At 70.7% G+C, this 115,343-nt stretch carries 101 protein-coding genes, 2 pseudogenes and 1 riboswitch (2 of these 104 only partly in view); of the genes and pseudogenes, 28 read left to right on the forward strand and 75 right to left on the reverse strand.

Annotated elements, in window-relative coordinates; translation table 11 throughout:
* From OG210_RS04975 to thyX, 3 genes are all read right to left on the reverse strand, one after another.
* Window positions 1-1,054 carry the 5' portion of a ribonuclease J gene (locus tag OG210_RS04975; protein WP_328332063.1) on the reverse strand. Its footprint begins 632 nt before the window's first position, so only the first 1,054 of its 1,686 coding nucleotides appear in the window; it begins with the start codon at window positions 1,052-1,054; its stop codon lies beyond the left edge, outside the window.
* A 108-nt stretch (window positions 1,055-1,162) separates the two neighbouring features.
* Window positions 1,163-2,062: a 4-hydroxy-tetrahydrodipicolinate synthase gene (gene dapA, locus OG210_RS04980; protein WP_328332061.1), complete on the reverse strand. Its 900-nt coding sequence runs from the start codon at window positions 2,060-2,062 to the stop codon at window positions 1,163-1,165.
* Window positions 2,063-2,240: 178 nt separating this feature from the next.
* Window positions 2,241-2,981 carry an FAD-dependent thymidylate synthase gene (gene thyX / locus OG210_RS04985; RefSeq protein WP_328332059.1) on the reverse strand — a complete coding sequence of 247 codons (741 nt, stop codon included), beginning with the start codon at window positions 2,979-2,981 and terminating at the stop codon, window positions 2,241-2,243.
* 198 nt (window positions 2,982-3,179) lie between these two features.
* On the opposite strand from thyX, the gene OG210_RS04990 reads away from it, so the two are divergent.
* Both OG210_RS04990 and OG210_RS04995 read left to right on the forward strand, forming a co-directional pair.
* Window positions 3,180-3,419, forward strand: a complete 240-nt coding sequence (locus OG210_RS04990) for a hypothetical protein (protein WP_328332057.1) — start codon at window positions 3,180-3,182, stop codon at window positions 3,417-3,419.
* A 93-nt stretch (window positions 3,420-3,512) separates the two neighbouring features.
* Window positions 3,513-4,073: a hypothetical protein gene (locus OG210_RS04995; RefSeq protein WP_328332055.1), complete on the forward strand. Its 561-nt coding sequence runs from the start codon at window positions 3,513-3,515 to the stop codon at window positions 4,071-4,073.
* Between the two features lie 60 nt (window positions 4,074-4,133).
* On the opposite strand, the gene OG210_RS05000 is transcribed toward OG210_RS04995, so the two are convergent.
* The 5 genes from OG210_RS05000 to rpsO form a co-directional block, all read right to left on the reverse strand.
* Window positions 4,134-4,586 carry a tetratricopeptide repeat protein gene (locus OG210_RS05000; protein ID WP_327294927.1) on the reverse strand — a complete coding sequence of 151 codons (453 nt, stop codon included), beginning with the start codon at window positions 4,584-4,586 and terminating at the stop codon, window positions 4,134-4,136.
* Between the two features lie 4 nt (window positions 4,587-4,590).
* On the reverse strand, window positions 4,591-5,346 hold the full coding sequence (gene dapB, locus OG210_RS05005) for a 4-hydroxy-tetrahydrodipicolinate reductase (protein ID WP_328332052.1): 756 nt from the start codon (window positions 5,344-5,346) through the stop codon (window positions 4,591-4,593).
* 81 nt (window positions 5,347-5,427) lie between these two features.
* Window positions 5,428-6,855 (reverse strand): pitrilysin family protein, encoded by a 1,428-nt coding sequence (locus OG210_RS05010; protein WP_328332050.1) that lies wholly within the window; start codon window positions 6,853-6,855, stop codon window positions 5,428-5,430.
* Entirely contained in the window at window positions 6,852-9,065 is a 2,214-nt protein-coding gene (locus OG210_RS05015) for a polyribonucleotide nucleotidyltransferase (RefSeq protein ID WP_328335632.1), read from the reverse strand. The genes OG210_RS05010 and OG210_RS05015 overlap by 4 nt, the downstream gene beginning before the upstream one ends.
* A 366-nt stretch (window positions 9,066-9,431) precedes the next feature.
* A complete protein-coding gene (gene rpsO, locus OG210_RS05020; RefSeq protein ID WP_250297433.1) occupies window positions 9,432-9,722 on the reverse strand; it encodes a 30S ribosomal protein S15 in 291 nt (96 codons plus the stop codon).
* 313 nt (window positions 9,723-10,035) lie between these two features.
* Here rpsO and ctaD point away from each other — a divergent pair, with 313 nt between their 5' ends.
* The 9 genes from ctaD to OG210_RS05065 all read left to right on the forward strand — a co-directional run bounded on the left by ctaD (window position 10,036) and on the right by OG210_RS05065 (window position 22,266).
* Window positions 10,036-11,769: a cytochrome c oxidase subunit I gene (ctaD, locus tag OG210_RS05025; RefSeq protein ID WP_371535056.1), complete on the forward strand. Its 1,734-nt coding sequence runs from the start codon at window positions 10,036-10,038 to the stop codon at window positions 11,767-11,769.
* A gap of 57 nt (window positions 11,770-11,826) precedes the next feature.
* Complete coding sequence (locus tag OG210_RS05030; protein ID WP_328332046.1) at window positions 11,827-12,168, forward strand: hypothetical protein; 342 nt, start codon at window positions 11,827-11,829, stop codon at window positions 12,166-12,168.
* 119 nt (window positions 12,169-12,287) lie between these two features.
* A complete protein-coding gene (locus OG210_RS05035) occupies window positions 12,288-12,581 on the forward strand; it encodes a DUF397 domain-containing protein (RefSeq protein WP_328332044.1) in 294 nt (97 codons plus the stop codon).
* A gap of 310 nt (window positions 12,582-12,891) precedes the next feature.
* A complete protein-coding gene (locus tag OG210_RS05040) occupies window positions 12,892-16,146 on the forward strand; it encodes an SCO5717 family growth-regulating ATPase (protein ID WP_371535059.1) in 3,255 nt (1,084 codons plus the stop codon).
* 177 nt (window positions 16,147-16,323) lie between these two features.
* A complete protein-coding gene (locus OG210_RS05045) occupies window positions 16,324-18,228 on the forward strand; it encodes an ABC transporter substrate-binding protein (protein WP_371535061.1) in 1,905 nt (634 codons plus the stop codon).
* Window positions 18,229-18,231: 3 nt separating this feature from the next.
* Window positions 18,232-19,302 (forward strand): ABC transporter permease, encoded by a 1,071-nt coding sequence (locus OG210_RS05050; protein WP_328332038.1) that lies wholly within the window; start codon window positions 18,232-18,234, stop codon window positions 19,300-19,302.
* Entirely contained in the window at window positions 19,299-20,204 is a 906-nt protein-coding gene (locus OG210_RS05055) for an ABC transporter permease (protein WP_328332036.1), read from the forward strand. Before OG210_RS05050 ends, OG210_RS05055 begins: the two co-directional genes overlap by 4 nt.
* Window positions 20,201-21,265: an ABC transporter ATP-binding protein gene (locus OG210_RS05060; protein ID WP_328332034.1), complete on the forward strand. Its 1,065-nt coding sequence runs from the start codon at window positions 20,201-20,203 to the stop codon at window positions 21,263-21,265. The genes OG210_RS05055 and OG210_RS05060 overlap by 4 nt, the downstream gene beginning before the upstream one ends.
* On the forward strand, window positions 21,262-22,266 hold the full coding sequence (locus OG210_RS05065; protein WP_328332032.1) for an ABC transporter ATP-binding protein: 1,005 nt from the start codon (window positions 21,262-21,264) through the stop codon (window positions 22,264-22,266). Before OG210_RS05060 ends, OG210_RS05065 begins: the two co-directional genes overlap by 4 nt.
* A gap of 79 nt (window positions 22,267-22,345) precedes the next feature.
* Here the strand turns inward: OG210_RS05065 and OG210_RS05070 are convergent, their stop codons facing one another.
* Window positions 22,346-23,539 carry an MFS transporter gene (locus tag OG210_RS05070; protein WP_328332030.1) on the reverse strand — a complete coding sequence of 398 codons (1,194 nt, stop codon included), beginning with the start codon at window positions 23,537-23,539 and terminating at the stop codon, window positions 22,346-22,348.
* A 59-nt stretch (window positions 23,540-23,598) separates the two neighbouring features.
* Between OG210_RS05070 and OG210_RS05075 the strand changes: the two genes are divergently transcribed.
* On the forward strand, window positions 23,599-24,564 hold the full coding sequence (locus OG210_RS05075) for an ArsR/SmtB family transcription factor (protein ID WP_371535065.1): 966 nt from the start codon (window positions 23,599-23,601) through the stop codon (window positions 24,562-24,564).
* Window positions 24,565-24,589: 25 nt separating this feature from the next.
* Here OG210_RS05075 and OG210_RS05080 read toward each other — a convergent pair whose 3' ends face one another.
* From OG210_RS05080 to rimP, 9 genes are all read right to left on the reverse strand, one after another.
* A complete protein-coding gene (locus tag OG210_RS05080; protein ID WP_327294941.1) occupies window positions 24,590-25,543 on the reverse strand; it encodes a bifunctional riboflavin kinase/FAD synthetase in 954 nt (317 codons plus the stop codon).
* A 48-nt stretch (window positions 25,544-25,591) separates the two neighbouring features.
* Entirely contained in the window at window positions 25,592-29,113 is a 3,522-nt protein-coding gene (locus OG210_RS05085; RefSeq protein WP_371535067.1) for a trypsin-like peptidase domain-containing protein, read from the reverse strand.
* Window positions 29,114-29,295: 182 nt separating this feature from the next.
* Entirely contained in the window at window positions 29,296-30,195 is a 900-nt protein-coding gene (gene truB / locus OG210_RS05090) for a tRNA pseudouridine(55) synthase TruB (protein ID WP_328332023.1), read from the reverse strand.
* Complete coding sequence (rbfA, locus tag OG210_RS05095; RefSeq protein ID WP_327294944.1) at window positions 30,192-30,671, reverse strand: 30S ribosome-binding factor RbfA; 480 nt, start codon at window positions 30,669-30,671, stop codon at window positions 30,192-30,194. Before rbfA ends, truB begins: the two co-directional genes overlap by 4 nt.
* Before the next feature lie 26 nt (window positions 30,672-30,697).
* On the reverse strand, window positions 30,698-30,994 hold the full coding sequence (locus tag OG210_RS05100; RefSeq protein WP_328332021.1) for a DUF503 domain-containing protein: 297 nt from the start codon (window positions 30,992-30,994) through the stop codon (window positions 30,698-30,700).
* A gap of 153 nt (window positions 30,995-31,147) precedes the next feature.
* Window positions 31,148-34,264, reverse strand: coding sequence for a translation initiation factor IF-2 (gene infB / locus OG210_RS05105; RefSeq protein ID WP_328332020.1), 3,117 nt, complete (start codon window positions 34,262-34,264; stop codon window positions 31,148-31,150).
* A 147-nt stretch (window positions 34,265-34,411) separates the two neighbouring features.
* Window positions 34,412-34,690, reverse strand: a complete 279-nt coding sequence (locus OG210_RS05110) for a YlxR family protein (RefSeq protein ID WP_328332018.1) — start codon at window positions 34,688-34,690, stop codon at window positions 34,412-34,414.
* A 121-nt stretch (window positions 34,691-34,811) separates the two neighbouring features.
* A complete protein-coding gene (gene nusA / locus OG210_RS05115; RefSeq protein ID WP_328332016.1) occupies window positions 34,812-35,825 on the reverse strand; it encodes a transcription termination factor NusA in 1,014 nt (337 codons plus the stop codon).
* Between the two features lie 2 nt (window positions 35,826-35,827).
* Entirely contained in the window at window positions 35,828-36,325 is a 498-nt protein-coding gene (gene rimP / locus OG210_RS05120; protein ID WP_266852425.1) for a ribosome maturation factor RimP, read from the reverse strand.
* Between the two features lie 181 nt (window positions 36,326-36,506).
* On the opposite strand from rimP, the gene OG210_RS05125 reads away from it, so the two are divergent.
* The 3 genes from OG210_RS05125 to OG210_RS05135 are packed head-to-tail and all read left to right on the forward strand — an operon-like array spanning window position 36,507 to window position 38,376.
* Window positions 36,507-37,025 carry a hypothetical protein gene (locus OG210_RS05125; protein WP_371535072.1) on the forward strand — a complete coding sequence of 173 codons (519 nt, stop codon included), beginning with the start codon at window positions 36,507-36,509 and terminating at the stop codon, window positions 37,023-37,025.
* Window positions 37,025-37,477, forward strand: coding sequence for a ferritin-like domain-containing protein (locus OG210_RS05130; RefSeq protein WP_371535074.1), 453 nt, complete (start codon window positions 37,025-37,027; stop codon window positions 37,475-37,477). The genes OG210_RS05125 and OG210_RS05130 overlap by 1 nt, the downstream gene beginning before the upstream one ends.
* Complete coding sequence (locus OG210_RS05135; RefSeq protein WP_328332009.1) at window positions 37,474-38,376, forward strand: aminoglycoside phosphotransferase family protein; 903 nt, start codon at window positions 37,474-37,476, stop codon at window positions 38,374-38,376. Before OG210_RS05130 ends, OG210_RS05135 begins: the two co-directional genes overlap by 4 nt.
* Window positions 38,377-38,453: 77 nt before the next feature.
* Here OG210_RS05135 and OG210_RS05140 read toward each other — a convergent pair whose 3' ends face one another.
* The 11 genes from OG210_RS05140 to OG210_RS05190 form a co-directional block, all read right to left on the reverse strand.
* Window positions 38,454-40,148, reverse strand: a complete 1,695-nt coding sequence (locus tag OG210_RS05140; protein ID WP_371535076.1) for a proline--tRNA ligase — start codon at window positions 40,146-40,148, stop codon at window positions 38,454-38,456.
* A gap of 101 nt (window positions 40,149-40,249) precedes the next feature.
* Window positions 40,250-40,810, reverse strand: coding sequence for a GNAT family N-acetyltransferase (locus OG210_RS05145; protein WP_328332005.1), 561 nt, complete (start codon window positions 40,808-40,810; stop codon window positions 40,250-40,252).
* A 30-nt stretch (window positions 40,811-40,840) separates the two neighbouring features.
* Window positions 40,841-41,686, reverse strand: a complete 846-nt coding sequence (locus tag OG210_RS05150; RefSeq protein WP_328332003.1) for a GNAT family N-acetyltransferase — start codon at window positions 41,684-41,686, stop codon at window positions 40,841-40,843.
* A 288-nt stretch (window positions 41,687-41,974) separates the two neighbouring features.
* Window positions 41,975-43,129 carry a flavodoxin-dependent (E)-4-hydroxy-3-methylbut-2-enyl-diphosphate synthase gene (gene ispG / locus OG210_RS05155; protein WP_328332001.1) on the reverse strand — a complete coding sequence of 385 codons (1,155 nt, stop codon included), beginning with the start codon at window positions 43,127-43,129 and terminating at the stop codon, window positions 41,975-41,977.
* Between the two features lie 181 nt (window positions 43,130-43,310).
* Complete coding sequence (locus tag OG210_RS05160) at window positions 43,311-44,615, reverse strand: site-2 protease family protein (RefSeq protein ID WP_328331999.1); 1,305 nt, start codon at window positions 44,613-44,615, stop codon at window positions 43,311-43,313.
* The gene (gene dxr / locus OG210_RS05165) at window positions 44,612-45,871 is read right to left on the reverse strand and encodes a 1-deoxy-D-xylulose-5-phosphate reductoisomerase (RefSeq protein ID WP_328331997.1); all 1,260 of its coding nucleotides are present in this window, start codon (window positions 45,869-45,871) and stop codon (window positions 44,612-44,614) included. The genes OG210_RS05160 and dxr overlap by 4 nt, the downstream gene beginning before the upstream one ends.
* 191 nt (window positions 45,872-46,062) lie before the next feature.
* Window positions 46,063-47,289 (reverse strand): 3-phosphoshikimate 1-carboxyvinyltransferase, encoded by a 1,227-nt coding sequence (gene aroA / locus OG210_RS05170; protein ID WP_328331995.1) that lies wholly within the window; start codon window positions 47,287-47,289, stop codon window positions 46,063-46,065.
* 103 nt (window positions 47,290-47,392) lie between these two features.
* Window positions 47,393-49,330, reverse strand: coding sequence for an acyl-CoA dehydrogenase family protein (locus OG210_RS05175; protein WP_328331993.1), 1,938 nt, complete (start codon window positions 49,328-49,330; stop codon window positions 47,393-47,395).
* A 258-nt stretch (window positions 49,331-49,588) separates the two neighbouring features.
* Window positions 49,589-51,034, reverse strand: a complete 1,446-nt coding sequence (locus OG210_RS05180; RefSeq protein ID WP_328331991.1) for an aldehyde dehydrogenase family protein — start codon at window positions 51,032-51,034, stop codon at window positions 49,589-49,591.
* A 155-nt stretch (window positions 51,035-51,189) separates the two neighbouring features.
* The gene (locus OG210_RS05185; protein WP_328331990.1) at window positions 51,190-52,785 is read right to left on the reverse strand and encodes a PucR family transcriptional regulator; all 1,596 of its coding nucleotides are present in this window, start codon (window positions 52,783-52,785) and stop codon (window positions 51,190-51,192) included.
* A gap of 103 nt (window positions 52,786-52,888) precedes the next feature.
* Window positions 52,889-55,270, reverse strand: coding sequence for an ATP/GTP-binding protein (locus OG210_RS05190; RefSeq protein ID WP_371535082.1), 2,382 nt, complete (start codon window positions 55,268-55,270; stop codon window positions 52,889-52,891).
* A 234-nt stretch (window positions 55,271-55,504) separates the two neighbouring features.
* On the opposite strand from OG210_RS05190, the gene gabT reads away from it, so the two are divergent.
* On the forward strand, window positions 55,505-56,836 hold the full coding sequence (gene gabT, locus OG210_RS05195; protein ID WP_328331986.1) for a 4-aminobutyrate--2-oxoglutarate transaminase: 1,332 nt from the start codon (window positions 55,505-55,507) through the stop codon (window positions 56,834-56,836).
* Between the two features lie 342 nt (window positions 56,837-57,178).
* Window positions 57,179-57,760, forward strand: coding sequence for a phosphatase PAP2 family protein (locus tag OG210_RS05200; RefSeq protein ID WP_371535084.1), 582 nt, complete (start codon window positions 57,179-57,181; stop codon window positions 57,758-57,760).
* Here OG210_RS05200 and OG210_RS05205 read toward each other — a convergent pair.
* The 8 genes and pseudogenes from OG210_RS05205 to OG210_RS05240 all read right to left on the reverse strand — a co-directional run.
* Window positions 57,711-58,736: pseudogene (locus OG210_RS05205) on the reverse strand (chitinase); the annotation flags it as partial. The gene OG210_RS05200 and the pseudogene OG210_RS05205 overlap by 50 nt on opposite strands.
* Window positions 58,737-58,940: 204 nt before the next feature.
* Entirely contained in the window at window positions 58,941-59,408 is a 468-nt protein-coding gene (locus OG210_RS05210; protein WP_328331982.1) for a hypothetical protein, read from the reverse strand.
* 151 nt (window positions 59,409-59,559) lie between these two features.
* Window positions 59,560-60,978: an NAD(P)/FAD-dependent oxidoreductase gene (locus OG210_RS05215; RefSeq protein ID WP_371535087.1), complete on the reverse strand. Its 1,419-nt coding sequence runs from the start codon at window positions 60,976-60,978 to the stop codon at window positions 59,560-59,562.
* 24 nt (window positions 60,979-61,002) lie between these two features.
* Complete coding sequence (locus OG210_RS05220) at window positions 61,003-61,812, reverse strand: ABC transporter permease (RefSeq protein ID WP_328331978.1); 810 nt, start codon at window positions 61,810-61,812, stop codon at window positions 61,003-61,005.
* The gene (locus tag OG210_RS05225) at window positions 61,812-62,744 is read right to left on the reverse strand and encodes an ABC transporter permease (protein WP_328331976.1); all 933 of its coding nucleotides are present in this window, start codon (window positions 62,742-62,744) and stop codon (window positions 61,812-61,814) included. Before OG210_RS05225 ends, OG210_RS05220 begins: the two co-directional genes overlap by 1 nt.
* A complete protein-coding gene (locus tag OG210_RS05230) occupies window positions 62,741-63,892 on the reverse strand; it encodes an ABC transporter ATP-binding protein (protein WP_328331974.1) in 1,152 nt (383 codons plus the stop codon). Before OG210_RS05230 ends, OG210_RS05225 begins: the two co-directional genes overlap by 4 nt.
* 106 nt (window positions 63,893-63,998) lie before the next feature.
* The gene (locus OG210_RS05235; RefSeq protein ID WP_328331972.1) at window positions 63,999-65,246 is read right to left on the reverse strand and encodes a spermidine/putrescine ABC transporter substrate-binding protein; all 1,248 of its coding nucleotides are present in this window, start codon (window positions 65,244-65,246) and stop codon (window positions 63,999-64,001) included.
* An 18-nt stretch (window positions 65,247-65,264) separates the two neighbouring features.
* On the reverse strand, window positions 65,265-66,770 hold the full coding sequence (locus OG210_RS05240) for a gamma-aminobutyraldehyde dehydrogenase (protein ID WP_371540174.1): 1,506 nt from the start codon (window positions 66,768-66,770) through the stop codon (window positions 65,265-65,267).
* 176 nt (window positions 66,771-66,946) lie between these two features.
* Here OG210_RS05240 and OG210_RS05245 point away from each other — a divergent pair, with 176 nt between their 5' ends.
* A complete protein-coding gene (locus OG210_RS05245) occupies window positions 66,947-67,507 on the forward strand; it encodes an NADAR family protein (protein WP_328331970.1) in 561 nt (186 codons plus the stop codon).
* 137 nt (window positions 67,508-67,644) lie between these two features.
* On the opposite strand, the gene OG210_RS05250 is transcribed toward OG210_RS05245, so the two are convergent.
* Window positions 67,645-68,529 (reverse strand): DUF4190 domain-containing protein, encoded by an 885-nt coding sequence (locus OG210_RS05250; RefSeq protein ID WP_328331968.1) that lies wholly within the window; start codon window positions 68,527-68,529, stop codon window positions 67,645-67,647.
* A gap of 107 nt (window positions 68,530-68,636) precedes the next feature.
* Between OG210_RS05250 and OG210_RS05255 the strand changes: the two genes are divergently transcribed.
* Window positions 68,637-69,662, forward strand: coding sequence for an adenosine deaminase (locus OG210_RS05255; protein WP_328335630.1), 1,026 nt, complete (start codon window positions 68,637-68,639; stop codon window positions 69,660-69,662).
* A gap of 33 nt (window positions 69,663-69,695) precedes the next feature.
* On the forward strand, window positions 69,696-70,391 hold the full coding sequence (locus OG210_RS05260) for a glycerophosphodiester phosphodiesterase (protein WP_328331966.1): 696 nt from the start codon (window positions 69,696-69,698) through the stop codon (window positions 70,389-70,391).
* A gap of 21 nt (window positions 70,392-70,412) precedes the next feature.
* Here OG210_RS05260 and OG210_RS05265 read toward each other — a convergent pair whose 3' ends face one another.
* The 3 genes from OG210_RS05265 to OG210_RS05275 form a co-directional block, all read right to left on the reverse strand.
* Complete coding sequence (locus OG210_RS05265; protein ID WP_328331964.1) at window positions 70,413-71,480, reverse strand: alkene reductase; 1,068 nt, start codon at window positions 71,478-71,480, stop codon at window positions 70,413-70,415.
* 188 nt (window positions 71,481-71,668) lie between these two features.
* Window positions 71,669-71,827, reverse strand: coding sequence for a hypothetical protein (locus OG210_RS05270; RefSeq protein WP_371535093.1), 159 nt, complete (start codon window positions 71,825-71,827; stop codon window positions 71,669-71,671).
* Between the two features lie 18 nt (window positions 71,828-71,845).
* On the reverse strand, window positions 71,846-73,351 hold the full coding sequence (locus OG210_RS05275; RefSeq protein WP_328331959.1) for an MFS transporter: 1,506 nt from the start codon (window positions 73,349-73,351) through the stop codon (window positions 71,846-71,848).
* A gap of 133 nt (window positions 73,352-73,484) precedes the next feature.
* Here OG210_RS05275 and OG210_RS05280 point away from each other — a divergent pair, with 133 nt between their 5' ends.
* Window positions 73,485-74,057 (forward strand): XRE family transcriptional regulator, encoded by a 573-nt coding sequence (locus OG210_RS05280; protein ID WP_328331957.1) that lies wholly within the window; start codon window positions 73,485-73,487, stop codon window positions 74,055-74,057.
* Between the two features lie 222 nt (window positions 74,058-74,279).
* Here the strand turns inward: OG210_RS05280 and OG210_RS05285 are convergent, their stop codons facing one another.
* Window positions 74,280-75,458 carry an extracellular solute-binding protein gene (locus OG210_RS05285; RefSeq protein ID WP_328331955.1) on the reverse strand — a complete coding sequence of 393 codons (1,179 nt, stop codon included), beginning with the start codon at window positions 75,456-75,458 and terminating at the stop codon, window positions 74,280-74,282.
* A gap of 217 nt (window positions 75,459-75,675) precedes the next feature.
* Window positions 75,676-77,115 (reverse strand): gamma-aminobutyraldehyde dehydrogenase, encoded by a 1,440-nt coding sequence (locus OG210_RS05290; RefSeq protein ID WP_328331953.1) that lies wholly within the window; start codon window positions 77,113-77,115, stop codon window positions 75,676-75,678.
* A 223-nt stretch (window positions 77,116-77,338) separates the two neighbouring features.
* Between OG210_RS05290 and OG210_RS05295 the strand changes: the two genes are divergently transcribed.
* The 5 genes from OG210_RS05295 (at window position 77,339) to OG210_RS05315 (ending at window position 82,453) form a co-directional block, all read left to right on the forward strand.
* Window positions 77,339-77,842: an Lrp/AsnC family transcriptional regulator gene (locus OG210_RS05295; protein WP_328331948.1), complete on the forward strand. Its 504-nt coding sequence runs from the start codon at window positions 77,339-77,341 to the stop codon at window positions 77,840-77,842.
* A 2-nt stretch (window positions 77,843-77,844) separates the two neighbouring features.
* Window positions 77,845-79,206: an aspartate aminotransferase family protein gene (locus tag OG210_RS05300; protein ID WP_328331946.1), complete on the forward strand. Its 1,362-nt coding sequence runs from the start codon at window positions 77,845-77,847 to the stop codon at window positions 79,204-79,206.
* A gap of 242 nt (window positions 79,207-79,448) precedes the next feature.
* A complete protein-coding gene (locus tag OG210_RS05305) occupies window positions 79,449-80,183 on the forward strand; it encodes an ATP-binding cassette domain-containing protein (RefSeq protein WP_328331944.1) in 735 nt (244 codons plus the stop codon).
* The gene (locus OG210_RS05310) at window positions 80,165-81,268 is read left to right on the forward strand and encodes a hypothetical protein (RefSeq protein ID WP_328331942.1); all 1,104 of its coding nucleotides are present in this window, start codon (window positions 80,165-80,167) and stop codon (window positions 81,266-81,268) included. Before OG210_RS05305 ends, OG210_RS05310 begins: the two co-directional genes overlap by 19 nt.
* Window positions 81,269-81,346: 78 nt before the next feature.
* Window positions 81,347-82,453 carry an LOG family protein gene (locus OG210_RS05315; protein ID WP_328331938.1) on the forward strand — a complete coding sequence of 369 codons (1,107 nt, stop codon included), beginning with the start codon at window positions 81,347-81,349 and terminating at the stop codon, window positions 82,451-82,453.
* A 31-nt stretch (window positions 82,454-82,484) separates the two neighbouring features.
* Here the strand turns inward: OG210_RS05315 and OG210_RS05320 are convergent, their stop codons facing one another.
* The 10 genes from OG210_RS05320 to rpsB all read right to left on the reverse strand — a co-directional run bounded on the left by OG210_RS05320 (window position 82,485) and on the right by rpsB (window position 93,258).
* Window positions 82,485-83,510, reverse strand: coding sequence for an ABC transporter ATP-binding protein (locus OG210_RS05320; RefSeq protein WP_328331936.1), 1,026 nt, complete (start codon window positions 83,508-83,510; stop codon window positions 82,485-82,487).
* The gene (locus OG210_RS05325) at window positions 83,510-85,123 is read right to left on the reverse strand and encodes an ABC transporter permease (protein WP_371540176.1); all 1,614 of its coding nucleotides are present in this window, start codon (window positions 85,121-85,123) and stop codon (window positions 83,510-83,512) included. Before OG210_RS05325 ends, OG210_RS05320 begins: the two co-directional genes overlap by 1 nt.
* Window positions 85,124-85,218: 95 nt before the next feature.
* The gene (locus tag OG210_RS05330) at window positions 85,219-86,343 is read right to left on the reverse strand and encodes a thiamine ABC transporter substrate binding subunit (protein ID WP_371535099.1); all 1,125 of its coding nucleotides are present in this window, start codon (window positions 86,341-86,343) and stop codon (window positions 85,219-85,221) included.
* A gap of 72 nt (window positions 86,344-86,415) precedes the next feature.
* A riboswitch (TPP riboswitch) is annotated at window positions 86,416-86,520 on the reverse strand.
* A 49-nt stretch (window positions 86,521-86,569) separates the two neighbouring features.
* Window positions 86,570-87,676: a 23S rRNA (adenine(2503)-C(2))-methyltransferase RlmN gene (gene rlmN / locus OG210_RS05335; RefSeq protein ID WP_371535101.1), complete on the reverse strand. Its 1,107-nt coding sequence runs from the start codon at window positions 87,674-87,676 to the stop codon at window positions 86,570-86,572.
* 104 nt (window positions 87,677-87,780) lie between these two features.
* Window positions 87,781-88,443: a histone deacetylase gene (locus OG210_RS05340; protein WP_371535103.1), complete on the reverse strand. Its 663-nt coding sequence runs from the start codon at window positions 88,441-88,443 to the stop codon at window positions 87,781-87,783.
* Window positions 88,444-88,619: 176 nt separating this feature from the next.
* Complete coding sequence (locus tag OG210_RS05345) at window positions 88,620-89,720, reverse strand: phosphatidate cytidylyltransferase (protein WP_328331930.1); 1,101 nt, start codon at window positions 89,718-89,720, stop codon at window positions 88,620-88,622.
* Entirely contained in the window at window positions 89,720-90,277 is a 558-nt protein-coding gene (frr, locus tag OG210_RS05350) for a ribosome recycling factor (RefSeq protein ID WP_371540179.1), read from the reverse strand. The genes OG210_RS05345 and frr overlap by 1 nt, the downstream gene beginning before the upstream one ends.
* 175 nt (window positions 90,278-90,452) lie before the next feature.
* Entirely contained in the window at window positions 90,453-91,235 is a 783-nt protein-coding gene (gene pyrH / locus OG210_RS05355; RefSeq protein ID WP_328331928.1) for a UMP kinase, read from the reverse strand.
* 157 nt (window positions 91,236-91,392) lie between these two features.
* Complete coding sequence (gene tsf, locus OG210_RS05360; protein ID WP_328331926.1) at window positions 91,393-92,229, reverse strand: translation elongation factor Ts; 837 nt, start codon at window positions 92,227-92,229, stop codon at window positions 91,393-91,395.
* 93 nt (window positions 92,230-92,322) lie between these two features.
* The gene (rpsB, locus tag OG210_RS05365; RefSeq protein WP_328331924.1) at window positions 92,323-93,258 is read right to left on the reverse strand and encodes a 30S ribosomal protein S2; all 936 of its coding nucleotides are present in this window, start codon (window positions 93,256-93,258) and stop codon (window positions 92,323-92,325) included.
* A gap of 534 nt (window positions 93,259-93,792) precedes the next feature.
* Here rpsB and OG210_RS05370 point away from each other — a divergent pair.
* Window positions 93,793-94,134 (forward strand): annotated as a pseudogene (locus OG210_RS05370) (peptidoglycan DD-metalloendopeptidase family protein); the annotation flags it as partial.
* 221 nt (window positions 94,135-94,355) lie between these two features.
* On the opposite strand, the gene OG210_RS05375 reads toward OG210_RS05370, so the two are convergent.
* The 18 genes from OG210_RS05375 to proS form a co-directional block, all read right to left on the reverse strand.
* Window positions 94,356-94,913 carry a helix-turn-helix domain-containing protein gene (locus tag OG210_RS05375; protein ID WP_328335626.1) on the reverse strand — a complete coding sequence of 186 codons (558 nt, stop codon included), beginning with the start codon at window positions 94,911-94,913 and terminating at the stop codon, window positions 94,356-94,358.
* A 73-nt stretch (window positions 94,914-94,986) separates the two neighbouring features.
* Entirely contained in the window at window positions 94,987-95,823 is an 837-nt protein-coding gene (gene whiG / locus OG210_RS05380; protein WP_327294989.1) for an RNA polymerase sigma factor WhiG, read from the reverse strand.
* Between the two features lie 209 nt (window positions 95,824-96,032).
* On the reverse strand, window positions 96,033-97,202 hold the full coding sequence (gene dprA, locus OG210_RS05385; RefSeq protein ID WP_328331922.1) for a DNA-processing protein DprA: 1,170 nt from the start codon (window positions 97,200-97,202) through the stop codon (window positions 96,033-96,035).
* Window positions 97,199-98,809, reverse strand: a complete 1,611-nt coding sequence (locus OG210_RS05390; protein ID WP_371535107.1) for a YifB family Mg chelatase-like AAA ATPase — start codon at window positions 98,807-98,809, stop codon at window positions 97,199-97,201. The genes dprA and OG210_RS05390 overlap by 4 nt, the downstream gene beginning before the upstream one ends.
* Window positions 98,809-99,168: a YraN family protein gene (locus tag OG210_RS05395; protein WP_371535109.1), complete on the reverse strand. Its 360-nt coding sequence runs from the start codon at window positions 99,166-99,168 to the stop codon at window positions 98,809-98,811. Before OG210_RS05395 ends, OG210_RS05390 begins: the two co-directional genes overlap by 1 nt.
* An 84-nt stretch (window positions 99,169-99,252) precedes the next feature.
* Window positions 99,253-99,561: a DUF2469 domain-containing protein gene (locus OG210_RS05400; protein ID WP_003965949.1), complete on the reverse strand. Its 309-nt coding sequence runs from the start codon at window positions 99,559-99,561 to the stop codon at window positions 99,253-99,255.
* Window positions 99,562-99,615: 54 nt separating this feature from the next.
* Entirely contained in the window at window positions 99,616-100,104 is a 489-nt protein-coding gene (locus OG210_RS05405; RefSeq protein ID WP_328331916.1) for an NUDIX hydrolase, read from the reverse strand.
* Entirely contained in the window at window positions 100,094-100,843 is a 750-nt protein-coding gene (gene lepB / locus OG210_RS05410) for a signal peptidase I (RefSeq protein ID WP_328331914.1), read from the reverse strand. The genes OG210_RS05405 and lepB (OG210_RS05410) overlap by 11 nt, the downstream gene beginning before the upstream one ends.
* A gap of 45 nt (window positions 100,844-100,888) precedes the next feature.
* On the reverse strand, window positions 100,889-101,878 hold the full coding sequence (gene lepB, locus OG210_RS05415) for a signal peptidase I (protein ID WP_328335625.1): 990 nt from the start codon (window positions 101,876-101,878) through the stop codon (window positions 100,889-100,891).
* Entirely contained in the window at window positions 101,793-102,869 is a 1,077-nt protein-coding gene (lepB, locus tag OG210_RS05420; protein WP_328331912.1) for a signal peptidase I, read from the reverse strand. The genes lepB (OG210_RS05415) and lepB (OG210_RS05420) overlap by 86 nt, the downstream gene beginning before the upstream one ends.
* A complete protein-coding gene (gene lepB, locus OG210_RS05425; RefSeq protein ID WP_371535112.1) occupies window positions 102,862-103,629 on the reverse strand; it encodes a signal peptidase I in 768 nt (255 codons plus the stop codon). Before lepB (OG210_RS05425) ends, lepB (OG210_RS05420) begins: the two co-directional genes overlap by 8 nt.
* 33 nt (window positions 103,630-103,662) lie before the next feature.
* Window positions 103,663-104,013 carry a 50S ribosomal protein L19 gene (gene rplS, locus OG210_RS05430; RefSeq protein WP_164265897.1) on the reverse strand — a complete coding sequence of 117 codons (351 nt, stop codon included), beginning with the start codon at window positions 104,011-104,013 and terminating at the stop codon, window positions 103,663-103,665.
* Window positions 104,014-104,144: 131 nt separating this feature from the next.
* Window positions 104,145-104,966 carry a tRNA (guanosine(37)-N1)-methyltransferase TrmD gene (gene trmD, locus OG210_RS05435; RefSeq protein ID WP_371535114.1) on the reverse strand — a complete coding sequence of 274 codons (822 nt, stop codon included), beginning with the start codon at window positions 104,964-104,966 and terminating at the stop codon, window positions 104,145-104,147.
* Window positions 104,966-105,511 (reverse strand): ribosome maturation factor RimM, encoded by a 546-nt coding sequence (rimM, locus tag OG210_RS05440; RefSeq protein ID WP_328331906.1) that lies wholly within the window; start codon window positions 105,509-105,511, stop codon window positions 104,966-104,968. The genes trmD and rimM overlap by 1 nt, the downstream gene beginning before the upstream one ends.
* Window positions 105,512-105,630: 119 nt before the next feature.
* Complete coding sequence (locus tag OG210_RS05445) at window positions 105,631-105,870, reverse strand: RNA-binding protein (protein ID WP_164265900.1); 240 nt, start codon at window positions 105,868-105,870, stop codon at window positions 105,631-105,633.
* A 2-nt stretch (window positions 105,871-105,872) separates the two neighbouring features.
* Window positions 105,873-106,319 carry a 30S ribosomal protein S16 gene (gene rpsP / locus OG210_RS05450; protein ID WP_327294999.1) on the reverse strand — a complete coding sequence of 149 codons (447 nt, stop codon included), beginning with the start codon at window positions 106,317-106,319 and terminating at the stop codon, window positions 105,873-105,875.
* A gap of 163 nt (window positions 106,320-106,482) precedes the next feature.
* Complete coding sequence (locus OG210_RS05455; protein ID WP_266852529.1) at window positions 106,483-107,076, reverse strand: hypothetical protein; 594 nt, start codon at window positions 107,074-107,076, stop codon at window positions 106,483-106,485.
* Between the two features lie 342 nt (window positions 107,077-107,418).
* Window positions 107,419-108,864: a proline--tRNA ligase gene (proS, locus tag OG210_RS05460; protein WP_371535118.1), complete on the reverse strand. Its 1,446-nt coding sequence runs from the start codon at window positions 108,862-108,864 to the stop codon at window positions 107,419-107,421.
* A 220-nt stretch (window positions 108,865-109,084) separates the two neighbouring features.
* Here proS and OG210_RS05465 point away from each other — a divergent pair, with 220 nt between their 5' ends.
* Complete coding sequence (locus OG210_RS05465) at window positions 109,085-109,924, forward strand: methyltransferase domain-containing protein (protein ID WP_328331901.1); 840 nt, start codon at window positions 109,085-109,087, stop codon at window positions 109,922-109,924.
* Window positions 109,925-110,050: 126 nt separating this feature from the next.
* Here the strand turns inward: OG210_RS05465 and ffh are convergent, their stop codons facing one another.
* From ffh to OG210_RS05485, 4 genes are all read right to left on the reverse strand, one after another.
* Window positions 110,051-111,595 (reverse strand): signal recognition particle protein, encoded by a 1,545-nt coding sequence (ffh, locus tag OG210_RS05470; protein ID WP_328331899.1) that lies wholly within the window; start codon window positions 111,593-111,595, stop codon window positions 110,051-110,053.
* A gap of 183 nt (window positions 111,596-111,778) precedes the next feature.
* Window positions 111,779-114,250 carry a [protein-PII] uridylyltransferase gene (locus OG210_RS05475; RefSeq protein WP_328331897.1) on the reverse strand — a complete coding sequence of 824 codons (2,472 nt, stop codon included), beginning with the start codon at window positions 114,248-114,250 and terminating at the stop codon, window positions 111,779-111,781.
* A gap of 24 nt (window positions 114,251-114,274) precedes the next feature.
* Window positions 114,275-114,613: a P-II family nitrogen regulator gene (locus tag OG210_RS05480; RefSeq protein ID WP_327295004.1), complete on the reverse strand. Its 339-nt coding sequence runs from the start codon at window positions 114,611-114,613 to the stop codon at window positions 114,275-114,277.
* A protein-coding gene (locus tag OG210_RS05485) for an ammonium transporter (protein ID WP_328331895.1) crosses the window boundary here: on the reverse strand, window positions 114,610-115,343 show its 3' portion. 655 nt of this gene lie beyond the right edge of the window; 734 of the gene's 1,389 nt are visible here — the last part of the coding sequence; its start codon lies beyond the right edge, outside the window — the gene reads right to left on this strand; its stop codon occupies window positions 114,610-114,612. The genes OG210_RS05480 and OG210_RS05485 overlap by 4 nt, the downstream gene beginning before the upstream one ends.

Consider the following 115,343-nt stretch of genomic DNA (forward strand, 5'->3'; position numbering starts at 1 on the left):
GGTAGACCGCGTTCTCGTTGCCCGGGATGAGCGAAGAGGCCAGGATCACGGTGTCGCCCTGGACGATCCGGATCTGGTGATCGCGGTTGGCCATCCGCGAGAGGGCGGCCATCGGCTCACCCTGCGAGCCGGTGCAGACCAGTACGACCTCGTCGTCCGGAAGGTCGTCGAGCGTCTTGACGTCGACGACCAGACCCGCGGGAACCTTCAGGTAGCCCAGGTCGCGGGCGATGCCCATGTTCCGGACCATCGAGCGGCCGACGAACGCCACCCTTCGCCCGTACTCGTGGGCCGCGTCCAGGATCTGCTGGATGCGGTGCACATGACTGGCGAAGCTCGCCACGATGATGCGCTTCTGGGCGTTCGCGAAGACCGTGCGCAGGACGTTGGAGATGTCGCGCTCGGGCGGCACGAAGCCGGGGACCTCGGCGTTCGTCGAGTCCGAGAGGAGAAGGTCGATGCCCTCTTCACTCAGCCGCGCGAACGCGTGCAGGTCGGTGAGGCGGCCGTCCAGCGGCAGCTGGTCCATCTTGAAGTCGCCGGTGGCAACGGCCATCCCCGCGGGGGTGCGGATCGCGACCGCGAGGGCGTCGGGAATGGAGTGGTTGACCGCGATGAACTCGCAGTCGAAGACGCCGATGCGCTCGCGCTGCCCCTCGGTGACTTCGAGGGTGTACGGGCGGATCCGGTGCTCCTGGAGCTTCGCCTCGATGAGGGCCAGCGTCAGCTTGGAGCCGATCAGCGGGATGTCCGGCTTCAGCCGGAGCAGATAGGGCACACCGCCGATGTGGTCCTCGTGGCCGTGCGTGAGCACGATGCCCTCGACGTCGTCGAGGCGGTCCTTGATGGTGGTGAAATCGGGCAGGATCAGGTCGATGCCCGGCTGCTCCTCCTCGGGGAAGAGCACGCCGCAGTCGACGATCAGCAGCCGGCCTCCGTATTCGAAGACCGTCATGTTCCGGCCGATCTCGCCGAGACCGCCGAGCGGGGTGACACGCAGGCCGTTCTTCGGAAGCTTCGGCGGTGCGCCGAGTTCAGGATGCGGATGACTCAAAAGACTCTCCTCACCACACACGCCACGTACCTGAGGCACGTGGCGCGCATGATTCGTGCACTTGCAGTTGTCAGAGTGATCTTGCGTATTCAGTTGTGAAGTCTGTGTTTAAAGTTCTACCCCGCCGGCGGCAAGATCGATCTTGAGCTGGGCCGTTTCCTCAGGGGCAAGTTCCACCAGGGGGAGCCTGAGCGGCCCGGCAGGCAGGCCCTGGAGGCTCAGCGCGGCCTTCGTCGTGATCACGCCCTGCGTCCGGAACATACCGGTGAAGACGGGCAGCAGACGCTGGTGGATCTCGGTCGCCTTCTGGACGTCGCCCGCGAGGTACGCCTCGAGGAGGGCTCGCAGCTCGGGGGTGACGAGATGGCCGACGACGGAGACGAATCCGCACGCGCCGACCGAGAAGAGCGGCAGGTTCAGCATGTCGTCGCCGGAGTACCAGGCCAGGCCGCTGCGCGCGATGGCCCAGCTGGCGCGGCCGAGGTCGCCCTTGGCGTCCTTGTTGGCCACGATGCGCGGGTGCTCGGCCAGCCGGACGATCGTCTCGGTGTTGATCGGCACACCGCTGCGGCCCGGGATGTCGTACAGCATGACGGGCAGCCCGGTGGAGTCCGCGATGGCGGTGAAGTGCCGGAGCAGGCCCTCCTGCGGCGGCTTGTTGTAGTACGGCGTCACAGCGAGCAGGCCGTGCGCGCCCGCGGTCTCGGCCGCTCGGGCCAGCTCCAGGCTGTGCCGGGTGTCGTTGGTGCCCACGCCCGCGATGACGTGAGCACGGTCTCCGACCGCTTCCCGTACCGCCCGCACGAGGTCGGTTTTCTCCGCGTCGCTGGTGGTCGGGGACTCGCCGGTGGTGCCGTTGACAACCAGGCCGTCATTGCCTGCTTCCACCAGATGGGTGGCAAGCCGCTGCGCGCCGTCGATGTCGAGCGCGCCGTCCGCCGTGAAGGGCGTGACCATGGCGGTGAGGACCCGCCCGAAGGGGGTCTGCGGAGTGGAGATCGGAGCCATGGGTACCACGCTACTCGCTGCTGCGTTCGCCGCGTCCCCTCGGGGGACGGGAGCTACGGAGCCCGGCACTGCCTGCTCGGGGGTTCAAGCAGTGCCGGGTCCGTTTGATCAGCCTAGATGAATTTCACCAAAGGGTGCAATCCGGACACCTCACGCGGCCCAGTCGCACATGCGTGCCCTATGGGGCGACCCGTCCGTTGGCATTGAAGGCCGCATGGGTCAGCGGCATGAGCTTGTTCCAGTGCTCTTCCATCTGCTCGCCGACCATCTCGATCTCCCGCTGCGGGAAGGACGGCGTCCGCGCCAGCTCGTGCTGGGTACGCAGGCCGAGGAAGTGCATCAGCGACCTGGCGTTGCACGTCGCGTACATCGAGGAGAACAGGCCGACGGGCAGCACCGCCCGGGCCACCTCGCGGGCCACACCGGCGGCCAGCATCTCCTGGTAGGCCTCGTAGGCCTGCCGGTAGGAGTCCTCCATGACGCGGCCGGTGAGCTCCTGCTGGGCCGCGGTGCCCTCGACGAACTCGTACTTGCCGGGGCGGCCCTGCTGGACCAGCTTGCGGGAGTCTCCCGGTACGTAGAAGACCGGCTCCAGCTCCCTGTAGCGGCCGGATTCCTCGTTGTACGACCAGCCGACGCGGTGCCGCATGAACTCGCGGAACACGAAGATCGGGGCGCTGATGAAGAAGGTCATCGAGTTGTGCTCGAAGGGGCTGCCGTGCCGGTCCCGCATCAGATAGTTGATGAGGCCCTTGGAGCGCTCGGGGTCCTTCCGGAGCTCTTCGAGGGACTGTTCACCCGCCGTGGAGACTCGGGCCGCCCACAGCACGTCCGAGTCGCTCGCGCTGTGCTTCACCAGCTCGACGGTGACGTCGCTGCGGAAGCTCGGCTTGGGGTCTGAGGTGGGAGTGTCACTCACCGGCGGGGTCCTTCCATTTGCATCGCTCGGGCGGCGCCCACTCTACGGCGCGGCACCGACAACCAGGACCGGACGAACCGTCAGCAGAAAAGTTCTGCTTGTTCGTGGAAATCGGGCACCGATCGGCGGCTCCGGACGTCTGAATCAGTGGAACCAGAGTGGAACCGAAAGTCTCGTGATCCAAGGAGAAGTGCCCCTATGTTCCGCCGGCGAGAGGCCGTCCCGTTCGCATTCGTCGCTGACGCAGACCGCTTCCGTAGCAACATCGAACCGCCGCCCCGTCAACGCCCCAACACCTCCCAGCTGGCCGGCCGTGTGCTGGTCGGCCTGACCGTCGTCGCGGGCCTCGCAGGCTCGGTACTGTTCGGTCTGCCTGCTCTGGCAGCCGATCAGACGCCGGCACAGACACATCAGTCCGAAGCCGCGCACGACCACTGACTCGTCCGGACCCCTGGGGTGGTCGGGCGATGATCGCATCGGTAGCCTCACCGGGCACAGCCAATCGAGCGTGCTTGTGAGTGAGGATCAGTCGTGCCCCTGCCTTTCCTGACGGCCGACCGCGCGTTTGACGCAGCTGCCGAGAACGCCGACGACGTCGCGCTGCCGTTCGACGATCATGACCAGTGGCGCCGCCCCTACCGCCCAGGACCCTGGCGGGTCGGGGCGGCAGCTGTGCTTCTGCTGCTCGCCTCGTTCATCCTGCTGGCGGCGATGATCATCGCTTTCGCCGGCGCGGTGTCGGGTGCGGGCGTCACCCTCGTACTCGGCCTCGTGGTCGTCGGCTGCGCCCTGCGGCTGCTGCGGATGGGTACCTGGGTGAGCAGGCACGGAGTACGGCGGGTGGGCTTCTTCAAGACGGTCACCGTGCCCTGGGGCCGTACCGCGGCCGTACGCACGGTGCAGCAGCCGGTCCGCTGGCTGGGGCTGCCGCGCACGGTGCAGGGCGAGGCGCTCCTGCTCGTACAGCGGGACGGTCAGCAGCTTCCGCCGCTGCTCACCGACCACAGTGCCGACTTCCTGGCACGCCACGAGGCCTTCGACCGGGCAGCCGACACGGTCGAGGCGTGGGGTGCGGAGTACCGGCTCGGCTGAGCGGGCCGCCGGGATCGTCAGTCCGGCCGGGCGGATGTCCCCCGGCGACCCGCAGGCCCGTCAGATACTGACGGGCCTGCCCGCGTGCAGGGCGATGGCCCGCTGCATGGCCTTGCGGGCGCGCGGGGTGTCCCTGGCGTCCTGGTAGGCGACCGCGAGGCGGAACCAGCAGCGCCAGTCGTCCGGGCTGTCCTCGGTCTCCTCCTTGCGGCGGACGAAGACCGCGTCGGCCGAGTCGCGGTCGATCCGGCCGCTGGGCGTACGCACCAACTCGTCGACGGGCAGGCCGCCTTCGGCGTCCAGTTCGGCGGCGAGCCGGTTGGCCCGCCGGACGAACTGGGTGTTCTTCCAGAGGAACCAGATACCGATCAGCGGCAGGATCAGCACCGCCACGCCGAAGGTGACCGTGAGCAGCGTGCCGTTCTCGATGAGCAGCACGCCCCGGCTGCCGACCAGGACGAAGTAGAAGACCAGGACGGCGGCCGTGACGAGGTAGGTGATCTTTGCGCGCATCGGGTCAGCTCAGATCGAGGAAGTGTTCCAGGCCGACGGTGAGGCCGGGGGTGGTCACCACGCGGCGCGCGCCGAGCAGGATGCCCGGCATGAAGCTGCTGTGGTGCAGGGAGTCGTGGCGGATGGTGAGGGTCTCGCCCTCGCCGCCGAGGAGCACCTCCTGGTGGGCCAGGAGGCCGCGCAGCCGTACGGAGTGCACCGGGACGCCGTCGACGTCGGCGCCGCGGGCACCGTCCAGTGCGGTGCTCGTGGCGTCCGGCTGCGGGGCGCAGCCGGCCTTGTCGCGTGCGGCCGCGATGAGCTGAGCGGTGCGCTGCGCGGTGCCCGACGGGGCGTCCGCCTTGTTCGGGTGGTGCAGCTCGATCACTTCGACGGACTCGAAGAAGCGCGCTGCCGCCTGGGCGAACGTCATGGTCAGCACGGCGCCGATGGAAAAGTTCGGGGCGATGAGGACGCCGGTCTCCGGGGAGCCGGCGAGCCAGGAGCGGAGCTGCGCGAGGCGGTCGTCGGTCCAGCCCGTGGTGCCGACGACGCCGTGGATTCCGTTGCGTACGCAGAATTCCAGGTTGCCCATCACCGCGTCGGGGTGCGTCAGGTCGATGGCCACCTGGGCGCCGGACGCGGTGAGCGCGTCCAGCTCGTCGCCGCGGTCGAGGGCGGCGACCAGTTCCAGGTCTTCGGCGGCGTCGACGGACCGTGCGGCTTCGGAGCCGATACGGCCCCGGGAGCCGAGGACCGCGACGCGCAGCTTGCTGCTCATGCTTGCTCTTCCTTCATCGCTCGCGCTTCACGCGCCTTGGCTGACGCGTTTCACAGACGGTTGGGCTACAGGCGGTTCAGCTCAGGAGACCGCTTCGTGGAGGCGGTCGGCCTGCTTGTCCTTCAGCGGCCCGATCACCGACAGCGAGGGGCGCTGTCCCAATATGTCGTGAGCGACCGCGCGGACTTCGTCCGGGGTGACCGCGGTGATCCGCTCCAGCATCTCGTCGACCGACATCTGGGTGCCCCAGCACAGTTCGCTCTTGCCGATGCGGTTCATCAGCGCCCCGGTGTCCTCCAGACCGAGCACCGTGGAACCGGCGAGCTGGCCGACGGCGCGGCGGATCTCCTCGTCGGTCACGCCTTCGCTCGCGGCCCGGTCGAGCTCGTCCCGGCAGATCTTCAGGACGTCGTGGACCTGGTTGGGGCGGCAGCCCGCGTAGATGCCGAAGAGCCCGCAGTCGGCGAAGCCCGAGGTGTACGAGTACACGCTGTAGGCGAGGCCGCGCTTCTCCCGTACCTCCTGGAAGAGACGGGAGCTCATGCCGCCGCCGAGTGCGGTGTTGAGGACGCCGAGCGCCCAGCGCCGGTCGTCGGTCCTGGCCAGGCCCGGCATCCCGAGGACTATGTGCGCCTGCTCGGTCTTGCGGTTCAGCAGGTCGACGCCGCCCGCGGAGCGCAGGGTGCGGGAGCCGGTGCGCGGGTCCACCGGTACCGCGTCGGTCCTGGACAGCGCGCCCGCGCGCTCGAAGGCCTCGCTGACCTGGCGTACCACTGTGTCGTGGTCGATGTTGCCTGCGGCGGCGACGACGAGGTGCGTGGGGTCGTAGTGCTTCTTGTAGAAGCGGGCGATCTGGCTGCGGCTGAGCCCGTTGACGGTGTCGACGGTGCCGAGAACCGGGCGGCCGAGGGGGGTGTCGCCGAACATCGTCTGCGCGAAGAGGTCGTGCACGACGTCGCCGGGGTCGTCCTCGGTCATCGCGATCTCTTCGAGGATGACGCCGCGCTCGGCCTCGACGTCATCTGCGGTGATCAGCGAACCGGTCAGCATGTCGCAGACGACGTCTATGGCCAGCGGCAGATCGCTGTCCAGGACCCGCGCGTAGTAGCAGGTGTACTCCTTCGCCGTGAAGGCGTTCATCTCGCCGCCGACCTCGTCGATCGCGGCGGAGATGTCGAGGGCGCTGCGCTTCGCGGTGCCCTTGAAGAGGAGGTGTTCCAGGTAGTGGGTGGCTCCGTTGAGGGACGGCGTCTCGTCCCGGGATCCGACGTTCGCCCAGATCCCGAAAGTCGCCGAGCGCACTGAGGGGACGGTCTCGGTGACGATGCGCAGACCTCCAGGGAGGACGGTCCTGCGGACCGTGTCGCTGGACTGTGCTCCGGCGTGGCTCACGTTTCCGTCCTTGAATGCACTGCTGTTGTTCTCGTCCGTGAGGTGGCTCTGGGTACGGGCGACGGCCCGCGCCTCCGAAGAGGTGCGGGCCGTCGTCGCGGAACTACGGGACGTCACTTGTCGGCGTCGTCCTTCTTCTCGTCTTCTTCGCCCTCGATGACGGGGACGAGGGAGAGCTTGCCGCGGGAGTCGATCTCGCCGATCTCGACCTGGACCTTGGAGCCGACCGCGAGCACGTCCTCGACGTTCTCCACACGCTTGCCACCGGCGAGCTTGCGGATCTGCGAGATGTGCAGCAGGCCGTCCTTGCCCGGCATGAGCGACACGAACGCACCGAAGGTCGTGGTCTTGACGACCGTGCCCAGGTAACGCTCGCCGACCTCCGGCATGGTCGGGTTGGCGATCGAGTTGATCGTGGTGCGCGCGGCCTCGGCCTGCGAACCCTGCTGGGCACCGATGTAGATGGTGCCGTCATCCTCGATCGTGATGTCGGCGCCGGTGTCCTCCTGGATCTGGTTGATCATCTTGCCCTTGGGGCCGATGACCTCACCGATCTTGTCCACCGGGATCTTGACGGTGATGATCCGCGGGGCGTTCGGGGACATCTCGTCCGGGACGTCGATGGCCTCGTTCATCACGTCGAGGATGTGGAGGCGCGCGTCACGGGCCTGCTTCAGCGCGGCGGCCAGGACCGAGGCGGGGATGCCGTCGAGCTTGGTGTCGAGCTGGAGCGCGGTCACGAACTGCTTCGTGCCGGCGACCTTGAAGTCCATGTCGCCGTAGGCGTCCTCCGCACCGAGGATGTCGGTGAGGGCGACGTAGTGCGTCTTGCCGTCGATCTCCTGCGAGATGAGGCCCATGGCGATACCGGCGACGGCGGCCTTGAGGGGCACACCGGCGTTCAGCAGGGACATGGTGGAGGCGCAGACCGAACCCATGGACGTCGAGCCGTTGGAGCCCAGCGCCTCGGAGACCTGGCGGATCGCGTACGGGAACTCCTCGCGCGTCGGCAGCACCGGCACGATGGCGCGCTCGGCGAGCGCTCCGTGGCCGATCTCGCGGCGCTTGGGCGAGCCCACGCGGCCGGTCTCACCGACGGAGTACGGCGGGAAGTTGTAGTTGTGCATGTAGCGCTTGCGGGTCACCGGGGAGAGGGTGTCCAGCTGCTGCTCCATGCGGAGCATGTTGAGGGTGGTGACGCCCAGGATCTGGGTCTCACCACGCTCGAAGAGCGCCGAGCCGTGCACGCGCGGGATGGCCTCGACCTCGGCGGCGAGCGTACGGATGTCCGTGACGCCGCGGCCGTCGATGCGGACCTTGTCCTTGATGACGCGCTCACGCACGACGGACTTGGTCAGCGCGCGGTACGCGCCGGAGATCTCCTTCTCGCGGCCCTCGAACTTCGGGAGCAGCTTCTCGACGGCGATCTCCTTGACGCGGTCCAGCTCGGCCTCGCGCTCCTGCTTGCCGGCGATGGTGAGCGCCTTGGCGAGCTCGGTCCTGACCGCGGCGGTGAGCGCCTCCAGGACGTCGTCCTGGTAGTCGAGGAAGACCGGGAAGTCACCGGTGGGCTTGGCGGCCTTGGCGGCGAGGTCGGACTGGGCCTTGCAGAGCGCCTTGATGAAGGGCTTCGCGGCTTCCAGACCGGCGGCGACGACCTCTTCGGTCGGGGCCTCGGCGCCGTCCTTGACGAGCTGGATGGTCTTCTCGGTGGCCTCGGCCTCGACCATCATGATCGCGACATCGCCGTCGTCGAGCACGCGGCCCGCGACGACCATGTCGAAGACGGCGTCCTCGAGCTCGGTGTGCGTCGGGAAGGCGACCCACTGGCCCTTGATCAGAGCGACGCGGGTGCCGCCGATCGGGCCGGAGAAGGGCAGGCCGGCCAGCATCGTGGAGCAGGAGGCGGCGTTGATCGCGACCACGTCGTACAGGTGGTCGGGGTTGAGCGCCATGATCGTCTCGACGATCTGGATCTCGTTGCGCAGGCCCTTCTTGAAGGAGGGGCGCAGCGGCCGGTCGATCAGACGGCAGGTGAGGATCGCGTCCTCGGAGGGGCGGCCCTCGCGGCGGAAGAAGGAGCCGGGGATCTTGCCGGCCGCGTACTGCCGCTCCTCGACGTCCACCGTGAGGGGGAAGAAGTCGAGCTGGTCCTTGGGCTTCTTGGAAGCGCTGGTGGCCGACAGCACCATGGTGTCGTCGTCCAGGTACGCCACGGCGGAGCCGGCGGCCTGCTTGGCCAGGCGGCCCGTCTCGAAGCGGATGGTGCGGGTGCCGAAGGTTCCGTTGTCAATAACGGCCTCGGCGTAGTGGGTCTCGTTCTCCACTAGCGTTTTCTCCATACTCGTCGTCTTTCGTCCCCCAGCCCGTGTGGCGGGGAACGGGGCGGAGAAGCGCTCCATGGTTGCGGGGCCGGTCTTCGATCGAAGCACCCGGGTGATGTTTCCCGGGGGCCACTACCGAGGACCGGCGGCGGCTGGAGGGCGCTTCCCCTCGTTCGGTACTGCAGCATTCGGTACTGCGGTTCTACGTACTGCGGTGTTCCGTACTGCGGTATTCGGTACCGCAGCGTTCGGTACTGCCGTGCACACCCAGATTACTGAGCCCGGTCCGGGTTCCGCACGTACAGAGCCGCACGTACGGCAAAGGGAGCGGTCCCCAGGAAATGGGGCCCGCTCCCTCGCACAACGTTCTTACTTGGCGCCGCCGGCCGCACCGCGGCGGATGCCGAGGCGGTCGACCAGCGCACGGAAGCGCTGGATGTCCTTCTTGGCCAGGTACTGGAGAAGGCGGCGACGCTGGCCGACCAGGATCAGCAGACCCCGGCGGGAGTGGTGGTCGTGCTTGTGCATCTTGAGGTGCTCAGTCAGGTCCGAGATGCGGCGCGAGAGCATGGCGACCTGAACCTCGGGGGAACCGGTGTCGCCTTCCTTCTGGCCGAACTCGGTCATGATCTGCTTCTTCGTAGCGGCGTCGAGCGACACGCATACTCCTCGTGAGTCTTCAGGCCACCGAGTGCCCCAGGTCGAATACGCTGGGGAGCTTCCGTAACTCGGGAGGCGGGGATCCGCTGGGCGCAGCCTCCAGGTCATCCGGAGGCGCGTACACAGACGGCCGTCACACAGCGTATCAGCCTTTCCGAGTCGGCCGGCCCGTGCCCCGGCTCCCGCCCGTAGACCCGAATGGCTCAAGCCGCGCGCCACGCCACGCCGCCTCAGATCCCTGCGGCGTGAGCTGCGCCATGCTCCTGTGCTGTCCAGCCCGTCAGGGCGCGACCACAGCAGCAGGAGCACCGCAGTGACGACGAGGGCCACCGAGGATTCACCCACGTCCGATGACGATTACGACAGCGAGGTACCGGTACGCCGCAGGCGTCCCGGAAGCGTCATCGTCAGCTGGGCGACCACGACCGATCACAAGACGATCGGCACGATGTATCTGGCCACATCGTTCGCCTTCTTCTGCATCGGCGGCGTGATGGCGCTTCTGATGCGTGCCGAGCTGGCGCGGCCCGGTACGCAGATCGTGTCGAACGAGCAGTTCAACCAGGCGTTCACGATGCACGGCACGATCATGCTGCTGATGTTCGCGACGCCGCTGTTCATCGGCTTCACCAACTGGATCATGCCGTTGCAGATCGGGGCACCCGATGTGGCGTTCCCGCGGCTGAACCTCTTCGCCTACTGGCTGTATCTGCTGGGCGCACTGATCGTGATGGGCGGCTTCCTCACCCCGGACGGGGCTGCCGACTTCGGCTGGTTCGCGTACTCCCCGCTGACCAGCACGGTCCACTCCCCCGGGGTCGGCGCGGACCTGTGGATCATGGGGCTGGCCTTCCAGGGCTTCGGCACGATCCTCGGTTCGGTCAACTTCATCACCACGATCATCTGCATGCGCGCCCCCGGCATGACGATGTTCCGTATGCCGATCTTCGTGTGGAACGCACTGCTCACCGCTGTGCTGGTGCTGCTGGCCTTCCCCGTACTGGCCGCCGCGCTGCTCGTACTGGAGGCGGACCGGAAGTTCGGCGCCCATGTCTTCGACGCGGCCAACGGCGGGGCGCTGCTGTGGCAGCACCTCTTCTGGTTCTTCGGGCATCCGGAGGTGTACATCATCGCGCTGCCGTTCTTCGGGATCGTCACCGAGATCATTCCGGTGTTCTCCCGCAAGCCGGTCTTCGGTTACATCGGCCTGGTCGGGGCCACGATTTCGATCGCCGGTCTCTCGGTGACGGTGTGGGCCCACCACATGTTCGTCACCGGCGGTGTTCTCCTGCCGTTCTTCTCCTTCATGACCTTCCTGATCGCGGTGCCGACCGGTGTGAAGTTCTTCAACTGGATCGGCACGATGTGGAAGGGGTCGCTGTCCTTCGAGACGCCGATGCTCTGGGCCATCGGCTTCCTGGTCACGTTCCTCTTCGGTGGTCTGACCGGTGTCATCCTGGCCTCGCCCCCGATGGACTTCCATGTGTCCGACTCGTACTTCGTGGTCGCGCACTTCCATTACGTGGTGTTCGGGACCGTGGTCTTCGCGATGTTCGCCGGGTTCTATTTCTGGTGGCCGAAGTTCACGGGCAAGATGCTGGACGAGCGGCTCGGCAAGATCAACTTCTGGACGCTCTTCGTGGGCTTCCACGGCACGTTCCTGGTGCAGCACTGGCTGGGCGCGGAGGGTATGCCCCGGCGGTACGCGGACTACCTCGCCGCTGACGGCTTCACCACGCTGAACACCATTTCGAGCATCAGCTCCTTCCTGCTGGGGCTCTCGCTGCTGCCGTTCTTCTACAACGTCTGGAAGACCGCCAAGTACGGCAAGCCGGTCCTGGTCGACGACCCGTGGGGTTACGGCCGCTCGCTCGAATGGGCGACATCCTGCCCGCCGCCCCGGCACAACTTCACGACCCTCCCGAGGATCCGCTCCGAGGGCCCGGCATTCGACCTCCACTACCCCGCGGTCAACGCTCTCGAAGCAGCGGGGCACGCGGCGGCCACCTCCACCCCCTCCTCCTCCACGGGCACCGGGGACGAGTAGCACAGAGAGAGAAGAGGAGAAGAAGAAGCGAAGCGGAAGGGACGGCGAGGAGAAGGCGTGGCAACCGACGAGGACACCGCGCGCGGTCTCGTGCGGATCGAGGGGTACCTGCTGTGGAGCGCGGAACTGGAGGAGGCCCGGCGGCAGGCTGCCCACTTCGCCGGCCAGCTGCCCTGGCTGACAACCGCCCAGCGGGACGATGTGGAACGCGTCTACACCGCCGACCGGGTGGCCGTCTCCCGGGCCGTGCTCGTACGGATCTCCGACCGGGCGGCCGAGCTGCGCGGCGAGTACACCGCGCGCTATGAGCAGTTGAAGCGGCGCTGCGTGTCGGTGACGGTGATGGCCGTCGGTGCGGTGAGCGGCACGTATACGGCGATCGCGCTGCTCAGCCGGTGACCCGGCAGCGCCCTCTGCCGTCCCGGATCCGCGTCGTCCGGAACCCATGAGCGGGACCGGTCCCGCCAAGTAGGGTGAGCGAACAGCTTGTTCGTACGTGGTGAAGGGACCGGGCAGCCATGGCTGACGCACACGACAAGGACCGCAAGGAACGCGAGAAGGAAGAGCTCTACGCCCTCGACATCTCCGGTGTCGAGTGGCAGGGCGCGCCCGGCACCTCGGAGCACGAGGAGCGGGTCGAGATCGCGTATCTGCCGGACGGGGCTGTGGCCATGAGGTCGTCCGTCGACCACGGAACAGTGCTGCGTTACACGGAAGCGGAATGGCGCGCCTTCGTGCTGGGCGCCCGCGACGGCGAATTCGACCTGGAGCCCGCACCGCACAACGGCGGGACCACGAGCGCCGCGGAGTAGGCAGGGGCCGGGGGCGACCGCGACGGACGATTTTGGGCGGCTTTTGGCCCCTTCCTTCCGTTATGACCGATGCCTTGTGGCGCAACAGGGCCTGCTTCGGGCGCCCCTTGACGTAAAGGTCACGCCCGACGGGGCACTCCGTCATGCCGTGCCGGTACGAATGGTGATTAGGCTGGGACGGGGGCACGGGCGAGAACCCGCAAACGGGGTGTTCGCGTCCTCACGGGGAGAGCCAGGCGGATCGGACGACAACGGTCGCCCCCCATCCACTACGGCACGAGGGTGCTAGAGCACACCAGCGGGAGGCATTGTGAACAGCGATCGGGACGAGATTCGCGGGGGACCGAACACACCCGTCGACGATCAGTCCGACGCGGATCCCGCCGAGACGGGTGAGTTCACCATCGACTACACCCCTCCCGCCTGGTACACGCAGAACGCTTCGGACGCTCAGGCCAAGGAGCCGGCACCGGCCGCTCCCACTTCCCCGCCGCCCGCTCCGCCGGCGCCTCGGCCCGAGGTGCCTCAGGTGCCTCAGGTGCCTCAGGTGCCTCAGGTGCAGCCCACCGGTCCTGTCGGTGGGCCCGCGGCTGTGCCGGGGCTGCCGCTGACGGGTGGGTTCCAGCCGAACTGGAGCCCGACGCCGGCCGCTGCGGAGAAGGAAGAGCCGGAGACCGAAGCACCGGAGACGGGGACCGGACGTCCAGCGGATCCGGATACTGACGCGGCGCCAGGAGCGGACGCGGTGTCCGGGCGGGACCTGATGCGCGGATCGGACGAGGTTCACGAGCCCGGACAGGAGCCGGAGTCCGGGACCGATACGGAATCCACCCCGAAGTCGTACGGTGATTCCGCGTCCGATGCGGGAGATGAGCCCGAGCCCGCGTCCGAGCCCATCGCACCGGTCGTCCAGGACCAGGAACCGGCAGCGGAACCGGCCCCCAAGGCTGCGCACGAGAAGGCAGCCGAGGCGTTCGGTGGGGGTGAGGTGGAGAGCGCGGCCACCATGAAGTTCTCCCCCGCCGCGCTGAAGCGTGAGTTCGAGAAGCTCGAAGCGGCCGCGAAGGCCGCACGGGAGCGGCCCGAGGCGCCTCCGGCCACCGGGCAGGAGAGCACCCCGCCCGCCCCCGCTCCGACGGCCGGAACGTCCAGCGGGTCTTCCGCTCCCTACCGGTCCGACGCGTTCGCGGATGTCGCCGCCTCGTTCGACCTGCCCGGCACTCCGCGCGGCGCTGACAGCCGGAGTGGCTTCGGGTCGGAGTCCGGAGCGGCGGCCGGGCCCGCCGGAGAGCCCGTCGACGCCGTACCCGCGCCCACCGATGCGGTCGAGGACGCGGTGCCGCCGCACGTTCCGGACGACCCGGAGCCGCAGGACGCGCCTCCCGCGCCCGCCCAGCCCTGGGCGCCCGCGCCTTCCGCGTCGCCGCAGAGTGAACTGCCGCCGCTGCCGCCCGCGTTCCAGCCCGCCGCGCCGCCGCCCGCTCCGCAGTGGCCGGTGAGCACGCCGAGCGCCGACCAGTCGCAGGCGTACCCGGGGCCGCCCCAGCCGCAGCCCCAGGGTCCGCCCGCGGTCGGTCCGGTGGCTCCCCCGGCCCAGCCGTCCTGGCCCGCGCAGACCGCCCAGCCGGCCGGCGATCAGGGTGGTTACGGATTCCCGCGGACCCCCGGGCCTGCCGCCCCTCAGCAGGTACAGCAGCCCCAGCAGCAGACGCCGGGCGCACCTCCCCCGGCTCAGGTTCCGCAGGGACAGGACGGTTACGGATTCCCGCAGCCCGCCCCCAGCCTCCCCGCGCCCCAGCAGCCTGGTTACGGGTTCCCGCAGCAGCCGCTGCCGCCCCAGGCACCTCAGACGCCCCAGACACCTCAGCCTCCGCACAGCGGATATGGGTTCCCGCAGCAGCAGGCGCCGCAGGGACAGGACGGTTACGGATTCCCGCAGCCGGCCCCCAGCCTCCCCGCAGCCCAGCAGCCACAGGCACCCCAGGCGCAACAGCCCCAGCAGCAGCCCGAATCCGGCTACGGCTTCCCACAGCCCGGTGCCCCTGCCCCGAACCTCCCCGCGCAGCAGAACCCGCAGGCCCAGGACCCCCAGCAGGCTCAGCAGCCCGGCGCCCCCGTCGACCCCCGCACCGGAGCCGGGTGGCCGCAGCCCGTTGCCCATGATCAGCGGGAGCGTTCCGTTCCCGGTGCGCCGCTGGGGTACACGGCGGCCGTCGAGCTGTCCTCCGACCGGCTGATCCGCAACAAGCAGAAGACGAAGAGCAGTCGCAGCGGTCCGGCCGGTGCTTCGCGCTTCAAGATCGGCGGCAAGAAGGAGGAGGCCGAGCGGCAGCGCAAGCTCGAACTCATCCGGACGCCGGTCCTCTCCTGCTACCGGATCGCCGTCATCAGCCTCAAGGGCGGCGTCGGCAAGACCACCACGACGACCGCACTGGGCGCCACGCTCGCCACCGAACGGCAGGACAAGATCCTGGCGATCGACGCCAACCCGGACGCGGGAACGCTCGGCAGGCGGGTACGGCGTGAGACCGGGGCCACCATCCGTGACCTGGTCCAGGCGATCCCGTACCTCAACTCGTACATGGACATCCGCCGGTTCACCTCGCAGGCGCCCTCCGGTCTGGAGATCATCGCCAACGACGTGGACCCCGCCGTCTCCACCACGTTCAACGACGAGGACTACCGTCGGGCCATCGACGTCCTGGGCAAGCAGTACCCGGTCATCCTGACCGACTCCGGTACGGGGCTGCTCTACAGCGCGATGCGGGGCGTACTCGACCTCGCCGACCAGCTGATCATCGTCTCCACCCCGTCCGTCGACGGCGCCTCCAGTGCGAGCACCACGCTCGACTGGCTCTCGGCGCACGGCTATTCGGAGCTGGTCGCCCGGTCGCTCACCGTGATCTCGGGGGTCCGCGAGACCGGCAAGATGATCAAGGTCGACGACATCGTGCAGCACTTCGAGACCCGCTGCCGTGCGGTTGTCGTCGTGCCGTTCGACGAGCACCTGTCGGCGGGCGCCGAGGTCGACCTGGACATGATGCGGCCGAAGACCCGCGAGGCGTACTTCAACCTCTCCGCCCTGGTCGCCGAGGACTTCCAACGCGCCCAGCAGGCACAGGGGTTGTGGACCGGCAGCGGCCAGGCCCCGCCTCCGCACATGGCCCCGCCGATGCCCGGCCGGCAGCAGCCGTACCCGCCCCAGGGACCGCAGGCACCTCAAGGACCGCAGCAGCCCTACGGAGGTCAGCAGCCTCCGCAGGGCCAGCCTCCGCAGCAGCCCTATCCGCCGCAGCAAGGGGGCTGGCAGCAGCAGCAGCCGGGGCAGCCAGGCCAGCCGGGGCAGGGCCAGCAGAGCCAGGGGCATCCGGGACAGCCCGGCCAGCCTCCCCCGCAGGGGCAGCCCTGGCAGCAGCAGCCGGGACAGCCGCTCCCCCAGCCGCCGCAGCAGGGAACCCCGGTCCAGCCAGGTCAGCCCGGTCAGCCGGAGTTGCAGGGGCCCGTGCCGCCCGCCGGATGGCCTCAGCAGCAGCCCCCGCAGGCACCGCCGGCCCCTCAGCAGTAAGGCGATAAGGGTATAGACCACTGAAGGCCCACACCGTGCGAACGGTGTGGGCCTTCAGACATTTGTGCAGACCAGGCACGGTCTTGACGACCGTTGACATGTCTAAACCACCGCTGATAGACCTTCGCTTCACCAGCTGGCGACTCCATGATTCACCCTGACGCGAGGTCAACGCCCATGGACAGAAGAGTTCCGACCGGCACAATCCAGCACCGATCCCGTTCCCGTCTGCTTCTGGCCACCGGTGCGACCGCCTTCGCCCTGGTGGCCGCCGCCGCGACCCCGCTGAACCCGGCCCCCCAACAGGCTCACGCCGCAACAGCCAAGGCAGCTTCCGCCGCTGACGCCGACTCAGGCTCCGGCTCCGGCTCCGGCTCCGGTGGCAAGAAGGTCCTCACCGTCGCCGTCAATCAGAGCGTCGACTCGATGAGTCCGTTCCTCGCCACGCGTCTGGTGTCCACCACCGCGCTGCGCCTGATGTACGACTACCTGACCAACTACGACGTCAAGGACGGCCACACCGTCCCGGGCCTCGCCACCGCGTGGAAGCCGTCGGCCGACAAGCTGACGTGGACCTTCACCATCCGTAAGAACTCCAAGTGGTCCGACGGGCAGCAGGCCACCGCCGACGACGCGGCCTGGACGTTCAACAAGATGATGACGGACGGCGCGGCCGCCACCGCCAACGGCAGCTTCACCGCGAACTTCAAGAAGGTCACGGCCCCCGATCCGCAGACGCTGGTCGTGCAGCTGAAGAAGCCTCAGGCCACGATGACCGCGCTCGACGTGCCGATCGTGCCCAAGCACGTCTGGGAGAGCGTCAAGGACGTCTCGAAGTTCAACAACGACAAGCAGTTCCCGGTCGTCGGCAACGGCCCCTTCATCCTGACCGACTACAAGGTCGACCAGTATCTGAAATTCAAGCCGAACAGGACGTTCTGGCGGGGCACCCCGAAGTTCGACGAGCTGGACTTCAAGTACTACAAGGACAACGACGCCGCCGTAGCCGCCCTGGAGAAGGGTGAGGTCTCCTTCGTCCAGGGTCTCACCCCGGCTCAGGCCGCAGCCCTGAAGACCGAGAAGAACATCAAGGTCAACGACGCCCCCGGCCGCCGCTTCTACGCGCTCGCCACCAACCCGGGCGCCAAGGCCAGGAACGGCCAGAAGATCGGCAACGGCAACCCGGCCCTGCTCGACCCCCGGGTCCGCCGGGCGCTGTTCGCCGCGACCGACACCAAGACCATCATCGACAAGGTCTTCCAGGGCCATGCCGTCCAGGGCGCCGGCTATATCCCGCCGCGCTTCTCCAGCTACTTCTGGAAGCCGTCCGCGAGCCAGCAGATCGCCTACGACCCCGCCAAGGCCGCGACCCTGCTGGACCAGGCGGGCTACAAGAAGAACGGCAGCGGCCAGCGCGTCGGCAAGGACGGCAAGCCGCTCAGCTTCCGGCTGCTCTGCCACGCCACCGACCCGAACGACAAGGCCATCGGCCAGTACATGAAGGAGTGGTGGGGGAAGCTGGGCATCGGGCTCCGGATGAGCTGTCTGGACAACGTCTCCGACCCCTGGCTGGCCGGCCAGTACGACCTGGCCTTCGACGGGTACTCGGTCAATCCCGACCCGGACTACGTCCTCTCCATCCACACCTGCGCGGCGCTGCCCGCCACGCCCAAGGACACCGGTTCCACCGACAACTTCATCTGCGACAAGAAGTTCGACGGCCTCTACGCCCAGCAGGCCGCCGAGTACGACCCGGCCAAACGGGCCGATCTGGTGAAGCAGATGGAGTCACGTCTGTACGACACCGGGTACATGAATGTCATGGCCTATCCGAACGCGGTCGAGGCGTACCGTACCGACCAGATCAAGTCCATCGACACGATGCCCCAGGCGGCGGGCAACATCTGGGGCCAGGACGGCTACTGGAGCTGGTGGTCGGCGGTCCCCGCCGATCACAGCGCCTCGAAGTCGTCGGGTTCCTCGACGGGGCTCATCATCGGCATCGTGGCAGCAGTCATCGTCATCGGGCTCGGAGGCTTCGTCGCCCTGCGCCGCCGTTCCACCGCGGAAGACCGTGAATAACCCATGAGCGCTGCTAGCACCACTCCGCTCGCGGAGGGTGCGGCCGACGGCCCGGTCCAGGTCAAGACCGGGCCGTCCGGCCCCCGCACCCGTAACGCGACCGCGTATCTGCTGTACGTCGCGGGCAAGCTGGGCGGCGCGGCCGTCTCGCTGTTCGCCGTCCTGGTCACCAGCTTCTTCCTGTTCCGGATCATCCCGGGCGACCCGGTCCGTACGATGACGCACGGCCGCCCGGTCACCCATGGACAGCTGCTCGCCCTGCGCAGGCAGATGGGGCTCGATCTGCCGGTCTGGCAGCAGTTCACCCAGTACTGCACCAAGGCGCTCAGTGGCGATCTGGGGACCTCGTACCAGTTCCACGCCCCCGTCGGCCAGCTGATCGCGCAGAAACTGCCCGCGACACTGCTGCTCACCGGTGTCGCCGTGGTGATCTACTCGGCGCTCGGCCTGTGGCTCGGCACCCGCTCCGCGTGGGGGCACGGCGGGCTCGGCGACCGGCTCTCGACCGGGGTGGCGCTGACCCTGTGGTCGGTGCCCGCCTTCTGGCTCGGGCTGCTGCTGATCATCGTGTTCTCGGTGGGCATCGGTCCGATCCCCGGAATGTTCCCGACCGGCGGCATGGAGTCCGGCGGTCTGTCCGGCTTCGCGTACGTCACCGATGTGGCGCACCACATGGTGCTGCCGGTCATCACCCTCGTAGCGGTCGGTTACGCGCAGACCCTCCTGGTGATGCGCTCCTCGCTGCTGGACGAGATGGGCAGCGACTATCTGACGACGGCGCGGGCCAAGGGACTGCGCGACGTTCTCGTGCGCCGCCGGCACGCCGTGCCCAACGCCATGCTGCCGACCATGACCATGATCTTCATCAACTTCGGGCATGTGGCGGCCGGCTCGATCCTGGTCGAGACGGTCTTCTCCTGGCCCGGCGTCGGCGGTCTCTTCTACTCGGCGCTGAGCGTGCCCGATCTGCCGCTGGTGCAGGGGCTGTTCGTGGTCTTCGCGGGCGCGATGATCGTGATGAACCTGCTCGCCGATCTGCTCTATCCGCTGCTCGATCCCAGGGTGGGCCGATGACGACCGCACAACCGACGGCGGGCTCGCTCGCCCGGGCCAGGCAGCGCGACTCGCTGGCCCGCTTCTGGCAGCAGTACCGCACCCACCGGGCCGGGGTCTTCGGGCTGGCCGGTCTCGTCCTCATCGCGGCGATCGCGCTGGCCGCGCCTCTGCTGGTCGGCAGCGATGTGCAGAGTGTGACGAAGGCGCCCGGTTCGGCGCTGGAGGATCCGAGCGGAAGGTTCCCCCTCGGCACCGACCAGTTCGGGCGGTCCGTGCTCGCCCTGCTGGTCTGGGGCGCCCGGATCTCGCTCACCGTGGGGCTGCTGGCCGCCGCCCTCTCGGTGGCCATCGGCACCCTGGTCGGGATCATCGCGGGCCACTTCGGCGGCTGGTTCGCGACGGTGCTGATGCGGATCACCGACTGGTTCCTGGTGATGCCGACCCTGGTGCTGGCCATCGTGCTGGCGACCGTGCTCGACCACTCGGTCTGGACGGTGATCCTGGCGATCGGCGTCACCAGCTGGCCGACCACGGCGCGGCTCGTACGGGCGCAGACCATCGCCGTGGAGTCCCGTCCGTACATCGAGCGCGCCAGGGCGCTCGGCGGCGGCCACGGCCATGTGATGACCCGGCACGTGCTGCCCAATGTGGTGCCGCTGGTGCTCGCGCAGACCACGCTGGGCATCTCGGCCGCCATCCTCACCGAGGCGACCCTGGCCTTCCTCGGACTCGGCGACCCGACGGTGATCTCCTGGGGCGGGATGCTCCAGGACGCCCGCGAGGCAGGCGCGGTGTCATCGGGGCACTTCTGGTATCTGGCGCCCCCCGGTATCGCCATCGCGCTCGTCGCGCTCTCCTTCACCCTCTGCGGCCGGGCCGTGGAGGCTGTGCTCAACCCGAAGCTGGGGGTGGGACGTTGAGCCTCCTCGAAATCAAGGACCTGCACGTGACCTACGGGTCAGGGGCGTCCGCCGTGCCCGCCGTGCGCGGGGTGGACCTCACCGTCGGCGCCGGGCAGAAGCTCGGGATCGCCGGTGAGTCGGGGTGCGGAAAGTCGACCCTTGCGCTGGCGCTGCTGCGGCTGCTGCCCGCTTCGGCGACGCTGAGCGGCGAGATCCTGCTCGACGGCGAGGACGTCCTCACCATGAAGTGGGGGCGGCTGCGGGCCGTCCGGTGGGCGGGCACCTCGATCGTCTTCCAGGGCGCGATGCACTCCCTCAACGCGGTGCACCGGATCGGCGACCAGATCGCGGAACCGCTGCTCGTGCACCACCAGGCGACCCCGGCCGCGGCCCGCGCACGCGCCCGCGAGCTGCTGGAGCAGGTCGGGCTGCCAGCGGACCGGGCGGAGGCCTATCCGCACGAACTCTCCGGCGGGCAGCGGCAGCGCGTGATGATCGCGATGGCGCTGGCCTGCGGCCCGCAGGTGATCGTCGCGGACGAGCCGACCACCGCGCTCGACGTGATGATCCAGGCCCAGATCCTGCGGCTGATCGAGCAGTTGGTCGCGGACCAGGACATCAGCCTGCTGATGATCAGCCATGACCTGGCGGTGCTCGCCGACACCTGCGACCGGCTGGCCGTGATGTACGCGGGCCGGGTGGTCGAGGAGGGCCCGGCGCAGCAGGTCTTCACCGCTGCGGCGCACCCGTACAGCACCGCGCTGTCCGGGGCCTTCCCGCGCATTGGCGACCCCGCGTCCCGGCGTGCCCCGCGCGGGCTGCCCGGTGACCCGCCGGACCCGGCCGCGCTGCCGTCGGGCTGTACGTTCCATCCGCGCTGCCCGGTGGCCCTGGACGAGTGCGCGACCAGCGGGCAGGAGCTGCGGGACGCCGGGCCGGGGCGGCAGGCGGCCTGTCTGCTCGTGAAGCCGGGCACCGGCGCGGTCGCGGTCGCGGAGCCCGGTGACGGCGCGGTCGCCGCGCCGGGTGACGGCTCCGTCGCGGACCCCGGCGCCGAGGAAGCAAGGAGCACCTCATGACCACCCCTCCCCTGCTCAGCACCACCGCGCTGGAGGTCGCCTTCCCCGGCAGGCGCGGCGCCTCCCCGGCGCGCGCCGTCGACGGGGTGGACCTCCACATCGGGCCCGGCGAGATCGTGGCCCTGGTCGGCGAGTCGGGGTGCGGCAAGACGACGCTCGCCCGCTCGCTGCTGGGACTCGTACGGCCGACGTCCGGTGAGGTCGCCTTCGCGGGCGAGCCGCTGGACCTCTCCGCCCGCGCCCTCAAGGCGTACCGAAAGCGCGTCCAGCTGGTGCTCCAGGACCCGAGCGGTTCGCTCAACCCGCGGCACACCGTGTACGAGGCGGTGGCCGAGGGCCTGCGGATCCACGGGTTCACGGGCGACGAGCGGGCCAAGGTGTCCGAGGCGCTCTCCCGGGCGGGGCTGCGGCCCCCCGAGCGGTTCTTCCTGAAGTATCCGCACGAGCTGTCGGGCGGTCAGCGCCAGCGGGTGGTGATCGCGGGGGCGCTGGTGCTCGATCCCGAACTGATCGTGGCGGACGAGCCGGTGGCGTCGCTGGACGCGTCGGTGCGCGGTGAGATCCTCGCTCTGCTGCTGCGGCTGCGGGACGAGCTGGGTCTCTCGGCCCTGGTCGTCACCCACGATCTGGGGCTCGCGTGGAACATCGCCGACCGGGTCGCGGTGATGTATCTCGGCCGGATCGTGGAGATGGGTGACGTGGACCGGATCCTCACGGCGCCCCAACACCCGTACACCCAGGCGCTGTTGTCGGTGATGCCGGACGCCCCGACCGATCCGGTGGTACTCACCGGTGAGCCGCCGGACCCGTCCAGGGTGCCGTCCGGGTGCCGGTTCCACGCCCGCTGCCACATCCTCGCCTCGGGCGAAGCGGAGCGTGCGGGGGTCGCCGACGCCTGCCGTACGAAGGACCTGCCGGTGCTGGCGGGCGGCGGGGCGGACGCGGTGGCGTGCCACTGGGCCGCGGCGCCGAAGTCAGCGGGGACCGTGCCGGCCTCCTGAGGCGGCGCCTCGCTCTCGGGGCGGTGTTCCTGGGAGCGGCCTCCCGAGACGGTGCGCCCGAAGCGGTGCGCCGGTGCGGTCACGGAGCTGTCCGCACCGGGGCCCCGGGCGCCGGGGGCCCCGCCCGCAGCCCCGGTACCAGGGCCAGCGATACGGCGACGGACGCCGCGGCCATCACCGCCATGGCCGTCGCGGCAGACGTGTGCTGGGCCACTGCGCCGGCCAGCGCGGCCCCCACACCCTGGAGTGTGAGCATCCCCGAGGTGTGCAGGCCGAGCGACTGGCCCTGGATGTCGTCCGGCGTCAGCTCCACCAGACGCTCCATCAGGACCAGGCCCGCCCCGTACCCGACCGAGGCGAGCACGATGGCGGCCACCGCGAGCGGCAGCCCCGGCCGCACCGCGAACAGCAGATAGGGCGCGGCGAGGAGGAGCAGCAGCGGGGTGGCGAGCCGGGGCCGCCGGCGGGGCGGCACGAGCCGGCCGACTGCCACGTCCCCGGCCAGCATCCCGGACGCGGCGGCCGCGAGCAGCAGCCCCGCGTGCCCGGGCGCGTACGGCACGAAGACCGACTCGCAGCCGACGATCAGCCCGTTGGGCACCCAGAGTGCGAGGTAGACGTACCGGCGCGGCGCGGACGACCAGATGAGCCGGTTGACGCGCCAGGTCTCCCGGACCGAGGGGCGGCCGGACGACCGGGCCGGCCGGCTGCTCAGCCCGCCGAGGGCGACGGCCCCGGCGGTCAGGGAGAGAGCGGCGGCGACGAACAGAGCGCCGCGCGGGGACAGTGCGGCGACGAGTACACCGCCCACCGCGAATCCGGCGATCTGCATGACCCCGGCGGACATGTTGAATGCCGAACGCCCCAGGACGTACGCCTCCTTGGGGAGGATCTCGGCCAGCAGGCCGTACCGCACTCCGCCGCCCACCGAGCCGGCCAGGCCGAGGCCGAACAGCACCGCGAAGGTGGCGGGGACCGGCAGCCCCGGGAGCGCGAGGACAGCGGTGCCCGCGGCGGCGATCACCGCGAGGCCGGTCTCCGCGGCCCGGGGCGGCAGCCGGTCGGCGGCGGAGAGCAGCGCCACCGCGCCGACGGCCTGGGCGAAGGAGCCGCCGAACATGCTCAGCGCGGCCAGCAGCGGTGAGTGGGTGGAGGAGAAGACCAGCGAGGCCAGTGCGATGCCGCTGACGGTCGTCCCCACACCCAGGAGCGAGACGGAGACGAAGAGCGGCGTGAACTCCGGTGCTCCGAAGAGCTGTCGGTAGGTGCGCATGCGCCGGATTCTGACCGGGCGCCGGGGCCGGAGGTTAATCTTTCGCCGGGGGGCGAAACATGGGGCTGTGGCTCATCGACGCGGACACGCTGGCGCGCAGCCGGTTTGTGATCTCCCAGTTCAGCGAGGCTTTCGCCTGTCTGATGATGCTGGAGTCCGGGCAGACCGGGCATCCCGGTGAGCGGTCCTGGCTGGCCGTGCACCGGCCCGCCTACCGGGAGTTGCTGGACGCCGATCCGGTGACCCGGCTGCTGGTACGGACCGGTCTGCGGCCGCACTGGATCGCCGACTTCCTGTCTCCCACGCCAACGGCCGATGCCGGGTCGGACTTCCACCGCGAGCTGGCCCGGGTCCGCGCCACCCCGCCGGCCGGCGCCCGGCGCGATCTGGCCTTCGGGGTGGGCGGCCGGCTGCCCGCCGCCCTGGACCGGGACGATCTGCCGGACCGCGCGGCCGACTTGCTGGAGTGGGTGTGGACGGAGACCGTGCTGCCGTACTGGCCCCGGCGGCGGCGCCTCTTCGAGGCGGACATCCTGGCGCGCACCCGGCTGCTCACCAAGGGCGGCTGGGCTGCAGCGCTCGACGACATCCGGCCGGGGATGCGCTGGCTGGGCGACGGACGGCTGCGGGTCAACCACGGTGCCTATGAGCCGCAGGAGGTCTCGGGCGGGCAGCTGCTGTTCGTGCCGGCGAGCGGGCGCAGCGGCTGGGTCTCGTGGGAGGGTCCGTACCGCTTCTCCGCCGTCTACCCCTGTACGGGCCAGCTGTCGGAGCCGCCGCGGACGGCCGCGGCCGAGGCGCTCGGGAGACTACTGGGCAGCGGCCGGGCGGGGGTTCTGCTGCTGCTGGACAGCCCGAAGAGCACCACGCAGCTGGTCGCGCTCTCGGGCCAGGCCCTGGGGTCGGTCGGCCGCCATCTCAAGGTCCTGCTGGACGCCGGTCTGGTGTTCAGACGGCGGGCCGGGCGGTCGGTGCTCTACTGCCGGACGGCGGCCGGGGATGTGCTGGTGGCGGCGCAGGGCTGAAGGGCCCCGGCCGGGGTGCCCGCCGTCAGTGCGACTCGTACGCCTCGATCAGCGTCCGGCAGCGCTTCACGTCGTCCGCCATGGCCACGAGCAGGGCGTCGATCGAGTCGAACTTCTCCATGCCGCGCACATAGGCGAGGAAGTCGACGGCGACGTGCATGCCGTACAGGTCGAGGCCGACGCGGTCGATGGCGTACGCCTCGACGGTGCGCTCGCTGCCGTCGAACTGGGGGTTGCTGCCCACCGAGATCGCCGCGGGCATCCGTTCGCCGTCCGCGGTCAGCCACCCCGCGTACACCCCGTCCACCGGGACCGCGGTGTGCGGCAGCGTCTCGACGTTCGCCGTGGGGAACCCCAGCTCGCGGCCGCGCTGTGCGCCACGGACCACCACGCCCTCGACGCGGTGCGGGCGGCCCAGGATCTCGGCCGCGCCCGTCATGTCGCCCTCGGCGACCAGCCGGCGGGTCAGGGTGGACGAGAACGGTTCGCCGCCGCCCGCCTCCCCGCTCACCGAGAGGTCGATGATGTCGACCTCGTAGTCGTATGTCGCGCCCAGCTCGGTGAGGAAACCGACGTTTCCGGCCGCCTTGTGGCCGAAGCGGAAGTTGGGGCCCTCGATGACGGCGCGCGCGTGCAACTTGTCGACCAGGACCTTCACGATGAAGTCGGCGGGCGACAGCTTCGAGAACTCGGTCGTGAAGGGGAGGATCAGCTGCGCGTCCACGCCCAGCTCCGCCATCAGCTCGGCACGGCGGTGGTGCGGTGCGAGCAGCGGCGGGTGGCTGCCGGGGCGCACGACCTCGCTGGGATGCGGGTCGAAAGTGACGACCACGGAGGGAACGCCCAGCTCACGCGCGCGCCGCACGGCCCGCCCGATGATCAGCTGGTGGCCGCGGTGCACCCCGTCGTAGGAGCCGATGGTGACGACGCTGCGTCCCCAGTCCTGGGGAATGTCCTCCAAGCCACGCCAGCGCTGCACTGAGACCGCTCCTCGCCCGAACCCGTGTACATGATCAATGCCCTGCAGTTACGCAGGTCTAAGACTGCCATGTCCGGCGCTCGCGGCGTGCATCGGCATCGGGGCGCCCAGCTCGCCGACCGTGAGGCGGGCCTCCTGGCCGACGACGACGGCCCACTCCTGGGGTGCGCAGGCCAGCCAGTCGGCGAGCTGTCCCGCGAAGACGGGCCACTGTGCGGACAGTTCCACCAGGAGCCGGTCGAGTACGGCCGCACCGTCGGGCGTACGGGCCAGCAGCAGTCCGGCGCGGTGGACCAGATCGCGGGTCCGGGGCTCCGCGCGGCGGCCGGCCCCGTGCGCCGCGGCCCGCACCAGGGCCTCAAGCACGGCCAGACCGTCCCTGGCCTCGTACCGCTCGTACTCCAGGAGTACGTCGAGCAGCTCGGCCCGCATCGCGCGCGAGCCCTGGCCCCCCGGCGCGGCGAGCACCCGGGCGAGCACCGCGCGCACGGAGCTCGGGCGGCCCCGCAGCAGGCCGGTGACCAGCGGGAAGATGATGGCGCGGGCGGCCGGGCCGTCCTCCAGGCGGCGGTCGACGAACGCGGCGGCGTGCGCGGCCCCCGCCGGGTGGCGGTCGATGTACTCGTGGACGAGCGCGGCGGCGCGGCGGGCCGGGGCGGGGGTGCTGATCCCGGCGAGCGCGTTCAGCACCGGGCCCGCGGTGTCCGGCCGCGTCCGCAGGACGGCTTCGAAGGCGGCGAACACCGGCTCGGGGTGGGTGGGCAGGGCGGCGGCGAGCGCCGCGGCGGGCAGCTGCGTCCCGCCGGACTCGAACAGGGCCAGGGCACGCGGCAGATGCCGGGCACGGGTGTGCGGGTCGCCGACGAGCAGGGCCAGGGCGTGGCCGTGCAGCCCGCTGTCCTCGGGGCGGGCGAGCAGGGCCAGTGCGGCATACCGCAGCAGCTCACGATCGGCTCCGGTCCTGGCGTGTACGGCGGCGCGCGTGGCCTGGCGGGCTGCGGCCGCCCGGCGCTCGGGCCGGTCGTCGTGCGCCCAGCGGTCCACGGCGCGGCAGAGCGCGGACGTCTCGTCCTCGGCGAGCGCGGCGAGCAGTTCGTCGGCGCGGGGGTGGTCGGTGGCGGCGAGCGCTTCGGCGAGGTCGTCGACGGCCAGTCCGCGCCGGGTGTACAGCAGCGCCTGCGCGGCCCCCGCGACGGTGGGCCGCAGCTCGGCGCCGTCGTCGGACGGCAGCAGCCGCTCGTCGCCGAACCAGCGGCACAGCAGGGGCTGTACGGTCCTGGGCTCGGCGGCGAGCCGCCGGGCGGCGGCGTCCAGATAGCGGTCGGCGGTCCGCGCGCCGGGGACTCCGTCGGCGGGCACCAGCCGGCGCAGCATGTCGAGGCGTTGGCTCTCGCCGAGCCGCAGCCGCTCCCAGAACGCGCTGTCGAAGATGCGGAAGCCGCCGAGCCCGCGCGGTCCGCCCGCGCGGACCGACAGCAGGGTGATCCGGTCGGCGAGGACGCGCAGTACGCCGATGTACGGGCGGGCGTCGGGCACACGGAGCAGCACATCGGCGAGCAGCCGCGCGGCCCACCACTCCGGGTCGGCGAGCAGCGCGGGCTCCGCCGTGGTGCCCGCCTCCCGGCTCGGCCGCGGCACGCGGGGCTCCGCGGGCACGTCCTGCATCCGGTCCAGGGCCTCGATCAACTCGCGCAGCCTGCGGCCCAGTTCGTGGTGGCCGCGCCGGCGCCCGAACAGCAGCAGCGCCTGGACCACCGGCCCGGCCCGGTGCCGGGGCACGGCCGGCGGAGGCTTCACAACGGCGGCGTCCGTGCGCTCCGGGAGCCGGGTGGCGGCCGTCCCGGGCGGTTCCGCCGCGCGGCGGTGCACCAGCGTGTACAGCGCGCCGTCCACGTCGAGGTGCTCGCCCTGCACCCAGTCGGCGAGCTCACCGTGGGCGAAGCGGTATCCGGCGCCCGCCGGGGTCAGCAGCCCCTCGGTGAGCACGGCCGACGCCCAGCCGGTACGCCACGGGAAGAGCTCCTCGAAGGAGGCGCGGTCCAGCTCCCCCTGCCCGGGGCCCAGACAGCGCCGCGCCGCCTCGTGCACCCGGCCCGAGACCGTGGCGGCGAGGCGGCGCACCTCGGTGCCCCGGGGCGCGGGGCGCCGGTCGGCCGCGATCCGTACGGCGGTCCGCAGACAGAGCAGATCCAGGTACGCGGTGAACACGTCCTCGCGGGCGGGCCTGCCGTCCACCCCGTCGGGGATCGCGGCCCGCACCTCGGCGAGCATCCGCAGCGTGAGCGGATGGCCCGCGTCATCCGGGGCGAGCATCCCCTCGGGGATGCCATAGCGCTGCCGGGCCCGCTCGGCCTCACGCGGCAACAGGTCCCCGATCCGTACGCGGTCCGCGCCCCTGGGGCCGAGGAGCCCGGCCGCCTGCTCCCAGTACTCGGGCCGGCAGGCGACCACCATCCGCACCCCGTGCGCGCAGAGCCAGCGCGTGGTGGCGCCGGCCCACCCAGGCAGCGCGCCGGCCGACAGCGGCGCCATCTCCTCCGGCCCGTCCAGCAGGATGAGCAGTGGCTGACCGGCGGCGGCCGCGAGGCCGGCGATCCGCTCCGGGGTCGCACGGTCCAGTCCGCCGCATCCATCGGCGCCCACGATCCGCCCGGCCTGCCGGACCGTGCGGGCCACCGCGTCGGCGACCGAGCCATCGGCGGCGCGCAGATCGGCGCCGCGCAGCCAGACCGTGGGGGCGGGCTGCGCGCCACGGGCCCGGCGGGCCGCGAGGGCGGCCAGCTCGGTCGTCCGGCCCGTGCCGGGGGCGCCGACCAGGCCGAGCACGGGTCCGCCGGCCGACTGGAAGGCGTCCAGCGGGGCGGCGATGCCGGGCCGCTCGACCGGGTCGCGCCAGAGCTCCGGAGAGCCCGAGGCGCCGACCGATGTGGCGGTCAGCTCAAGGACGCCGGCGAGGTTGAGGTCCTCGCCGTAGCCGGGGACGGTCGCGGCGTTGCGCCGCAGCAGCGGGGCGAGCGCGGCGCCGCGCAGCGGAACGGCGAGGCCGGCCACCGGGCGGTCGCCCTGGAGGGCGGTGCCGAGCACTCCGAGCACGGCACCGGTCGACGCGTCCAGCACGGGCCCGCCCGCCGCCGCGCTGCCCGGCCGGAGCGCGTCGCTGCCCTGGGTGCCGAGCGCCAGCTCCAGGGCGGCGAGCCGGTGGCGGCGGCCGTCCGCCGGGTAGGTCACGGCGGTCTCGCCCAGGACGCGTGCGGCGCGCCAGCCGTGTGCGGCGACGCGGACATAGCTGCCGGTCCCGACCGTGTCACGGACGGCCAGGGGCAGGGGTGGTACGCCGAGGTCCTCGCTGCGGAGCAGGGCAAGACCCAGTTCGGGCAGGGCGGTGATCGCTTCGGACCCGGCGCGGCACGTCCGGCCGTCCGCTCCGTACAGCACGGCTCCGGTGAGGCCGGTGACCACCTCATGGCTGGTCACCACCGTGCCCCGGTCATCGGCGACGAAGCCGGTGCCCCTCGGCCGTCCCGCCGGATCGCAGATGCGTACCAGCGTCTCCCGGTCCCCGCTTCCCATGGTCCGACCGTAGGCGCGCGGTGATCGCCGGGAGAAGGACACCGGCCGAAAGCGCCCCCTTGCGCTCCGGGCATTCACTCCGAGCGCCTGGCCGAACGAGTGAATCCCGGGGCCGTGATGGACAGACCCCTTGCGAGGGGGATCGTGGAGCGGGCAAGCGGCCCTGCCCGCTCCACGGTGGGTCAGCCGAAGACGGCGAGGCTCTTCGCCTTGCCGTTCTCCTCCTCGACCAGAGCGAGGAGGCGGTCATCGGGACCGAAGGCGGCCACGGCCCCGGCCGGGTACCCGGGCATGTCGAGCCGTACGCCGTTGAGCAGCAGCCTGGCCCGCCTCTCGTCCACGTCCCAGCGGGGGAACGCGGCAGCCGCGGCGTCCGCGGCCGGCATGACGGTCAGCTCCTCCTGGAGCTGGTCGAGCGTCCGGGCGGTGTCGAGCCCGTACGGGCCGACCCGGGTCCGGCGCAGCGCCGTCAGATGGCCGCCGACCCCGGTGGCGGTGCCGAGGTCGCGGGCGATGGCTCGGATGTACGTGCCGGAGGAGCAGACCACCGAGACGACCAGGTCGACGACGGGCGTCCCGTCATCGGCTACGGCCGGGCGGACGTCGTACACCCGGAACGAGGAGACGGTCACCGGGCGAGCCGGGATGTCGAACTCCTCGCCGCCGCGCACCCGCGCGTACGAGCGCTTTCCGTCGATCTTGATGGCGCTGACCTTGGACGGCACCTGCATGATGGCACCGGTCTGCTGGGCCACCCCGGCGTCGATGGCCTCACGGGTCACCGCCGAGGCGTCGGTGGACGAGGTGATCTCGCCCTCGGCGTCGTCGGTGACGGTGTTCTGGCCGAGCCGGATCGTACCGAGGTACTCCTTCTCGGTCAGCGCGAGATGGCCGAGCATCTTGGTGGCCTTCTCGACGCCGAGTACGAGGACGCCCGTGGCCATCGGGTCGAGGGTGCCCGCGTGGCCGACCCGGCGGGTCCTGGCGATCCCGCGCATCTTGGCCACGACGTCGTGCGAAGTGAAGCCGGACGGCTTGTCGACGATGACAAGGCCGTCCGGCACGGTGTTCTGCTGTGTCATGCGGAGGCGTTGTCCCCGTCGTCGTCGCCGGACGCGGCGGCCTCGTCGGCCTCGTCCTCCGGCTTGCGGTACGGGTCTGCGCCGCCGGCGTACTTGGCGCCCGACGACGCCTCGCGCACCTTGGCGTCCGATGCCCTGGCCCGGTCGAGGAGGTCCTCGATCGCCTTGGCGTTCTCCGGCAGGGCGTCCGCCACGAAGGCGAGGGTGGGGGTGAACTTCGTCCCCGCCGCGGCGCCGACCGCCGAGCGCAGGATGCCCTTGGCGCTCTCCAGACCGGCTGCCGCGCTCGCCCGCTCCTCGTCGTCCCCGTAGACCGTGTAGAAGACCGTGGCCTCCCGCAGGTCACCGGTGACGCGGGTGTCCGTGATGGTCACGTGCGTGCCCAGCCGGGGGTCCTTGATGCCGCGCTGCAGTTTCTCGGCGACCACCTCCTGGATGAGGTCCGCCAGCTTTTTCGCCCGCGCGTTGTCGGCCACTGGTCCGTCTCCTTCTAGAGCCTTGCTCAATCGTCTTCGTCGCCGTGCAGCCGCCGTCGTACGGACAGCAGCTCCACCTCGGGCCGGGCGGCGACAAGCCGCTCGCACCGGTCGAGTACATCAGTGAGGTGCTCCGTCCCGCCGGACACCGCAGCGAGGCCGATCCTGGCTCTGCGGTGCAGATCCTGGTCGCCGACCTCGGCCGCGCTCACCGCGAACTTGCGCTGGAGTTCGGCCACGATGGGCCGGACGACGGAGCGTTTCTCCTTCAGCGACCGTACGTCGCCGAGCAGGAGATCGAAGGACAGTGTCCCTACATACATGCATGTCCGGATGTCCCGCCGGTTCGGGGTCGTGCCCCGCCAACCGCTTGGCGGGGACACCAGAACCGTACACGCAACGGCCGGGGCCGCTCGACGGATATAACTCCGCCGAGCGGCCCCGACTGACGCTGCACGGATCAACCGCGATACGGATCAGCCGCGGGGCTTCTCGCGCATCTCGTACGTCGCGATGACGTCGTCGATCTTGATGTCGTTGAAGTTGCCGAGGTTGATACCACCCTCGAACCCTTCGCGGATCTCGGTGACGTCGTCCTTGAAGCGGCGCAGACCGGAGATGTTGAGGTTCTCCGCGATGACCTTGCCATCGCGCAGCAGGCGCGCCTTCGTGTTGCGCTTGACCTCGCCGGAGCGGACCAGCACACCGGCGATGTTGCCCAGCTTGGACGAGCGGAAGATCTCGCGGATCTCCGCCGTGCCGAGCTCGACCTCTTCGTACTCCGGCTTGAGCATGCCCTTGAGGGCCGCTTCGATCTCTTCGATCGCCTGGTAGATGACCGAGTAGTACCGGACGTCCACACCTTCGCGCTCGGCCATCTGCTGCGCACGCCCTGCGGCGCGCACGTTGAAGCCGATGACGATGGCGTCGGAGCCGGTCGCCAGGTCGATGTCCGACTCGGTGACCGCACCCACACCGCGGTGCAGGACGCGGATGTCGACCTCTTCGCCGACGTCGAGCTGGAGCAGCGAGGACTCGAGAGCCTCCACCGAACCGGACGCGTCGCCCTTGATGATGAGGTTGAGCTCCTGGACCAGACCGGCCTTGAGCGCCTCGTCCAGGTTCTCCAGGGAGAACCTGACGCCCTTGCGGGCGAAGTTGGCGTTGCGCTCACGGGCGGCACGCTTCTCGGCGATCTGACGGGCCGTACGGTCCTCGTCGACCACCAGGAAGTTGTCGCCCGCGCCCGGGACGTTGGTGAGACCCAGCACGAGGACGGGGGTCGAGGGACTCGCTTCCTCGACGTTGTTGCCGTTGTCGTCGAGCATGGCCCGGACCCGGCCGTAGGCGTCGCCGACGACCATCGTGTCACCGATGCGCAGCGTGCCGCGCTGGACCAGGACGGTCGAAACGGCGCCGCGGCCCTTGTCGAGGTGGGACTCGATCGCGATGCCCTGCGCGTCCTGGTCCGGGTTGGCCCGCAGGTCGAGCGAGGCGTCGGCGGTGAGGACGACGGCTTCCAGGAGGGACTCGATGTTGAGGCCCTGCTTGGCGGAGATGTCGACGAACATCGTGTCGCCGCCGTACTCCTCGGCCACCAGACCGAACTCGGTGAGCTGACCGCGCACCTTGGTCGGGTCGGCACCCTCGACGTCGATCTTGTTGACCGCGACCACGATCGGCACATCGGCCGCCTTGGCGTGGTTCAGCGCCTCGATCGTCTGCGGCATCACACCGTCGTTGGCCGCCACCACGAGGATCGCGATGTCGGTCGACTTGGCACCACGGGCACGCATGGCGGTGAACGCCTCGTGACCCGGGGTGTCGATGAAGGTGATCCTGCGCTCTTCGCCGTTGACCTCGGAGGAGACCTGGTACGCACCGATGTGCTGCGTGATACCGCCGGCCTCGCCCGCGACGACGTTCGTCTTGCGGATCGCGTCGAGCAGCCGGGTCTTACCGTGGTCGACGTGACCCATGACGGTGACGACCGGCGGGCGCGAGACGAGAGCCTCTTCGCCGCCCTCGTCCTCGCCGAACTCGATGTCGAAGGACTCGAGCAGCTCGCGGTCCTCCTCCTCCGGGCTGACGATCTCCAGGACGTAGTTCATCTCGTCCGCGAGGAGCTTCAGCGTCTCGTCGGAGACGGACTGCGTGGCAGTGACCATCTCGCCGAGGTTCATCATCACGGCGACGAGCGACGCCGGGTTGGCGTTGATCTTCTCCGCGAAGTCGGTGAGGGAGGCACCGCGCGACAGCCGGACGGCCTGTCCGTTGCCGCGGGGCAGCATGACGCCGCCCACCGACGGGGCCTGCATGGCCTCGTACTCCTGGCGCCTCTGCCTCTTCGACTTGCGGCCTCGGCGGGCGGGCCCGCCGGGACGGCCGAAGGCACCCTGTGTGCCACCGCGGCCACCGGGGCCGCCGGGACGGCCCGCGAAACCGGGACGTCCACCGAAGCCACCACCGGGAGCACCGCCGCCGGGACGGCCGCCGAAGCCACCGCCGCCGCCGGGACGACCGCCGCCGCCGGGACCTGCCGGACGACCGGCGAAGCCGCCGCCGCCCGGACGGGCGCCGCCGCCGGGACGGCCTGCGCCGCCGCCGGGACCACGACCGCCACCGCCGGGGCCGCCACCGGGACGGGGGCTGGCAGCCGGACGCTGCGGCATCATGCCGGGGTTGGGACGGTTACCGCCGGGAGCGCCGCCGGGTCCGCCGGCCGGACGTGCGCCACCCTGCGGACGGGGCATACCGCCGGGGCTGGGACGGGCGCCGCCCTGACCCTGGCCCTGGGGACGCGGAGCGCCACCGGGACCACCCTGCGGACGCGGGCCGCCGGGGCGGTCCTGGCCGCCGCCGGGACGCGGGGCGCCACCGGGACGGGGCGCCTGCGGGCGGGCCATACCGGTGGAGCCACCGGAGGTGAACGGGTTGTTGCCCGGACGGGGACCGGACGGACGGTTGCCGCCGGGGCGCGGGGCGCCCTGACCGGCCGGCCGTGCCGGACGCTCGCCACCGCGGCCGCCGTCACGCTGACCGCCGGCCGGGGCCGGACGGGCGTTCGTAGGACGGGGACCCGGGGTGGCACCCGAGGGACGCTGGGTCTGCGGCGCCGCCGGCTGGGCCGGGGCGGGCGCCGAGAACTCGGCTGCCGGCACCGGAGCCGCCGGAGCGGGCTTGGCCGCGGGCTTGGGGCCCGGACGCGGGCCCGAAGCGGCCGGGGACGGCGCCGAGGGGGTGCTGGGAGCGCTGCTCTGCGGAGCCTCGGCGGCGGCCGGCTTGGGGGCCGGGACACCGGGCTTCGGGGCAGCGGGACGGGCCGCGGCGGCCGGAGACGGCGCCGCGGGCGTGGAACCCGCACGGGGTGCGGGAGAGGGCGCGGCCTTGCGGGGCGCGCCGGGCTTGGCAGCGGACTTGCCGGCGTTGCCGCCGGGCCCCTGCAAAGCGTCAGTCAACTTGCGTACAACCGGCGCCTCGATCGTCGAGGACGCCGAACGTACGAATTCACCGAGTTCTTGGAGCTTGGCCATGACGACCTTGCTCTCAACTCCGAACTCCTTGGCGAGTTCGTATACCCGGACCTTAGCCACTTCGCTCCTTTTAGGTCCGGGTTACCGCCGGACCGTCGCTACTTCATGGGCGTACTCATCGCGTACTCATCGAGTGCTCATCGCAATCTCGACCTACTTCCAACTCGCGAGGTACCTGACCGCACGGGGACCCGTGCCGTTCACTTATTACGGTGCTGCCTGCCCGACATACTCGTTCAGCTCCGCGCTGTCGAGCGGACCCCTGGCCTTGAAGGCCCTGGAGAACGCCCGGCGGCGGACCGCCAGGTCGAGGCAGACCATGGCGGGGTGCAGATACGCACCCCGGCCGGGCAGCGTACCGCGCGGATCAGGGGCGCATTTGCCCTCAACCACGACGATGCGCAGCAGTTCGCTCTTGGCCGTCCGCTCCCGGCATCCCACGCAGGTTCGCTCAGGGCACGCTCGGTCGACTGTCCGGCCAGACACGTTTAAGTCTACCTCCCCGTAACGACCCCACCCGATGGGGGCAGGAATCGAACGGATGTTGTCCTGAAGTTTTCCGGAATCGTGCAGTCGCGGTCCCGGCCGCACGGCCGGGACCGGAGGCTCAGGCCTCGTCGCCCAGGCGGTCCGACGTGCCGCCGTCCGGCTCGGTGTCCGGGCGGATGTCGATGCGCCAGCCGGTCAGCCGCGCGGCGAGACGGGCGTTCTGCCCTTCCTTGCCGATGGCCAGCGAGAGCTGGTAGTCGGGGACGGTGACCCGTGCCGAGCGTGCGGCGAGGTCGACGATCTCGACCTTGCTGACCCGGGCAGGCGAGAGCGCGCTGGCCACCATCTCGGCCGGGTCGTCCGACCAGTCCACGATGTCGATCTTCTCGCCGAGCAGCTCGGCCATGACATTGCGCACCCGGCTGCCCATCGGGCCGATGCAGGCGCCCTTCGGGTTGAGCCCCGACCGGGTCGACCGTACGGCGATCTTGCTGCGGTGACCGGCCTCGCGGGCGATGGCCTCGATGACGACCGAGCCGTCAGCGATCTCCGGGACCTCCAGCGCGAAGAGCTTCTTCACCAGGTTGGGGTGGGTGCGGGAGAGGGTCACGGACGGGCCGCGGACGCCCTTGGCGACCCGGACCACGTACGTACGCAGCCGCAGCCCGTGCGAGTAGGTCTCGCCGGGCACCTGCTCCTGCACCGGCAGGATCGCTTCCAGCTTGCCGATGTCGACCAGCACGTTCCGCGGGTCCTTGCCCTGCTGGACGACCCCGGCGACGACATCGCCCTCACGCCCGGCGTACTCGCCGAAGGTCAGGTCGTCCTCCGCGTCCCGCAGCCGCTGCAGGATGACCTGCTTGGCCGTGGTCGCGGCGATCCGGCCGAAGTCGGACGGGGTGTCGTCGAACTCCCGGGCCTCCTGGCCCTCTTCGAGATCGGCCGGGTCCTCTTTCGCCCAGACCGTCACATGACCGTTGTCGTGGTCGAGGCGCACGCGGGCGAGGCGGCGGCTTCCCTCCGTGCGGTGGTAGGCGATGAGGAGGGCCGACTCGATCGCCTCGACCAGCAGGTCGAAGGAAATCTCCTTCTCCTTCGCCAAGCCCTTCAGAAGCTTTACGTCGATGTCCATGGCTACGCCTCCTCTTCCTTCTTGTCCTTGCGGTTGAATTCCAGCTCCACGCGCGCCTTGGCGATCTCCGCGAAGTCCACCCGGCGGGCGGTGGGCTTGCGCCCCTTCACGCCCGGCACTTCGAGGTCGAGGCCGTCGGCGTCCACCGCGAGGATGCGCGCGACCACCTCGTCGCCGCCGGTCAGCGTCAGCTTGGCGAGACGGCCGGTGGCCCGTACGTAGTGGCGGTGCTCCGTCAGCGGGCGGTCGGCGCCCGGCGAGCTGACTTCGAGTACGTACTCGCCGTCGCCCATCACGTCGCTCTCGTCGAGCTTCTCGGAGATGGCCCGGCTCAGCTCGGCGCAGGTGTCGAGCTCGACACCGTCGTCGGAGTCCACGGTGATCCTCAGTACGCCACGCCGGCCGGCCCGGGAGACTTCGATCTCTTCCAGATCCAGGTCCTTGGCGGCGACGAGCGGTTCCAGCAGCCCGCGCAGCCTCTCGCTCTGGGTGGTGCTCATCCGGGTGACTCCTCGGCCGCGTGTGCTGTTGTGGGATCGCCGCGTTTCTCGATCGCCGCGTGTCTGATCGTCGCGTGTCAGATCAAAGGGTATCCGGTCGCCAGGGGTGTTGCCGTCCTCGCTGTGTTGACCCGCAGGTACGCTCGCCTGCGGTGATCACTTCGGGCCGAGGGAGACACACGTGCTGGGCACGGGGACCACACGCAGGAGTGTGCTGGGCGCGACGGCGGCTGCCGGTGCCGCGTTCCTGACCGGCTGTTCGGAGCGGTCCGCCGCCCACCGTACACACGGCGCGGCCGCCCCCGGCACGGGGACGGTGCTCAGGCAGCGCTCGGCGCGGACCAGCGGCGCCCTGCTCGCCCTGTACGACGCGGTGCTCGCCCAGCACCGGGACGAGGCCACGGAGAAGCTGGCGGGCCCGCTGAGGGACGCCGTGGCGCTGCACGTCAAGGCGCTGGCACCGCCCGCCGGAGCCCCGGCACCCGGCTCCCCGCACCAGGCGTCGCCCGCGCCGGCGCCGCCCGCGGTGCCGGCGGACCGGTCGGCCGCCCTGAAGGCCCTCGCGGCGGCCGAGCGGCGGGCCACCGACGCACACACCGCCGCGCTCGCCGACGCCCCGCCGGAGCTGGCGCGGCTGCTGGCATCGGTCGCGGCCGCTTCCGCCGTCCACGCGTATCTGCTGACCCAGGGGGACCACTGATGAGCGCACGCGAGGCGGCGCAGGCCGCACTGGCCGCCGAGCACGCGGCCGTGTACGGGTACGGAGTCGTCGGCGGCCGGATCGCTCCGGCGCGCAGAACCGAGGCGCGCCAGGCGTACGACGCGCACCGCGCCCGGCGTGACGCGCTGGTCAGGACCGTGCAGGACCTGGGCGGGAAGCCGGTCGCGGCGTCGGCCGCCTACGCGCTGCCCTTCGAGGTGGCGGGGCAGGGCGACGCGGTGCGGCTCGCCGCGGTTCTGGAGGACCGGGTGGCCGATGTCTACTCCGACCTGGTGCGGGCCGCCACAGGACCGCTGCGGCACGAGGCGGCGCTGGCCCTGCGGGAGGCCGCCGTCCGGGCTGCGCGGTGGCGCGGCGACGGCAGCGTAGCCTTTCCGGGGCTCGCCGAGCGGGCCGCAGAGGCTGCTGGAAAGGGAACCACGCACGCATGACTTTCGAACCGCCGCAGCGGCTTGTCCGGGCGCTCGGCGAGACGTACGGGGACGCCGCCGCAGCCGACTGGCTCAGCCGGATTCAGACTGATATGCAAGGGGCCCTCGGCGTACGGGAGTTGACCGCCGAGCGGGTGCAGGCCCCGGGGGGCCGGAGCGCCCTGATCGTGCTGGTGCGCCGCGCCGACGGGACCCATGCGGTGCTGAAGCTGGCTCCGCCCTTCGCCCGGCCCGATCTGGAGCGGGCCGCGCTGGCGCACTGGAACGGCTGGGGCGCAGCGCAGCTGCTCGACGACGATTCCCCGGGCGACAACGCTCTGCTCCTGGAGCGTCTGCACCCCGAGGTCTCGCTGCACTCGCTCCCCGAGGCCAAGGCTCTCCTGGAGGCCGCGGGCACGGTGCGCAAGCTCTGGGTGGCGCCGCCGGACGCGCACGGTTTCGAGACGGTGGCCGAGCGGACCGCCCGGCAGGCCGCGGCGATGCGGGCGACGGCCGAGCCGCTGGTCGTTCCCCTGGTCGACGCGGCGCTCTCGGCACGCGACGAACTGCTCGCGTCGGCTTCGGAGGACGTGCTGCTGCACGGCAACTTCCGCCAGAGCAAGGTGCTCGCGGGCGAGCGCACCCCGTGGCTCGCGGTGGGTCCCGACCCGGTGGTCGGCGAGCGGGCGTACGACCTGGCCCGGCTGGTGCGCGACCGGGTCGACGACCTGGTCGCCGCCGCTGTCGGCCCCTCCACGGTGCGGCGCCGGGTGAACCGGCTGGCGGACTCACTGGAGGTCGAGCACGCGCGGCTGCACGGCTGGACCCTGTTCCGGGCGGTGGAGTCGGGGGTACGGGCGGTCGCGGCGGGACGGCGGCAGGACGGGGAGCTGCTGCTGGAGTTCGCCGGCTGGCTCTGAGCGGGCCGGCTGTCGGGCAGGGGGCGGGCCGGGCCTCTCACCCGGCCCGCCCCCTGCCCGTACGCGTCACTCCTGGCTCAGCCGGCCAGCCGCTCGATCGCCTCGGCGACGGTGAGCTCCTCGCGCTCGCCCGTGCGCCGGTCCTTGAGTTCGAGGACGCCGTCCGCCGCCCGACGGCCCGCGACCAGGATCTGCGGGACGCCGATCAGCTCGGAGTCGGTGAACTTCACCCCGGGAGAGACCCCGGCGCGGTCGTCGACGAGCACCCGCACACCGGCCGCGCCCAGCTTCTCGGCGACGTCCAGGGCCAGTTCGGTCTGGAGCGCCTTGCCCGCGGCGACGACGTGCACGTCGGCCGGTGCGACCTCCTTGCTCCAGCACAGCCCCTTGTCGTCGGCGGACTGCTCCGCGAGCGCCGCCACGGCACGGGAGACGCCGATGCCGTACGAGCCCATGGTGACCCGGACCGGCTTGCCCTGCTGGCCCAGCACGTCGAGCTGGAAGGTGTCCGCGTACTTGCGGCCCAGCTGGAAGATGTGGCCGATCTCGATCGCGCGGTCCAGCTTGAGGCCGGCGCCGCAGGACGGGCAGGGGTCGCCGGGCTCGACGACCACCACGTCGAGGTAGTCGTCCACCTCGAAGTCGCGTCCGGCGACCACGTTGCGTGCGTGCTTGCCGGGCTTGTTGGCGCCGGTGATCCAGGCCGTACCGGCCGCGATCCGCGGATCGGCGATGAAGCGGACCTTCTCGAGACCCTGCGGGCCGACATAGCCGCGTACCAGGTCGGGGCGGTCCTCGAAGTCCTCGGCGGTGACCAGCTCGACCACGGCGGGGGCCAGGTGCTCGCCCAGCTTGCCGAGGTCCACCTCGCGGTGGCCGGGCACGCCGACGGCGACGATCTCGCCGTCGACCTTCACCAGCAGGTTCTTGAGGGTCGCGGACGCGGGCACGCCGAGGTGCGCGGCCAGCGTCTCGATCGTCGGGGTGTCGGGGGTGTCCAGCTCCTCGACGGCGCCGTGCTCAGCGGTGTCCACCGCGGGGGCGGTGAAGGTGACCGCCTCGGTGTTGGCCGCGTAGTCGCACTGCGGGCAGTCCACGAAGGTGTCCTCGCCTGCGGCGGCGGGGGCCAGGAACTCCTCGGAGGCCGAGCCGCCCATGGCGCCGGAGACGGCGGAGACGATCCGGTGGTCGAGGCCGAGGCGCTCGAAGATCCTGATGTACGCCTCGCGGTGCAGCCGGTAGGACTCGGCCAGGCCCTCGTCCGTGGTGTCGAAGGAGTACGAGTCCTTCATCTGGAACTCACGGCCGCGCAGCACTCCGGAGCGCGGACGCGCCTCGTCCCGGTACTTCGTCTGGATCTGGTACAGCATCACCGGCAGGTCCTTGTAGGACGTGCACTGGTCCTTGACGGTCTGAGTGAAGATCTCCTCGTGCGTCGGGCCGAGGAGGTAGTCGGCGCCCTTGCGGTCCTTGAGGCGGAAGAGCAGGTCGCCGTACTCCTCCCAGCGGCCGGACGCCTCGTAGGGCTCCTTGGGCAGCAGCGCGGGAAGCAGGACTTCCTGCGCGCCGATGCCGTCCATCTCCTCGCGCACCACGCGGGAGACGTTGTCCAGGACCTTCTTGCCCAGCGGCAGCCAGGTCCAGATCCCGGCCGCGTTGCGGCGTACGTAACCGGCGCGGACCAGGAGCTTGTGGCTGAGCGTCTCCGCGTCCGCCGGGTCGTCGCGCAAGGTCTTGACCATCAACCGGGACATGCGCTGGACCTGGGCCATGGTGACTCTCCTGCTTGGCTGTGTTTTCCGGGGGACGCCCCCCGGACCCCCGTAAGTGATGTCAGGAGGTTAACCGTGCCCGGCGGGCGGGCGGAAATCGGTTAAGGGGTCCTTGCACTATGGGCGTCCGGGCGGAGCAGCGGGAGCGGGGCGCCCATCACCGCGTACGGCATTCCCGCGCTGGGGAAGTGGACCTGCCGTGCGAGGTCCGTGTACCCCAGGGAGCGGTAGAGCCCGCGGGCCGGGGACTCCCGGTCGATGGCCGAGAGGATCGAGCGCGGTTCGGCGGCGCTGTCGGTGATCGCGGTGATGAGCGCGCGGCCGGTGCCGCGGCCCTGGAAGCCGGGGTGGACGTGCAGCTCGGTGATCACGAAGGAGTCGTCGAGCCAGAAGTCGGTGCCGGCGGAGCGCAGATACGGCTCGACCACCGTGGACCACCAGTGGGCGCGGCTGTTGGGCATCCCGTACACGAAGCCGACGAGGCGGCCGTCGGGCGCCGTCGCGCCGAGGGCGCGGGCGCCGGGGTTCTGCAGATGGCGCAGCACGATGTGGCGGCGTACGGCGACCTCCGCCTCGCTGAGGCCGAACGCGAGGGCCTGCACGGCCAGCGCTTCGTCCACTCGTCCGGCGAGATCGACCGGACCGACCACTGCGTCATCCATGGTCGGCACCCTAACCGCAGAACTCCGGTGTCAGAACAGGACGCTCATGAAGGCTCCGACCTCACGGAAGCCGACCCGGCGGTAGGAGGCGCGCGCCGCGGAGTTGAAGTCGTTGACGTACAGGCTGACCACGGGGGCCACATCGGCGAGCGCGTAGCGCAGGACTGCGGCCATGCCCGTCTCGGAGAGGCCGCGGCCGCGGAACTCGGGGGCGACCCAGACGCCCTGGATCTGGCAGGCCAGTGAGGTGGCGGCGCCGATCTCGGCCTTGAAGACGACCTGGCCGTCCTCGATCCGGGCGAAGGAGCGGCCGGAGCCGACCAGTTCGGCGACGCGTGCCTGGTAGAGGAGTCCGCCGTCCCCCGCCATCGGGGAGACCCCGACCTCCTCGGTGAACATGGCAATGCAGGCGGGCATGACCACTTCCAGCTCGTCCTTGCGGATGCGGCGGACGAGCGGGTCCGGCGCGATGTCGGCCGACGGCTGCTCGGTGACCATCATCGGCTGGTGGGCGCGGACGTCGCGGGCGGGGCCCCAGCTGGGTTCGAGCAGCCGCCACAGCAGCGCGGTGGACTCGGCGGGGCCCACGATCGAGGAGCAGCGGCGGCCGGCCCGGCGGGCGCGTTCAGCGAAGGCGCGTACGGCGTCGGGGCCGGCGCAGATCGGGACGAGGTTGGCGCCGGAGTAGCACAGCGAGCGCAGCCGACCGCCGGTGTACCAGCCCCACATCTCGCCGCCGAGCCGCCACGGGTCGAGTCCGGCGACCTGGACGCGGGACGTCACGAAGGCGTTGACGACGGGATCGCTGTGCAGGATCTCGAGCGCCGCGTCGAGTTCGCCGGGTTCGAGGACCCGGGTGGTGGTCTGCGTCAACACAACGGTCGCTCCAACGCTCCTTCGGGGCAATGTCACGGCATCGCGCTTCTTGTAGCGTTGCAGCGCGTCTGTCCGGCGTCGGTCACGGCTTGACCGTCGCGTCACCGCGAGAAGCCCGTCGGGGCAGAGTCACACGGTCTGCTGGTCTCCGAACTGTACCCGGAGATGGATCGCAGCACCGCTCGCGCGGGAGAGGCCCTGCCTGCGGAGGGTCCTGTCCCGCGCGCCGCCGGAGCGGTTCGGCGGATGTGGTGGTTCAGCTCACCGAGCGTTCAGCTCACCGAGCGTTCAGCTGACGGAGACCGCGGGCTCGCCGGAGGCGATGCCGTCGCGCTCCATCTGCTCGGCGATCTTCAGGGCCTCCTCGATGAGGGTCTCGACGATCTTCGACTCCGGGACGGTCTTGATGACCTCGCCCTTCACGAAGATCTGGCCCTTGCCGTTGCCGGACGCCACACCCAGATCGGCTTCGCGCGCCTCGCCGGGACCGTTGACGACGCAGCCCATCACGGCGACGCGCAGCGGGACCTCCATGCCCTCGAGTCCGGCGGACACCTGGTCGGCCAGCTTGTACACGTCGACCTGGGCCCGGCCGCAGGAGGGGCAGGAGACGATCTCCAGGCGGCGCTGCCTGAGGTTGAGCGACTCCAGGATCTGGATGCCGACCTTGACCTCCTCGGCGGGCGGCGCCGAGAGCGAGACCCGGATGGTGTCGCCGATGCCCTCACTGAGCAGCGCGCCGAAGGCCACGGCGGACTTGATGGTGCCCTGGAAGGCGGGGCCCGCCTCGGTCACACCGAGGTGCAGCGGGTAGTCGGACTGCGCGGCCAGCTGCCGGTAGGCGTTGACCATGACCACCGGGTCGTTGTGCTTCACCGAGATCTTGATGTCGCGGAAGCCGTGCTCCTCGAAGAGCGAGGCCTCCCACAGCGCCGACTCGACCAGCGCCTCGGGCGTCGCCTTGCCGTACTTCTTGAGCAGCCGCGCGTCCAGCGAGCCCGCGTTCACGCCGATCCGGATCGGCGTCCCGGCGGCGGAGGCCGCGAGCGCGATCTCCTTCACCTTGTCGTCGAACTGCTTGATGTTGCCCGGGTTCACCCGCACCGCGGCGCACCCGGCGTCGATCGCCGCGAAGACGTACTTCGGCTGGAAGTGGATATCGGCGATGACCGGGATCTGCGACTTCTTCGCGATGGTCGCCAGCGCGTCCGCGTCGTCCTGCGTCGGGCACGCCACCCGCACGATCTGGCAGCCGGAGGCCGTCAGCTCGGCGATCTGCTGGAGGGTCGCACCGATGTCCGAGGTCCGCGTCGTGGTCATCGACTGCACGGAGACGGGTGCGTCTCCGCCGACGGCCACCGTGCCGACCTGAATCTTGCGGCTGATCCTCCGGTCGGCGAGCTTGATCGGAACGTCCGGCATTCCGAGAGAAATCGCAGTCATGCGCAGTGCATCCCCAAGGGTGTGGATCGAGGTCCCGGAATCAGTTCGAGGTCCCGGAATCAACGGGCTTCGGCCACCGAGATTACGTCACCCGGGGCGGCGCACGAACATCCGCGCTTCAACCACCCAGAAGTGAGCGGCCGCACACCCGGGGTGTGCGGCCGCTGTTTTCCGGCTGTTCTCAGGTGATTTTGACGGGGTTGACGATGTCGGCCACCAGCACGAGCAGGGTGAAGCAGACGAAGACCCCGGCGACGACGTACGCGACGGGCATCAGCTTCGCGACATCGAACGGGCCCGGGTCGGGCCGCCTGAAGACCTTGGCCAGATTGCGCCGCAGCGCCTCCCACAAGGCTCCCGCGATGTGTCCGCCGTCCAGCGGCAGCAACGGCAGCATGTTGAAGAGGAAGAGCGAGAGGTTGAAGCCGGCCAGCAGGAAGAGCATCATCGCCAGCTGGTTCTGCGCGGGCACGTGCAGCGTCATGACCTCGCCGCCGATCCGGGCCGCGCCGACCACGCCGACCGGCGAGTCGGCCTTGCGCTGGCCGCCGTCGAAGGCCGCGTTCCAGAGGTCCGGGATCTTGGACGGCAGCGCGACGATCGAGTCGACGCCGTTGCCCACCATGTCGCCCATCCGGCCCACCGACGCCCCGAAGGACAGCGGCTTGATCTCGGTCTGCGCGGCGAAGCCGAGGTAGCCGGCCGGGACGTACTTGTCGGGGACGACGTCCCCGTTGGAGTCCTTGCGGGCCACCATGTTCTTGGCGAGCTTGGCGTGCAGGGTCTGCTGCTTGCCGTCACGTACGACGGTGATGGTGGCCGGGCCGATGGTGTTGCGGATGTGGTCCGACAGCTGGGCCCAGGTGGAGACCTTCGCACCGTCGAAGGCGACGATCTTGTCGCCCTCCTTCAGGCCCGCCGCCCTGGCGGGCGAGACCGGGTCGCCCTTCTCACAGGTCTGGCGCTTCTCGCTCTGCGAGATGACGCACTTCTGCACCCCGGCCACCTGCGTGGTCTGGGTCTCGAAGCCGAAGGACATCGCGACCCCCATGAAGATCACGACCGCGAGGATCAGATTCATGAAGGGGCCCGCGAACATCACGATCACGCGCTTCCACGGCTTGCGGGTGTAGAACAGCCGCTCCTCGTCGCCCTCCTCCAGCTCCTCGAAGGCCGCGGACCGCGCGTCCTCGACCATGGAGCGCCAGGGGGAGGTGGACCGGGACTCGATCCTGCCGTCCGGTCCGGGCGGGAACATGCCGATCATGCGGATGTAGCCGCCGGCCGGAATCGCCTTGAACCCGTACTCGGTGTCGCCCTTCTTGCGCGACCAGATGGTCGGGCCGAAGCCGACCATGTACTGGGGGACGCGGATGCCGAAGAGCTTCGCCGTCGAGAGGTGGCCCAGCTCGTGCCAGGCGATGGAGAAGAGCAGCCCGAAGACAAAGATGACGATCCCGATGACCGTCAACACGATCGTGGTCATGCGCGAGCCTCCGCTGTGGCCTTCTGGGCGAGTTCACCGGCCCGGGCGCGTGCCCAGGTCTCCGCTTGCAGGACGTCCGCGACCGTCAGAGAAGTTCCCGTACGGGGCTCGCCATGCTCGGCCACGACTGCGGTGACCGTATCCATAATCCCGTTGAAGGGCAGCTTTCCGTTCAGGAAGGCGTCGACGCACTCCTCGTTCGCCGCGTTGAAGACCGCGGGGGCCGTGCCGCCCAGGGCTCCGACGTGCCGGGCCAGTCCGACGGACGGGAAGGCCTCGGTGTCCAGCGGGAAGAACTCCCAGCTGGACGCCTTCGTCCAGTCGAAGGCGGGAGCGGCGTCCGGGATCCGCTGCGGCCAGCCGATTCCGACGGCGATCGGGCCGCTCATGTCGGGCGGGGTGGCCTGGGCGAGCGTCGAGCCGTCGGTGAACTCGACCATGGAGTGGACGTACGACTGGGGGTGCACGACGACCTCGATGCGGTCGAACGGGACGTCGTACAGCAGATGCGCCTCGATGACCTCAAGGCCCTTGTTGACCAGGGTCGCCGAGTTCACCGTGATGACGGGCCCCATCGCCCAGGTCGGGTGGGCCAGCGCCGCGTCGGGTGTGACGTCCGCCAGCTCGGCCCTGGTCCGGCCCCGGAAGGGCCCGCCGGACGCGGTGACGATCAGCTTGCGCACATCGGCGCGCTTCCCGGAAGCCAGCGCCTGGAAGAGCGCTGCGTGTTCGGAGTCGACCGGGATGATCTGGCCGGGCTTCGCCAGCGCCTTCACCAGCGGGCCGCCGACGATCAGCGACTCCTTGTTGGCGAGGGCGAGCGTGCGGCCGGCGGCCAGGGCGGCGAGGGTGGGCGCGAGGCCGATCGAGCCGGTGATGCCGTTGAGCACGGTGTGGCAGTCGGACGCGGCGAGTTCGCTCGCGGCCTCGGGCCCCGCCAGGATCTCCGGGGGCGGCTCTGTGCCGTACTCCGCGCCCAGCGCCTCACGCAGCGCGGGCACGGCGTCCTCACGGGCGACAGCGACGGTACGGACACCGAGCCGGCGCGCCTGCTCGGCGAGCAGGGCGACCCGCCCCCCGGCGGCGGAGAGCGCCGTCACCCGGAAGCGGTCGGGGTTGCGCAGCACCAGGTCGATGGCCTGGGTGCCGATGGACCCGGTCGAGCCGAGGACGACGATGTCCCGGCGTCCCTCGACGGGGTCGAAGACGATGTGCGGGTCGGCGAGGGTGGCAGGGCTGTCGCTCATGCCCCCCATTGTTGCCGCATAAGGCGGGCGTCAGGACAGTGAGCCCCGGTTCGGGTGTGTGCGGGGTGTCCGGCCGGCCCGGCGCGGAGGCCGCCGGGCCGCTCGTGCGGGTCGCCGCCCCTCGCTGTTGACCGGAGCTGTCGCAGATCAGGGCTGTCGGCCGGGGCCTGGCAGGAGCTGTCGGCGGGGGCGCGCCGGGTTCACCAGGAGCGCCGCAGCTCCGCGAACGCCTCGTGGAAGCCGGGGAAGGTCTTCCGTACACAGCCGGGGTCGTCGAAGGTGATGCCGGGCGTGCGCAGGCCGGTGACCGCGAAGGACATCACGATGCGGTGGTCGCCGTGCGAGCGGATCCGGGCGGGGCGCGGCGTGCCTGGCCGGATCTCGATCCAGTCGGGTCCGGTGGCGGTGTCGATGCCGAGCGCGCGGAGGTTCTCCGCGCACGCCTCAAGACGGTCGCACTCCTTCACCCGGGTGTTGCCGACGTCCTCGATCCGGACCGGCCCCGACGCGTAGGGGGCGAGGGCGGCCAGGGTCGGCATGGTGTCGGAGATGTCTCGCATGTTCACGGTGAGCCCGCCGAGCGTGCCGGGCCCGGTGACCGTGGTGCCGCTCGCGGTCGTACGGACGTCGGCGCCCATCCGGCTGAGCACCTCGACGAAGCGCAGGTCGCCCTGGAGCGCGCCCGCACCGAGCCCCGGCACGGTCACCGTGTGTCCGGTGACGGCGGCCGCGGCGAAGAAGTAGCCGGCCGTGGAGGCGTCGGGCTCGACGGCGTACTCGGTGGCCCGGTAGCCGCCGGGCGGCACCGTGAACACGTTTCCCTCGCGGGCCACCGTGACGCCGAAGTCGCGCATCATCGCGAGCGTGATGTCGATGTAGGGGGCGGAGACGAGGTCCGTGACGGTGATGCGCAGCCCCGTCCGGGTGAGGGGGCCGAGCATCAGCAGCGCGGTGAGGTACTGCGACGACTGGCCCGCGTCCAGGGTCAGCTCGCCGCCCTCGATGCCGTCGGCCGCGATCCGCAGCGGGTGGTGGCCCTCCGCTCCCTCGTGGCGGAGGTCTACGCCCAGCTCCTGGAGTGCGCGGGTGAGCGGGGCCAGCGGGCGGCGGCGCATCTGTTCCGAGGCGTCGAAGCGGTACGTGCCCCGGCCGGCGGCGGCGAGGGCGGGCAGGAAGCGGGCCGTGGTGGCGCCGTCCCGGCAGTAGACGTCCGCATCGGCGGCGCCGGGTCCGGCCGGGCGGCCCTCGATACGCCAGTCCGGACCGCGCTCCACCGCGTATCCGAGCTTGGTCAGGCCCTCGGCGAACCCCTCGGTGTCGTCGGAGACGAGGGGGCGCCGGAGCGTGGTGGTGCCGTCGGCCGCGGCGGCCAGGAACAGGGCGCGGGCGGTCACGGACTTGGAGCCGGGGATCTGGGTCACGGTCACGGGCGGACATTCTGCCGTGCGCCCGTGACCGGGGTGGGGGCGGTCCACGATCCGGCCGTGAACCGCCCCGAGCGCCGCTCAATGGCGCGGTGTGCCGTCCGGATCAGCGGATACGGCGGTGGACGTCGGCGGCGGCGGAGGGTCCCGGGGCAGCGTCGGCGATCCAGGGCCCTTCGCCCGAGGGGTCGACGATGCCCTGTTCCAGCCACTCGTACGTCCCGGAGAGGACACCGGACACGACCTTGCGGTCCAGTTCGTCGGTGTTCGCCCAGAGCCGGCCGAAGAGCTCGTCGACGCGGATACGGGCCTGCTGGCAGAAGGCGTCGGCCAGTTGGTACGCCTCCCGGCCGTGGTCGTCCGACGAGCGCAGCAGTTCGGCCCGTACGCACGCCGCGCTCATCGCGAAGAGCTCGGCACCGATGTCGACGATGCGGCCCAGGAAGCCCTGCTTCGTCTCCATCTTTCCCTGCCAGCGCGACATGGCGTAGAAGGTCGAGCGGGCCAGCTTGCGGGCCGAGCGCTCGACGTAACGCAGCTGGGCGGAGAGGTCGGGGTGCCCGTACGGATGGAACGCCGCGTAGCTGCCCGGCAGTTGTCCGGGGCCCGCGACGAGCTTCGGCAGCCAGCGGGCGTAGAACGCGGTGGCCTGCGCCCCCGCCTTCGCCTTGTCCGTCAGGGTGGTGTCGGGGTCGATCAGACCGCCCGCGACGGAGAGATGGGCGTCGACGGCCTCCCGGGCGATCAGCAGGTGCATGATCTCCGTCGAGCCCTCGAAGATCCGGTTGATGCGCATGTCCCTGAGCATCTGCTCGGCGGGCACCGGCCGTTCACCGCGGGCCGCGAGGGAGTCGGCCGTCTCGAAGCCGCGGCCGCCGCGGATCTGGACGAGCTCGTCGGCGATCAGCCAGCCCATCTCGGACCCGTACAGCTTGGCGAGCGCCGCCTCGATCCGGATGTCGTTGCGGTCCTCGTCTGCCATCTGGGACGAGAGGTCCACGACCGCTTCGAGGGCGAAGGTGGTCGCGGCGATGAAGGAGATCTTGGCGCCCACGGCTTCGTGGCGGCCGACCGGCCTGCCCCACTGCTCCCGCTCGGACGACCACTCACGGGCGATTTTCAGACACCACTTGCCCGCACCGACGCACATCGCGGGCAGCGAGAGCCGGCCCGTGTTGAGGGTGGTGAGGGCGATCTTGAGACCGGCGCCCTCGGGGCCGATCCGGTTCGCCGCCGGGACGCGTACCTGGTGGAAGCGGGTGACGCCGTTCTCCAGGCCGCGCAGCCCCATGAAGGCGTTGCGGTTCTCGACGGTGATGCCCGGCGAGTCGGCCTCGACGATGAAGGCGGTGATGCCGCCCTTGCTCTCCTCGGTCCTCGGCACGCGCGCCATCACGACGAGCAGGTCCGCGACGACGCCGTTGGTCGTCCAGAGCTTCACGCCGTCGAGGACGTACGAGTCGCCGTCCCGGACCGCCGATGTGGCCAGCCGGGCCGGGTCGGAGCCGACGTCCGGCTCGGTGAGCAGGAAGGCCGAGATGTCGGTGCGGGCCAGCCGGGGCAGGAAGGTGTCCTTCTGCTCCTGGGTGCCGAACTGCTTCAGCGGCTGCGGGACCCCGATCGACTGGTGGGCCGAGAGCAGCGCGCCGACGGCAGGGCTGGCCGAACCGGCCAGCGAGAGCGCCCTGTTGTAGTACACCTGGGTGAGACCGAGGCCGCCGTACCTGGTGTCGATCTTCATGCCGAGCGCGCCGAGCTCCTTGAGCCCGTTGACCGTCTCGTCGGGGATCCGGGCCTCGCGCTCGATCCGCGCGCCGTCGATCCCGGTCTCGCAGAAGGCGCGCAGCTTCGCGAGGAAGGCCTCGCCGCGCCGGGCGTCCTCGGCGTCGGGCAGGGGATGCGGATGGATCAGATCGAGCCGGAAGCGGCCGAGGAACAGCTCCTTGGCGAAGCTCGGTTTCCGCCAGTCCTGTTCACGGGCGGCCTCGGCGACCTGGCGCGCCTCGCGCTCGGTGACCCTGGGCTTGTCGAGTGGTGCGGTCATGAGGGGCACTCCTCACCGCGGATGTCGGATGGACACACCTGCCCGCAACCGGGCGGGCCAGTCGTCGCTACTCTCCGTGTGTACCCCATTACCTGCGCCACGGCCACCCCTCGCGTGCGTGAGGGGCGGCCGGGCGGGGACGAGTGCGTCCGATCGGGTCAGGCCGTACCGGACGGGATCGGACCGGGCGGGACCGGACCGGGACCGGGACCGGGCCGGCCGGTCCCGATCGGTTCCGGTCCCGGTCGGTTCCGTCGGTCAGAGGGCGAGGCCCGTGAAGACCATGACCCGCTCGTAGGTGTAGTCCTCCATCGCGAAGCGCACGCCCTCACGGCCGACGCCGGACTGCTTGGCGCCGCCGTACGGCATCTGGTCCGCGCGGTACGAGGGCACGTCACCGACGATCACACCGCCGACCTCCAGGGTGCTGTGGGCGCGGAACGCCGTCTGCACGTCATGCGTGAACACACCCGCCTGCAGGCCGTACTTGGAGTCGTTGACGGCGGCGAACGCCTCCGCCTCGCCCTCGACCCTGGTGAGCGTCAGGACCGGGCCGAAGATCTCCTCGCAGGCGACCGTGGTGTCCGCGGGGACGTCGGCGAGCACGGTCGGCTCATAGCTGGCGCCGTCCCGGGAGCCGCCCGCGAGCAGCTTGGCGCCCGCCTGCACCGCCTCGTCGACCCAGGACTCGACCCGCCTGGCCGCGTCCTCGCTGACCAGCGGGCCGACGTCGGTGGCCGCGTCGGCGGGGTCGCCGGTGGCCTGCTGGGCCACGGCGTCGACGATCTTCGGGACGAGCCGGTCGTACACCGAGGCGTCGGCGATCACGCGCTGGACCGAGATGCAGGACTGGCCGCCCTGGTAGTTCGAGAAGGTCGCGATGCGCGCGGCGGCCCAGTCGAGGTCCTTCTCGGACGCGTAGTCGGCGAGGACCACGGCCGCGCCGTTGCCGCCGAGCTCCAGGGTGATGTGCTTGCGCGGGACCGAGTCCATGATCGCGAAGCCGACCTTGTCGGAGCCGGTGAAGGAGATGACCGGGAGCCGCTCGTCCTGGACGAGGGCGGGCATCTTCTCGTTGGCGACCGGCAGGACCGACCAGGAGCCCGCGGGCAGCTCGGTCTCGGCCAGCAGCTCGCCGAGGATGAGACCCGAGAGCGGGGTCGCCGGGGCGGGCTTGAGGATGATCGGCGCGCCGACCGCGATGGCGGGGGCGATCTTGTGGGCGCAGAGGTTCAGCGGGAAGTTGAACGGCGCGACGCCCAGGACCGCGCCGCGCGGGAAGCGGCGCGTCAGCGCGAGGCGGCCGGCGCCGCCCGCGTCGGTGTCGAGGCGCTGCGCCTCGCCGCCGTTGTAGCGGCGGGCCTCCTCGGCGGCGAACCGGAACACCGATACGGCGCGGCCGACTTCGCCGCGGGCCCACTTGATGGGCTTGCCGTTCTCGGCGGTGATCAGCTGGGCGATCTCCTCCGTGCGCTCGACCAGGCGGCGGGAGACGTGGTCCAGGGCGGCGGCGCGGACGTGGGCGGGCGTCGCGGCGAACTCGTCCCGGACGGCGTGCGCGGCGGCGACGGCCTCCTCGACCTGGGCGTCGGTCGGGACGGCGACCGTACCGACGAGCCGGCCGTCCCAGGGGGAGGTGACATCGAAGGTGTCATCGCCGGTGGCCTGGCGGCCGGCGAGCCAGAAGGCGTGGGTGGAGGTCATGTGTTCCGGCCCTTCCGTGGTGTGTTTGGTGCTCCCACGGTAGGGGTGGAGGGGCGGCGCTGTGTTTGTCCGGCGTGGAGTGGTACGGGCCTCCAGGGCGCCGGAATGGCCTGGGACGGGGCGGCGCGCTCCGGGCACCGCCCCGTCCCCCCTCCTCAGGGCATGCTCGTCGCCTTCAGCGCCAGCCAGAGCTCCATCCGTACGTCCGGATCGTCGAGGGACCGCCCCAGAATCTCCTCGACCCGCCGCATCCGGTACCGCAGCGTGTGCCGGTGCACCCCCAGGTCCGCGGCGGCCGCGTCCCACTGGCCGTGGTGCGCGAGCCAGGCGCGCAGGGACGCCACCAGGTCGCCGCGGCCTGTCGCGTCGTGTTCGTGCAGCGGGCGCAGCATCCCGTCGGCGAAGGCCCGTACCGCGTCGTCGGCGAGCAGCGGCACCACGGATCCGGTGGCCAGTTCCTCGTGTTCGACCAGGACCCGGCCGCGCCGGCGGGCGACCGAGAGCGCCTGTTCGGCCTGGCGGTACGCGGAGGCGGCGGCGATCGTGCCGGCCGGCGCGGACTGGCCGATGACGACCTGGTCGTCCTCGCCCGCGGCGCCCGTGGCGCCCCCGGGGCCCGGGGGGAGCAGGGCCTCCGTCTGGGCCTGGGCGGCCTCGATCCGCTGGGCGTAGACCGTGCAGGCCGTGACCGCGGCCCCGCCGTCGGTGGCGAGCACGACGAGCCGCTCGCCCTCGGGCACGACCAGCACCATCTCGCCCGCGCGGGAGGCCCCTGCCTCCAGCGAATCGGCCAGCTCCTGGAGCGCGCCGGGCGTGCCCTCGGCGATGAGCAGCCGGTACGGGGCGTCGAGCAGACCGTTGTAGAGGTCCCCGGCGACCGTGCGCGCGTGGTCGGGTTCACCGGCGAGCAGCATCCGCAGCACGGCCGCGCCCAGCCGGTCCTCGGCCGCCCGCAGGGACCGGGAGCGTTCGGTGGTCAGGGTGAGCAGGGCGATGGCCGAGTGCACCGCGTACCGCTCGGCGGTGCCCAGCGGGGCGCCCGTGCCGACGGCCAGCGCGCCGTGCGGGCGGCGGCCGGTGCCGAGGGACTGGAGCTCGACGCGGTCGTCGGAGCCGCCGACGACGGCGCTCGCGGGCGCCGGGCGCTCGCCGAGCCGGGCGACGTCCGATGTGAGCCGTGCGGCACGGCGGGCGGCCCACTCGGGGGCGACGGACACGACGGTACCTGCCGCGTCGTACAGCGCGGCCCAGCCGTCGATGTGCGACGCGAGCCGCGCCAGCAGGTCGCCGGGGCCGTCGCCGCTCAGCGCGGCCCGGGTCAGCTCGCGCTGGGCCTCGAAGCCCGCGGTGACCGAGCGGTACTGGTCGGCGGCGATGGCGGCGGACACCGCCTTGCTGATGGCCAGGAAGGGCGTGCGCCGGGGGACCTCCAGGAGCGGCAGGCCCTCCTCGTCGGCGGCGGCGACCAGCGCGGGCGGGATGTCCTCGTAGTGGACGCCGACGGCGAACCCGAGCCCGACGACCCCGGCCTTGGCGAGCCGCCGTACGTACCGCCGCATCGCCTCCTGGTCCTCGGTGTCCAGCGTCATCGCGGTGATGAGGAGGAGCTCGCCGCCCTCCATGTACGGGACGGGGTCGGCCAGCTCGCTGACGTGGGCCCAGCGCACCGGCGTCTCGAGACGGCCCTCCCCCGCACGCACGGTGAGCTTGAGCGTGGAGTGGTGGACGAGCGAGGCAAGGGTGGGCGGCATGGGGGGACCGTAGGACCTTCGGCTGAAGAATGGGTGAGAACTGTGCCGTCCCGTATGAACGGCTACTCCAATTCTGCCAGGGCGTACGGGTCCTCGCGCCGGATCAGCCGCGCAGGTCCACCAGAAGGGGTGGCGCGTGCTCGCCGCGCACCGTCCTCAGTGAGAGCACCGCATGGCCCGCGGGCACCGAATGGGCCAGGTCGGATGCCGACCAGCGCTCCCGCTCGACCTTCCGTACGGTGACGGCGTCCGTCGTCACCGCCTTGCCGGTGACGAGTTTGCGGAACGAGTGGATCGCCCGGGTCAGCGGCTGGTCGGCGAAGACCTGGCGCTGTGTGACGTCCCTGGTCTCCACCCACTCGGTGCCCCAGGTCTCGGCGAAGGACCTGCCCTCCCAGGTGGTCACCCCGGAGAACGCCATCCGGCAGCCGACCGCACCGAGCAGCGCGGTGTGCAGGTCGTCGGGGACATCGCTCAGGCTCCGCAGGGTCAGGACGGCTCCGGCGTGCGCGGAGCGCAGCCGCTGGATGGAGCGGACCGAGTCCGCCGTGACGGTGCGGGTGGCATCGTCGAGGACCAGGCAGGCGAAGAGCGAGCGGTCGGCGCGGGCCGCCGCGCTCGCGGTGAACTGGGCGAGGACGAGCCGGGCGAGTACCCGGGACGCCTCCGCGTGCGCCCGTTCCGGGAGGTCGATCCTGACCCGTACGGGGTGTTCGAGCGAGCGCAGCGAGAAGGGCCTGGACGCGCCCGAGGTGTCGAAGAACCCGGCGAAGGCGGGCCGGTCGAGGGAGGCGACCCGGTCGGCGAGTGCCGGTCCTGGATCACCCGGAGCCCCGGACTGCCGGGCGCGGGCGTCGAGTTCGCGCTGCAGGCCGAAGTGGCCGCCCGCGTCGAGCGCCTCGCGCAGGGTGGCGAGCGCGGCCGGCACCCCGTCGAGGAGTTCCCGCAGGTCGGGCACCGAAGGGAAGCGGCCGTGGGCCGCCAGGTAGGGGCCGAGCAACTGGGCGAGCGCGGTGGCCGCGCGCCGGCTGTCGACCTCGGGGAGATCGCCGGTGAACGCCTCGGCGAGTACGGCGGCGGCCTCGTCGGGGTCGGTCGCGCCGCCGTAGAGGTCGAAGTCGTGGACGGACGAGGGGTCGCCGGGTTTGACCACGACGTCGTACGCGTCGTCGGGACCGAGCTGGGTGCCGGCCGCCGCCACCGCGATGACGGCGGCCTGGCCCGCGAGTGCCTGGAGGGCGAGGGACTCCACCACGGGCCGCACCAGGTCCCGGGTCTTGCCCGCGCCGGGCGGTCCGACGGCCAGCAGCGAGGTGCCGAGCAGTTCGGGTTCGAGCGCGAGACCGCTGCCGCGCCTGGCGTACGGGTTGCGCTCGCCCGGGTCGACCGTGCCGAGCCTGACCTGGCGTACGAACAGATCGTGCCGGGCCGCGCGCACCGGCAGGTCGCGGGCGCCCGAGGGGTGCGCGCACGCGGCGGCGCCGCTCCGGCGCACCGCTTCGGTGAAGGAGTCGAGCCGGCCCGGGTCCGCCTGGACGGAGCGCCAGGCGCGCCGGACCCGGGTGTAGTCGACGTCGTTCATCCGCCCGGAGCGCACCTCGTCGGAGAGCCGGTCGGCGAGTTCGGTGAGCCCCCGGGCGCGCAGCTCGGGCCAGTCGGCGAGCGCGGGGGCCGAGGGGTCCTGGGCCGCCGCCCTGGCCTGTGTCTGCGCCCGGGCGTGCTCCTGCGGCGCGCGCTGCTGCGGCAGCTGTCCCGGGCGCAGCAGGGTGCGCCAGCGGCCCAGCCGGGCGAAGGGCCAGACCACGGCCAGCGTGATCAGTCCGTACACCGTGTAGGCGACGGTCGCCGCCCCGACGTGGTCGCCGCCGCCGGTCAGCCAGGACGAAGGGAGCAGCATGAAGACCATGTCGAGGCCCGGCAGGGTGTTCGTCCAGACGAGGATCCAGACGAGGAGGGCGAGGGCGGTGGCGGCCGTCGCACGGGCGCGCGGCGTACGGCCCTCGACGGCGTGCTCGAAGGCGCCGCGCCAGTTGCCCAGCCGGCCGAAGACGTAGAGGAGCACGGCCGCGATCAGGAACCGGTAGACCTCCAGCGCGTTCTCCGCGCCCCGCGGCGCCGGTTCGCCCATCCGCTGGCGGCTCCACCAGTCCCCCGGCGTGAACAGCTCCAACGGGACACGCCAGTACGGGATGTAGCCGTTGTTCCAGAGCGACCAGACCAGGATGCAGGCGAACAGCGAGATGACCGCACCGCTGAGCAGCGTGCGGCCGGGCACGTTCTCGGCCTCCGGGGGGCGCTCGACATGGCCGTACGCCCAGACGCCCGGCCCCTCCCGGTGGCGCGGGGCCGCCAGCCAGTCGGTGAGCACCGGGCCGGTCGCGGGTGCGTAGCCGGGCGGGGGCGGGACGGCCGGCGGCCCGGCAGGGCGCGGCACGGGACCGGCCCCCCGGGTGCCGCGTGCGTCGTACGTGCCTTCGGTGTCCATGACCCCTGCCCCCTGACCAGCCAGGTCTGCGCTGTGTCTGCCCTGTGCGGTGTGCCTCGATCTCGCGCCTCAATCTAGTGCCACGTGCCCGCTACCGGGTGTCATCACGCTGCTATGTCCGTCGCGGACAACGACACACCCTGACCACTACCGAACGGAGCATGCCGCGCCTCGGGACGCGCCCCTAGCCTGCTGTGAGAGGAAGCGTCCGATTTCGTCCCACAGGAGTCCCCCATGACCGCTGTTCCGCAGGAGCGCCGCGTCGTCACCGCCATCCCCGGCCCGAAGTCGCAGGAGCTGCAGGCCCGTCGCAACGCGACGGTCGCCTCGGGTGTCGGCTCCGTGCTGCCGGTCTTCACGACCCGCGCGGGCGGCGGGATCATCGAGGACGTCGACGGCAACCGCCTCATCGACTTCGGTTCCGGCATCGCCGTGACCTCCGTGGGCGCGTCCGCCGAGGCCGTCGTGCGCCGGGCGTCCGCGCAGCTCGCCGAGTTCACCCACAGCTGTTTCATGGTGACCCCGTACGAGGGGTACGTCGAGGTCTGTGAGGCGCTCGCGGAGCTGACCCCGGGCGACCACGCCAAGAAGTCGGCGCTCTTCAACTCCGGCGCCGAGGCCGTCGAGAACGCCGTGAAGATCGCCCGTGCGTACACCAAGCGCCAGGCCGTCGTCGTCTTCGACCACGGCTACCACGGCCGCACCAACCTCACGATGGCGCTGACCGCGAAGAACATGCCGTACAAGAATGGCTTCGGCCCGTTCGCGCCCGAGGTCTACCGGGTGCCCGTGGCGTACGGCTACCGCTGGCCGACCGGCCCGGAGAACGCCGGCGCCGAGGCGTCCGCCCAGGCCATCGACATGATCAACAAGCAGATCGGCGCGGAGAACGTCGCCGCGATCATCATCGAGCCGGTCCTCGGCGAGGGCGGCTTCATCGAGCCCGCCAAGGGCTTCCTGCCCGCCGTCGCGCAGTTCGCCAAGGACAACGGCATCGTCTTCGTGGCCGACGAGATCCAGTCCGGCTTCTGCCGCACCGGCCAGTGGTTCGCGTGTGAGGACGAGGGCATCGTCCCCGACCTGATCACCACCGCCAAGGGCATCGCGGGCGGTCTGCCGCTCTCCGCCGTGACCGGCCGCGCCGAGATCATGGACGCCGCGCACTCCGGCGGCCTCGGCGGTACGTACGGCGGCAACCCGGTCGCCTGCGCCGGCGCCCTCGGCTCGATCGAGACGATGAAGGAGCTGGACCTCAACGCGAAGGCCCGGCGCATCGAGGAGATCATGAAGGCGCGGCTGACGGCCGTCCAGGAGAAGTACGACATCGTCGGCGACATCCGGGGCCGCGGCGCGATGATCGCGGTCGAGCTGGTCAAGTCGGGTACGAAGGACCCCAACCCGGAGGCGACCGCGGCTCTGGCCAAGGCTTGCCACCAGGTGGGTCTGCTGGTCCTGACCTGCGGCACCTACGGCAACGTGCTGCGCTTCCTGCCCCCGCTGGTCATCGGCGAGGACCTGCTGAACGAGGGTCTGGACCTGCTGGAGCAGGCCTTCGCGGGCGCGTGACCTCCAGTAACGGTCGGGGCGTGTGAAGAACGTGTGGGGGGGCGATGGCGGGATGCGATTCCAGCTGTCGGCCCCCTTTTCCCTGCCGTACGGTTCTGACAGATGAGAGAAACACCTCGCTCACGGATGACTGTGGGCGATCCCAGGCAAGGGCCTCCCCAGCTCGCGCCTGGTCGTGCCTTCGCGCACACCACCGGAGCTTCGGGCTCCGGATCTCCTCACCGATCGGATGGCCGCCCGCCCCACACCCCCCGGGGCGCGCGGCACACCGGTCCAGGCGGCCGCCCCGGAACTACCCCCCCTGTTCCCGGGCGGCCGGCTACTCTCTCCCGGCTGCGACGCGTGCTGCTCTCCGCGCTTGGCTGTCTTCTCCTCTTCGCACTCATCACCTGGCAGGTCCTGGTCCGCGGACCGCTGCTGCGGCTGGATGTGCGCGTCGACCACCACATCGTCGGCACGGGCCCCGGATGGCTCAGCGGCGGCCTCTCCGACCTGGGCAACACCGAGGTGGCCCTGCCGGTCCTGGTGGCGGCGATGGCGTACGCCCTGTGGTGCGGCAGCCGCCGGGACGTCCTGGTCGCCGCCCTGGCGATGGCCATGGTGCCGGCCCTGGTGGTACCGCTGAAGCTCTGGACAGCCCGGCCGGGGCCGCTCGACCCGTCCACCGGGTACTTCCCCTCGGGCCACTCGGCCACCGCGATGGTGGCGTACGGCGGGGCCGCGCTGCTCCTCGTGCCGTACGCCCGTCGGAACTGGCCGGTGCCCGTCGCCGTAATCCTGACGGTGGCGACGGGCACCGGCCTTCTCCTGCACGGCTACCACTGGCCTCTCGACGTGCTGGCGAGCTGGCTTCTGTGCGGGGCCCTGCTGCTGGTCACTGCCAGCTGTATGCGTCGAAGTTCTTCGCGAACTCCTGATTGCTGAACAGGTCCCAGTTGACGGACCAGGCCATCAGCCCGCGCAGTCCGGGCCAGGTCCCGTGGGTGGCGTACGAGCCGCAGCCGGTCTTCTTCGTCAGGCAGTCGAGCGCCGTGTCCACATCGGCGGTCGAGGTGTAGCCGTTGCCCGCGTTCACCGAGGCCGGCAGGCCGATGGCCACCTGGTCGGGGCGGAGCGGGGCGAATATCTTCGTGGTGTCGCCCGCGACCGGGAAGCCGGTGAGCAGCATGTCGGTCATGGCGATGTGGAAGTCGGCGCCACCCATGGTGTGGTACTGGTTATCGAGGCCCATGATCGGGCCGGAGTTGTAGTCCTGGACGTGCAGCAGCGTCAGATCGTCGCGCAGGGCGTTGATCACCGGCAGATAGGCGCCGGCGCGCGGGTCCTGGCCGCCGAACGGCCCCGATCCGTAGAACTGGTACCCGAGCTGCACGAAGAAGGTCTCCGGCGCCATCGTCAGCACGAACGTGTCGCCGTACTTGGCCTTGAGCGTCTTCAGCGCGGAGATCAGATTGACGACGACCGGGGTGGTGGGGTTCCGGAAATCCGTGTCGCCGGTGTCCAGGGAGAGCGAGTGGCCCTCGAAGTCGATGTCCAGGCCGTCGAGTCCGTACTCGTCGATGATCTTCGAGACCGAGGCGACGAAGGTGTCGCGGGCCGCCGTGGTGGTGAGCTGCACCTGGCCGTTCTGGCCGCCGATGGAGATCAGCACCTTCTTGCCGGCCGCCTGTTTGGCCTTGATCTCAGCCTTGAACTCGTCGGCCGACTCGACACCCGGACATTCCGTGGCCGGACAGAGGTTGAAGCGGATGTCGCCGGACGTGGGGGAGGTCGGCTCACCGAAGGCCAGGTCGATCACGTCCCAGGAGTCGGGTACGTCGGCCAGCTTCGTGTAGCCGGAACCGTTGGCGAAGCTGGAGTGCAGATAGCCGACCAGGGCGTGCGCGGGCAGGCCGGCTGCCGCTGCTCCGGGGCCGGCGGCCTGGGAGGTCTGCGCGGTGCCGGCGAGTGCGCTCATCGCGAGTGCGGCCGTGGCGAGCATGGCCAGGAGTCTTGGGCGTTTCACAACTGCCTCCGGACATGGGGGGATTGAGGTGGTGAAGCGCGCCCAACATGGTCCAGACCAATTGGACTGTCAAGGTTTCACACACCCACCGGCGGTGGTTCAGACCAGTCCGTCACCAATGTCGCCCGCCCGGAGCGCGGCGGCCTCGTGCATCGCCATCTCCAGCAGCGCCGGATCGGTGAGCGTCCCCCCGGCGTCCGGCGGGACCAGCCAGCGCACCCCGCCGGACGCCCGGCCGGGCTGCGGCACCACTATCCAGGTGCCGCCGCCCACGCCCCGTACGCCGGTGCCGATCCAGCGCGCGGCCGTACCCGCCGGCACGAAGAAGCCCATGCTGGCCTCCCCGAAATCCGCCAGCACCGGCCCTGGCCGGTCGATGAGGCGGGACAGCACGTCCAGGGTCGGATAGCCCAGCTCCCCCGGAACGATGAGTACGTCCCAGCGCACCCCGGCGGGCAGGAGCGCCACCCCGTGCGGGTCGCGCTCCCATGCCCGCCGGCACGCGCCGGGGTCCGGCGCCACCGAAGCGAGCCACTCGACTGCGGTCCTTGCCCCCGAGCCAGCCATCGCCCGGCCTCCATTCGTGTACGCGAGGTTCCTGCGTGCACGGGGAGAGAGCGGGTTCGGGGCACTTCATGACGCGGGTTCGGACACCCAATGGCAGTGAGCTGGGTCACAGTCCGGCCGGAGCCGTGGGACCGGCCGGATCACGACCGGATCAGGAGTCGAATCCGAGGCCGAGACGGTCCATCGACTTGAGCCAGAGATTGCGCCGGCCGCCGTTCTCGTCAGCCCGCGCCAGCGACCACTTGGTCAGCCCGATGCCCGCCCAGGCGAACGGCTCGGGCGGGAACGGCAGCGGCTTGCTCTTCACCATCTCCAGGCGGGTGCGCTCCGTATCGGCCCCCGAGAGCAGGTCGAGCATCACGTCGCCGCCGAACCGGGTGGCTCCGACACCGAGACCGGTGAAGCCCGCCGCATAGGCGACGCGCCCGCTGTGCGCCGTACCGAAGAAGGCGGAGAACCGCGAGCAGGTGTCGATCGCGCCGCCCCACGCATGGCTGAAGCGGACCCCTTCGAGCTGCGGAAAGCAGGTGAAGAAGTGCTCGGCGAGGGTCAGATAGGTGGCCGGGCGCTGGTCGAGTTCGGCGCTCAGCCTGCCGCCGTACGGATAGATCGCGTCGTAGCCGCCCCACAGGATGCGGTGGTCGGCGGTCAGCCGGAAGTAGTGGAACTGGTTGGCGCTGTCGCCGAGCCCCTGCCGGCCCTGCCAGCCGATCGACGCCAGCTGTTCGCCGGAGAGCGGCTCGGTCATCAGCGCGTAGTCGTAGACCGGGACGGTGTACGGGCGTACCCGCTTGACCAGCGACGGGAAGATGTTCGTGCCCAGCGCCACCTGCCGGGCGTAGACCCTGCCGTACGGGGTACGGACCGCCATCCCCGGTCCTGAGCGCACCAGGTCGAGACCGCGGGTGCGCTCGTACATCCGCACACCGAGTTCCAGGCAGGCCCGCTTGAGCCCCCAGGCCAGCTTGGCCGGATGCAGCATCGCGACGCCGCGCCGGTCCCAGAGCCCGGCGAGGAAGGTCGGGGAGTCCACCTCGGCCCGCAGGGCGTCCTGGTCGAGGAACTCCACTCCCTCGAAGCCGAGTTCGGCGGTCTCCCGGTGCCAGTCGCGCAGTTCCTCAGCCTGGTGCGGCCGGGTGGCCACATCGATCTCGCCGGTGCGCTCGAAGTCGCAGTCGATCCCGTACCGGGCGACGGCGTCCTCGATGGCGTCGAGGTTGCGCGCGCCCAGCTGCTCCAGCTGCTTGATCTCGCCGGGCCAGCGTTCGAGACCGTTGGCGAGACCGTGGGTCAGGGAGGCGGCGCAGAAGCCGCCGTTGCGGCCCGAGGCCGCCCAGCCCGCCTCGTGGCCCTCGATGAGGACCACGTCCAGGCCCGGATCGCGCTCCTTGGCGAGCAGTGCGGTCCACAGTCCGCTGTAGCCGCCGCCGACGACGAGGAGGTCGCAGCTGACGTCACCGGTGAGGGCGGGCAGGACGGCGGGCTTGCCGGGGTCCTCCAGCCAGAACGACACCGGTTCGGCGTCGGCGAGCGATGCGGCAAGTGCACGGGTCATGGCAGCTGGGGCCATGGGTTCCACTCCTTCGGGTCCTGCTCAGTGCGGTGTGCTGTTCTTCCGGCGGTTGCTGATGAGCTGGCCGCCGAGTACCACCAGCACCGCGATGACGAACATCGCCGTGCCGATGACGTTGATCTGTACAGGGGTACCGCGCTGCGCCGATCCCCAGACGTACATGGGAAAGGTCACGGTCGACCCCGCATTGAAGTTGGTGATGATGAAGTCGTCGAAGGAGAGCGAGAAGGCGAGCAGCGCGCCCGCCGCGATCCCGGGTGACACGATCGGCAGGGTGACCCGCAGGAAGGTCTGCACCGGGCTGGCGTAGAGATCGCGCGCGGCCTCTTCCAGCCGGGGGTCCATGGACATCACACGGGCCTTGACCGCGGTGACCACGAAGCTCAGGCAGAACATGATGTGCGCGATGAGAATGGTCCAGAAGCCAAGCTGGGCGCCCATGTTGAGGAACAGGGTGAGCAGTGAGGCGGCCATCACGACCTCGGGCATCGCCATCGGCAGGAAGATCAGCGAGTTGATCGCGCCGCGCGCCCGGAACCGGTAGCGGACCAGCGCGAAGGCGATCATCGTGCCGAGCACGGTGGAGCCGATCGTCGCCCAGACGGCGATCTCCAGCGAGAGGTTCAGCGAGCCGCACATGTCGGCGACCCCGCAGGGGTCCTTCCAGGCGTCCAGCGAGAACCGCTGCCAGCTGATGTTGAAGCGCCCGTTGGGCTTGTTGAAGGAGAAGACCATCACGACGACGTTGGGCAGGATCAGATAGGCGAGTGTGATCAGCCCGGCGACGGTGACGAGATTGCTGCGCAGCCAGCGCGTGGAGTTCCTCAGCATCAGACCAGGTCCTCCGTGCCGGCTCGGCGGATGTAGACGGTGACCATGATCAGCACGATCGCCATGAGGATGAAGGAGAGCGCGGCCGCCGTCGGATAGTCGAGCACCCGCAGGAACTGCGACTGGATGACACTGCCGACCATCTTGGTGTCGGTCGAGCCGAGCAGTTCGGAGTTGACGTAGTCACCTGCCGCCGGGATGAAGGTGAGCAGGGTGCCGGAGACGACGCCCGGCATGGAGAGCGGGAAGGTCACCTTGCGGAAGGTGGTGGCCGGGGTGGCGTACAGGTCGCCCGCCGCTTCGTGCAGCCGTCCGTCGATCCGCTCCAGCGAGGTGTAGAGCGGCAGGATCATGAACGGCAGGAAGTTGTAGGTGAGTCCGCAGACCACGGCCATGGGGGTGGCCAGCACCCGGCTGCCGTCGGTCCAGCCGAGCCAGCTGGTGACGTCGAGGATGTGCAGGGTATTCAGGACGCCCACGACCGGACCGCCGTCGGCGAGGATCGTCTTCCAGGCGAGCGTGCGGATCAGGAAGCTGGTGAAGAACGGCGCGATGACCAGGATCAGCACCACATTGCGCCAGCGGCCCGCTTTGAAGGCGATGAGGTACGAGAGCGGGTAGCCGAGCAGCAGACAGAGCACCGTCGCCGTGCCCGCGTACAGCAGGGAGCGGATGAACTGCGGGTAGTACTCGTGCAGCGCGTCCCAGTACGTCTGGAAGTGCCAGGTGACCTGGAAGCCGTCCTCCAGCGAACCGGTCTGCACCGACGTCGACGCCTGGTAGATCATCGGCAGCGCGAAGAAGACAACCAGCCAGATGATGCCGGGCAGCAGCAGCCAGTACGGTACGAGCCGTTTGCGGACCGGGGGCTTGCGTACGGCGCCGGCCTCCGCCTCGGGGGCCTCGGCGGGCGGGGCCTCGGTGACGGTCACGCGGCCTCCTCCCCGGCGCCCGACTTGCCGGCGTCGACCGCCTGGTCGGCGTCGAGGCCGAACGAGTGCCCGGGGTTCCAGTGCAGGACGACATCCGCGCCCGGCGACAGCCGGGAGTCGCGCTCGACGTTCTGCACGTAGACCTCAAGACCGGGGCAGACCGGGCTGTCGATGACGTACTGCGTGGAGACCCCGATGAAGCTGGAGTCGGCTATGCGTCCGCTGACACGGTTGCGGCCCTCGGCTATCTCCGCCGCGTCGTCCGCGTGTACCAGGGCGATCTTCTCGGGCCGCACCCCGACGAGCAGCTTGTCACCGGCGCTGGTGGCGGCCTTGCAGCGGTCGGCGGGCAGCCGGAGCTTGGCACCCGACGCCAGGACGGTGATGTCGGCCCCCGCCTCGACGACTTCGGCCTCGATGAGGTTCGAGGTGCCGAGGAAGTTGGCGACGAAGGTGGTGTTCGGGTTCTCGTACAGCTCGGCGGGGGCGCCCAGTTGCTCGACGCGGCCGCCGTTCATCACCGCGACGGTGTCGGCCATGGTCATGGCCTCCTCCTGGTCGTGGGTGACGTGCACGAAGGTGATGCCGACCTCGGTCTGGATGCGCTTGAGCTCCAGCTGCATCTGACGGCGCAGCTTGAGGTCGAGGGCGCCGAGCGGCTCGTCGAGCAGCAGCACCTGCGGGTGGTTGATGAGCGCCCGGGCGACGGCGACGCGCTGCTGCTGGCCGCCGGAGAGCTGGTGCGGTTTGCGGTGTGCGAAGTCCCCGAGCTGGACGAGGTCGAGCATGTCGCCGACCTGCTTCTTGACGGACTTGATGCCGCGCCTGCGCAGCCCGAAGGCGATGTTCTCGGTCACGTCGAGGTGCGGGAAGAGCGCGTACGACTGGAAGACCGTGTTGACCGGGCGCTTGTACGGGGGCAGGTCGGTGACGTCCCGGCCGCCGAGCCGGACGGTGCCGGTGGTCGGGTCCTCCAGCCCTGCGATCATCCGCAGGGTGGTGGTCTTTCCGCAGCCGGAGGCGCCGAGGAGCGCGAAGAAGGAGCCCTGCGGGACGGTGAGGTCCAGCGGGTGCACCGCGGTGAAGGACCCGTAGGTCTTGCTGATCCCGGCGAGGCGGACGTCGCCGCCTTCATTCGTCTGTGTCATGGGTACGGTCCCGGGGGGTCGTGGGAGCAGAGGGAGAGCTGAGGAGAGCAGAGGGGGATGGTGGGGCTGGGGAGTGCTGGGACGGGAGCGGCCGCGCGGTTCGGGGTCAGGCCCCGATCAGCCGGGAGAACTTCTCCTCGTACGCCGCGTCTTCCTTGCTGGAGAGCGAGCGGAAGGCGTGCGACCGGGCGGCCATCGCCCTGTCGGGGAGGATCAGCTGGTTGGCCGCCAGCTTGGGGTCGATCTTCGCGAGCTCCGCGCGGACACCGTCCACCGGGGAGAGGTAGTTGGTGTACGCGGTGAGCTTCGCCGCGACGGCGGGCTCGTAGTAGTAATCCATCAGCCGCTCGGCGTTGGACGTGTGGCGGGCCTTGGCCGGCACCATCATGTTGTCGCTGGAGATCATGTAACCGGCGGCGGGGATCGCGTACTTGACGTGCGGGTTGTCGTTCTGGAGCTGGGTGATGTCACCGCCCCAGGCGACACAGGCGGCGATGTCGCCCTTGTCCAGGTCACTGACGTAGTCGTTGCCGGTGAAGCGGCGTATCTGCTTGCTGTCGACGCCCTTCTGGAGGCGGCCGATCGCGGCGTCGAAGTCGGCGTCGGTGATCTTCGCCGGGTCCTTGCCCATGTCGAGCAGCGTCATCCCGACCGAGTCGCGCATCTCCGAGAGGAAACCCACCCGCCCCTTGAGCTTGGGGTCGTCGAGGAGCTGGGTGACGGAGTCGACCTTGCGGCCGCCGGTCGCCTTCGTGTTGTAGGCGATGACGGTGGGGACACCGGCCCAGGGGTACGAGTAGGCGCGGCCCGGGTCCCAGTCGGGGTTGCGGAACTGTTCGGAGAGGTTCGCGTACGCGTGCGGGAGCAGCGACGCGTCGAGCCGTTCCACCCAGCCGAACCGGATCAGCCTGGCGGCCAGCCAGTCGGTGAGGATGATGATGTCCCGTCCGGTGTCCTGGCCGGCCGCGAGCTGCGGCTTGATCTTGCCGAAGAACTCGACGTTGTCGTTGATGTCCTCGGTGTAGTCGACCTTGATCCCGGTGCGCTTGGTGAACGCCTCCAGGGTGGGCCGGTGCTTCCCGTCGTCGGTGACGTCCACGTACTCGGTCCAGTTGGAGAAGTTGATCACCTTCTCCGCGGCCGAGTGGTCGTCGGAGGCCGGGGCCCCGCCTTCGCGTTTGGCCGCGGGGATACCGCAGCCGGTGAGGGCGGCGAGGCCACCGAGCGTGAGCGCGCCGGCGCCGGTGGCGCGCAACAGCGATCTGCGGGCGAGGGACCCGCCGCCACGGGCCAGTGTGCGGCGGGTGGCGGCCAGCTGGGCCGGGGAGAGACGGTCTGGCTCGAACTGCTCCATGGGCTCGGTGCCCTTTCTTTATCGGTCCCCGAAGATCGTGCGGTGCCAGTCCTTGCGGGCCACCGCGGTGTTGTCGTACATGACGTGCTTGACCTGTGTGTACTCCTCGAACGAGTACACGGACATGTCCTTGCCGAAGCCGCTTGCCTTGTAACCGCCGTGCGGCATCTCGCTGATGATCGGAATGTGGTCGTTGACCCACACACAGCCGGCCTGGATCTCGCGGGTCGCCCGGTTCGCCCGGAAGACGTCCCGGGTCCAGGCGGACGAGGCCAGTCCGTAGGGGGTGTCGTTGGCGAGGGCGATGCCCTCGTCGTCGGAGTCGAAGGGCAGCACGACCAGGACCGGGCCGAAGATCTCGGCCTGGACGATCTCACTGTCCTGGGCGGCGTCGGCGATCAGGGTCGGGAGGTAGTAGGCACCGTCGTTCTCGGGCGCCGCGCCGCCGGTGACCACGCGCGCGGTGTCCCTGGCCCGGTCCACGAAGGCCGCGACCCGGTCCCGCTGGGCGTAGCTGATCAGCGGGCCGATGTCGGTCGACTCGTCAAAGGGGTCGCCGAGGCGGAGGGTGCCCATCAGTTCGGCGACGCCCTGGACGAAGGCGTCGTACAGCGGGCGCTGGACGTAGGCGCGGGTGGCGGCCGTGCAGTCCTGGCCGGTGTTGATGAGCGAGCCCGCGACCGCGCCGTGCACGGCGGCTTCCAGATCGGCGTCGTCGAAGACCAGGAAGGGGGCCTTGCCGCCGAGTTCGAGGTGGATCCGCTTGACGGTCGCGGTGGCGATCTCGGCGACGCGCTTGCCGACCGGCGTCGATCCGGTGAACGAGGTCATGACCACGTCCGGGTGGCCCACCAGGTGTTCGCCCGCCTCGGCGCCGAGGCCGTTGACGATGTTGACGACCCCGTCGGGGATGCCCGCGTCGGTCGCGGCCTGCGCGAACATCAGCGAGGTGAGCGGGGTGATCTCGGCGGGCTTGAGCACGATGGTGTTGCCCACCGCGATGGCCGGGAGGACCTTCCAGGCGGCCATCTGGAGCGGGTAGTTCCAGGGCGCGATGGAGCCGACCACGCCGATCGCCTCGCGGCGGACGTAGGAGGTGTGGTCGCCGCTGTACTCACCGGCCGACTGGCCCTGGAGGTGGCGGGCGGCGCCCGCGAAGAAGGAGGCGTTGTCGACGGTGCCCGGCACGTCGAACTCGCGGCTCAGCTTGATCGGCTTGCCGCACTGGAGGGACTCCGCGTACGCGAACTCCTCGGCTCGCTCGGCGAGTACGGCCGCGAAGCGGTGCAGCGCGTCGGAGCGCTCTCCCGGAGTTGCTCCGGACCAGCCGGGGAAGGCCGCACGGGCCGCCTCGACGGCGGCATCGACATCGGCGGTGCCCGCCGTCGCGTAGCTGAGGACCACCTCGCCGGTGGCGGGGTTCACGACGTCCTGGGTCCGCCCTGAGGTACCGGGGCGCAGCTGCCCGCCGATGTACTGTGCGCCGGCCGCGAAGCGGTCCCGCACCTGGAAGCTGTTGACCATCGTGCTCTCTCCGTAGCTCAAGCTCGAATTGAGTGCCGATCCTGGCAGAGCGATAGTTCATCAACAAGTGATTCCGTTGTTTCCTTTTGGTTACGCAACGGAATCGGTCGACCATGTGTCGCGTGGGCCGGAAAATCCACGACGGAGTGTCAGTGGCGGCTGCCAGACTCCCGTGCATGGAACGAATCGAAGCGCTGGCCAGGCAGGCCGGCCAGGGGGAACGGATCAAGTTCCTGCACTTCTGGGGCCACACTGCGCGGCGGGACGGCAGCATCGGGCCGGGCTGTCTGAGCCAGTGGTGGCCGTCACCCTTCGTGGTCGACGACGTGCGGTACGCCACGGCGGAGCACTGGATGATGGCGGCCAAGGCACGGCTCTTCGGCGACGCGGAGGCGGAACAGGCTGCGCTCACGGCGGCGAACCCGGCACTGGCGAAGAAGGCGGGGCGGCTCGTGCGCGGATTCGACGACCTGATATGGCAGCGCGAGCGGTACGGGATCGTGGTCGAGGGCAGCGTGCACAAGTTCGGCGCTGACGTGGCGCTGCGCGGATATCTGCTGGCGACCGGGGACCGAGTGCTGGTCGAGGCCAGCCCGATGGACCGGGTGTGGGGCATCGGACTCGCTGCGGACGACGAGCGGGCCGCACAGCCGGACCGCTGGCGCGGGCTCAATCTGCTGGGGTTCGCGCTGATGGACGCCAGGGAGCGGCTGCGTACGGCTGTCGCCGCGGGCTGATGGGGGCTGATGGGGCAGGGTGCCGCCGTCGCCGCTGCCCGGGCGAGTGGGGCCGCCCGGGACAGGTCTCGGTGTTCTTGTCTCGGTGTTCTTGTCTCGGTGTTCGTGTCGCAGAGGCTGTGCCCAGTGGCCGCGTCTCAGTGGTCGGCGCCGACGATCAGTGAGCTCGGGTAGGTGTTGCCGTCGCCGCCGTAGTCGGGGGTGGTGCTGTGGGAATGCGAGATGCCCCAGATCACCACGCTGAGAAACGTGGCGCTGACCACGATGCCGATGGGTCCCAGGATGATCCCGGCGAGTGCCATCCCCCCGTTGTTCGCCTCACCACGGTTGGCCCGCTTGCGCCCGAGGATGCCGAAGATCAGGGCGAGCGTCCCCAGGATGATGCCGAGACCCCAGGCGCAGAAGATGACCACGCTGAGGATGCCGAGCACCAGCGCGGCCACCCCGTAGCCGTTGGAGGGGCCCTGCTGCATGGTGTTCCAGCTGCCCTGTCCGCCGTACCCCGGATAGCCCGGATACCCGGGATAGCCGTAGGCGGCCGGCCCCTGCGGGCCGGGGGCGGCGCCCGGATAGGACGGATAGCCGTACTGGCCCGGGGCACCCTGTCCCGGACCGTTCGGCGCGACCGGCGGGGGTGGTACGGATCCGGGGGGCGGATATCCGGGCGGCGCGAATCCCGGAGGCACGGAGCCGTGCTGCCCCGGACCCGGCGTCGGCTGCCCGGGGTTGTACTGCCCGGGGTTCTGCTGAGCGGAGCCGAACTGGCCGGGGCCCTGCTGCCCCGGGATGTGCGGGCCCGGCGTCTGCTGCCCGGCGGCAGGCTGCGCCGGGCCCGGCTGTCCGGGGCCCGGGGCGGCGCCCCCGGCCGGCATGTCCGTGACCGTCTGCTGCTCGTGCACCGGGCTGCTCGGCGCCTTCGGCTGGTCCGGCTGCTTGTCCAGCGGCACTTTCGGCCCGGGCGGCGCCCATGGGTCTCTCGGCGGCTCGGGGTCCCCCGAAGGGCGTGGTGCGTTGTCTGACATGGGCCTCCCCCATCCTCGGCTCGTCATGCTAGAGCCTGTGTGCGAGGCTCCGTTCCCCGCCTACGATGTTCTCCGACCAGCAGAACTCGCCGTACCCGGAGGACCCGATGACCGACCTGCACCCGTTCATTGCGGGACTGCCCAAGGCGGAACTGCATGTGCACCATGTCGGGTCCGCGTCGCCCCGCATCGTCGCCGAACTCGCCGCGCGCCACCCGGACTCCATAGTGCCGAGCGACCCCGAGGCGCTCGCCGACTACTTCACCTTCACGGACTTCGGGCACTTCATCCAGGTCTACCTCTCGGTGGTGGACGTGATCCGCACCCCCGAGGACGTCCGGCTGCTGACCTTCGAAGTCGCACGCGACATGGCCCGCCAGAACATCCGGTACGCGGAACTCACCATCACCCCGTTCTCCTCCACCCGCCGGGGCATCCCCGAGCAGGCCTTCATGGAGGCGATCGAGGACGCCCGCAAGGCGGCCGAGGCGGAACTCGGCACCGTGCTGCGCTGGTGCTTCGACATCCCCGGCGAGGCCGGACTCGAATCGGCGGCCGAGACGACCCGGCTCGCGCTCGACCTGCGTCCCGAGGGGCTTGTCTCCTTCGGGCTCGGCGGCCCCGAGGTCGGGGTGGCCCGCCCGCAGTTCAAGCCCTATTTCGACCGGGCCCGCGCGGCCGGGCTGCACTCGGTGCCGCACGCCGGTGAGACGACAGGACCGGAGACCGTCTGGGACGCGCTGCACCACCTGGGTGCCGAGCGCATCGGCCACGGCACCAGCTCGGTCCAGGACCCGAAGCTCCTCGCCCACCTGGCAGAACAGGGAATCGCGCTGGAGGTCTGCCCGACCTCCAACATCGCTACCCGAGCCGTCCGCACCCTCGATGAGCACCCGCTGAAGGAGATGGTGGACGCCGGGGTGCTGGTGACCATCAACAGCGACGACCCGCCGATGTTCGGCACCGATCTCAACAACGAGTACCTGGTCGCGGCCCGCCTGCTCGGGCTGGACGAGCGGGGCACCGCCGAGCTCGCGAAGAACGCCGTCACCGCGTCGTTCCTCGACGCACCGGGCAAGGCGAAGCTGACCGCCGAGATCGACTCGTACACCGCGGAGTGGCTCGCCCGGTAGCCGCCCGCGGCGGCGGTCGGCAAGGATGGCCCCATGCGTACCGTCACTGCCGTGGGTCATCGCGGCGACCCCTACCTCTTCCGTGAGAACACCCTGCCGTCCGTCCGCTCCGCGCTGGAACGGGGCGCCGACGCGGTGGAGATCGACGTCCGGCTGACCCGGGACGGTGTGCCGGTGCTGCTGCACGACGCGACCCTGGAACGGCTGTGGGGCCATGACCGGCCGCTCGCCCGGGTCACGGCGGACGAGCTGCGCGGGCTGACGGGCGGCGGGGTGCCGACGCTCCGGGAAGCGCTGACGGCCGTCGACAGCCACCGCGTCATGATCGATCTGCCGGGCGCCACCCCGGAAGCGGTGCGCGCGGTCGTCGGTGTGGTCCACGAGTGCGGGGCGAGCGACCGTACGTACTACTGCGCCGGTCCCTCCGCCATGCTCGCCGTGCGCGAGGCCGATCCGGCCGCCGAGATCGCCATGACCTGGACGACGCTCACACCGCCGCGCCCCGCCCTGCTCGACACGGTGAAGCCCCGCTGGCTCAACTACCGCTTCGGGCTGCTGAGTCCGGAACTCTGCGAGCGCGTGCACCGGGACGGGCTGCTGGTCTCCGCGTGGACCCCGGACACCAGGCGGTCGATGCGCAGGCTGATCGGCCTGGGCGTCGATTCGATCACCACCAACCGCGTCGACGCCCTCCGCGCGGTCCGCCGCCGAACGCGCCCCGGGCCCTGACCGTCGGCCCCCGGGCCCTCGTTACATGGACTGGTAGTCGGTGTAACCGCGTTGGTCACCACCGTAGAACGTGTTCACGTCGGGCTGGTTCAGGGGTGCCTGGGTCTGCCAGCGCTGCACGAGGTCGGGGTTCGCGATGAAGGCGCGGCCGACAGCGACGAGGTCGGCCTGGTCGTTGTCGAGCAGTGACTGGGCGATGGTGGCGTCCGTGACCGGGTCCCAGCCGTTGCTGACGATGCGAGGGCCGGCGAAGCGGTGGGAGAGGTCCTCGATGAGAGGCGTGGTGGGGTCTCCGATGGTGTGCAGGTAGGCCAGGCCCATGGCGGAGAGGGCGTCCACGAGTGTGCGGTAGGTGACGGCGGTGTCGTCCGCGTGGTCCTCGATGGCGCCGTGGAGGTTGATGGCGGGTGAGATGCGGATGCCGACGCGTTCGCTGCCGATGGCGTCGGAGACGGCCTGGGCGACCTCGATGACGAAGCGGGCGCGTGCCTCGGGGGTGCCGCCGTAGGAGTCGGTGCGCTGGTTGGTGTTGGGGGCGAGGAACTGGTGGAGCAGGTAGCCATTGGCGGCGTGGAGCTCGATGCCGTCCAGTCCGGCGTCGACGGCGGCCCGTGCGGCGTGGGCGTATTCGTCGATGACGGAGGGTATTTCGTCAGTGCCCAGTGCGCGGGGGGTGGGGTGGGGCTGAGGTCCGGAGGCGGTGAACATCTCGCCGGGTGCGGCGATGGCGCTGGGGGCGACGGTTTCGGCGTGGTGCTTGTTGTCGGGGTGTGAGATGCGTCCGGCGTGCATGATCTGCGCGACGATGCGCCCGCCGTGCTGGTGGACGGCGTCGGCGACGGTGCGCCAGGCGGCGGTCTGGGCGGGGGTGTGCAGGCCGGGTGAGTTCATGTACCCCTGGCCCACGGCGCTGGGCTGCACGCCTTCGGTGATGATCAGCCCGGCGGTGGCTCGCTGGCCGTAGTAGGTGGCCATGATGTCGGTCGGTACGCCGTCGGGGGTGGCACGGTTGCGGGTCATGGGTGCCATGACGATGCGGTTGTTCAGTGTCCACTTGCCGACTGTCACCGGCTCGAAGAGGTCTGCCATGGGGGTCTCCTGGAAAGAATGAGGCTGCGGTCGTGACGGGGGGTCAGCCGGGGTGCGGTCGGTGGGTTTTCAGATGCGCCGGACGGCGACGACGGTGTCGGTCACGGTTGCTTTCTGGTCGTCCGGGCCGGTCGCCTCGCGCTCGGGGGATGCCGGGCGGGCGGCAGCGAACCGGTCGGGGCCGAGGGCTAGTTCGTCGAAGGTTTCCTTTGGGCGGGGGAAGCGAGTGTCTCGGCGAGCACCGGGTTGGGGTCGCCCTTCCACACGGCGTCCTTGCCGCGGTAGAGGTTCGCCCGGGACCGTGCCGCCTCGGCGGGGGCCTGAGCTCCTCGGATGGGGTCGTTCATCGGGGTGCGCCTTTCCGGTCAGTGGGAGGGGACGGGGGCGGTGGGCTGTGTGTCTGCGGGGGCCCTGGATGTTTTCACCAGGGCGGTCAGGGCGAGGACGGCTGCGGCCAGGAGGGCACCGGCGACGATGAACGCGATGCGGTAGCCGTGCAGGAAGCCCTGAAGCCGCAGGGCGCGGGATGCTGCGCCGCCGGCCGGGGCGCGGGGGTCGAGGTAGCCGGTGACGGCGGCGAGGTAGAGGGTGTTGAGGAGTGCCGGGCCGAGGGCCGCGCCGATCTGCTGGCTGGTGGTGAGTGCGGCGCTGGCCACTCCGGCGTCGCGCGGATCGACGCCGGACAGCGCGACGTTGGGGCCTGCCAGGAAGAACAGGCCTACGCCCGCACTCACGAGGATCTGGGTGGGCAGGACCTCCCCGGTGTAGCCGGAGGCGCTGTCCAGGCGGGTGAGCCACAGCAGCCCTGCGGTGGCCAGGGCGGTGCCGGAGACCATCAGGGGCTTGGGTCCGAAGCGGGTGACGAGGGGCGCACCGAGTGTCGTGGTAGCGATGATTCCGGCGCTGAAGGGCAAGAAGGCGATGCCGGCCTGCAGCGGGGTGTAGTGGAGGTTGACCTGGAGGAAGTACGTCATGAAGAGGTTCATGCCGAACATGCCGGCGCCGATGAGGAGGTTGGCCAGGAACACTCCGGCACGGTTGCGTTCCATGACCACCCGCAGCGGCAGCAGGGGGTGGGCGGTGCGGCGTTCCACGAGCACGAATGCGGTCAGCAGCAGAATGGCGGCCGCCAGGAGGATCGCGGTGGCGGGAGCTGTCCAGCCTCCGGCGCCGGCGGCCTGGGCGAAGCCGTAGACAAGGGCGCCCAGCCCACCGGTCACCAGCAAAGCGCCGGGAAGGTCGTAGTGCCGGTTTCCAGCGGCGCGACTCTCCCGGACGAAGGGCCGGGCGGCGAGAGCGACGGTCAGGGCGATGGGGACGTTGATGTACATGCACCAGCGCCACCCCGCGTACTCGGTGAGGACGCCGCCCAGGAGAAGCCCGACGGCTCCTCCCCCGCCCTGGAACGCGCCGAAGATCCCGAATGCCTTGGCACGTTCCTTGGGGTCGGCGAAGGCAACGGTGATGAGGGAGAGCGCCGCGGGTGCCAGGAGCGCGGCGAAAGCACCCTGCAGGGCGCGTGCGGTGAACAGAGTGCCCGGGTCGGGCGCCAGACCGCCGAGCATGGAGGCTGCTGCGAAGCCCAGCAGGCCGATGACGAGGATGCGCTTGCGTCCGGCGAAGTCGGCGATGCGCCCGCCGAGGAGCAGCAGTCCTCCGAAGGCGAGTGCGTAGGCGGTGATCATCCACTGGCGGTTCGCGTCGCCCATCGCGAGGTCGCTCTGCGCCTGCGGCAGCGCGATGTTCACGATGGACACATCCAGCACGACCATGAGGGTGGCGACCGACGCGACGATCAGCGCCATCCACCGGCGCGGGTCCGGCGCATCCGCATCCGGGACCTTCCCGGCGGTGCGAGCGGGAGTGGACATCGGCAGCTCTCCTGAGGGATGAGGGGCGGGATTGCCTCGGTGAACCACGGGTGCGTGGCTCACGTCGCCAGGAGAGTGCGCCCAGGCCCTGAAAAGTTGCAATCCGTCATGCCGTTTCAGCAAAATGGGGCGCATGGACGAAATCGAGAACGTGCTGACCGGCGTCGGCCCCCGACTGCGGGACCTGCGCCGCCGGCACGCGATCACGCTGGTCGCGCTGGCCGAACTCACCGGGATCTCGGAAAGCACGCTCTCCCGCCTGGAGGGCGGAGGCCGCAAACCCAACCTGGAACTCCTACTGCCCCTGGCCCGGGCCTACAACGTCCCCCTCGACGAGCTCGTCGGCGCTCCGGAGACGGGCGATCCCCGCCTTCATCTGCGCCCCGTCACGCGCGACGGCATGACGTACGTGCCGCTGACCCGTAGGCCCGGCGGCCTGCACACGCACAAACTCGTCATCAGCCCCACCGTCGGCGAGCCCGAGCTCCGGACGCACGAGGGTTATGAATGGATCTACGTCCTCAACGGCAGGTTCCGCCTTCACCTCGGCGACCGCATCCTGGTCATGGCGCCGGGGGAAGTCGCGGAATTCGATACCCACGTCCCGCACTGGCTGGGCCCCGACAACGACCAGCCGGTGGAGCTGCTGGTCATCTTCGGCAAGCAGGGCGAACGCGCCCACCTGCGCGCCCGCCCCACCTCCTGACGCCCTCGCGCCCGGGCTCATGCATACCGTTACCGGCCGGATTCGGGGGGCAGCATCGAATCCAGGCGGTGCCGGCGACCGCCCAGGACCCGACAGACCTGCGGTTCCACCGCCGACGACAACGAACTCCTCCAGCATCTCTTCCGTGCTGATCCGGCACACCGTGCTGCGCCCTCGCCGGTGATGCCACTCCTCTTGCCGAACCGGCAAGGGATGGCCGGGCTACAGACCCACGATCTGGTTCCAGCGCTTCGCGTACGTGACCCGCTCCGCCGACGTGAGGTCCCGGGCGATGGCGAGGCGCTTGCGCATCTTGTCGTCGGGGAAGATCAGCGGGTCCTCGGCGAGGTCCGCCAGTTCCTTGTCCTTCGACGAGGCCAGCACCTCACGTGCGGCGGGGACCGGGCACACGTAGTTGACCCAGGCGGCCAGCTTCGCGGCCACCGCGGGCTCGTAGTAGTAGTCGATCAGCTTCTCGGCATTGGCTTTGTGGCGCGCGAGGTTGGGGATCATCATGGACTCCGCCCACAGCTCGCCGCCCTCCTCGGGCACCACGAACTCGATGTCCGGGCTGTCCGCCTGGAGCTGGATCACATCGCCGGAGTACGCCTGGCAGGCGAGCACGTCGCCGGTGGACAGGTCCTTGATGTAGTCGTTGCCGGTGAAGCGCCGGATCTGCTTCTGCCGTACGAGCTTCTCGACCTGGTCGCACATGGTGTCGAAGTCATGGGCGGTCCAGCGGGTGATGTCGGCGCCGTTGCCCTGCATGAGCAGGGCGAACGCCTCGTCGAGCCCGGAGAACAGGGTGACCTTGCCGCGCAGGTCGGGGGCCCAGAGGTCGCTCAGGTGCTTGATCTCGTGGCCGACCTTGCGCCGGTTGTACGCAATGCCGGTGATCCCGGACTGCCAGGGCACACTCTGCTTGCGCCCCTTGTCGAAGGCGGGCGAACAGAGCTGCGGGTCGAGGTACTTGGCGACGTTGGGCTGCTTGGCCCGGTCCATCTCCTCGACCCAGCCGAGCCGCACGAACCGGGCGGCCATCCAGTCGCTGATGACGATCAGGTCCCGGCCGGTCTCCTGGTGGTTCATCAGCGCCGGACTGATCTTCCCGAAGAACTCGTCGTTGTCGTTGATCTCCTCGGTGTACGTGACCTTGATCCCGGACCGCTTCTCGAAGGTGTCCAGCGTGGGCCGCTTCGACGGGTCGTGGTCGTCGGTGTCGATGTAGAGCGGCCAGTTGGCGAAGACCAGGCTCCGGTCCTGCGCCGATCTGTCGCGTCCGGCCCGCTCCCCCGGCTTCACATACGCCGCGGGGACCCCGCATCCGGTGAGCGCGGCCAGCGCGCCCACCGCGCCGGAACCACGGAGGAGGGAACGCCGGGAAACACCAAGATCTGCCATGCGCCCACCTTCACCTGCGGTAACGGCAGCGGGCAATGGACGCTGCGTACGGAGCACCGGGCCCGGCCGCGACACCTTGTCGGGGCCCGGTGCCCGCGGAACGCACGGACACACACGCCCCCGCACGGCGGACCGTACGGGGGCGGCGGGAAAGCGGCGGAAAAGCGTGGGAAATGCGTTGCGAAAGCTGCGGAACAGGCGGCTGCAGCAGGAGTGTTCAGCCGTCCAGCGACGTCATCACGTGCTTGATGCGCGTGTAGTCCTCGAAGCCGTAGGCCGAGAGGTCCTTGCCGTAGCCGGACTTCTTGAACCCTCCGTGCGGCATCTCGGCGACGAGCGGGATGTGGGTGTTGATCCACACACAGCCGAAGTCGAGGTTCTTGGACATCCGCATGGCGCGGGCGTGGTCCTTGGTCCACACCGAGGAAGCCAGCGCGTACTCCACGCCGTTGGCGTGCGCGAGGGCCTCCGCCTCGTCCTGGAACGACTGGACGGTGATGACCGGCCCGAAGACCTCCTGCTGGATGATCTCGTCGTCCTGCTTCAGGCCGGACACGACGGTCGGGGCGTAGAAGTAGCCCCGGTCGCCGACCCGGTGGCCGCCGGCCTCGACCTTGGCGTGTGCGGGCAGCCGGTCGATGAAGCCGCTGACCTGGGCCAGCTGGTTGGCGTTGTTGAGCGGCCCGTACAGCACGTCCTCGTCGTCCGGCTGTCCGGTCTTCGTGTCGGCTGCCGCCTTGGCGAGCGCCGTGACGAACTCGTCGTGGACCGAGGCGTGGACCAGCACCCGGGTGGCCGCCGTGCAGTCCTGTCCGGCGTTGAAGTACCCCGCGACCGAGATGTCCTCGACGGCCTTCGCGATGTCCGCGTCCTCGAAGACGACGACGGGGGCCTTGCCACCCAGCTCCAGATGGACCCGCTTGACGTCCTTGGCCGCGGACTCGGCGACCTGCACCCCGGCCCGTACCGACCCCGTGATGGACGCCATCGCGGGCACGTTGTGCTCGACCATCGTGCGGCCGGTCTCCCGGTCGCCGCAGACGACGTTGAAGACGCCCTTGGGTGCGACGGCCCCGATGATCTCGGCCATCAGCACCGTGGAGGCGGGTGTGGTGTCGGAGGGCTTGAGGACGACGGTGTTGCCCGCCGCGAGCGCCGGGGCGAACTTCCACACGGCCATCATCATCGGGTAGTTCCACGGCGCGACCTGGGCGCAGACACCGACCGGCTCGCGCCGGACGATGGAGGTCAGCCCCTCCATGTACTCCCCGGCCGAGCGGCCTTCCAGGAGCCGTGCGGCGCCCGCGAAGAAGCGGATCTGGTCCACCATCGGCGGGATTTCCTCGCTGCGGGTCAGCCCGAGCGGCTTGCCGGTGTTCTCGCTCTCGGCCGCGATCAGGTCCTCGGCCCGCTCCTCGAAGGCGTCGGCGATCTTCAGCAGTACGCGCTGGCGCTCCGAAGGCGTGGCGTCGCGCCATGCGGGGAACGCCGCGGCGGCGGCCTCCATGGCGGCGTCGACATCCGCCTGCCCCGAGAGCGGGGAGGTCGCGTAGGCCTCGCCCGTGGCCGGGTTGACCACGTCGATGGTCCGGCCGTCAGCGGCGTCCCGGAACTCCCCGTTGATGTAGTTACGCAGCCGGCGCAGCTCGGTGGTCACAGTGGTTCTCCCTCTCCGATGCCCGATGGATATGTACGGACGGACAGTGCCCGGATCGTGCCCGGTCGATGTCCGGTGGATGTCCCGACGGGTGAGACACCACCCTAATCGCAAGGACGACGCTTTCGACATACCCGACCACCCAGAACTTCGGATTCAGTTCCCAAATCGGCTTTCAACAACGAATTACATCGCTCAGGGCTTGCATGACGGGCGAGACCTCATGCACAGTGTGGGCGTGGCCAGTCGCAGCGCAGATTCCAGAAACGGGAACGGCACCCCCCCGATCGACGCCGTCTCCCTGGCGATCATCGAACAGCTCCAGCAGGACGGCCGGCGGCCCTACGCCGCGATCGGGAAGGCCGTCGGCCTCTCCGAGGCAGCCGTCCGCCAGCGAGTGCAGAAACTCCAGGACCAGGGCGTCATGCAGATCGTCGCCGTCACCGACCCGCTCACTGTGGGATTCCGGCGGCAGGCGATGGTCGGCATCACGGTCGAGGGCGACCTCGACCCGGTCGCCGACGCGCTGGCCACCATGAACGAGGTCGACTACGTGGTGATGACCGCGGGCTCTTTCGACCTCATGGTGGAGGTCGTCTGCGAGGACGACGACCACCTGCTCGAACTGATCAACAAGCGGATCCGCGCGCTCCCTGGCGTGCGGGCGACCGAGAGCTTCGTCTACCTCAAGCTGAAAAAGCAGACCTACCAGTGGGGCACCCGATAGTCATGAGCAAGGACCTGAGCCAGACCGCGTACGACCACCTGTGGATGCACTTCACGGACATGTCGTCGTACGAGAACGCGCCCGTTCCCACCATCGTGCGTGGCGAGGGCACCTACATCTACGACGACAAGGGCAAGCGCTACCTCGACGGCCTCTCCGGCCTGTTCGTGGTCAACGCGGGCCACGGCCGCCACGAGCTGGCGGAGACCGCGTACAAGCAGGCGCAGGAGCTGGCCTTCTTCCCGATCTGGTCGTACGCCCACCCGAAGGCCGTCGAGCTGGCCGAGCGCCTCGCGAACTACGCGCCCGGCGACCTCAACAAGGTCTTCTTCACCACGGGCGGCGGCGAGGCCGTCGAGACCGCCTGGAAGCTGGCGAAGCAGTACCACAAGCTCACCGGCAACCACCAGAAGTACAAGGTCATCTCCCGCGCGGTCGCCTACCACGGCACCCCGGCAGGCGCCCTGTCCATCACCGGGCTGCCCGGCCTGAAGGCCCCCTTCGAGCCGCTGGTCCCCGGCGCGCACAAGGTTCCCAACACCAACATCTACCGCGCCCCGATCCACGGCGACGACCCGGTGGCGTACGGCCGCTGGGCCGCCGACCAGATCGAGCAGGAGATCCTCTTCGAGGGCCCCGAGACGGTCGCCGCCGTCTTCCTGGAGCCGGTGCAGAACGCCGGCGGCTGCTTCCCGCCGCCGCCCGGATACTTCCAGCGCGTGCGCGAGATCTGCGACAAGTACAACGTGCTGCTCGTCTCGGACGAGGTCATCTGCGCCTTCGGCCGCCTCGGCACGATGTTCGCGTGCGACAAGTTCGACTACGTGCCGGACATGATCACCTGCGCCAAGGGCATGACGTCGGGCTACTCCCCGATAGGCGCGTGCATCATCTCCGACCGGCTCGCCGAGCCGTTCTACCGCGACGGCAACACCTTCCTGCACGGCTACACCTTCGGCGGCCACCCGGTCTCGGCCGCCGTCGGCATCGCCAACCTCGACATCTTCGAGCGTGAGGGCCTCAACCAGCACGTCCTCGACAACGAGGGCGCCTTCTACTCGACGCTGCAGAAGCTGAACGACCTGCCGATCGTCGGCGACGTCCGCGGCAACGGCTTCTTCTACGGCATCGAACTGGTCAAGGACAAGGCGACCAAGGAGACCTTCAACGAGGACGAGACCGAGCGCATCCTCTACAACGCCGTCTCCAAGGGGCTCTACGAGGCCGGTCTGTACTGCCGGGCCGACGACCGCGGCGACCCGGTCGTCCAGCTCGCGCCGCCGCTGATCTCCGACCAGTCGACGTTCGACGAGATCGAGTCGATCCTGCGCGGGGTCCTCACCGAGGCCTGGGCGAAGATCTGATCGGGTACCGGCCCAGGATCCGGTCCGGATCACCCCGTTCCCTGACCGGCTGATCCGGACGGAAGACCCTGTGTGACACCGCGGCCCGGCCGCACCCGTACGAGTGGATACGGGTGCGGCCGGGCCGCGTGCTGTCCGCACACCCCGGTCCCGAGTCCCTACGGTGCCCAGTGACCTATCGGCTCCCCCGCCCGTTTTCCGTGCGGGGACCGACATCAGATCTGAACCGAGGTGTGCTCGCAGTGGCCCCACCGGACAACGACGTGCTCTGGGCGCGCTCCGCGCACTACTCCCACGGCGGCTCGCCCGCGCTCACGGGTGTCTCGCTCGGTGTGCGCGAGGCGGAGATCCTCGCGGTGCTCGGCCCGCGTGGCAGCGGCAAGACCACACTGCTGCGCTGCCTCTCGGGCCAGCTCGTACCGCAGCAGGGCGAGGTGTGGTTCAACAGCAGCCCCGTGCACACCCTGGGCCGGGTGGCGCGCGAGCGGCTGCGGCTGACCCGGTTCGGCTGGATCGACCCCGAACCGCGGCTCGTGGCCGAACTGACGGCCTGGGAGAACACGGCCCTGCCGCTGCTGCTGAACGGCGCTTCGAACCGCTCCGCGAAGCACACCGCCGTCCAGTGGCTGGAGCGCCTCGACCTGGGCACGGACGCCGGCAAGCGCCCGCACGCCCTGCTCCAGGCACAGCGCCAGCGGGTGGCCGTCGCCCGCGCGCTGGCCGCCGGCCCCACGGTGCTCTTCGCCGACGAGCCCACGGCCGTCCTGCACGGCGCGGAAGGCACCCAGCTGCTGCGCACGCTCATCACCGCGGCCCGTTCGCACGGGATCACCGCGGTGCTCGCCACCCATGACCCCGAGGTCGCCGCCTGCGCCGACCGCACGGTCCTGCTCCGGGACGGCCGCCGCACCGCATCCCTCAGCGGCACGGGCCCGGCCAGTGACGAGGGGCGCTCAGCGTGCTCGCTCTCCGTCTAGCCCGCGGCTCCGGCCCCCTCGTCCTGCTGCGGAGACTGCTGGTCGCGGTGGCCTCGGCCGGTGTCGGTGTCCTGCTGCTGTGCGGGCTCGGTTACGCGGTGGGGCACCCGGCGCGGCCGGCCGGAGCCGGGCTGCGGCTGGTCACGTGTCTGATCCCGCTGGCGGCGACGGTGCGTCTCGCGGCGGCGGTGGCCCGCACCGATCCGAGTATCCGCCCGAGCCAGGGCGCCACGGCCGCGGGGCTCGGCCCGGCCGGGCGCGCCGCGCTCTCGGCGGTGTCCGCCGCGCTCACCTGCGCGCTGGGCAGCGGAGCGGCGCTGCTGCTCTTCCTCCATCTGCGGAACGGCTCCGCCGCCCGGCTGCCGGGGGCCGGGAGTCCGCTCCCGATGCCGGCGGCTCTGCTCCTGCTGGCGTCGGCCCCGGTCGCCGCCGCCGTGTGCAGCGCCTGGGCCGTACGGCACCGCAGACCCGTTCCGGAGGGCGCCGCTCCGAGGGGACTGGTCTGGGGCGTGGCACTGGTCGCGGCGGGACTGGCGGCCGAGGCGTACGGAGGCAGCCGCGGGAGCGCCGCGCTGCCGGTGCACGGCCGTTTCGGCGGCGGCGCGGCGGTCATGGCGGCCGGCTGGTCGCTGACCGCGCTGGGGCTCGCGGTCGTCGGCCCCGCCCTGACCCATGGGTGCGGGATGCTCCTGCAGTGCGTACGGCCCGGGGTGGTGCGCCTCCTCGCGGGCCGGGTGCTCCAGGCGGAAGCCCACCGGATCGGCCGGCCGCTCGGCGTGTGCTGCGCGGTGGCCTCGGGGATCGTCGCCGCTTCAGCGCTGCACGTCGCGGGCACCCGGCTCGCCGGTCCGCTGACCGCGCTGGGCGCGGCGCTCGTCGTGGGCTGCTCGGCCGCCACACTGCTCAGCGCAGCCGTCGAGGCCCGTCAGGACCGCGCGCCCACGACGGCGGCCCTGCTGCGCGGGTGCGCCCCGGCGGGGGTGCTGCGGTCGGCCGCCGTACTGCGCGCGGCCACCCTGCTGGCGGTGTTCGCCGGGGTGACCTGGGCGGTCGCGGTGCTCGCCGCGGCGCCCCTGCCCCGGTGAAGGACGCCGCTGTCCCGGCGAAATGGGACGGCCCTGTCCCCGTGAAAGGGGAAAGGGCCGTCCCCCTACGATGACCGGATGCCCACCACACCTGAGCGTGACCGTGAGATCGAGACCCTGGACGCGTTCGACCGGGCCGTTGCCCGTGGCCCGCTGGGCGGATACCGCGTCCAGGCCGTCGACCTGACGGACCGCACCGACGCCCTGCTCTCCGCGGACACTTCGGGCGCCGTCTTCCTGGGCTGCCCCATGCACCCCGAGGCCGAGTCCGCGGTGGGCGCGGCCGGCGCACTCGTCTTCCCGCCGGTCCCCGGCCTGCCCTTCGCCCCGTACCGCGGGCTGCTGTACTCGGCGGACGAGCTGTTCGCGGGCCTGGCGGACGGTCGTTACGAGGACACCCCCGACGCCCGCGCGTACGCCTGGTTCCAGCGGACCGCGAACAACGGCGACATATTCGCCTCGATGCTGCGCTCCATCCACGACGACGCGATGTCGGACGCGCTCGACGAACACCTGGACAGCGCACGGGTGGTGGGCGTGATGGGCGGCCACGCCATGGCCCGTGGCACGGCGGAGTACGCGGGGGCGGCGCGGCTGGGCCGTACGCTCGCCCGCACCGGCCTGACCGTCGCCACCGGCGGCGGTCCCGGGGCCATGGAGGCCGCCAACCTCGGTGCCTACGCCGCCCCCTTCCGCGACGGAATGCTGGACGAGGCGCTCGAACTCCTCGGCAAGACACCGTCGTTCAGCCCGTCCGTCTCCGACTGGGCAAGCGCGGCCTTCGAGGTGCGGGGCCGCTGGCCGGACGGCGGGGACTCGGTCGGTATCCCGACCTGGTTCTACGGCCATGAGCCGCCCAACGCCTTCGCCGGGCACATCGCCAAGTACTTCGCCAACGCCACCCGCGAGGACGGTCTGCTGACCCGCTCGACCGCGGGCGTCGTCTTCCTGCCCGGCGCGGCCGGGACCGTCCAGGAGATCTTCGACAACGCGACCCCGAACTACTACCGCTCGCACGGCGAACCGTCCCCGATGGTCCTGGTGGACCGCGCCCACTGGACCGAGGAACTGCCGGCCTGGCCGCTGCTCCGGGCGCTGGCTAAGGGCCGGGCGATGGAGTCCCGGATCGCACTGGTCGACACGGTGGACGAGGCGCCCGAAGCGCTGGCGCGGATGGTCTTCTGACACCGGGCAGCTGGACGTCCGGGCCGCGCCCTCAATCCTGCGCGGCCAGCAGCACCACATCGGCCGCCTCGAAGACCGCGCCCACCGTCTCGCCCACACCGGGCGCCGTCAGCAGCGGGCACTCGGCCTCCAGCTGCGGTCCGTGCTCCGGGCTGAGCAGTACGGCCACATGACTGCCCCGGAATGTGCGCGCCTCCACCGTGCAGCGCAGCCCCTCCCGCGGCGCCGCGAGCCGCACCCCGGCGGGCCGCACCAGGAGCCGGCCCTCCCCCTGCGGGGATCCCTCCGGCACCGGGATCTTGCCCCAGGGGGTGTCGGCCGCCCGGCCGGTGACCGTCGCGGCCACCACGTTGTCGAAGCCGAGGAACCGGGCGACGAACTCCGAAGCCGGCCGCTGCCAGACCTCCAGCGGGGTCCCGGCCTGGGCGATCCGCCCGTCCCGCATCACCACGACCCGGTCGGCCAGCGCGAAGGCCTCACCCTGGTCGTGGGTGACGGCGAGCACCGTGGTGCCCAGCCGGCCGAAGAGACCGCGCAGTTCCACGACGAGGCGCTCGCGCAGGCTGCGGTCGAGCTGGCCGAGCGGCTCGTCGAGCATCAGCAGTTTGGGGCGCGGGGCCAGCGCCCGGGCGAGCGCGACGCGCTGCTGCTCGCCGCCGGAGAGCGCGCCCACCGCCCGCCGCCCGGCGCCGGGCAGACCGACCAGATCCAGCAACTCCTCGACCCGGTGGGCCTGTTCGGCCCGGGGTACGGAGCGCATCCGCAGCCCGAAGGCCACATTGCCCGCGACGTCACGCTGCGGAAAGAGCTGGTGGTCCTGGAACATCAGGCCGACACCGCGCCGGTGCACCGGCACCCCGCTCTGCTCCGCCCCGTCCAGCAGTACCCGCCCGGCGGACGCGGGCTGGAGACCCGCCACCACCCGCAGCAGCGTCGACTTGCCGCTGCCGCTGGGGCCGAGCACACAGACCGTCTCGTGCTCGGCGACCGTCAGGTCCACCGCGTCCAGTGCCACCCGCTGCCCGAAGCGGACCGTCACACCGTCCAGTTGCAGCATCAGAACTCCCCAGAGCGGTCGGTACGAATGCGTTCCAGCACCAGCAGCGACACCGCGCACACCAGCATCAGAATCGTGGACAGCGCCATCGCCTGCCCGTAGTTGAGCTCACCGGCCCGCCCCAGCAGCCGTGCCACCGCCACCGGCAGCGTCGGGTTGTCGGGCCTGGCGATGAAGACCGTCGCACCGAACTCCCCCAGCGACACGGCGAACGCGAACCCGGCGGCCACCAGCAGTGCCCGGCGCACCATCGGCAGGTCCACCTCGCGCCAGGCACGCAGCGGCGAGGCGCCGAGTACCGCCGCGGCCTCCCGCAGCCGTCCGTCCACCGCGCGCAGCACCGGCAGCATCGTCCGTACGACGAACGGCACGCCCACCAGCGCCTGGGCGAGCGGCACCAGGATCCAGGACGACCGCAGATCCAGCGGCGGCTTGTCGAGGGTGATCAGGAACCCGAAGCCCACGGTGACCGCGGACACCCCGAGGGGGAGCATCAGCAGAGCGTCGAACCCGCGCACCAGCCGTCCGGCCCGCCGGGTGAGCGCCGCGGCCGCGAGCCCGCCGACGACCAGGGCGATCCCGGTCGCGGCCAGGGCGTACCGCACGGAGTTCCAGATCGCGTCGACCGGCGGGACCAGGAACGTACCGCCGCCGGCCCCCTGCGACTGGAGCGCGCGGTAGAACGTGAAGCCGTAGCCCCCGGGGCCGTCCAGCGAACGCGCGACCAGGACCCCGAGGGGCAGCAGTATCAGTACGGCGATCACGGTGATCACCCCGCCGACCAGCGTCCACTGGCCCGCGCCCTGCGGACGGCGCGAGGTCTGCGCCGGGTCCACCAGGCTCAGCGCGGTCTCCCGGCGCCGCACGGTCCAGGCGTGCAGCGCCAGGACCGCTCCGACCGCGGCGAACTGCACCAGCGTCAGCACGGCCGCCGTGGGCAGGTCGAGCAGTTCGGCGGTCTCCCGGTAGATCTCCACCTCGAGCGTGGAGAAGGTGGGTCCGCCGAGGATCTGCACCACGCCGAAGGAGGTGAAGGTGAAGAGGAAGACCATCAGCGAGGCCGCGGCCACGGCGGGCGTCAGCGCGGGCAGGGTCACCCGCCGCCAGGCGGCGAACCGGGAGGCGCCGAGCACCCGGGCGGCCTCCTCCTGGCGCGGGTCGAGCTGCGACCAGAGGCCGCCCACGGTCCGTACGACCACCGCGTAGTTGAAGAAGACGTGCGCGAGCAGGATCGCCCAGACCGTGGTGTCGAGGCGTACGCCCCACAGCTGGTCGAGCAGCCCGCCACGGCCGAGCAGTGCGAGGAAGGCCGTCCCGACGACGACGGTGGGCAGCACGAAGGGCACTGTCGCCACCGCGCGCAGCAGCTGCTTGCACGGGAAATCGAACCGGGCGAATACATACGCGCCCGGGAGCGCGATCAGCAGCGTCAGGCCGGTCGACGCGCACGCCTGCCAGGTGGTGAACCACAGGACGTGCAGGATGTCGGGTTGGCTCAGCACCTCGCCGATCCGCCCGAACTGCCAACTGCCGCCCGCCTTGAGGCCACGGCCGACGATGGCCGCCACCGGGTACGCGAAGAAGACCGCGAAGAAAGCGAAGGGCACGGCCATCAGCGCGAGCCGCACCGCCGTCCGGCGCCGGGCCGCCCCGGCCGCGGACGGCGGCCCGGCCTGTACCGCGGGCGGCGGCCCGGTCCGCGCGGGCGCTACTTCAGGACGATCGAGGACCACGACTTGACCCACTGATCACGGTTCTTGGCGATCGTGCCGGGTGCGACGGTCTCGGGCGCGGTGACCTTCGCGCCGAACTCGGTGAACACCGCGGGCTCCTTCGCGCCCTTGACCACCGGGTCCACGAACATGTTGAGCGGCATGTCCTCCTGGAACTTCTTGCTGATCAGGAAGTCGATCAGGGCCTTGCCGCCCGCCTGGTTCTTCGCGCCGTCCAGCAGCCCGGCGAACTCGATCTGCCGGAAGCAGGTGGAGGTGGCGACGCCGGTCGGGGCGGTCTTGGGCTGCGGCTTGGCGTACAGCACCTCGGCGGGCGGGCTCGACGCGTACGAGACGACGAGCGGCCGGTCGCCCTTGGCCTTCTTGCCGCCGGCCGAGCCGGAGAAGTCGTTGTTGTACGCCTGCTCCCAGCCGTCGTCGACCTTGACGCCGTTGGCCTGGAGCTTCTTCCAGTACGCCTGCCAGCCGTCGTTCCCGTACTTCGCGACCGTGCCGAGCATGAAGCCGAGGCCGGGTGAGGAGGTGGCCACGTTCTCGGTGACCAGCAGGTTCTTGTACTGCGGCTTGATCAGGTCGTCGAAGCTGCGGGGCGGGGCGGTCTTGTGGTCGGCGAAGTACTTCTTGTCGTAGTTGACGCAGAGGTCGCCGCTGTCGATGGGGGTGACCCGGTGCTTCGCCGCGTCGAGCTGTACCCCGGAGTCGACCTGGTCCAGGCCCTTCGCCCGGTACGGCGTGAAGAGGCCGTTGTCGAGCGCTCGGGACAGCAGGGTGTTGTCGACGCCGAAGAAGACGTCGCCGCGCGGGGAGCCCTTGCTGAGGATCTCCTGGTTGAGCGCGGCACCGGCGTCCCCGCTCTTGAGGACGTGGACGGTGTAGCCGGTCTCCTTCGTGAACTCCTTGAGCACGGCGGGAGATGCGGCGAACGAGTCGTGGCTGACCAGCGTCACGACCTTGGAGTTCTTGGCGCCCGAACCGGAGTCGTCGGAACCTCCGCAGGCGGCGAGCGTCGAGACGCCCAGCGCGGCGGCCAGCGCGGTGACGGTCAGCTTCCTGGTGGTCAGCGTTCTGCCGGACGTACGCGCTCGCTTGGTGGTGCTCACTGATTCCTCCTGGGATGGACATCCAGGAAGAGACGCGGCCCTGCCCGCGGGAAAGCGGGCAGGGCTGAACAGCTTGAGTAGAGACCGAACTTCCTACCCGGAATGACCCGGGCAAGGTCCAGAGGGTCTGCGGCATGGCCGCACTCTCAGCGCTGTGGCGCTCCCCTGTCGGAATATGAAAATGTGCGGCCCACGTTACACGGACCCTACCGCTGTGACACGGGCCCTACCGCTCAGCGGCCGCCAGCTGCCCGCACGCTCCGTCGATCTCCTGGCCGCGGGTGTCCCGTACGGTCACGGTGACGCCGTGGGCGGCGATCGCATCGACGAACGCCTTCTCGTCCTCCGGCCGGGACGCGGTCCACTTGGAGCCCGGTGTCGGGTTGAGCGGGATCAGGTTGACATGGACCGGCTTGCCCTTGAGCAGCCGTCCGAGCCGGTCGCCCCGCCAGGCGTGGTCGTTGATGTCGCGGATGAGCGCGTACTCGATGGAGACCCGGCGACCGGACTTCGCGGCGTACTCCCAGGCCGCGTCCAGCACCTCACGGACCTTCCACCGGGTGTTCACCGGCACAAGGGTGTCGCGCAGCTCGTCGTCGGGCGCGTGCAGCGAGACCGCGAGGCGGCACTTGAAGCCCTCGTCGGCGAAGCGCAGCATCGCGGGCACCAGGCCGACCGTGGACACGGTGATCCCACGCTGCGAGAGGCCGAGGCCGTCGGGCTCGGGGTCGGTCAGCCGGCGGATCGAGCCGACCACCCGCTTGTAGTTGGCGAGGGGCTCGCCCATGCCCATGAAGACGATGTTGGAGAGCCGCGCGGGCCCGCCGGGCACCTCGCCGTCGCGCAGGGCGCGCATTCCGTCGACGATCTGGTGGACGATCTCGGCCGTCGACAGATTGCGGTCGAGGCCCGCCTGTCCGGTGGCGCAGAAGGGACAGTTCATGCCGCAGCCGGCCTGCGAGGAGATGCACATCGTCACCCGGTCCGGGTAGCGCATCAGCACGGACTCGACCAGCGTGCCGTCGTGCAGCTTCCAGAGCGTCTTACGGGTGGTGTCGTCGTCACAGCTGATGTGGCGCACGACGCTCATCAGGTCAGGGAGCAGCGCCTCCCGCAGCTTCTCGCGCGAGGCGGCCGGGATGTCGGTCCACTCGGCGGGGTCGTGGGCGTACCGCGCGAAGTAGTGCTGCGACAGCTGCTTGGCGCGGAACGGCTTCTCGCCGGTCCCGGCCACGGCGTCCTTGCGCTCGGCGGGCGTGAGGTCGGCGAGGTGGAGCGGGGGCTTCTTGGCTCCGCGGGGCGCGACGAAAGTGAGTTCTCCGGGCTTAGGCATGGTTCATCCAGTGTCGCAGACACGCAACGGTCCACCGGACCGTCGCCCGGAGGCTGTACGACGGCCCGGCGGAGCTGGTCGTCATGGGGCGGGAGCACGCCTGTTCACTGTCCCATCAGCTCTCTGACCGCTTGCGCTGTCCAGTGGCCTGCCGCCCCGGGCGCCGAGGCCACATAGGCGGCCACCGTGCCCGCGCCCCAGGCACCGGTCTGCAGCAGGCCGGAAGCGATGTAGCGCACATACGCCGGAGACGGTTCAGTGACCGGCAGGTCGCCCACACCCCAGGGGGCGGTAAAGGTGAGCACGGGCAGACCATCCACCTGACCGGCGTGGACGAGCGTCTCGTACCGCCCGCTGCCCAGGCTTGCCACGCCACCGGCGAGCACCTCCGCCAGGTCGAGATCCTTGCCCGGCTCCCTGCCCGTCTCCTGAGCGGCGATATCGGAGAACTGGGACACCGGGACGAGATAGGCACGGGCGAACACCCGCCCCTCACTCCGAGGGTCGTAGAAGGCCCGGCCGCCGCCCCAGACAGGTGACCGGGTCGCGAAGTACAGGACCCCCGGCAGCTCCACCGGGAGAGACCGTCCGGGCAGGGCCCGGTCCCGGCACCCCGGATACTCCGCGCTCGTTCCGGGCAGCCGGCCCCCCTTGATGTAGTACGAGAGCCGGTCCAGGTGCATGTTCGAGCCGTACGAGGCGTACCAGACGTGCGACGGCGACCGGTCATCCGGGCGGCCCGGCTCAAGGGGGTGTGCGGTCGTCATACGCGCCAACGCTCCTGAAGGTGATGGGCAGACACCGGAGGGAGGGCCCGCCGTCCGGTGGACGACGCCCCTCCCTCTGGTGAAGACATAGGTGAAGACGTAGCTGGAGCCGCGGGTGACGACGCAGGCAGGAGACCTGTGCCTCCGGTCTCAGGAGCCAGTCTCAGGAGCCAGTCTCAGGAGCCGACGAACAGCACCATCAGCAGCCAGACGACGGGTGCGGTGGGCAGCAGGGAGTCCAGCCGGTCCATGATCCCGCCGTGGCCCGGCAGCAGCGTTCCCATGTCCTTGATCCCGAGATCCCTCTTGATCATGGACTCGCCCAGATCGCCCAGGGTGGCGGTGGCCGCGACGGCGAGGCCGAGCAGCAGACCCTGCCACCACTGCCCGTCGTCGATCAGGAACTGCATACAGAGGGCGCCCGCCACCATCGCGAAGCTGACCGCTCCGAACAGACCCTCCCTGGTCTTTCCCGGGCTGATGCGCGGTGCGAGCTTGTGCTTGCCGAAGCGCCAGCCGATCGCGTACGCACCCGTGTCGCTGACGACGGTCAGCAGCAGGAACGTGAGCACCCGCCAGGGACCGTCGTCGGCGGTCAGCAGCAGTGCCACGAACGTCGCGAGGAACGGCACGTAGAACGCGGCGAACACACCCGCCGTGACGTCCCTGAGGTAACCGTCGGGCGGCTCGGTCATCCGCCAGACCAGGACGGCGAGCGCCGTGAGCGCCATGGCGATCCAGGCGCCGTCGGCCCCCCGCGCGTACCCGGCGACGACCATGGCGGCGCCGCCCACCGCGAGCGGTACCAGCGGCGCCTTGATGCCCTTACGCTCGCTGAGCCGGGACGTGAGCTCCCAGAGGCCGACGACCACAGCCACCGCGATCACGATGACGAACGCGGCCTTCCAGATGAAGAGGGACGCGGCCACCACCACGCCGAGGCCGAGACCGACCCCTATCGCCGACCGCAGATCGCGGCCGGCCTTCTTCTTCTCCGGAGGCGGCGGGGCTGTCATGGGCTCCTGCGGCATCTCGTCACGGAACGGGGGGCCACTCGGGCGAGCGGCCCCCCGTTCTTGCTCGGCACGGCCGTGCTGGTGACGGCCGCCGTCTTCGGCGTCTCTGCCTGCGTCAGGCACGATGGGCATGGGCCGAGTCTGCTCAACTTCATGCTCGCCGTATGCGGGACCCGCCGGGACAGCGTCCTGGTCGGGGGCGGGTCGCCGTTCCCCGACGGGGTGGCCGCTCTGCGGAGCACCCCAGGAAGAGTCGTTCATCAGACCTCGAGCAGCTCGGCTTCCTTGTGCTTGAGCAACTCGTCCACCTGCGCCACGTACTTCGCGGTGGTGTCGTCGAGCTCCTTCTCGGCACGGCGGCCCTCGTCCTCGCCGACCTCGCCTTCCTTGATCATCTTGTCGATCGTCTCCTTGGCCTTGCGGCGGATGGAGCGGATCGAGATCTTGGAGTCCTCGGCCTTGGTCCTGGCGACCTTGATGTACTCCTTGCGGCGCTCACCGGTCAGCTCGGGGAACGTCACCCGGATGATGTTGCCGTCGTTGCTCGGGTTGACGCCGAGGTCCGAGTCGCGGATCGCCTGCTCGATGTTGCGCAGCGAGGTCTTGTCGAACGGGGTCACCACGGCCATCCGGGCCTCCGGCACGGAGAACGAGGCGAGCTGGTTGATCGGGGTCAGCGCGCCGTAGTACTCCGCCACGATCTTGTTGAACATCGCCGGGTGCGCACGGCCGGTGCGGATCGCGGCGAAGTCCTCCTTGGCGACCACGACGGCCTTCTCCATCTTCTCCTCGGCCTCGAGGAGGGTCTCTTCGATCACCACTTGCTCCCGCATGTCTTGAGTGGGCCCGCGTTCTCAGGCCCTGGAGTAAACCCGCGTCTTGCCCTGCACGGTGTCCGACCGGCAGGTTCTTGTCGGTCCTGTTGGCCTCTCGGCCTCTCGGCCTCGTGACCGCGTGGCCCCTTGGCTCTCCTGAGCGGCCGTCCCCCGGTTCTCAGGCCCGGGTGCCCTGGTCGTTCACAAGAGTCCCGATCTTCTCACCCTTGACGGCCCGCGCGATATTGCCCGACGCCAGCAGCTCGAAGACAAGGATCGGCAGGCTGTTGTCACGGCAGAGGGTGATGGCGGTCGCGTCGGCGACCTTGAGGTTGCGGTTCAGTACCTCGCTGTACTCCAGCGCGTCGTACTTCACCGCGTCGGGGTTCTTCTTCGGGTCGGAGTCGTAGACCCCGTCCACCCCGTTCTTGCCCATGAGCAGCGCCTCGGCGTCGATCTCCAGGGCGCGCTGCGCGGCGGTGGTGTCGGTGGAGAAGTACGGCATACCCATGCCCGCGCCGAAGATGACGACGCGTCCCTTCTCCAGGTGACGCACTGCGCGCAGCGGGATGTACGGCTCCGCGACCTGCCCCATGGTGATGGCGGTCTGGACGCGGGAGTCGATCCCCTCCTTCTCCAGGAAGTCCTGGAGAGCGAGGCAGTTCATGACCGTACCGAGCATGCCCATGTAGTCGGAGCGGGCCCGGTCCATGCCGCGCTGCTGGAGTTCGGCGCCGCGGAAGAAGTTGCCGCCGCCGATGACGACGGCGATCTCGGCGCCGTCACGGACGACCGCTGCGATCTCGCGGGCGATGGCGTGCACGACGTCGGGGTCGACACCGAGGCCGCCGCCGCCGGCGAACGCCTCACCCGACAGCTTCAGCATGAAGCGGCCGTGCCTCTTGACGTCGCCGGTACTGCCGTCTTCGGTCCTGTCGGCGTTTTTGTCGGCCTGTTCCATGGAGATCTCCTCGTGCGCATACGAAGAAGGCCATTGCCGGGGCTCCTTGCGGTTCCCTGTGCGGCAATGGCCTCCTCGTCAGATCTGCGGCCGTCCGGCGCGGACCCGGGCGGCTGCGTCAGACCCTATCGGGGTCTTCGGTGGATCGCGTACAGACTCAGATGCCGACCTTGATGCGCGAGAAGCGCTTCAGGGTGGCACCGGCCTCGTCCAGAACCTTCTGGACGGACTTCTTGTTGTCCAGGGCGTACGGCTGGCCCAGGAGGGTGGCGTCCTTGAAGAAGCCGTTGACCCGGCCCTCGACGATCTTCGGGAGGGCGGCCTCGGGCTTGCCCTCGGCGCGCGTGGTCTCCTCGGCGACGCGGCGCTCGGCCTCCACGACCTCGGCCGGGACGTCCTCGCGGTCCAGGTACTTCGGCGCGAAGGCGGCAATGTGCTGCGCGATACCGCGGGCGAGCTCGGCGTCGGCCTTGTCCAGCTCGACCAGGACACCGATCTGCGGGGGCAGGTCGGGCATGGTGCGGTGCATGTACGCGGTCACGTAGACGCCCGAGAACTGCGCGAAGCGGTCCAGGACGATCTTCTCGCCGAGGTTGGCGTTGGCCTCGTCGACGTACGCCTGGACGGTCTTGCCGGCCTCGATCTCGGACGCGAGGAGCGTCGCGATGTCGGCCGGGGAGGTCGCGGCGACGTGGGCGGCGAGCGCGTTGGCGACAGCCTGGAACTTGTCACCCTTGGCGACGAAGTCCGTCTCGCACTTCAGCTCGACCAGGACACCGGAGGTGTTGTCGTCGGCGATGAGGGAGACGACGGCGCCGTTCTCGGCGGAGCGGCCCTCGCGCTTGGCGACACCCTTCTGGCCCTTGATACGGAGCGCCTCGACGGCCTTGTCGACACTGCCCTCGGCCTCGTCGAGCGCCTTCTTGCAGTCCATCATGCCGGCGCCGGTGAGCTCGCGGAGCTTCTTGACGTCAGCGGCGGTGTAGTTCGCCATGATCGTGAATTTCTCTCTCGAAGTCTGAAAGATCTTACGGGTGAACGGCGGAGGCCCGGAGGCCTCCGCCGTCAACAACCGAACCGGTGAGGGTCAGGCCTGCTCGGCATCCGCGGCCGGGGCGGCGGGCGCCTCGGCGGCAGGGGCCTCGGCAGCGGGCGCCTCGGCGGCCGGAGTCTCGGCGGCGGCCTCGGCGTCGGCGACCTTCTCGGTCTCGGCAGAGGTCTGGACGACCTCGGCGCCGTCCTTCTTCTCACCGTCGAGCAGGTCACGCTCCCACTCGGCGAGCGGCTCGGAGGCAGCCTTCTCGCCCGGCTTCTGGTCGCCGGTCGCAGCGCCGGAGCGGGCGATGAGGCCCTCGGCGACGGCGTCGGCGATCACGCGGGTGAGCAGGGTGACGGAGCGGATCGCGTCGTCGTTGCCCGGGATCTTGTAGTCGACCTCGTCGGGGTCGCAGTTGGTGTCGAGGATCGCGACGACCGGGATGTGGAGCTTGCGCGCCTCACCGACGGCGATGTGCTCCTTCTTGGTGTCGACGATCCAGACGGCGCTGGGCACCTTCTGCATCTCGCGGATACCACCGAGGGTCTTCTCCAGCTTGGCCTTCTCGCGCGAGAGGACCAGGAGCTCCTTCTTGGTGAGGCCGGAAGCGGCCACGTCCTCGAAGTCGATCTGCTCAAGCTCCTTCAGACGCTGAAGGCGCTTGTAGACGGTGGAGAAGTTGGTCAGCATGCCGCCGAGCCAACGCTGGTTGACGTAGGGCATGCCCACGCGCGTCGCCTGCTCGGCGATCGCTTCCTGGGCCTGCTTCTTGGTACCCACGAACATGATGGAGCCGCCGTGCGCGACGGTCTCCTTGACGAACTCGTAGGCGCGGTCGATGTACGACAGCGACTGGAGCAGGTCGATGATGTAGATGCCGTTGCGCTCCGTGAAGATGAAGCGCTTCATCTTCGGGTTCCAACGACGGGTCTGGTGACCGAAGTGGACGCCGCTTTCCAGCAGCTCCCGCATCGTGACGACGGCCATGGCCGTACTCCTTGATGTACTCGGTTGTCGCGACCGCAGGTTTGCTGTCGCGCCTGACGCCCACACGCGCCGTGCCACAAGGGACCGAGAGGCGCGTCCATCGACCGCTGATGGGGTGATGGGGGGCGTGCGAAGTCGACCCGGTGACCCGGATCGCCACCAGAAGTGTACGGGACCCGGTGAGCGCCGGGTGACGGCGATGTCCACAACCGGCTGGTAGTCCACAGATACCGGCCATGATCCCCGCGAACCCGCGTACTGGGGGACGGTTTCCCCATGCGCCTGAACGAGACCGCTCGGGGCCACGACGCCCGCGAACCGAACACCCCGGACCGGAACGCACGGTTCGCCGGGTTACCCGTGGCGGTGTGCGCCGTGCTGCTGGCCGCGGTGGCTGCGGTCTGCGCGGTGGCCTCGGTGGCTGCGGTCTGCGCCGCCACGGGGGCCGGGCTGCCGTTCGCCGTATCGGCAGGGGCGACACCCATGACGGCATTGACCGTGCAGGCGGCGGTGCCGGCACGGGTGCCCGCGGCCATGCCCGCGACCGCGACCACACCTACTGCCGTGCCTACGGCGGACCGCAGCTGGCCGGTGGGCGGCCGCCCACGGGTCGTCCACGGCTGGGACCCGCCCGCCTCTCCGTACGGGCCGGGCCACCGCGGAGTCGACCTCGCCGCCCCACCCGGCACACCGGTACTGGCAGCCGCTTCCGGCCGGGTCACGTTCGCGGGCCGGGTGGCCGGGCACGGGGTGCTCACCATCGCGGTGTCGGGCACACTCCTGCGCACGACGTACGAACCGGTCCGGGCCCTTGTCAAGAAGGGCGACGAGGTCACCGCCGGGCGGCCGGTGGCGGTGCGGGAGGACGCGCCGTCCCACTGCCCGTCGGGCTGTCTGCACTGGGGGCTGCTGCGCGGGGACGTCTATCTGAACCCGCTGTCGCTGCTCCCGCCGGGGCTGCTGCACCGAGGGCCGTCCAGGCTGCTGCCGGTCTTCGGGGTTCCGGAGATCACGGACGAGACGCCCGAAGCCGGACCGGGATACGCGGATGACGCAGTGGCGGCGGAGTACGGGGAGGGCGCGCGCACCGGCGGGCGTCAGCCCTGGACGCCACCCAGGGCCATCGCCACGGCCGCGTCCGCCACCACGGCGGGGTCCTCCGCCGAACCCGTCTCGATACGCCGCACCGCCGCGTCCACCACCCCCTGGAGCAGCATCGCCGCCAGTCTCGGCTGGTCGTGGCGCAGAGCTTCGAGCGCCTCGACGATCATCGCGATGAGACCGCCGTGCGCGGCACGGATCTTCTCGCGGGCACCCGCATCGAGCTCGCCTGCGGAGATGGCCACCACGGCCCGGTGTCGCTGGTCCCCCACCAGCGCCAGCTGCTGGCGCACATAGGCCTCGACCTTGCCCGCCGGATCAGGGGCCCGCTCCATCGCGGACTCGATCTCCGCCGCCCAGACCGGGAAGTCGACGGCGCAGAGCTCTTCCACCACTGCGGCACGGGAGCGGAAGTACTCGTACACGGAGGAGCGCGCGAGGCCGGTGCGCTCGGCGAGTGCGGGGAAGGTCAGCGCCTCCGTGCCGCCTTCGGAGAGGAGGGTGCGGGCGGCGTCCAGCAGGGCGCTGCGCTGCATGGTTCGGTGTTCGGCCACGGAGGCCGCTCGAATCCTGGGCACGGGCCCACTTTACGGAAGCCCTCTCCGCAGGCACGATTCGCCTGCGGATTCAGCGGCCGACGTCCGACAGCTTGGCGCGAAGCTGCAGGACCGATTTGGTGTGGATCTGGCTGACTCGGCTCTCCGTGACCCCGAGGACATGGCCGATCTCGGCCAGCGTCAGACCTTCGTAGTAGTAGAGGGTGACCACGGTCTTCTCCCGGTCGGGGAGCGTGTTGATGGCACGGGCCAGGAGCCTGCGCAGCTCGCGGCCCTCGGCCAGCTCGACCGGGTTGTCCGCTGCGGTGTCCTCCAGGGTGTCCATCAGGCTGAGCCGGTCGCCGCCCTCGCCGCCGACGTGCAGCAGCTCGTCCAGGGCCACCACATTCGCCAGCGACAACTGGCTGAAGACCGCGTGCAGTTCCTCGACGGCGATACCCATCTCGGCCGCGACCTCGACCTCGGACGGAGTCCGGCGCAGCTGGGCCTCCAGCGTGGCGTAGGCACGCTCGACGGCGCGCGCCTTCTGCCGGACCGAACGGGGAATCCAGTCGAGCGCGCGGAGTTCGTCGATCATCGCGCCACGGATCCGGGTGATCGCATAGGTCTCGAATTTGATGGACCGCTCGATGTCGAACTTCTCGATGGCGTCGATCAGCCCGAAGACACCGGAGGACACGAAGTCGGCCTGCTCGACGTTGGGCGGCAGCCCCACGCTGACCCGGCCCGCGACGTACTTCACCAGGGGCGAGTAGTGCAGGATCAGCTGCTCGCGCAGCCGTCTGTCGCCCGTTGACTTGTACGACCGCCACAGCTCATCGAGCGAAGACGGCGCGGGGGGCCGAATGTGGCCACGTGCAGCCGGCGGCGCTGCCGCGCGGTCAGACCCGGACGTGTGCTGGGGCATTCGTTGCCTTGAGCCGTTCTGCTGGGACCTGCGTGAGGACTTGTTTTGAGCCGGATTCCTTGTGAGCGTAGCGTGACTGGAGCATTGCAGGGTGCGATGAGTACGTCATAACACCTGTGTGACGTCATCGCGCGGACCGTGTCCGGGAGGTGGTGCCGGAAGGCCCCTACCGAGCCTGCGACATCACCTTTTCACCCGATTGCCCCAGGTCAAGCATCGCCTCGCCGGGTGTCCGCGATCTGTGGCACCCCCGGCACCAACTGCCATCCTTCACTTCGCCGTTCAACAAACCCCAACGAGTGCAGTTCGTACAGCCTGGCGAGCGCTTCATCAGCTGTCGTCCCGGCTTCCCGGGCCACATCGCGCCCGTCCATCGCACCATGGCCGGGAAGCGCCTCCAGGACCCGGGCGGCGACCGGCCCGAGGAGGTCCCGGGGCAGGACCGGGCCGTGTCTGGCCGGTGCGAGATCGCCGATGTCCCCCACCAGCTCGGCGACTTCGGCCGCGTCGGTGACCAGCAGGCCGCCGCCGCGCAGCAGTTCGTGCACACCGGCGGAGAGTCCACTGGTGACCGGTCCGGGGACGCCCATCGTGTACCGGCCGAGCTTCTGAGCGCTGCGCGCGGTGGCCAGTGAGCCGCTGCGGTACTCGGCCTCGACGACCACGGTTCCCCGGGTGAGCGCGGCGATCACGCGGTTACGGAGGATGAAGCGGCTGGGCGTGGGATGGTCACCGGGTGGCAACTCGCCGATGAGCAGCCCCTGTTCGGCGATCCGCCCGATCATCTCGGCATGTCCGCGCGGGTAGGCCGTGTCGACCCCGCAGGCCAGCACCGCGATGGTGGCCCCGCCCGCGGCGAGCGCCCCGCGGTGTGCGGCCCCGTCAACCCCGAACGCGGCGCCCGACACGACGACCCAGCCCAGCTCCGCGAGGCCGGAGCCCAGCGCCGCCGCCATATGCGCCCCGTAGGCCGTACAGGCACGGGCGCCGACCACCGCGACGGAGCGCAGCGCCCACATGCGCAGATGGGGTCGGCCCCGCACCCAGAGTCCGATGGGCCGCGCGTCCCCCAGGTCGTCGAGCTGCACCGGCCACTCCTGGTCCCCCGGGCAGATGAACCGCCCGCCGCCCGCGTCCGCCGCCCGCAGATCCTGCTCGGGCCGCGCCGCAGCCGCCCGCAGCCGGTAGCCGCCGAGCCGCTTGGCGCTCACCCCGGGGAACGCCGCTTCCCCGCCGTCCGCCATGGTGCGCAGCCGCCGCCACAGCTCCACGGCCCCCAGTTCACGCAGCAACCGGCCACCCAGCTCGTCGCCCGGTTCGACGGTCCGGGTGAGCGCGGCCCGGGCCAGCCGCTCGTCCCCGCCGGCATCCGTACTCATCCGGCGTCCTTCCCGGCCGCGAGCAGCGCCCCACGGTCCACCCCGGTACGCAGCTGGAGAGCGAGCCCGACGTCCTGGGCGCCCGGCCTGTCCCGGCCCGCCAGATCGGCGACCGTCCAGGCCACCCTCAGCACCCGGTCCAGACCGCGGGCCGTGAGCAGTCCGCGCTCCATGTCCCGCTCGGCCACGGCCAGCGCACCCGGCGCGGCCGTCCAGCGGGTCCGCAGCTCATGGCCCGGCACCTCGCTGTTGGTGGCCCACGGCGTACCGGCCAGCCGCGCCGCCGCCCGCTCCCGCCCCTCCCGTACCCGTACGGCAACGGCCGCCGACGACTCACCCGCACCGCCCTGCCCCATGAGGTCCGAGCGGCGCACCGGCTCCACCTCGACCCGGAGGTCCACCCGGTCGAGGAGCGGGCCGGAGAGTCTGGACTGGTACCTGCGGACCATCGATGGCGGACATTCGCACCCCGAGCCGTTCATCGTTCGCCTGCCGCAAGGACAGGGGTTGGCGGCCAGTGCCATCAGGAACCTGGCGGGCAGTCTCACCACCCCGGCGCTGCGCGCCACCACCACATGCCCGGACTCCAGTGGCTGACGGAGAGCGTCGAGGACCCGGACGGAGAACTCGGGGGCCTCGTCAAGAAAGAGGACCCCCCGGTGCGCCAGGGACACGGCCCCCGGGCGAGGCAGGCCGTTGCCGCCGCCGATCAGCGACTGCATCGTCGCCGAGTGATGCGGGGCACAGTACGGCGCGGTCCCGATCAGTGGCTCCCCCGGCGGGAGGATGCCGACCACCGAGTGGACCGCTGTCACCTCCAGCGACTCGTGCCTGGTCAGCGGCGGCAGGACCCCCGGAAGCCGCTCGGCCAGCATGGTCTTGCCCGCGCCGGGGGGCCCGTGCAGCAGCAGATGGTGGGCCCCGGCGGCGGCGACCTCCAGCGCCTTTCTGGCGGCCGGCTGCCCCGCCACGTCCGCGAGATCCGGCCCCGCGCCCAGGGCCAGCCCGGCGCCGGCCCCTGCGCCCGGCACCATCAGCCCGGCCAGTATCGGGTCCGGCCGCCCCGCCACCGGGGCCGCCTCGTCGGGGACCGGCTCGCCGGTCAGTACGGCGATGAGCTGCCGCAGGCTCCGCACCCCGAGCACCGAGACCCCGGGCACCAGCGACGCCTCCCCCGCGGTCTGCTCCGGGACCACGACCTGGCTATACCCCGCTTCGGCCGCGGCCAGCACGGCGGGCAGGATGCCGCGCACCGGCCTGACCCGGCCGTCGAGCCCCAGCTCCCCGATGAGCACCAGATCGGCGATCTCCTTCGGGTCGATGCGCTCGGCCGCCCCCAGGACGGCGCAGGCGACGGCCAGGTCGAATCCGCTGCCGCTCTTGGGTACCGACGCCGGACTCAGCCCGACAGTGAGCTTCTTCTGCGGCCACTCGGCGCCGGAGTTCACCACCGCGGCCCGCACCCGGTCCCGGCTCTCGACCAGGCTCTTGTCCGGCAGCCCCACCAGCGTGAAGGCGGCGATACCCGGTTCGAGATCCGCCTGGACCTCCACCACCACGCCGTCGACCCCGACCAGCGCGACCGAACACGCACGTGCGAAGCCCATCAGGCCACCCCCCGCACATGCTCGACCCGCGGCGCCCCGCGCCTGGGCAGCACGACCCCGATCAGATCGATCCGCACCCCGCCGGGCGGCGCCCCGCCGTTCACCGCGAGCCAGCGCTCGGCGAGGCGTCTGAGCCGGTCGGCCTTGACCGGGGTGACCGCGGCCATCGGATGTTCGAAAGGGCCTTCCCTGCGGGTCTTCACCTCGCAGACGACCAGCGCGTCGCCATCACGCGCCACAATGTCGATCTCGCCCGACCTGCACCGCCAGTTCCGCTCGACGACGGTCATTCCGGATCCGGCCAGCGTCCTCGCCGCCAGCCCCTCCCCGTACCGCCCGAGTGCCCCCCGTGCGTTCATACCGGCACCACCTCCGGTACCGACTGTGCCGCCCGGGCCGCCACCGTGTGGATCTTGGTGGATTACTCGCCGGTTGTGGACAACTCAGCCACCCGGAAGTTCGAGATCGCTCTTGTTGAGCTCCTCGATGTTCACGTCCTTGAACGTCAGTACACGTACCTGCTTCACGAACCTGGCCGGCCTGTACATGTCCCAGACCCAGGCATCAGCCATCGACACCTCGAAAAAGACCTCGCCCTGTACGGAGTGCACCTGCATCTCGTAGTCATTGGTGAGGTAGAAGCGCCGCTCGGTCTCGATCACATATTTGAACAGGCCGACAACGTCGCGGTACTCCCGGTAGAGCTTCAGCTCCATCTCGGTCTCGTACTTTTCGAGGTCCTCGGCGCTCATGGCATGTTCCCCTTCAGCCGTGCGTCCCCCTATTGTGCGCCGCTCCCCTGTGCCCTAGACGATTTCCGGGGCCAGGACCACCGGTGCAGCCGGGGGACCCTCGTCGAGCAGCGTGCGCAGCAGCCCGGCGAGCCTGGTCGGGTACACCGTCTCACGCGTCGCGGACAGTTCGGCGGAAGTCCACCACCTCAGCCCCGCGACGCTGCGCTGCTCCAGCGGGGTCAGCCCGTCCATGGCGGTCGCCGTCCTAGTGGTTCGTCCGAGAAAGTAACGTTCATCCTGGTTCCACCGCCGCCCGTCGAACGGGAACGAGCACACCCGGGACCACAGCACCGGGCCGAGGTCCACCGCGTCGATACCGGTCTCCTCGCGCACCTCGCGGAGCGCGGCCTCCTCGTGGGTCTCCCCCGGCTCGACGCCTCCGCCGGGAGTGAACCACCAGGTGCGCGCCGGATCGGCGGGCTCGAACCCGTGCATCAGCAGCACCCGGTCGGCCGGATCGAGCAGGATGACGCGCGCGACCTCGCGCAGCTCAGCCGGCACCGACGGCCACCTTCTTCCTGCGGCCCAGCCCCCGTGCAAGCGGCCCGTAGACCGACCCGCCCAGGATCAGCACGACTCCGGCCAGCACAGCCGCCACGACCAGCTTCAGCGGCCCGGGCTGCGAGACCCCGCCGGGCAGCGCGGCGAAGGCCTCCGGCCGCTCGATCGTTCCGCCGCTCAGCGGCCAGGCGATGGCGTCCACCCGCGCGGACACCGTAGAACGCGGTACCGAGCCGTGGTCCGCGTCCTGGAGGTGGACCCGCGAGTCCATCGAGTTGGTGCGCTCGTCACCCAGCAGGAAAAGCCGCCCCTCGGGCACCTTCACGGTGAAACCCATCGCCGAGGCCCGGCCCTTGGAGAGCGGATCGGCATTGAGATACGGCTCGTTGATCCCCTTGCCGTCCACGGTGAGCCGGCCCCTGGTGTCACAGCAGGTGACCTTGTCGCCGCCGACTCCGACGACCCGCTTGACCATCGGCATATTGCCCCAGTCGGGATCCTGGAAGATCACCACGTCACCGCGGTGCACGGCACTGCTGTCTATTCGCTGTGCCAGCACCCGGTCCCCCACCTTCACGGTCGGGGTCATCGAATCGGTCGGCACGGTGTACGGCTTGTACTCAACCGCTCCCCAGGCGAACCCTCCGAGAAAGAGCACGCAGCCGACGGCCACGGCCAGACCCGACAGCGCACTGCCGAGCCGGCCGCCTCCGTCACTCGTACGTACTGTTCCGCTCATCCCAGCGCTCCCCCATATCGGAGATCAACAATCTGGGAGCGCACCTTACCCGGCAGTACCCTCGCGGGTCAGCCTGCGCCTGCGCCGGATCACCAGAGGCAGCGCCCCCGCGAGCCCCAGCGCCCCGGGAGCGACGGCACCTGCGGCGTTGATGCCCTTCTGGTCGAAGGTGCTCGGAACGCCCAGCCACGACCAGCGGTCGAGCGGCCAGGCCACGACGAAGGCCCGTCCGACGACCTCCTTGGTGGAGACCGTGCCGCCACCCGGCAGTTGCTGGTGGTAGCGCGAGTCGAGCGAGTCCTGGCGGTGGTCGCCCATCACCCAGATCCGGCCCTTGGGCACATGGATCGGCCCGAACGGCTGGTCGTCGCAAGGGGTGTTGCCGGGGAAGATGAACGACTTCTCGGAGAGCGCCTTGCCGTTGACGACGACCGGGCCCCCCTTCTTGCAGGAAACCGTGTCCCCGCCGACCGCGATGACTCGCTTGATCAGGTCCTTCTCCTCGGCGGACGGCATCAGGCCGATGAAGCTGAGGAACTTCTGCGCCACGTTCGGAGTCGGGGTCGGCTCACCTTCGAGCCAGCCGCCCGGGTCGTGGAACACCACGACGTCGCCCCGCTCCGGCTCCGAGCCGAACCACGGGGTCAGCTTGTCGACCAGCACCCGGTCGCCGCGCTGCAGCGTGTCCTGCATCGAGTCGGACGGGATCGAGAACGCCTGCACCAGGAACGTCTTGATCAACAGAGCCAGGACCAGCGCGATGCCGATGAGGAGCGGCAGCTCCTTCCAGAAGGAGCGCTGCTTCTTCGGTCCCTTGTCGCTGGTGCTGCCGCTGTTCTCGCCGTCCCTGCCGTCCTCGTCGAGGCCGTCCGGCCCGTCGGGGCCGTTCTGCCGGCCGCCGGCCCTGTGCTGGCCGCCGTCCCTGCCGGGCCCGTCGGACCTCCAGCTGTCAGAGGCTTCGGTTCCCGCACCACCAACGGGCGGCCCGGGCCGGTCCTCTGGCTCTTCGTGTCCGGATCGCGCGCCGACCGCCACGTCCCCCACATCCACTCCTCACTCCGTGCCGTCGCCTGCCTCCGGGGAGACGCAGGCCCACCACTCCCATAACGAGCGGAAGTTCCGCAGGAGTCGGGAGCGGGAAGTTTACGTGCCGATCCTGGGAGGCGAGGCTCCGCGGACCGGGACCGGGACCGGGCGCATCCGGGCCGGCCGGGCCCGCGGCCCGGGACGCCACCGACGCGAAGGTGGCGGGCTCCTTGAGCCTGCTCCAGTGCCCCAGCGGCCAGGCGATGACGACCGCGCGCCCCACCACACCGCTCACCGGCACCGTGCCCTGGTAGGGCCCGTCCATGTGGAACCGCGAATCCGCCGAGTTGGACCGGTGATCGCCCATCACGAAGAGCCGTCCGACCGGGACCTTCACCTCGAACTTCAGCTGGGAGGGCGGATTTCCCGGATGGAGGTACGGCTCGTTCAGCGGGACGCCGTTGACGGTGACCCTGCCGTCCTTGTCGCAGCACTTCACGGTGTCGCCGCCGACCCCGATGACCCGCTTGATCAGGTCCTGTTCGTTGTCCGATGGCAGCAGCCCGATGAAGGTCAGCCCCTCCTTGAGCTCTTTCACGAGGAACGGCGAGCTCTGGGACTTGCTCTCCTCGGGCGGCAGCCAGTGGCCCGGGTCCTTGAAGACGACGACATCGCCGCGCTGCGGTTTCGAGCCGAACCACGGGGTCAGCTTGTCCACCAGCACCCGGTCGCCGATCCGGATCGTCTCCTCCATCGAACCCGACGGAATGACGAACGCCTGCACCAGGAACGTCTTGAGCACCAGCGCGATCACGACCGCCACGACTATGAGGACGGGTATCTCCCGCGCCGTGGACCGGCGCCGCCGCCGCTGGACCTTCCGTGCGAGCCTGCGCCGCTCGGCCCTGGTGGGCAGTGCGCGCCCGCCCGTGGGGGCGCCCGCCTCCGGCGTACGCTCGGCGCTCTCCCCGCTGCCGCGCGCTCTCCCCCGGTTACCCATGGCTGCCGCCGGCCGCCGGAACCCGGTCGAATACTCCGGTCCGCTTCAGCGAGGTCCAGCGGCTGAACGGCCAGCCGATCCAGCCGGCCCGCCCGATCACCTGGTCCACCGGGACCATCCCGCCGCCGGGATCCCCGAGATGGTCACGGGAGTCGCTGGAGCGGGAGCGGTGGTCGCCCATCATCCAGAGGGTCCCGGCGGGCACCACGATGTCGAAGGGCACCTGGGACGGCGGGTTGCCGGGATACACATACGTCTCGTCCACCGCCCGCCCGTTCACCTTGATCCGCCCGCGCTTGTCGCAGCAGACGACATGGTCGCCCCCCACCCCCACCACACGCTTGACGTAATCGGTACCGGCGGGCGCGGCAAAGCCCAGCGCCGCCGCCGCACCGCGCACCACGCGGGTCACGGGGTTCTGTGCGGGCGCCTCCTGCACGAAGGAGCCGGTGCCGTCGAAGACCACCACGTCCCCGCGCTGCGGCACGTCGCCGAACCGGTACGCCAGCTTGTCCACCAGCACCCGGTCCCCCACCTGGAGCGTGGGCTCCATGGAGCCGCTGGGGATGAAGAACGGCTGCATCACATACGTACTCAGCAGGAGCAGGAACACCAGGCAGACGAGGGCCAGCAGCCCGGCCTTGCGCCAGGGCCCCTCGGCCAGCGCGGCGAGACGCACAGAGCGCGACCGCTCTTCCTCCCCGGACGTATCCGGTTCGGATGAGTGGTCGCGCTCCTTGTGCTGTGCTTCGGTGTCCATCGGGGCCAGAGCTTATCCGGCCGCCCTGTGGACTCAGTGGTCGCGCTTCTCCTTGATCTTCGCGGCCTTGCCGCGCAGCTCACGGAGGTAGTACAGCTTCGCGCGACGGACGTCACCGCGGGTCACGAGCTCGATCTTCTCGAAGATCGGGCTGTGCACCGGGAAAGTACGCTCGACGCCGACCGAGAAGGAGACCTTGCGGACCGTGAAGGTCTCGCTGACGCCCGCACCCTGGCGGCGGATGACGACACCCTTGAACTGCTGGATACGCGAGCGGTTGCCCTCGATGACACGGACGTGGACGTTGACCGTGTCACCGGCGCGGAAGGCCGGAAGGTCGGACCGCAGCGAAGCGGCCTTGACGTCGTTGAGCAGGCTGGACATGATCTTCTGCTTTCTTCGCCGATGCCACAGGTCATCGACGGAATCATCGTGATGAGTTTCGGGAGCTGTTCGCGTCGGACGGTCGTCGTTCCCCCTGTGGCAGGGGCGCACGCCGGACGTACAGCAGCGGCCTATTCTTCCACGTCCCCGGGCTCTCGCCCAAATCGCCCTCCGGGCCCCTGCTTCCAGCCCAGGATCGAGAGCATTTCGCGGTCCTTCTTGCCGAAGGACGCGGGGTCGCTGCGCGCCAGCAGGTCCGGCCTGTTGAGGTCCGTACGCCGGAACGCCTCGTCCCGGCGCCAGCGCGCGATCTTCCCGTGGTGGCCGCTCAGCAGGACGTCCGGGATGCCACGGCCGCGCCACTCGGGCGGCTTCGTGTAGACGGGGCCTTCGAGGAGGTCGGCCATCGCGCCAGTGGCGAAGGAGTCGTCGCGGTGCGATTCGGCGTTGCCGAGCACACCGGGCAGCAGCCGGGCGACGGCTTCCGTGATCACCAGGACCGCGGCCTCGCCGCCCGCCAGGACGTAGTCCCCGATGGAGACCTCGTACACCGGCATCCGGGTCGCGTACTCGTCGACGACCCGCCGGTCGATGCCCTCGTACCTGGCGGGTGTGAAGACCAGCCAGGGCCGCTCGGAGAGTTCGACCGCGACCTGCTGGGTGAAGGGGCGGCCGCTGGGCGTGGGCACGACCAGGACGGGGCCGGATGCCCCCGCCTCGTAACCGGCGGCCAGCACCTCGTCCAGCGCCTCGCCCCAGGGCTCGGTCTTCATGACCATGCCGGGGCCGCCGCCGTAGGGGGTGTCGTCGACCGTGTTGTGCCGGTCGTGCGTCCAGTCGCGCAGGTCGTGCACCTGTACGTCGAGCCGGCCGCGGGCGCGCGCCTTGCCGACCAGCGAGACATTCAGCGGTTCGAGGTACTCCGGGAAGATCGTGACGACGTCGAGCCGCATCAGTCGTCGTCCCTGGCGCCGGCGACCTCGGCCCTGCTGTCGTCGATCAGGCCGGGCGGCGGGTCGATGACGGCCCGCTGCTCCTCCAGGTCGATCTCGGTGACGATCTCCTCGACGAAGGGGATCATGACCTCGCTCCCGTCGGGCCGCTCCACGATGAAGAGGTCCTGCGAGGGCAGGTGGGTGATCTCGGTGATCCGGCCGATCCCGGTGCCGTCGGACAGCACCACGTCGAGGTCCATCAGCTGGTGGTCGTAGAACTCGTCGGGGTCCTCCGGAGTCTGCTGCGGGTCGACATCGGCGATCAGCAGGGTGTTCCGGAGTGCCTCGGCGGCCGTCCGGTCCGTGACCCCCGCGAAGCGCAGCAGCAGCCTGCCGCTGTGCACCCGGCCGGTCTCGATCGTCAGCGGCCCGGTGGCCGCAGGGTCGGTGGCGAGCACCGCGCCGGGACCGAGCCGCAGCTCGGGCTCGTCCGTGCGCACCTCCACGGTGACTTCGCCCTTGATCCCGTGGGCGCGCCCGATCCGTGCGACTACCAGTTGCACGCTTCGCTCCTCATTCTGATGATTCTGCTGGTTCCAGTGTTGCCGCGCGCATCGCGGACGACAAAGGCCGGGGACGGCTTCTCAGCCCTCCCCGGCCCGAGCCGGTGTTCAGCTACTTCTCAGCGGACCTGGTCCACGTCGACGAGGTCGACCCGGATACCACGGCCGCCGATGGCGCCCACGATGGTGCGCAGGGCGCGCGCGGTGCGGCCGTTGCGGCCGATCACCTTACCGAGGTCATCGGGGTGCACCCGGACCTCCAGCACCTGCCCGCGACGGAGGTTGCGCGAAGCGACCTGTACGTCGTCGGGGTTGTCGACGATGCCCTTCACGAGGTGCTCGAGAGCCTCCTCGAGCATGCTCAGGCCTCGGTCGACTCGGTGGACTCAGCAGCCGGAGCCGCCTCGTCCGCCTTCTTGTCGGCCTTCTTCGCCTTCGGGGTGATGGCCTCACCCTTCGGCTCGTCGCCCTCGATGGACTTGGCGAACGCCTCGAACGCAGCGCGCTTGTCGGCCTTCGGCTCCGGCTGCAGCAGCGGCGCGGGGGCCGGGAGGCCCTTGTGCGCCTGCCAGTCACCGGTGAGCTTCAGGATCGCCATGACCGGCTCGGTCGGCTGGGCGCCGACGGACAGCCAGTACTGCGCACGCTCCGAGTTGACCTCGATGCGCGAGGGGTTCTGCACCGGGTGGTACAGGCCGATCTCCTCGATGGCCCGGCCATCACGGCGGGTACGGGAGTCGGCGACGACGATGCGGTAGTGAGGCGAACGGATCTTGCCCAGACGCTTCAGCTTGATCTTGACTGCCACGGAAGTGGTGTCTCCTGGTCTTGACGTGGTTGGGCACAACGAGATGCCACGTGGGGTTGCGGTACTCGGGTGCCCGATGGACGCGTCAGCCGGAGGACGAGAGGGTTCCTGTGCGGCTGTCGAGTACAGCTAGCCATTGTGCCATACGTTGCGGCACCCCGGGTCAGCCGGCCGCTGCGACCACTTCCGGGATACGGAAAGCCTTTCCGCAGCCACCGCAGACGATGGGTGCCTGGGCCAGCACGGAGGGAACGACCCGGACGTTGCGGCCGCAGTCGCAGACCGCCTTCACCCGCACTCCGCCGCCGGAGGAACCGTGCCGTGCGGCAGGTCCGCGGAAGGAGCGTTTGGTGTCGGCGGCCGTCGCCGCGGTGTGCGCCTTGAGCGCACGCTGCAGTCTTTCGATCGTCTGCCGGTACCTGCGCTTCGCCTCGGGGTTGAGCGAGACCAGCGAGAAGCCGCTGCTGGGATGCGGCTCCTCGGGATGGTCGAGCCCCATCTCCTCGGCGATCGCCAGGAACCTGCGGTTGTGGTAGCGGCCGGCGCGGGAGGTGTCGCGGACACCTCGGGCGGCGGCGATGCCGTGGACTGCCTCATGGAGCAGTCGCTCGAAGGAGAGTTCAGCGCCACAGGCGGACGAGGACTCGCCGATCAGGGACTCGGGCGCGGCTAGATCCGGCAGCTCGGGGTGGTACCGCTGAATATCGGCCCACGCCTGCGCCAGCTCTGCGGCGAGGACAGTTGGTGTCGTGCTCACGTCGTGACAACGAGCCGGGGTACCGCTGTGTTCCTATTCCGGGGCATCCCAAATAATTTGCACCTACCCGTCAGTTGCCCTTGATGTGTCCGGACGAGGGCGGGTGCGCTGATCTGCGGAGAAGCCTCACAGCTCGCACCAAGGTGGTACTTAGGGTCTCGTACGCCCCGGCGCGTAGCCATGGGTCCCGCGCCGGTTCGCACTCCACCGGTCGGCGCGCAAGGGGCCTTTCGGCCGTTTCACCAGTCGATCACCGGCCGCTGTCGGCCGCACGCCCCGTGGCGGGATCTGCCGGACCGCTCCCCGTAACACACGGTCGGCACACACGCCTGGCACGCACGCCTAGTACGCACGGGCGACCAGAGCGACGTTACCGGGAGCGTCGTCCGACTCCGGCACCGACCCGTCCTCGGCGATCAGACACCGTACGGAGGCCGAGTGCCCGGCCAGTGCGGCCTCGCCCTCGGGGCCGAGCAGGGCCCACGGGATCCGGGCCCAGCCGCCCGCGGCCGCCACCTCGGCGGCCTCGCCGACCGTCCGCACCTCGCTGGTACGGGACTCACGGCGCTCCCGCGACTCCCGCAGCAACTGGTTCTGTGCCTCTTCGAGCACCACGGGCAGCAGCCGGGCCAGCTCGTCCACCCGTACGGACTCCTTGCCGCCGGGGCCACCGGAACCGCCCGGGCCGTGCGGGTCCACCACCCGGCGGACCAGTACCACCGTCCCCTCCGCCAGATCCCGCGGGCCGATCTCGATCCGTACCGGAACGCCCTTGAGCTCCCAGTCGACGGCCCGGCGGCCGAAGGGGACGTCGGTGCGGTCGTCGACACGGACCCTGATCCCCGCCGCCTCCAGCCGCGCGCCGATCTCGCGGGCCTTCGTCACCGCCTCGTCCCCCTTGATCGCGACGACCACGGCCTGCACGGCCGCGAGCCGGGGCGGTACCCGCAGGCCGCTGTCGTCGCCGTGCGACATGATCACCCCGCCGACCAGCCGGGTCGTGGCGCCCCAGGACGTCTGCCAGACCAGTTCCTGGGTGCCGTCCTTCGACAGGTACTCGGTGTGGAACGCCTTGGCGAAGTTCGTGCCGAGTTCATGGCTGGTACCCATCTGGAGGGCCTTGCCGTCCCCCATCATGGCTTCGAGCGTCAGGGTGTTGATCGCGCCCGCGAACCGTTCAGCGGCGGTCTTGCGGCCGGGCACGACATCGATGCCGAGCACGTCGACCATGAAATCCGCGTAGACGTTCCGGTGGATGTGTGCGGCGTAGTCATGGGCCTCCGCTTTGCTCGCATGGGCGGTGTGGCCCTCCTGCCAGAGGAATTCCGTGGTCCGCAGGAACACCCTCGGGCGCATCTCCCAACGGACCACATTCGCCCACTGGTTGATGAGCAGCGGAAGATCGCGGTAACTCTGCACCCATTTCGAGAAGTACTCGTTGACGATCGTCTCGGATGTGGGCCTGACGACCACCGGCTCTTCGAGCTCTCTGCCGCCACCGTGGGTGACCACGGCGAGCTCCGGTGCGAATCCCTCGACATGCTGAGCTTCCCGAGTCAGGTAAGACTGGGGGATGAAGAGCGGGAAGTAGGCGTTCTGAGCGCCCGCGGCCTTGATGCGGGAGTCCAGTTCCTGCTGCATCCGCTCCCACAGCCCGTAGCCGTACGGGCGGATGACCATGGTGCCCCGCACCGGGCCGTTGTCCGCCAGTTCGGCTTTGTTGATCAGGTCCTGGTACCAGCGGGGAAAGTCGTCCGCCCGGGGCGTGAGAACGGGAGCCTTTTTCATGGCGCGAATCGTACGGCGGGTACCCCCGGGAACGTGATTGATTTTTGCGGCCGGAGGCGCACAGTCGGGATGCATATTCCGGGAACGCAAGCATTGCCTCGCCACCCCTGGACTTGCGCGCGGATGCGGAGTTCTCTGGCAAAGGGGCAGTGCGCACACATCTTCACGGGGGTTTTGCACACAGGGCACAACTGATCTCTCGGCGAATTGGGGCGCTTCGATGTCATCAACGCTCGTCCGGAACCACCGGTCCGTGGCTGCGACTCCCACTGAGGAAGCGGTCGCCCGTGCCCGCGACTGGGCCGAGATCCAGGAACGGATGCTGGTACCGCTCTACGAAGCGGTCTACAAGCGGCTGGACGCGGGCAGCGCTACCCGGCTGCTCGGGATCGGCTGCGGCTCGGGGCTCGCCCTGCTCATGGCCGCCGCCCGCGGCGCGCGTGTCACCGGCGTGGACACGCACGCCGAGCGCATCGCGCTGGCCCGGGAGCGGCTGCTCCCCGACGGCCCGGACAGCGCGGGGACACAGCGCGGCAGGACCCGGCTGGTGCACGGCGGCCCCGCCGACGCCTCCGGGGAGACGGCCGAGCCGTACAACCTGCTGACCGCTTTCGAGCCGATGGGCGCCGTCACGGGTGACCCGTACGGCCCCATGCCGGCCGTCGAGGACGCGGTGCCGCTGCTGGAGCGCGGCAGTGCGGTGGTCCTGACCGGCTGGGGGCCGCCCGAGCGCTGCTCGGCGTCGGCCGTACTGCGGGTCGCCACCCGACTGGCCGATGCCGTGCGCCAGCCGCGCAGGGACGACCTGGAGGAGGTCGCGGCGCGGGCCGGGCTGAAGCTCGACGGATCGGGGCGGGTGGCCTGCCCGTTCGGCTACGCGGACCTGCGGAGCGCGGTACGGGGGCTGCTCTCGACCGGGCTGTTCGACGCGGCGATACGGGCGACGGACCGGGACCAGGTGAAGAAGGAGGTCGCCGAGGCGCTCCACCCCCATCTGCGGCGCGACGGCACGGTGTGGATGGAGAACATCTTCCGTTACGTGGTCGCCCGGACCGCCTGACTTTCCCCCACCGCCGCGACCGGAGCTGCCACAGCGACCACGCGGAGCGGCCCGTACCCCCCGGGTCTCCGAGAGGGTACGGGCCGCTCCGCCGTAGGTACCGGCCGTGCCGCGCGGGTGGCGCGGTCAGCCCATGAACTTCTTGAACTCGTCCGGGAGCTCGAAGTTCTTCGCGTCCTCACCGGCCGGCAGGCCCGGCGCACCGCCCTGCTCACGGCGGGCGGCTGCGGCCTCTTCCTCCGCCTTGCGCTTCATCGGGTTACCGCTCTTGCGCTTGCCCTTGGCCTGCTTCTGCTGCTTCTTCTGCCGACCGGGACCGCCGCCCATGCCCGGCATACCAGGCATCCCCGGCATACCGCCGCCCTGAGCCATCCGCGACATCATCTTGCGCGCCTCGAAGAACCGCTCCACCAGGCTCTTCACGGCGCTGACCTCGACGCCCGACCCCTTAGCCACCCGGGCCCGGCGCGAGCCGTTGATGATCGTCGGGTCCTGGCGCTCGGCCGGGGTCATCGACTTGATGATCGCGGCGGTACGGTCCACGTCCCGCTCGTCGATGTTGTTGATCTGCTCCTTCATCTGCCCCATGCCGGGCAGCATGCCGAGCAGCTTGGAGATGCTGCCCATTTTCCTGACCTGCTCCATCTGGGCCAGGAAGTCGTCGAGCGTGAAGTCCTTGCCGCCCTTGCTGCTGGCCAGCTTGGAGGCCATCTGCTCGGCCTCGGCCTGGCTGAAGGTCTGCTCGGCCTTCTCGATCAGGCTGAGCATGTCGCCCATGCCGAGGATCCGGGACGCCATGCGGTCCGGGTGGAACGTGTCGAACTCGTCCAGCTTCTCGCCGTTCGAGGCGAACATGATCTGCCGGCCGGTGACGTGCGCGATCGACAGGGCCGCACCACCGCGGGCGTCGCCGTCGAGCTTGGAGAGCACCACTCCGTCGAAGCCGACGCCGTCGCGGAACGCCTCGGCGGTGTTGACCGCGTCCTGGCCGATCATCGCGTCGACGACGAAGAGGACCTCGTCGGGGCTGACGGCGTCGCGGATGTCCGCGGCCTGCTGCATCAGCTCCTGGTCGATGCCCAGCCGGCCCGCGGTGTCGACCACGACCACGTCGTACTGCTTGGACTTGGCGAACTCGATCGAGTCCTGGGCGACCTTGACCGGGTCACCGACGCCATTGCCCGGCTCGGGGGCGTACACGGCGACGCCCGCACGCTCGGCGACCACGCTCAGCTGGTTCACGGCGTTGGGACGCTGGAGGTCGCACGCCACGAGCAGCGGGGTGTGGCCCTGGCCCTTGAGCCAGAGGCCGAGCTTTCCGGCGAGGGTCGTCTTGCCCGCGCCCTGGAGGCCCGCGAGCATGATCACGGTCGGCGGCTGCTTGGCGAAGCGGAGGCGGCGGGTCTCGCCACCGAGGATGCCGATGAGCTCCTCGTTGACGATCTTGATGACCTGCTGGGCCGGGTTCAGCGCCTGGGAGACCTCGGCGCCGGCCGCGCGCTCCTTGACCTGCTTGATGAAGGCGCGGACGACGGGCAGCGCGACGTCGGCCTCGAGCAGGGCGATACGGATTTCGCGCGCGGTGGCATCGATGTCCGCCTCGCTGAGGCGCCCTTTGCCCCGGAGGTTCTTGAAAGTCGCGGCAAGGCGGTCGGAGAGGGTATCGAACACGGCGGTCGCGGATCCTCGGGTCGGGAGCGGGGGGACAGTTGGACACCAGGGTATCCGGACGTGGTGGGTCGGGTCTGCCCCTGCCCCCGACAGGGGTCCGGAGCACGGGGCCGGACCCGGGCGTACGGCGCGTGAGCACCGCGCCGGGGCCCGCCCGCGCTCACTCCCGGGACCCGCCCGCGCTCACTTCCGCAGCCCGGCCTCCAGCTCCCTGGCCAGCCCGGCCGCCGCCTCCGCCGGAAGCGGATCCCCGTCCTGCCCCGTCACATAGAACGCGTCCACCGCATTGGCCCCCAGCGTGGAGACATGCGCGCTGCGCACCGCCACCCCGGCCGTCTCCAGGGCCAGGCCGATCCGGTACAGCAGCCCCGGTGCGTCCTGGGCACGGACCTCGATCACCGTGGCCAGCCGGGAGCCCGTGGGGGCCACCCTGACCCGGGGCGGCGGCGCCTGGACACCGCGGCGGCGCGGATAGGCCGCCTCCCGTTCGGCCAGCCTGGCGCGGACGTCCAGCGAGCCGTCCAGCGCCCGTACGAGATCGGCGCGCAGCCTCACGGCCTGCGGGAGCGATCCGTACTCGGCCGCCACCCGCCAGGTCAGCAGCAGCACGGCCGTCTGGTGGCCCAGCTCGGTGGGCAGCTCGACGGCGCGCAGGTCGGCCGCGCGTACGGTCAGCCGGTGCAGCGCGAGCACCCCGGTGACCGCGGGCAGGACGCCCGGCCGGTCGGGGAGCGCGATGAGCAGTTCCACGCCGACCGGTTCCGGGGCGCCGTCCTCCTGCGGTTCCCCGGTCCTGGCGTGCAGGGCCAGGACCGGGCCGCCGGTGCGCAGCGCCTCGACGGCCAGCCGCTCGTGCTCGGCACCCGGTGCGCCCGCCTCCGGTTCTTCGGGTACCTCGCCCGCCAGTACCGCGGCGACCCGTCCGGCCAGGTCGTCCACGAGCGACGCCCGCCAGGAGGACCAGGCCGCGGGTCCGGTCGCCAGGGCGTCGGCCTCGGTCAGCGCGTGCAGCAGTTCCAGGGTGGTGGCGGATCCCACCGCCGCGGCGACCGACGTCACGGTCGCCGGGTCGTCCAGGTCGCGCCGGGTCGCCGTCTCGACGAGCAGCAGATGGTGGCGTACGAGCACAGCGAGCACCTCGGCGTCCGCGTGGTCGAAGCCGATCCGGGTGGCCACGTCCCGGGCGATGACCTCGCCCGCCACCGAGTGGTCGCCGGGCCAGCCCTTGCCGATGTCGTGCAGCAGGGCCGCGACGAGCAGCAGGTCGGGGCGGCCCACCCGGCGGGTCAGCGAGGACGCCCGTACGGCGGTCTCGACGAGATGCCGGTCGACGGTCCAGGTGTGCACCGCGTTCCGCTGCGGCCTGCACCGCACCCGCTCCCAGTCCGGCAGCAGCCCGCTGATCAGCCCCTCCGCCTCCAGCGCCTCCCAGACCGGCACCGTGGACTCGCCGGCGCCGAGCAGGGTGACCAGCTGTTCGCGTGCCTCGGCCGGCCAGGGCACCGGGAGCGGGCGTGCGCCGCCCGCCAGCCGGCGCACGGCGTGCAGGGAGATCGGCAGCCCGGCCTGCGCCGCCGCGGCGGCCGCCCGCAGCGGCAGGACGGGGTCGCGCTCGGGCCGGGCGGTCCGGGCGAGCACCACCTCGCCCTCCAGTTCCACCACGCCTTCGGCGAGCGGGGTCCGTTCGGCCGATGAACGCACGGTCCTGCCGCCGCCACCGCCGAGCAGGGCGCGCAGCCGGGGGCGCGCGGAGCGTGAGCGCAGCACCCGGTTGACCTCGCGCCAGGTGACGTCACCGGCGTACGAAATGGTGCGCGCGGCTTCGTACACCTCGCGCAGCAGCACGTCGGCGTCCAGCAGCCCGAGCCCGGCGGCGACCTGGTCCTGTTCCTGGAGGGCGAGTCTTTCGGTGGCGCGCCCGGTCACCAGGTGCAGCGCGTCCCGTACGTCGAGGAGCCTTCTGCGGGCGCCGTCGAGCCCTTCGCGGGGTGCGTCGGCCAGCCAGGACGCGGCGACAGCCCGCAGCGCGGTGGCGTCCCGCAGCCCGCCCCTGGCCTCCTTGATGTCGGGTTCGAGGAGGAACTGCAGCTCGCCCTGGCGCTCGGCGCGCTCCTGACACAGCTCGTACAGCTCGGGCAGCCGCTTCGGCGCCTGGTTGCGCCACTCTGCGAGTACGGCCGTCCGCAGCCCGGTGGTCAGCTCCGGGTCACCGGCGACGTGCCGGGCGTCGAGCAGCCCGAGCTGGACCTTGAGGTCGTCCCCCGCCGTCCTGCGGGCCTCGCCCGGTGTCCGTACGGAGTGGTCGAGATCGAGCCCCAGGTCCCACACCGGGTACCAGACCCGGTCCGCCAGCGAGGCGACGGCGGCCTGGTCCGCTCTGCCGTCGTGCAGCAGGAGCAGGTCCAGATCGCTGCGCGGCGACAGCTCGCCGCGCCCGTATCCCCCGACGGCCACCAGGGCCGCGCCGTGCACCCCCGCGGCCTCGGCTGCCGAGGTGAAGAGCACGCTCATCCATGTGTCGGTCAGCCGGGCCAGGGCCGAACGGCGCGGCGGCCCGGGCTCCGTCTCCTCCTGGAGGAGGCGGAGCCGGGCCGCCGCGTAGCCGCTGGGTCCGGGGGCGTCCGTCTGACCGGTCGTCTCGTCGGCACTCGTCACCCGGCAGTTCCCGTCTCTCGTCGTTCAGAGCGCGTCAGGACCGCGTTCGCCGGTCCTGACCCGGATCGCTGTCTCGACCGGAACGCTCCAGACCTTGCCGTCACCGATCTTGCCGGTCCTGGCGGCTTTCACCACCACGTCGATGAGCTGTTCGGCGTCCGCGTCCTCGGCCAGGACCTCGATCCGGATCTTCGGCACCAGGTCCACGGTGTACTCGGCGCCCCGGTAGACCTCGGTGTGGCCGCGCTGACGACCGTAGCCGCTGGCCTCGGTGACCGTGAGGCCCTGGACGCCGAAGGCCTGGAGGGCCTCCTTGATCTCGTCCAGCCGGTGCGGCTTCACGACCGCGGTGATGAGCTTCATACGTCCACCTTCCTGTTCGCCGGACCTGCCTTGCCCGTTTTGGCCGCGGTGCCCCTCTTGGCCGCGGTGCCCGCCACGTCGCCCGGGGCGGTCGGGGCCGTCCGGGAGCCGCCGCCCGCCCCGCTGTAGTCGTATGCCGTCTCGGCGTGCTCGTCCCGGTCGATACCCGCGACCTCGACGTCCTCGGTGACCCGCATCCCCATGGTCCGGTCGATCAGGAAGGCCAGGCCCGCCGACGCGACCAGTGAGTAGCCGAGTACCGAGAAGACCCCGATGGCCTGGATACCGAGCTGGTGGAAGCCGCCGCCGTAGAAGACACCCGCCACGTGGGACTGCACCCCGCCGGTGGCGAAGAACCCGATGAGCAGGGAGCCGGCGATGCCGCCGACCATGTGGACGCCGACGACGTCGAGCGAGTCGTCGAAGCCGAAGCGGTACTTGAGGCCGACAGCCATGGCGCACAGCACACCGGCGATGGCGCCGACCGCGATGGCGCCGAGCGGGCTGACCGCGCCGCCGGACGGGGTGATGGCGACCAGTCCGGCCACGGCGCCGGATGCCGCGCCGAGCGTGGTGAAGGAGCCGTGGCGGAGCTTCTCGTACGCGAGCCAGGCCAGCATCGCGGCCGCGGTGGCCACCTGGGTGTTGATGAACATCACCGCGCCCACGCCGTCGTCGTTGCCCAGCCACGATCCGGCGTTGAAACCGAACCAGCCGAACCACAGGAGTG

It is taken from the genome of Streptomyces sp. NBC_00466 (assembly GCF_041433995.1).
Taxonomy (GTDB): Bacteria; Actinomycetota; Actinomycetes; order Streptomycetales; family Streptomycetaceae; genus Streptomyces.

Bases quoted from the DNA above. Each gene is read 5' to 3' on its own strand.
- OG210_RS05185 (WP_328331990.1), bottom strand. From the start codon at position 52,785: ATGCCGCCCACCCTTGCCTCGCTCGTCCACCACTCCACGCTCAAGCTC.
- nusA (WP_328332016.1), bottom strand. From the start codon at position 35,825: ATGGACATCGACGTAAAGCTTCTGAAGGGCTTGGCGAAGGAGAAGGAG.
- rplS (WP_164265897.1), bottom strand. From the start codon at position 104,013: ATGTCCAGCCTGCTCAACGACGTCAAGGCCGCTTCGCTGCGGTCCGAC.
- OG210_RS05085 (WP_371535067.1), bottom strand. From the start codon at position 29,113: ATGGGAAGCGGGGACCGGGAGACGCTGGTACGCATCTGCGATCCGGCG.
- OG210_RS05295 (WP_328331948.1), top strand. From the start codon at position 77,339: ATGCACAGTGTGGGCGTGGCCAGTCGCAGCGCAGATTCCAGAAACGGG.
- OG210_RS05070 (WP_328332030.1), bottom strand. From the start codon at position 23,539: ATGCGCACCTACCGACAGCTCTTCGGAGCACCGGAGTTCACGCCGCTC.
- whiG (WP_327294989.1), bottom strand. From the start codon at position 95,823: ATGCCCCAGCACACGTCCGGGTCTGACCGCGCGGCAGCGCCGCCGGCT.
- OG210_RS05175 (WP_328331993.1), bottom strand. From the start codon at position 49,330: ATGACCGCACCACTCGACAAGCCCAGGGTCACCGAGCGCGAGGCGCGC.
- OG210_RS05280 (WP_328331957.1), top strand. From the start codon at position 73,485: ATGGACGAAATCGAGAACGTGCTGACCGGCGTCGGCCCCCGACTGCGG.
- pyrH (WP_328331928.1), bottom strand. From the start codon at position 91,235: ATGGAACAGGCCGACAAAAACGCCGACAGGACCGAAGACGGCAGTACC.
- lepB (WP_328331912.1), bottom strand. From the start codon at position 102,869: ATGGGTAACCGGGGGAGAGCGCGCGGCAGCGGGGAGAGCGCCGAGCGT.
- dxr (WP_328331997.1), bottom strand. From the start codon at position 45,871: ATGGGGGGCATGAGCGACAGCCCTGCCACCCTCGCCGACCCGCACATC.
- OG210_RS05045 (WP_371535061.1), top strand. From the start codon at position 16,324: ATGGACAGAAGAGTTCCGACCGGCACAATCCAGCACCGATCCCGTTCC.
- OG210_RS05050 (WP_328332038.1), top strand. From the start codon at position 18,232: ATGAGCGCTGCTAGCACCACTCCGCTCGCGGAGGGTGCGGCCGACGGC.
- OG210_RS05395 (WP_371535109.1), bottom strand. From the start codon at position 99,168: ATGAACGCACGGGGGGCACTCGGGCGGTACGGGGAGGGGCTGGCGGCG.
- OG210_RS05275 (WP_328331959.1), bottom strand. From the start codon at position 73,351: ATGTCCACTCCCGCTCGCACCGCCGGGAAGGTCCCGGATGCGGATGCG.
- OG210_RS05130 (WP_371535074.1), top strand. From the start codon at position 37,025: ATGAGCGCACGCGAGGCGGCGCAGGCCGCACTGGCCGCCGAGCACGCG.
- OG210_RS05340 (WP_371535103.1), bottom strand. From the start codon at position 88,443: ATGACGACCGCACACCCCCTTGAGCCGGGCCGCCCGGATGACCGGTCG.
- rpsB (WP_328331924.1), bottom strand. From the start codon at position 93,258: ATGGCCGTCGTCACGATGCGGGAGCTGCTGGAAAGCGGCGTCCACTTC.
- ispG (WP_328332001.1), bottom strand. From the start codon at position 43,129: ATGACTGCGATTTCTCTCGGAATGCCGGACGTTCCGATCAAGCTCGCC.
- OG210_RS05270 (WP_371535093.1), bottom strand. From the start codon at position 71,827: ATGAACGACCCCATCCGAGGAGCTCAGGCCCCCGCCGAGGCGGCACGG.
- OG210_RS05190 (WP_371535082.1), bottom strand. From the start codon at position 55,270: ATGGACACCGAAGGCACGTACGACGCACGCGGCACCCGGGGGGCCGGT.
- OG210_RS05400 (WP_003965949.1), bottom strand. From the start codon at position 99,561: ATGAGCGCCGAGGACCTCGAAAAGTACGAGACCGAGATGGAGCTGAAG.
- lepB (WP_371535112.1), bottom strand. From the start codon at position 103,629: ATGGACACCGAAGCACAGCACAAGGAGCGCGACCACTCATCCGAACCG.
- OG210_RS05135 (WP_328332009.1), top strand. From the start codon at position 37,474: ATGACTTTCGAACCGCCGCAGCGGCTTGTCCGGGCGCTCGGCGAGACG.
- OG210_RS05140 (WP_371535076.1), bottom strand. From the start codon at position 40,148: ATGGCCCAGGTCCAGCGCATGTCCCGGTTGATGGTCAAGACCTTGCGC.
- OG210_RS05220 (WP_328331978.1), bottom strand. From the start codon at position 61,812: ATGCTGAGGAACTCCACGCGCTGGCTGCGCAGCAATCTCGTCACCGTC.
- dapA (WP_328332061.1), bottom strand. From the start codon at position 2,062: ATGGCTCCGATCTCCACTCCGCAGACCCCCTTCGGGCGGGTCCTCACC.
- gabT (WP_328331986.1), top strand. From the start codon at position 55,505: ATGACCGCTGTTCCGCAGGAGCGCCGCGTCGTCACCGCCATCCCCGGC.
- OG210_RS05245 (WP_328331970.1), top strand. From the start codon at position 66,947: ATGGAACGAATCGAAGCGCTGGCCAGGCAGGCCGGCCAGGGGGAACGG.
- OG210_RS05000 (WP_327294927.1), bottom strand. From the start codon at position 4,586: ATGCGCGCAAAGATCACCTACCTCGTCACGGCCGCCGTCCTGGTCTTC.
- OG210_RS05210 (WP_328331982.1), bottom strand. From the start codon at position 59,408: ATGGCTGGCTCGGGGGCAAGGACCGCAGTCGAGTGGCTCGCTTCGGTG.
- OG210_RS05215 (WP_371535087.1), bottom strand. From the start codon at position 60,978: ATGGCCCCAGCTGCCATGACCCGTGCACTTGCCGCATCGCTCGCCGAC.
- dapB (WP_328332052.1), bottom strand. From the start codon at position 5,346: ATGAGCAGCAAGCTGCGCGTCGCGGTCCTCGGCTCCCGGGGCCGTATC.
- proS (WP_371535118.1), bottom strand. From the start codon at position 108,864: ATGAAAAAGGCTCCCGTTCTCACGCCCCGGGCGGACGACTTTCCCCGC.
- OG210_RS05445 (WP_164265900.1), bottom strand. From the start codon at position 105,870: ATGCTCGAGGAGGCTCTCGAGCACCTCGTGAAGGGCATCGTCGACAAC.
- lepB (WP_328331914.1), bottom strand. From the start codon at position 100,843: ATGAGCGGAACAGTACGTACGAGTGACGGAGGCGGCCGGCTCGGCAGT.
- OG210_RS05250 (WP_328331968.1), bottom strand. From the start codon at position 68,529: ATGTCAGACAACGCACCACGCCCTTCGGGGGACCCCGAGCCGCCGAGA.
- OG210_RS05260 (WP_328331966.1), top strand. From the start codon at position 69,696: ATGCGTACCGTCACTGCCGTGGGTCATCGCGGCGACCCCTACCTCTTC.
- OG210_RS05055 (WP_328332036.1), top strand. From the start codon at position 19,299: ATGACGACCGCACAACCGACGGCGGGCTCGCTCGCCCGGGCCAGGCAG.
- rimP (WP_266852425.1), bottom strand. From the start codon at position 36,325: ATGAGCACCACCCAGAGCGAGAGGCTGCGCGGGCTGCTGGAACCGCTC.
- dprA (WP_328331922.1), bottom strand. From the start codon at position 97,202: ATGAGTACGGATGCCGGCGGGGACGAGCGGCTGGCCCGGGCCGCGCTC.
- OG210_RS05480 (WP_327295004.1), bottom strand. From the start codon at position 114,613: ATGAAGCTCATCACCGCGGTCGTGAAGCCGCACCGGCTGGACGAGATC.
- OG210_RS05100 (WP_328332021.1), bottom strand. From the start codon at position 30,994: ATGTATGTAGGGACACTGTCCTTCGATCTCCTGCTCGGCGACGTACGG.
- OG210_RS05285 (WP_328331955.1), bottom strand. From the start codon at position 75,458: ATGGCAGATCTTGGTGTTTCCCGGCGTTCCCTCCTCCGTGGTTCCGGC.
- trmD (WP_371535114.1), bottom strand. From the start codon at position 104,966: ATGCGGCTCGACGTCGTCACGATCTTCCCGGAGTACCTCGAACCGCTG.
- OG210_RS05160 (WP_328331999.1), bottom strand. From the start codon at position 44,615: ATGACCACGATCGTGTTGACGGTCATCGGGATCGTCATCTTTGTCTTC.
- OG210_RS05230 (WP_328331974.1), bottom strand. From the start codon at position 63,892: ATGACACAGACGAATGAAGGCGGCGACGTCCGCCTCGCCGGGATCAGC.
- OG210_RS05345 (WP_328331930.1), bottom strand. From the start codon at position 89,720: ATGAACGACTCTTCCTGGGGTGCTCCGCAGAGCGGCCACCCCGTCGGG.
- OG210_RS05390 (WP_371535107.1), bottom strand. From the start codon at position 98,809: ATGGGCTTCGCACGTGCGTGTTCGGTCGCGCTGGTCGGGGTCGACGGC.
- OG210_RS05035 (WP_328332044.1), top strand. From the start codon at position 12,288: ATGGCTGACGCACACGACAAGGACCGCAAGGAACGCGAGAAGGAAGAG.
- OG210_RS05145 (WP_328332005.1), bottom strand. From the start codon at position 40,810: ATGGATGACGCAGTGGTCGGTCCGGTCGATCTCGCCGGACGAGTGGAC.
- OG210_RS05255 (WP_328335630.1), top strand. From the start codon at position 68,637: ATGACCGACCTGCACCCGTTCATTGCGGGACTGCCCAAGGCGGAACTG.
- OG210_RS05325 (WP_371540176.1), bottom strand. From the start codon at position 85,123: ATGGCCGTGCCCTTCGCTTTCTTCGCGGTCTTCTTCGCGTACCCGGTG.
- OG210_RS05240 (WP_371540174.1), bottom strand. From the start codon at position 66,770: ATGGTCAACAGCTTCCAGGTGCGGGACCGCTTCGCGGCCGGCGCACAG.
- truB (WP_328332023.1), bottom strand. From the start codon at position 30,195: ATGACACAGCAGAACACCGTGCCGGACGGCCTTGTCATCGTCGACAAG.
- OG210_RS05315 (WP_328331938.1), top strand. From the start codon at position 81,347: ATGCCCACCACACCTGAGCGTGACCGTGAGATCGAGACCCTGGACGCG.
- OG210_RS05320 (WP_328331936.1), bottom strand. From the start codon at position 83,510: ATGCTGCAACTGGACGGTGTGACGGTCCGCTTCGGGCAGCGGGTGGCA.
- rlmN (WP_371535101.1), bottom strand. From the start codon at position 87,676: ATGCCTAAGCCCGGAGAACTCACTTTCGTCGCGCCCCGCGGAGCCAAG.
- OG210_RS05465 (WP_328331901.1), top strand. From the start codon at position 109,085: ATGTCATCAACGCTCGTCCGGAACCACCGGTCCGTGGCTGCGACTCCC.
- OG210_RS05075 (WP_371535065.1), top strand. From the start codon at position 23,599: ATGGGGCTGTGGCTCATCGACGCGGACACGCTGGCGCGCAGCCGGTTT.
- OG210_RS05065 (WP_328332032.1), top strand. From the start codon at position 21,262: ATGACCACCCCTCCCCTGCTCAGCACCACCGCGCTGGAGGTCGCCTTC.
- OG210_RS05180 (WP_328331991.1), bottom strand. From the start codon at position 51,034: ATGACCTCCACCCACGCCTTCTGGCTCGCCGGCCGCCAGGCCACCGGC.
- OG210_RS05235 (WP_328331972.1), bottom strand. From the start codon at position 65,246: ATGGAGCAGTTCGAGCCAGACCGTCTCTCCCCGGCCCAGCTGGCCGCC.
- OG210_RS05300 (WP_328331946.1), top strand. From the start codon at position 77,845: ATGAGCAAGGACCTGAGCCAGACCGCGTACGACCACCTGTGGATGCAC.
- tsf (WP_328331926.1), bottom strand. From the start codon at position 92,229: ATGGCGAACTACACCGCCGCTGACGTCAAGAAGCTCCGCGAGCTCACC.
- OG210_RS05265 (WP_328331964.1), bottom strand. From the start codon at position 71,480: ATGGCAGACCTCTTCGAGCCGGTGACAGTCGGCAAGTGGACACTGAAC.
- OG210_RS04990 (WP_328332057.1), top strand. From the start codon at position 3,180: ATGTTCCGCCGGCGAGAGGCCGTCCCGTTCGCATTCGTCGCTGACGCA.